Origin of the sequence: Cyanobium sp. WKJ7-Wakatipu (assembly GCF_024345355.1) — a bacterium.
Lineage (GTDB): Bacteria > Cyanobacteriota > Cyanobacteriia > PCC-6307 > Cyanobiaceae > Cyanobium_A > Cyanobium_A usitatum.
The window spans coordinates 1-112829 of the sequence record NZ_JAGQAY010000001.1 but is presented as its reverse complement, the minus strand read 5'-3'; the positions used below and the strand labels follow the sequence as shown (position 1 = coordinate 112829).

Here is a 112829-nt window from a genome sequence, read left to right as displayed (position 1 = left end):
CCAGCCCGAGGCCAGCCATGGTGCGTCCAACGGAAAGGGCCAGATCTTGGGCACTCTGGCGACTCATGCTGATGCCATAAATACGGGCTACCTCCACCACCATCTGGGCGTTTACAGCTGCGGCACCGAGCAGGTCCAGGCCAGGTAGGGGTGTGACGGCAAGCACCCCGGCTCCTATCCACATGTAGCGATCAACGATTACCTCGCAGTCGCTGCGTCGCTGCCTGGTCAGCAAGGAGCGGCTCGCCTCACTGAGCCGCCGGCACTGCAACAGCAGGTTGTCGGCAATCAGTTCTTCCCCATCGGCGTGGAGCACGGCCGCGATGCGGCGTAAAAGGGCATCGACCTCGGCAGCTGGCTGCAAAGGACGCCCTCCTGGCATAGGCACGCTCTGGGGTGCCGCGCTTGCGGGTATCACGTCTTCGGCCGCAATGTGGTCGCGGCTGCGTTGGCGCAGTAGCTGCAGCAAGCGCGCCTCCTCCTGCTCGCCGCGCAGATCGCACTTGTTGAGCACCAGCATCAGCCGCTTTCCGAGACCAGCCAGGGCTTCAAAAACCTCAAGCTCGGCGGCGCGCAGGTCGCCGTCCACCACGAGCAGGAGCAGGTCCGCCTTGCTTGCCTGGTCGCGGGCGAGCCGCTCCCTCTCAAGGCCAGCAGCACCTGCTTCGAGGATGCCGGGCGTGTCAACTAAAACCACGGCTCGCTGCAGGCTGCGCAGCCGCAGGCGATAGCGCTGGGTTTCGCTGGTCGATCCCATGGCAGCTCCCACCTTGCCCACCAGCTCCTGCAGCAGGGCCCGGATCAGAGAGGTCTTGCCTGCCGACCCCGTACCAAAAAGCACAATCACGAGATCGCCCCGTTCCAGTTCGGCCTGCATGCGCTGCCGCTCTTGACGCAGGGCTTCCCGCTCCACCGCATCGCGCACCCGATCGAGTGTTTGATCGATGGCGGCAAGGTTTTGGGCAGCCGCTTCCCGGCGGTTACCCGGTGGCGGCAAGCTGGAGGCCGCTCCTGGGCTGGCCTTGCCGGTAATGGTCCGCAACCACGGCCAGGCCAGTTGCACTAGCAGCAACGCGAAGCCAGCGAAAATAAAGGCAAACAGCGGCTGAACGATCCAGCTCGGCAGATACCAACTCAGTTGCCAGTAGAGGTTGTTGACCCCCTGCAGCAAGGCGCCAACGGCGATCAGGGCCAGCACAGCCAGGCCGGCGATCATCCACAGGCGGGTGCGAGTGCTCACAACTCAGGCATCAGGATCTGGCTGCTCGGATGATCTCGCTCCACAGTCCTGCAGCCAAGGCGCTGCTGGCCCGACTGGGGCTGTTGTCGTCATTACCCAACCAGATACCCACCACCCAATGGCGCTGGGGTTCATAGCCCACAAAGAGCAAATCGCGGCTGTCATTGGTTGTGCCGGTTTTGCCACCCTCCTGACCGCCAAGACTGGCCATCTGGCCCGTACCCCGCTGCACCACGGCTCGAAGCAACTGCTGCATGGCGCGGGCCGTCGCCTCGCTGCTTACCCGGCGTCCCGCCTGGGATGTTGAAGGGACGTTGGCCTGGCGGCACTGGTTTGATGACTGGCCGCTACATGCCTCTCCATCGGTAAGGCGCCGAATTGTGCTGGGGGAATGCCAAACGCCACCGTTGGCGATTGCCGCGTAGGCAGCTGTGAGTTCCAGCAGGGTTACCTCGCTCTGGCCGAGGGCCAATCCGGGCACAGCCGCTAGGGGGCTGGTGAAGCCAAGATCACGGGCTTTCTGCACCATTGCATCAAGACCTACCCGCTGGGCCAGACGCAGCGCTGCCGTGTTGCTACTGATGGCGAAGGCGGATACCAGGCTCAAATTGCCACCACAACCGCTGCTAAAGCTCTGATCGCGCCAGCGCAATGGCGAGCAGCTGATTGGATCACTGGGCTTGCCGCCCCGCTCGAGAGCGACCAAGTAGGGAATCAGCTTGAAGGTGCTGCCTGGCTGGCGCTGGGCCATCGTGGCTCGATTGAACTGGCTCTGGCGGTAGTCGCGACCGCCGGCAAGGGCAAGGATGCCGCCGGTGCGCGAGTCGAGCACCACCACGGCCCCTTCCCCCACCCCCAGCGACTTGCTGTCGCTAAGTCGTTGGCGCAGCAACCGTTCCACCTGCTCCTGCAGGTGGCGATCCAAATAGGTATCGATCAGGAAATTGCCCTCGGCCGCCACCTCTGCCCCCACCAGCTGATCAAGGTCGCGGCCCACCTGATCTGAATAAAAGGGGACTCCGCGTAGGGAGGTGCTGCTGCGGCAGGCCTGGGGCGAAAGCCGGATTGGGCTACGGCGGCCGCTGCGGGCCTGATCGGCACTGATGCGACCCGTATCGCCCATCTTGCTGAGCACGGCATTGCGGGAGCTCAGGGCCGCCTGGGGATCGAAGCAGGGGTCGTAACCATTGGGCGAGGGAAGCAGGCCCACCAGTAGGGCAGCCTCCTCAAGCTTCAGGTCGCTGGCGGGCTTACCGAAATAATGGCGGGAGGCATCCTCAAAACCCCAGCCCACTCCTAGATAAACCCGGTTGAGGTAGCTCAGTAGCAAATCCCGCTTGCTGAACCGGGCCTCAAGCTGTAGCGCCACCAGCAGCTCACGCCACTTACGGCCCAGGGTTTCACCTTGACCCACCTGATCGGGGTACAAACTGCGGGCCAATTGCTGGGTGAGAGTGCTGCCCCCCTCCAGTACCCGTCCTCCGAGCACGTTGGTAACAAGGGCTCGGCCCGTACCAACCGGGTCGACGCCGGGATGCCACCAGAAGCGGCTGTCCTCACTGGCAAGCAGGGCATCGATCAACACCCGGGGATAGCCCTGCAAGGCTTTGAGCTCCCGATGCTCTTTTGCCTGGGCTGTTGCGATTGCTTTGCCCTGCCGGTCGTAGAGGACCAGCGGCCCTCTCACCGTGGCGAGGCTGCCGCGTATGGGCACCTGGAGGCCGGAGATGACCTGCAGGCCCAGGCCGCCTAGGGCCGCCGCCGCAAGCATCAGGCTCGTTGCCCGCAGCAACCTTTGCAGCTGGGGCAGGGGACGGATCTGAAAATCGAGCTCAGGCAGTCCCGCCTCCTGGCTGGGGCCGAAGCGCAGGCTGTCGCCGTCGCGAAGCAACAACTGCTGCACCCGCCTGCCCTGCCACCAGAGGCCGTTGGTTGAGCTGTCGTCGCTTAGCAACCAGTGGGATCCGCGCCGCTCCAGCAGGGCGTGCTGGCGGCTGACCGCCGGATGGTCAACGCAAATTTGGCAGTCTTTGTCTCGCCCGATGCGGTAGGTGCCCGGGTGCAGGGGCACCAGGCGCGAGGCTTGGCCCGGTAGGTGAACCTGGAGTTGGGCTTGCCCGGGCTGGCTGAACCGCTGCCAACGGCGTCCTAGGGCTTCAAACGCTGGCTTGGCCATGGTTACCCAGCAGCTCGATGGCGAAGCAAAGCACCGCCAGGTTGATGGCCACATCGGCCAGGTTGAACACCGGGAAGGAAACCGGCACCAGGGCTAAAAAATCCACCACATAGCCAAGACGCCAGCGATCGAGCCCGTTGCCGAGCGCTCCCCCCAGCAGCAGCCCTATCCCAAGGCTCCGGGTGAGGGTCAACTGACCCTGCCTCTGAATCCAGACAGCCACACCAATGGAGACCAGAAGGCTCACCAGGCCGAGTAACTGGGGGTTGCCACTGAACAGGCTGAAGGCAGCTCCGGTGTTGCGGACAAGCTGCAGTGAAAGGAGCCCCGGCAGAAAAGTTGAACTGCTTCCTAGCGGCAGATTGGCAACGGCTAGAGCCTTGCTGAGCTGGTCAAGCAGCAACACCAAGGCAGCGCTGGTGTAGGCCAGGTTGCGCAGCCGACTCATGACTCCACCAGCAGCAGACGGCGCAGCAGCAGGGCCATCAGGGCTACGGCGCAGCAAAGGAGCAACTGGGGTATCAAGGGCGCCAGGCTGTAGCTGAACAACAGGATTCCAAGATTTGGTCCCCAGCGGCCAGCCAGTGCTCCCAGCAACAGGTTGGCTATGCCGCAGACCTGCAGGACGCCCAGCCCGACCACTGCGGCGCCAAATAAACCAAGCAGGTCGTCCATTCCCTGCTGGCGCACGAGCTTGCCGGTGAGCCAGGCCGCCGGGATGAAGCCAGCCAGATAACCAAAGCCAGGATCCAACAGGTAGGCGGCACCGCCCCCGCCCTGAAACACAGGCAGCTGGAACAGGCCCAGGCTCAGGTAAGCAACTGCTGCGAGCATGCCGCTGCGGGGGCCGCAGACCAGGGCGGTTAGCAGCAGGGCCGGCACCTGCAGGGTGATGGGCAGGGTTGTGAGGTTCCAGCCGCCGCTGGCGGTCGGAATCGGGGCGGCGGCCTGAATCAGCCCGCCTACCAAGATCAGCAGCAGACCGGCGATTGCGCCGCTCCAGGTGGCTAGGGCCCTCAACTGATCACATCGTTTCTGCCTCCCATTTTGGGGGGTCGCGCGAATGGGGCCGCTAACTTCTAGATATCAAGGGAAGCTATGGACGAGCCACTAGGAGCCGAGTCGTTGGAGCCACTGCCTTTTGGCGTGGAGCCATTTCTTTTTGGCGTGGAGCAATTGCCTTTTGCCGTGGGCGATGCGGTGCAGCTGAAGGGCCGGCCCAACTATCTAAAAACAGCTGATCCCATGCCGATGTTGCGTCCGCCAGACCTGGTGGACAGCGATGAGCAGGGTCAGGTGCTGGCCATTAAGGCGCGCAATCAACTGGCAGTTCGCTTTCGTCGCGGCACCTTTTTGGTGGAAGCTGACCAATTACAAGCTGCCGCGCCTTAATCAGGCACTGGGCACGGCCTATCAGGGACTGAGATCGTGGCGTTGCCAGGCCAGTTCTGCGGCGGTTAGGGCTGGCGCTGGACCACAGATGCTGAGGGAGGGAGCCGAAAGCCTGCGGCGAGCTGCCGCCAGCAAGGTGCCTGCATCCAGTTGCTGGGCCCGCTCCAGGCTTTCCTCCACGTAACTCCAGCCCAGGCCATGGCCCAGCACCAGCGCCTGACGATCGGCGATCTGGCCGCAGGTCTGGCGCCCCATGGCGTCCTGGCCGCGGTATTTGGCCTTAGCTAAAGCGAGCTCAGGCACCGTCAAGGGCTGATCTAATACTCGTTGCCACTCCTCCAGAAGAGCGGTGGTGGCCTCCTCTGCCCGCTCAGCGGAAGTGGAGAGGTGCCAGATAAAGGGCGTTGCGCCGCGCCGCGCCGGCATGTGAACCCCAACGTCGTAGGCCAGGCCCCGCTCCTCCCTCATGGTGACGAATAGGCGGCTGGACATGCCCATGCCCAGGTGGGCCTGAAGCAGCCTCAGGGCCAGCCCATCCGGATCGCCCAAGGGCACGGTAGCCGTACCCAGCATCAATACCAGTTGCTCAGTGTCCTGCTCCAAGCAGGCAAAGCGCTCCTGCCCGGAGGCTGCTCCCGGTCCGGCGCCGGGGCTTGGCGGGGCCGTAGTCCAAGGGCACTGATTCAGGAGGGGATTGAGCAGCTGGGGAAGCTCGTCATCCAGATCGCCGCAGGCCACCAAAAGGGCGCCGTTCTGGCCGAGATCAGGCACCAACGCCCCTATCTGTTCGGTTTGCAGGGCCGCTAATTCCCCATCTACACCGAGGGGATCGTGGCCATAGGGCCCATCGCCGTAGAGCATGTGGCGCAGCTGGTCGTGGGCTAGCTGGAACGGATCTTCCCGCTGGCGCTGCAGACTCTGGAGGTTCAGGTCCCGCTCTAGCTCGAGTTGGTCAGGGCTGAGCCAGGGCTGCCTGGCCATTGACAGCAACAGGGGCAGCAGCTCGCTCGTGTCGCTGCTGGCGCACTTGAGGCTGATCACCAGGAAGTCTTCGGCGGCTTCAGCACGCAGGGCCGCCCCGCGACCCTCCACTAGGTCGGCCAAGGCTTCTGGCCCATAGCTGCCGCAGCCGCGGGTCATCAAGCCCGCCAGCAATTGGCCAGCCCCGCGCTGGCCCGGCATATCCTGACTGCTGCCTCCCCGTATCCACAGCCGGCAGGCCACGATCGCCGGTCCAGGCCGGCGCTGCCAGATCAGCGGTAGGCCGCCCTGAAGGCTGGTGTGCTGCCAGTTGGCCGAGGATGGATGGGTGCTGGTCATGCCGGCACCGCCTCGAGCACGCAGGCCCGGCTGGGATCCAGCAGGGGAACGGCCTGCTGCAGCAATTCGGACGCACTCCAGCAACCAATCTCTTCTAGTGGCAGCTCCAGCCTGTGGTGGCGCCCCCAGAGGCGGTTGTTGCCTATCAGGCCAGCCACGCCGCCAGCGGCCTCTAAACCAAAGCGGTAGCCATTGGCCACCAGCCGCTGGGCTCGCTGCCATTCCACCTCAGCCATACCCTCCTGCAACAGCTCGTACCAGACCGCATCAATCGCTTTGCGAACGGCGGCCAGCTCATCCGTTTCGCAGATCGCCTCCAGCAGGGCAAAGCTGCCGAACTCCATTACGTGCAGATCCAGATCAATGCTTTCCACGATGCGCAGTTGCTCTCGTAGCCTCTCCACTAAGCGGCTGCGGCGCCCCTCGGCCAGCACGGTTGTGAGCAGGTCTGCGCCCATCACGTCGTGCAATTGAGAGGCGGGAGGCAGACCCCAAAGCATCAGTAGGCGCGCCGATTCCAGCCGCGGCACTTCGATCCGGTGCTCCCCTGGCTGCACCAGAAGGGCTGGTCGGCGGCAGGGCTCCTCCACCAGCGGCAATTGGGCTAGGCCACTAGCGTCGATGCGTTCGGCCAGGGTCTCCAGCTCGAGGGCGCCGCTCATGGCCAGCACGCAACGGTTGGCGCCATAAAGACGCCGATGGAAGGCGGCCATGGCAGCAGGTGTCTGCTCAAGCAGCAGTTCGCGCTGGCCCAGGATCGGTTCGCCGTAGGCGTGCTCTGGGCAGCCAAGTCGAAGTAACTGCTGCAGAGCGATTTCATCGGGCTGATCTTCACTTTGGGCCAGCTCCTCGAGCACCACCTGCCTCTCCATGTCGAAGGCTGCGGCATCGAGGCGGGGATGCAGCACCAGATCAAGCAGTAGGTCGAGGGCGTCTGCAGCCGCCTCCGGTGGGATCAAAACGTGGTAGTGAACGTCGTCGAAGCCGGTGGCTGCATTGCTGTTGCCACCCATCGCCTCGATGCGAAGGTCGAATTCACCAGGCCCAAGCCGCTCGCTGCCCTTGAACACCATGTGTTCAAGGAAATGGGCCATGCCGCTTTCTGCGGCGGATTCAAAAACGCTGCCTGCCCGACACCAAAAGTCGAGGCAAACCAGCGGCGAGTCGGGCAAGGACAGGCTGACCACGGTGGCGCCGTTGGCAAGAAGTTGGTCGCTGGCATTAGCCAGGCCTGGCAGCAGGGGCTGGGATGGGGCCAGGGGCAAGGCTCAGATGCGTGGCAGGATCTGCATTCTGCTGGCTGCACCTCCTGTCGTGAGTTCCGCCCCCGCTTCGTCTCAGAGTCCCGACGCTGGCCCCGAGAGCTCTTGCGGCGAAAGCTGTGCGATTCACCCCCTGATGGACGCCCTAGCGGCACGGATTCGTACGTTCTGGCAAGGCCTGCCCGAATTGGAAGCGTTTGCGGTCTCTGCCGATCTCGAAGCCATTAGTGGCAGCCTCGATGGCGAATCACTATTCATACGCAACGAGCTGCGTCGCTGCAGGGGACTGCGCAAGCTGCACCTGGAAACCGCCCGCCTTGGAGCGGGATTGCAGATTTTGCACTGCGTACTCTTTCCGGATCCCCGCTTCGACCTGCCTGTATTTGGGGCAGATATCGTGGCCGGCCCGGCCGGGGTCTCCGCCGCCATCGTCGACCTCTCGCCAGTTTGCGGTGAGCTCCCAGCCGGTATCGGTGAAGCTCTTGCCGCTAGGCCCCGCTGCAGCTTCGTACAGGAGCGGGAGCTGCCGGGCTGGGCGTCAATTTTTTCGCCCTACGTTCGCTTTGTGAGACCCACGAGCGCCGCTGAGGAGGCCGGGTTTCTCGACGAGGTCAGCGGGTACCTCGATGTGCTGGCGTCGGCCATAGCCACCAGCGAGGCTCAGGCACCAACCCACCCAGCTACGCTTGCCAGATGGCAGGGTCAGCTCCGGTATTGCAAGCAACAGAAACAAAACGACAAGACCCGCCGGGTGCTGGAGAAGGCCTTCAACCCGGAGTGGGCCGATCGTTACATCGAGGAGTTGTTGTTCGACGATCCGCCAGCACCGTGAAGCGCGCCTTACTGGGGGTTAACCGGCTTTGGTGGCTAGGCGGAGCGGCCCTGGTGTTGATTTTGGCTGTCGCCCTAGTCCGCCAGCAGCGACCATCCCCAGTGACTGCACCGGTGGTTGCCGTCACTCCTAGTAATCAGGAAGCGGTGGCAGCGCTTGGCCGGCTGGAGCCGGCTGGTGATGTGCGCTTGCTGGCGGCCCCCATCAGCGGCATCGGCGGGAGCCCCCGTATCTCCGAGCTGTTGGTTGAGGAAGGCGACCGCGTGAGCAGTGGCCAGCTGCTGGCTCGCTTTGACACAGCTCCCACCCTTGTGGCCCAACAACGGCTAATCGAGGCTCGTCTTCGCAACCTTGACACCAGATTGGCTGTACAAACCCGCGACGTCCGTCGCTACCGCCAGCTGAGTCGTTCCGGAGCCATACCCAGCGGTGAGCTGGACAACCGCGAGACTGACCTGCTCAAGCTTCAGGGTGATCGCAACGAGGCATGGGCTGAACGCGAGAAACTCAAAGCTGAGTTGCTGCTTACCGAACTACGGGCGCCCATGGCTGGCACCGTGCTCAAACTCCATGCCCGAGTTGGAGAGCGCCCGACTGAAACAGGCGTACTTGAACTCGGCGCCAGCAACCGCATGCAGGCCTTGGTTGAGGTCTACGAAAGTGACATCGACCGAGTGCGCCTTGGCCAGAGAGTCTCTTTGATCAGCGAAAACGGTGGTTATCAAGGCACCCTTACTGGCGAGGTGATTCGGATCAGTCCCCAGGTTCGTCAGCGTTCAGTGCTTTCAACTGATCCCACCGGAGACGCAGATGCCAGGGTTGTGGAGGTGCGGGTGGCCCTAGATCCTGCTGATAGCCAGCGGGTGCGTGATCTCACGGGCTTAAAAGTGATTGCGCGCCTCGCTGCCACCAGGGCGCCTGGACAGCCCTGATGCTTGGCCGTATCTGGCAGGGCCGCCGCATTCCCCTTGCCTGGCTGCTGTTGACTCGCCAGCCCGTGCGCCTGGCTGTCGCCCTGGCTGGCATCGCCTTCGCCGGCATTTTGATGTTTATGCAGCTGGGCTTCAGGGACGGCCTGTTTGATGCCAGCGTCACTATTCACCGCCTCTTTGACACCGACCTGGTGTTAATCAGCCCCCGTTCCAGCAGCTCGGTGAGCATGGCCGGCTTTCCCCGCCGCCGTCTGGTGCAGGCCATGGCAGATCCAGATGTGGAGGGGATTACTCCGGTTCACTGGAATTTGCTGCTTTGGCGCAACCCAGACACCAAGGCAACCCGCTCAATCCTCACCCTGGGCTTTGAACCTGCCGATCCCCTATTCACCGACCCCAGCCTCGCGCCCAAGGCAAAGCTTTTGCAGGATCGGGGCCGAGTGCTTTTCGATGAGCTCTCCAGGCCAGAGTTTGGGCCTGTAGCCGAATGGTTTCGCAGCGGACGCACAGTCGAAAGCGAGATCAATGGCAAGAAAGTAAGGGTGGCCGGCCTGGTGGGGCTCGGCACCTCCTTTGGCGCTGATGGCAATCTGCTCACCAGCCAGGAGACCTATCTCCAGCTACTGCCAAATACTCCTCCAGGCAGCATTGAGGTGGGACTGATCCGCTTGCGAGCTGGGGCCGATGCCGATGAGGTGGTCGAGAGGCTGAAGCGGGATTTACCAGATGACGTCAGCGTGCTGACCAAAACAGGCTTTATCGCCTTTGAGCAGGACTACTGGAGATCCAGCACCTCGATCGGTTTCATTTTCACCCTCGGCGCTGCCATGGGTTTCGTGGTGGGCTGCGTAATCGTCTACCAGATTTTGTATTCGGACGTTAGCGATCATCTGCCGGAATACGCCACCTTGATGGCGATGGGCTACCGGCTCCCCACCCTGCTTGGAGTGGTAGCTAGGGAGGGAATACTGCTTGCTGTATTCGGCTATCTGCCTGCCTACGCCGCCGGCCAGGGTCTTTATTTACTGGTGCGCAATGCCACCCAGCTACCGGTATCAATGAATCTGACCCGGGCACTGACGGTCTTCATCATGATTTTGGTGATGTGTATGGGCTCGGCAACCCTGGCGATGCGGCGCCTTGGTGACGCCGACCCCGCGGAGATTTTCTGATGGCTGCGATGGTGCGCCTGGAAGGCTTGAGACATTCATTTGGCAGTGGCGTCAATCGCCGCCAGGTGCTCCAGGACATCAGCCTTTGCGTCGATCCCGGTGAAGTGGTGCTGCTTACCGGCCCCTCCGGCTGCGGCAAAACAACCCTGTTGACACTTATTGGGGCTCTGCGCCAAGTGCAGGAGGGCTCGGTACAGGTGTTTGGCGAAGAGCTCAAGGGAGCAAGCCGCACCGACCGGCTCAAGTTGCGCCGCAGGATCGGCATGATCATTCAGGGCCACAACCTGCTCAGGTGCCTTACGGCGGAGCAAAACGTGCAGATGGGTGCAGACCTGCTGAAAGGTCTCAGTTATCGAGCCCGTAGGGATAGATCTCGGGAATGGTTGCGGGTCGTGGGCCTGAGCGACCATCTTGGCAAGCTGCCCCATGATCTCTCCGGTGGGCAGAAGCAAAGGGTCTCGATCGCCCGGGCTCTAGCCGCCAGGCCCCAGCTCCTATTGGCCGATGAGCCCACGGCATCTCTGGACTCCCGTACCGGGCGTGAGGTGGTCGAGCTGCTTAAGGGGCTAGCCAAGGACCAGGGTTGCGGTGTGTTGATGGTGACCCACGACCCTCGGATTCTTGATGTGGCAGACCGTCTTGTGCAGATGGAGGACGGTCAGTTGAGCAAGGGCGCCTTCGCAATTGAGTAGGATGGAGAATCGCATCTCTCCAACACGCCGCTCGCATGGCTAAGCGCAGGAATCTCAAGAAGGAAAAGCAAGAGCGGAATCGCTCCTACGCGCGCAAATTCAAGAAGCGCAAGCTGCGCAACGACGGCCGCGGTGAAGGCGCCGGCAATGGCGTTACCGGCACAGCCAACAACGGTGGCGCCGCCGACTGATCAGTGCAGCCCTTGCATCGCTGAGGGGATCCGAAAGGATCCCCTTTTTGCTGTTTAGCCCCTCGCTGCGACTCCGATGTTCCTCAGCGTCGTCATCCCCACCTACAACCGCCTGCCGATCCTGCAGAAGTGCCTGCTGGCCCTTGAGGCCCAGGATCCCGCAGCGGAGATCACTGGCTATGAGGTTGTACTCGTCGACGACGGCTCAACCGATGCCACCGTTAGCTGGCTGCGGCAGCACAGCCTGCAGCTGCCGCACCTGCGACTGATCGAGCAGGAACATGGTGGGCCGGCTCAGGGCCGCAATCGGGGTGTGGATGCAGCCCGCGGCGACGTGGTGGTTTTCATAGACAGCGACTTGGTGGTTACCCCCAGCTTTCTGCGTTGCCACGCTGTAGCCCTAGAGCGCGAGTGGCAGCGGCGCGGCAACCGCCTCTGTTTCACCTATGGGGCCGTCATAAACACCGCCAATTTCCAGGATCCCTGCAGCGAACCACACAAGCTTCAGGATCATTCCTTTGCCTATTTCGCGACCGGCAACGTGGCGATTGATCGGCAGCTGCTTGAGCAGGCTGGCCTGTTTGATACGCGTTTCCGTTTGTATGGCTGGGAAGACCTGGAGCTCGGCGAAAGACTGAGGCGGCTTGGAGTTGGGCTGGTGCGCTGCCCGGAGGCCGTTGGCTATCACTGGCATCCAGCCCTGAATTTGGAGCAGATCCCCGATTTGATTCGGGTGGAGCGGGAGCGAGCAAAAATGGGACTGGTCTTCTACCGAAAGCACCCAACCCGGCGGGTGCGGCTGATCATTCAGTTCACTTGGCTGCATCGCCTGCTCTGGGAGGCACTCACCCTGGGCGGCCTGCTCAACGAAAGGACCCTGCGGCCCCTGCTTGCCTGGTTGATCCGCCGCGGCCATGCGGGTGTGGCCATGGAGCTGTTGCGAGTGCCGCTCAACCGCCTGGGAGTGCGGGCCCTGTTTGCAGAAGCGAAAGCACTCAAGGGTTCGGGTCAAGCCCCTAGCCCTATTTGATAGGGTACTTTCGTACAAATCACACCGCACACCTGCGTGTTTCGGGTGATCCGAGCAGCAATGCCCGTCGACCCTTCTGGTCGTTCGGGTTGTTCTGGATCCCTGGCAGGTGGAGGCAAACCCGAAACCCCAACCCCAAATTATGGCTGTTGTAACTCTTGCCGAGATGATGGAGGCAGGTGCCCACTTTGGGCACCAAACGCGCCGGTGGAATCCCAAGATGTCGCGCTACATCTATTGCGCGCGCAACGGGGTTCACATCATTGATCTGGTGCAGACCGCCGTCTGCATGAACAACGCCTACAAGTGGACTCGTAGTGCGGCCCGCAGTGGCAAGCGCTTCCTGTTTGTTGGTACCAAGAAGCAGGCCTCTGAAGTGATTGCCCTGGAGGCCACCCGTTGCGGCGCATCTTATGTCAACCAGCGCTGGCTGGGCGGCATGCTCACCAACTGGACCACGATGCGTGCTCGCATCGATCGGCTCAAGGATCTGGAGCGCATGGAAAGTTCGGGCGCCATCGCTATGCGTCCTAAGAAGGAAGCTGCTGTGCTGCGCCGTGAACTGGAGCGCCTGCAGAAGTATCTGGGTGGTTTGAAAAACATGCGCCGCCTGCCCGACGTAGTCGTGCTGGTCGATCAGCGCCGTGAAACAAACGCCGTGCTTGAAGCTCGCAAGCTCGATATTCCCTTGGTGTCCATGCTCGACACCAACTGCGATCCCGACCTCTGCGACGTGCCGATCCCCTGCAACGACGACGCCGTTCGTTCCGTGCAGCTGGTGCTTGGCCGCCTTGCCGATGCCATCAACGAAGGCCGCCACGGAGCTCAAGATCAGGGCCGTGACGACGAGGGCTGATCCCCTTCCCTCTTATCGTTCACAACTTAGTAACCCGTACCCCATACCAACCCATGGCTGAGATTTCGGCAAAGCTGGTTAAAGAACTGCGCGATAAAACCGGCGCAGGAATGATGGACTGCAAGAAGGCGCTCTCTGAATGTGGTGGTGATGCCACCAAAGCCACCGAGTGGCTGCGCCAGAAGGGCATTGCGACCGCTGAGAAAAAGGCTGGACGCACCGCCGCTGAAGGTGCCGTGGGCAGCTACATCCACACTGGCGCTCGTGTGGGCGTGCTGGTGGAGGTCAACTGCGAAACCGACTTCGTTGCCCGTGGCGACGTCTTCCAGGAATTGCTGCGCAATGTGGCCATGCAGATCGCTGCCTGTCCTGGTGTGGAGTACGTAAGCACCGATCAGATTCCTGCTGAGATTTCTGAGCGCGAAAAGTCCATCGAGATGGGTCGTGATGATCTCGAGGGCAAACCCGAGCAGATGAAGGTCAAGATCGTTGAGGGCCGAATTGGCAAGCGCCTCAAGGAACTAGCCCTGCTAGATCAGCCTTTCATCAAAGACAGCGCTGTCACCGTGGCGGAGATGGTGAAGCAGGTGGCCGGCAAGGTGGGCGAAAACATCCAGGTGCGTCGCTTCACCCGCTTCACCCTTGGTGAGGGCATTGAGGTGGAGAAATCAGATTTCGCTGCCGAAGTGGCAGCCATGAGCCAGACGGCCTGATCAGCAAGCCAGTGACCCCATTGGAGGATGCCCATCAGCAGCTTGAGGATCTGGAATCCCAGCTGGGGGCCTCCAACCCCCAGCTCTATCGCCACCTGGCTCTCTATCTCCAGGTGCTCAGAGACGGCCTGTTGAACAGTGTTCAACAGGCTTGTTTTCATGTTGCGACCCAAGTGCATCCTGATCGTTACAGCGATCTGGATGGCAACAAGCGCCGGGTGCTGCATCGGCGCATCCGCAACCTGGTTCAGCGGGCTAGCAGCATGCTCACAGTTGAGCAAACCGCCCACCTAGCCGCTCAGATAGCCAGCGAACACAACAAGCAACTCAGCCGCCAACGCAGCAGGCTGCTGGCGGCCGTGGGAGGGGACGACTCTGAATCAGAGGAGCACGACCAGGCTGAGGAGACTCCAGCAAGGGGATCAATCAACCTTGGAATGGCCCTTCCGATTGGAGCTGACTTCCTCAGCCCCTCCAGCTTCACCCTCCGCCCTCCGGTTGAGCTGGTGGAGCCCAATAGCAATCACCCAGGGGCTGAGATCGAGGAAGCGGACGAGCAACATGAAGAGGTAGATGGCCAGCAAGACCGTGAGGTGACCATGCGGGCCATGGCGGAAGCCTTCAGCGATTGGTTGGTGGAGCCGTCCAACCGGACTCCTACGCCATGGGACGGAGGGCGCCTACCTTCAGACCCTGCGCTGCTGCTCGCCTGGATCGGCGGCTTTGAGCAGGCTCTCAGCCGCCGCCTGCGCAATCTCTCCCATGCTCTCAACGTTGAGCTAATGCGGCTGGGGATAACCACAACCTTGTTGCCTGTCAGCCTGCTTGATGCTGCTCTTACAGCGCAATTGGAGAGCTTGGAAGCTCCAGCGAATCTGCTGCGCTTGCCCCTGCCCTTCGGCCCGGAGCCTGCGGCCGGTCGCCTTGAAGCTATAGCGGTGCTGCTTCGGCCTGCTGACCTTGAGCATTCCCTGCCCAAATTGCACACCTGTCGTACCCGGATCCAGCAGCACCGGCAGGAGGTGCGCAGAATGGCTCAGCACTATCGCCGTCTCAGGCGGCGGGTTCAGGCATTAGAGGCGGAACAGCTGTGGCTGCAGGACATCAACCCAGCCCAGAGCCTGCCGAGCTGCCCGGACTAGAGGCCTGGCTGCGGGCTCTGCAGCAAGCCCTGCAGGTGGAGGCCGACCGAGGATTTATCGACCTAAAGGGCCGTCAAACCTGCTTCAGCAGCTTTGTGGTGCAGCAATTGCAACAGCGGCCGCAGGATCTGCCTGCCGAAGCCCTGCAGCGCTTACTTGATCTGTCAGCTGGTTTTCAGTCCTATGGCGAGTTGCCCCTAGCCAGGCGCCAGAGCCTGGTGCGAACGGCTAGAGAAAGGCTGCATGCCCTACGCCAGGCCCAGCAGCCAGTGCTGGCGGTAGCGCCACCCCGGCTGCGGCTGGTATCAAACTCAACAGTCGCCGGCAAGGCCCCCAATTCAGCCAGCCTCAACGCGGATACGCCCCTCTCGGAAGTTCGCGGGGTGGGCCCCAAGACCGCCAGCCGTTTAGCCCAGCTCGGTTTACTGCTGGTGCGCGACCTAGTGCACTACTACCCGCGTGACTATCTCGACTACGCCAATCTCGTGCGGATCAACGGGCTCAACCCGGGAACCACCGCCACGATTGTGGCGACGGTGCGCCGCAGCCATGCCTTTGCCAGCCCGCGCAATCCCAACCTTTCGATTCTCGAACTTCACCTAGTCGATTGCACAGGGCGGATCAAGGTGAGTCGCTTTTTTGCCGGGCAGCGCTTTTCTAGTCCTGGTTGGCTGCAATCCCAGCAACGCCTGTTCCCAGTTGGAGCCACCGTCGCGGTCAGTGGTCTGGTCAAGGAAACCCCCTATGGGCCGGCGTTTCAGGATCCGTTGATGGAGGTTTTGGAGTCGGCCCAGGCACCGGTGCGCTCCGAAACGATCGGCAGGCTCCTGCCTGTCTACGGCCTCACTGAAGGATTGGGTGCCGACCGGCTGCGCCAGGTGGTCGAAGCCGTGATTCCCTTAGTGAGTAGCTGGCCAGATCCCCTGCCTGAGGCCCTGCGCCACAGCCAGAAGCTGATGGGCCGCTCCGAAGCGCTTACCCAGATCCATGGGCCCAGCGGCCAGGAGCAGCTACAGGCAAGCCGTCGCCGCTTGGTGTTTGATGAGTTTTTGCTGCTGCAGTTGGGCCTGGCCCAACGGCGCCGCCAACTGAGCCTGAGACCTGCTCCACCCCTGGCCTTGCCCCCTGGTGGCGAGGGCCTGGTGCAGCAATTTCTAACCATCCTGCCCTTTGGCCTTACCGGTGCCCAGCAACGGGTGCTGGCTGAGATCCGCGCCGATCTGAGCCGCCCCCAGCCCATGGCCCGTTTGGTGCAAGGGGATGTGGGCAGTGGCAAAACCGTTGTTGCCCTGGCGTCCCTACTCACTGCGATCGAGGGGGGCTGCCAGGGGGCCCTGATGGCCCCTACCGAGGTGCTGGCCGAACAGCACTACCGCAAGCTGGCGGAATGGCTGCCCCAGTTGCACGTCACTTCAGCTCTTCTCACTGGCTCCACCCCAGCTCCGAGACGGCGCCAGCTGCTGCAGGACCTAGTCAACGGTCAGCTGCAACTGCTGGTGGGTACCCACGCCCTGCTGGAGGACCCAGTGCAGTTCGATCGGCTTGGTTTGGTTGTCGTTGATGAACAGCACCGCTTCGGGGTGCGCCAGCGCAATCGATTACTGGCCAAAGGGCTGCAGCCCCATCTGCTGACGATGACGGCTACACCAATTCCTCGCACCCTGGCTCTGTCTCTTCATGGCGATCTGGATGTCAGCCAGATCGACGAATTACCCCCGGGACGCCAGCCAATCCGCACCAGCATGATCAAAGGCAGTCAGCGCCAGCTGGGCTATGAGCTGATCCGCGAGCAAGTGGCCCTTGGGCAGCGGGCCTATGTGGTGTTGCCGCTGGTGGAGGAGTCGGAGAAGCTCGAGCTGCGCTCGGCTGTGGAGGTGCACCGACAGCTAAGTGAGGAGGAGTTTCCGGATTTAGCGGTAGGGCTATTGCATGGCCGGCTAAGCAGCGCTGAGAAGCAGGCTGCCATCGGCGCCTTCGCCAGCGGACTAACCCAGGTGCTTGTAAGCACCACGGTCGTGGAGGTGGGAGTTGATGTCCCGGAGGCCAGCGTGATGGTGATTGAACATGCTGAACGCTTCGGCCTTGCCCAGTTGCACCAGCTGCGGGGTCGAGTGGGGCGGGGAGCTGCCGCCTCCTACTGCCTGTTGATCAACGACAGCAGCAACGTGCTAGCCCGCCAGCGGCTTGAGGTGCTGGTGCGCACCAGCGATGGCTTTGAAATAGCCGAGATGGATCTGCGCCTGCGGGGGCCCGGCCAGGTATTGGGTACACGCCAGAGCGGCCTGCCGGATTTGGCCCTGGCGAGTCTCACCGAGGATGGAACTGTGCTCGAAGAAGCACGCGACATTGCTCGCCAGATCACAGCTGCTGATCCGGAATTGCGGCAGCATCAAGGGCTTGCCCATGCTTTGGCTGAGCAGCGGCGGCGCCAGATGGATCAAGCGGCCCGGCTTAACTAACTACGAAAACCCCCCAAACATGAGGTGGCGTGCTGACTTACTAGGCGGACAGGTAGTCGGATAGGTAGTCGGAGGCCTGCCCTGATAAAACGCGCATAGAAGCAACAGCCCGACGCTCTAGTCCACGGGCAGTATCACGACTGATGCCAAGTTCGCGAGCAACTGCTGACAAACTCAAAGCCGTCTCCTGGTCGATGCCGTAAAGCATCCTAAGTAATTGGGCCTCCTGTTCAGGCAACTGATCCAGCAACTTACGGATATTAGTCTTGAGACAATCCTCTAGTGCTAGCTGATCAGGTTGCACTCCGTCGCAGGCTACTTTATCAAGCAGATTGATGGCTTCCCCGTCAGCTGTGGTGTAATCGCAGCTGAGCGGCTGCACGGCTCGAAACATCATCTCCTCAACGTCCAGTTCAGTCATGCCTGCGGCTGAAGCAAGCTCATGAAGCCTGGGCGGACGGCCTAATAGCTGGGTCAGCTCACGCTGGCAGCGCTTGAGTTTGCTGAGGGCGGCCGTGATTGGTGCTGGTAGGCGAATCGTGCGGCTCTTATTCTTGATTGCTTGAGTGATGCCCTCCCGTATCCACCAGTAGGCGTAGGTAGAAAACTTATATCCACGACTGGGATCAAATTTTTCCACGCCTCGCACCAGGCCAATCGTGCCCTCCTGGATCAGATCTGCAAGCTCAAAGCTGCTGTTGGTGTAGTTCTTGGCTATTGAAACCACCAAGCGCAGATTCGCCGAAACCATTCTTTCCTTGGCCTGCCTGCCATCTCGGATCCTGGCTTGAAGCTCATCTATTTCCAGATCGACAGCAACAGCAAAGTCTTGGTCATTTGGGGCAACCCCGCCAGCCCTCAAGGTGAGCTCCTCGCGAACCTCATCGAGTGCGACCAGTTGTTGAACCTGGCGCCCAAGGGTGATCTCCTGCTCGGCGCTCAACAACGGCACCCTGCTGATGTCGCGCATGTAGGAGCGCAACAAATCTCGGCCATGGCTGCCATCTAGAGGGTGATCGCCGCTCAAAACGAAGCGAGTGGGCATGGGCGAGGTCTGGGTGATCGTCAGAGTTTCGAAACCTTAGGGGCTGGATACCCTGATCTGCCGGCCACCTCTAGCTTTGCTGCCCAGCTTGAATGGCAAAGCCTGACTGCAGCTCCTTTGCGCCCCTGGAATTCCATTCCGATTACTGAGGTTGATGAACCGCTGCAGAAAATCCCAACGGCCTTGCTGCGGCTCGAACCCCATCCCTACGCGGTCCTGGGAGCGCCCTATGGGCCTGATGCATCTCCATTTCGGCTGCGGCAAGGCGTGGTCACCCGCCTGCTGCAAGCCCAGCAGGAGCTGCAGAAGGAGCAGCCTGGCTGGAGCTTGGCGATTTTTGATGCCTGGAGGCCCGTGGCCGTGCAGCGCTTCATGGTGCGCCACTCCCTAGTGGCCGAGTGTGGCCGAATCGGCATCAACCCCGACCATCCCTCCTTAGAGCGAGATCGGGCAGAGGCTGCCGTGGGCCGCTTCTGGGCCCCTCCCAGCGATGATCCGGCCACCCCACCACCCCACAGCACCGGAGCCGCCGTGGATCTCACCCTCGCTGATGCTGGCGGCCAGGCCCTGGCGATGGGGGGAGAGATCGATGCGATTGGCAGGGTTTCCGAACCCTTATTTCATCAAGCTGCCGCCTTGGCTGATTCCAGCAGCCCTGCCGCTGTCTGGCACCAGCGGCGCCAGTTGCTGGCCAGGGTGATGGCTGGGGCAGGATTTGAGCAGCACCCCAACGAGTGGTGGCACTTCAGCTGGGGGGATCAGCTGTGGGCCTGGCGTAGCGGCGCCAGGGAGGCCTTTTATGGACGAGTAGGTGATTCGGCCAGTTCCCGGCTCAGCTGAGCGGCCTGTTCCGGGCTCAGCAACTGGCGGCTTACGCAGCGGCTGAGGGTTTTGACTGTCATCTCCAGCTGAATCTGGCGTAGGTATGCCAGCACGGCATCACCCTGGTCCGCAAAGGGCTGCAGTTGCTGCTGAAAGGCGGTTCGAATCCGCTCCGAATCGCAAGTGCTCAGATCGGGGTCGTAGAGCGTTTGGCGTGAGGCAGGTGGTGGTGACTGTTGCCGGCCCTGAGCCAAGAGGGGAGCCCTTATCAAAGCCACCTGAAATGTGAAGGAGAGGAACAGGGCAAAGCGGGCCCAGCTCATCCAGCCGCTGCTTCTAGCCATTGCTGCACGGTGTCACGGCCACTGTTGACCACAAAATCACCAAAGCTGCGGCGGCCGCCGGCACTCTGCCAAGCCTTCAGCAGCGGTTCGAGGGTGGTTTCTAGATCATCCAGCGGCATTTTCTCTAGGTAGGGCTCCGCTAGTCGGCTGAGGTTGGGGGTGCCCCCCAGCCACAACTGATATTGGTCGACACCACTGCCAACCAGGCCGATCTCAGCCATGTAGGGACGGGCGCAGCCATTGGGGCAGCCGGTGATGCGCACTAGCACCGAGCGGGAAATCTCAAGGCGCTTGAGCTGGGCTTCCAGCCGCTCCAGCACGCTTGGCAGGATGCGCTCAGCTTCCGTAACAGCGAGACCACATAGGGGCAGGGCCGGACAGGCCAGTGCGTGCCGCTGCAGCGGTGCAGGTGCTTCCGGTGCATCCATACCAAGCTCTGCCAAAGCAGCACGGATGGTGGAGCGCTGGGAGGTGCCGATGTTGCAGAGCAGCAGATCCTGGTTGGGGGTGAGTCGCACCTCCAGCTTGTAGGTGTCGACCAGTCGACGTAAACCGCTCTTGAACTCACCTGAAAGGCGACCGCACAGCACCGGCAGGCCCACAAACCAGAGGCCACGGCTCTGGCGATGCCAGCCGAGGTAATCCTCGAGCTTGGTTTTTGGCTCTAGCCGCATCGCCTTGATCGGGTGGGCGAAATAGCGCTCCTGCAGCTCCTGACGGAACCAATCGACACCCCGGTCGTGGATCAAATACTTCATCCGGGCATGACGCCGTTGCTCCCGGTCGCCATGGTCCCGCTGGAGGGCCACGATCGCCTGCAGCAGTTCAAGCACGTGCCCGTAGGCCACATAGCCGAGGCGGTCCGCTGTACGGGCGAAGGTCTCCTCCTTGTTGTGGGTGCGGCCCATGCCACCACCTACGTAAACGTTGCATCCGAGGGGGCTGCCTTGGGGGTCACAGAACAGCACCAAGCCGATGTCCTGGGTCAGCAGGTCCACCGAGTTGTCGCCGGGAACGGTGACTGCAACCTTGAATTTTCGGGGCAGGTAGGTGCCGCCATAGAGCGGTTCGGCCGCATCACCGCTGAAGACAGCACCCTCCTGCTGCAGTGCCTTGATCTTGGCTACCGCTGGGCTGGGCTTGATTCTGTAGCTGAGCTCACCATCAACCCAGAGGTCGAGGTAGGAACCCTCAGCTGCCTGGGGGGCGAGCAAATCAGCGATGTCGTCGGCAAGCTTGCGAGCTGCCGGGTATGCCCCCTTTTCAAAGGGTGCTGCCGGGGCCATCACATTGCGGTTGATATCGCCACAGGCAGCCAGGGTCGAGCCCAGTTCGCGCACGATCGTGCCAATAACCTCTTTGAGGTTCTCCTTTCGGACGCCATGCATTTGAAATGCTTGGCGAGTGGTGACCCGCAAGCTGCCGTTGCCCAGCCGGTCTGCAAGCTCGTCTATCGCCAGAAAGAGCGTCCCAGGTACTCGGCCACCGGGATTGCGCAGCCGCAGCATCATCTGCCAATCCTTCTCCGCGCCCTTGCGTCGGTTTTCGCGGTCGTCCTGCTGGTAACTGCCGTGAAACTTCAGGATCTGGACAGCACCTTCCGTGAAATTGGCGGAGTCGTTGCCGAGCTCCGTCAGCAATGGCTCTTTCAGATGGCCACTGCTGTCCTTGAGCTGCTCAAATTTGGAGGCGGCCGGCTTGACTTCGGGCATCAGGTCCTTTGCACAACGCTCGGCACATCAATGAAGCTAGCGAACGGCGTTCAATACAGTCGTCTTGTGTTGCCCTGCCGCCGTGTCGACTTTTTTGCTCGAAATCGGCACTGAGGAACTTCCGGCCGATTTTGCCCGGCTAGCCCTGCCCCAGCTGGAGCAGCTAGTGCGCCGCGATCTCGCCACCCTGAGGCTTAGTCACGCCGGCATCTACTGCACAAGTACGCCTCGCCGATTGGTGGTCAGCGTGACTGGGCTGCCGCATCGCCAGCCAGACCTGGAGGAGGAGCGCAAGGGCCCTCCCCAGGCCCAGGCACTAAAGGATGGCGAGCCAACTGCTGCAGCCCTTGGCTTTGCGAAACGCTGTGGCGTCGCTCCCGAGGCCCTGGAAATTCGTGACACGCCTAAGGGGCCGTTTTTATTTGCCAGCTGCCTCGAACCAGGGCAGTCCACCACCGATGTGCTGGCAATCCAGGTACCCCTCTGGATTGAGGCCCTGCAGGGACGCCGCTTCATGCGCTGGGGGGAGGGGGAGAGTCGCTTCTCCAGGCCAGTGAGGTGGCTTGTGGCTCTGCTCGATGCCGAGCTGGTGCCCGTAAGCCTCATGGGCAGTGATCCGGTAGTGACGGCGGGCCGGGAGAGCCGGGGCCACCGCCTGCATCAGGCCAGTGTGACCATTTCTAGCGCCGAGGCCCATACCGAGCTGCTGGCCGCAGCCGGGGTGGAGGTTGATCGCGATCGCCGTGGAGCTCTGATCCGCAGCGCTGTTGAGGCTGCAGCCTCAACCCATAACGCCGATGCCGATCTGCCGGAGACGCTCTTCCAGGAACTGATTGACCTAGTCGAATCACCCACCTTGCTTGAGGGGCATTTCGACGAGCACTATCTAGGCCTGCCAGCCGAGGTGCTCAGCACCGTGATGCGCTCGCACCAACGCTATGTGCCCCTTTATGCAAAGGGCCATAACCTTGATCCCCTGGCCCTTGATGCCCGAGCCAGCCTGTTGCCACGCTTTTTGTGCGTCAGCAACGCCCTGCCTGAAGCCGCTGCCAGCGTGGCGCGTGGCAACGAGAGGGTGCTGAAGGCTCGACTGGCCGACGCTGAATTCTTTGTACGGGCTGACCGCAATGTCGCCAGTATTGATCGCAGGTCGCAGCTAGGGCGTGTCACCTTCGCTGAGGGCTTGGGCTCCCTGCTAGATCGCACTGAGCGGCTCGAATGGTGCACCGACGTCCTACTTGAGCAGCTCGAGCTCTCCTCCAGCTGTGGCAGCCATGCCCGTCGGGCGGCCCATCTCTGCAAACACGACCTTGTGAGCCAGATGGTGGGTGAATTCCCAGAGCTGCAGGGGGCAATGGGGGGCAAATACCTGGTGGCAGAGGGAGAGCCCTATCAGGTAGGCCTAGCTGTGCTGGAGCACTACTTACCGCGTGGTGCGGGCGACGCCCTACCAAGCTCCGATGCGGGAGCTGTTGTCGCCTTAGCTGAGCGCCTGGAGTTGCTCTTAAGCATTTACGCCAAGGGCGAACGTCCTACCGGCTCCTCCGATCCCTACGCCCTGCGCCGGGCGGGTCAAGGCCTGCTGCAAATTTTGTGGAATAAGGGCTGGCGCCTGGATCTGCTCGCCCTGTTGCAGCGCTCATGTCAGCACTGGGCTGAGCTGCTGCCCCACTACACCGTTGATGCGGAGGGATTAACCACTGAGCTCGCCGACTTTCTGCGCCAGCGACTGGTGAGCCTGCTCGAAGAAGGTGGGATGGATAGCGACCTAGTGCAAGCGGTGGCTGGGCAAACGGGAGATCAAGGGCGGGTGCTTTCCGATCCAGAGGATGGACGGCAACGAGTTGCCCTGCTTATGGAGCTGCGCAGCTCGGGTCAGTTGGCAGCGGTGCAGGCGGTAGTTACCCGTGCAGCGCGGCTCGCAAACCAGGCCGATCTGCCAAGCAGCGTGCTTTGTGCCGAGGTAGTAGTCGATCCTGGCCTATTCGAAAAAAGCAGTGAGGCAGCCATGTTGGCGGTGCTCAACAAGCTTGAGCCCTTCGCCACCAGTAGCGCCCACGATCGCTACCGCGACCTGGCTGGAGGACTTTCGGCTGGCGCCCCAGCCCTGGCGGCCTTCTTTGATGGCGAGCAGAGCGTGATGGTGATGGCCGAAGATGGAGCGGTACGCAAAAACCGTCTCCATTTGCTTGGGGTGCTGCGCAATCAAGCTGCCGTATTGGCTGACTTCAGTCGCATCGTGGGATGAGATTCCCGTAGAGTGTTTACCTGTTATTGAACAAAATGCCTGTCCAAATTGAGGGTAATAATTGAGTTTACTTCCTTCGCCACAGGCCCAATCGCTACAGACACCTGCACCACAGGCCCCGCCGGCGATTTCCCCTCGCCGCCGAGATTTTCAGCTCGAGGCTTTTCGCCAAGGCGATGACCGTATCGCCAGCTGGCAGCTAATCAATACCCTCGTGCCGACAGCCCTGCTGTGGGTATCCGTGCCAACGCTCGCTGCCGCCGGGCCTGCTCTACGACTACTGCTGCTGCCAGTGCTGCTGTTACTAGTCCTCTTTTCAGCGCGCTCATTCGCGCTCATGCACGATTGTGGACACGAATCTCTCTTCAAAACTCGCTGGTTAAACAGGCCCGTTGGTTTTCTCCTGGGTTGCTTAAATGCAATCCCCCAACATCCCTGGTCCCGCGGCCACGCTTTTCACCATAAACATAACGGCAACTGGGATCGCTACCGGGGCCCATCAGCGCTGCTGACCCTTAGCGACTACCTGGCCCTATCACCACGCCAACGCTGGTTTTATGGACTTAGCCGCCACCCTCTGATGCTGTTTCCAGGTGGTTGCTACTACCTACTGGTTCGGCCAAGGCTTGAGCTTGTGCTCGGTGTAGCTGAATGGCTGACATCTATGGCATCCCATCTAGGCCAAAAGGGGCTAGCTGGCCTTGCCGAGCTGCCAGAGCTGAACCGTAATTTTCGCTCCAGCCATTGGTACACATCGGCTGAGTGCATAGATCTTTTTGCTAATAATCTGGTGGTACTCACTAGTTGGTGGCTCATGGGATCCTGGCTTGGTCATGGTCTGTTTTGGAGCTGCTATCTATTTGTAATGACTTTGTCGGCAGCATTATTTCTCTGCATCTTTTTCGTTCAACACAATTTTGCAGATTCCTATGCCAGCGGCAACGAAGGATGGGACTATCAGCGTGGCGCCCTAGAAGGCAGTAGTAACTTGGAAATGCCAGCAATCCTCAATTGGTTTTGGGCAGACATCTCCTTCCACAGCATTCATCACCTCTGCGAAAGAATTCCTAACTACCGTCTGCGGGCATGCCACGAAGCAAATGCGGTGCTACTTGAGGATTGCACGCGATTACGCCTTGAAGATTTCCCCAGCAGCTTTAGATACGTTCTGTGGAATTCAGATACAAAAAAATTGCTCACATTAACCGAAGCCAATGTGAGCGTTGCAAACTGCTAATCAAAATTTTTAGGTGAACAATCTAATCGAAATCAATCCTTAGCAGCCAGTGCCGGTTCGCGGTCGTGATCAGGCTCTGCGTTATTTGCAGGCATTGCGTTAGTTTTGCGAGATTTAACACCAACCTTGATGCCACCCTTAATGGTGCTGACCGCCAGCATGGCATTAACTTCGGCTTCGCCTCGTACTGCGCTATCTACAGGCTTGTAGCCCTGAGGAGCAAGGGCATTGCCCCTAAGCACCGAGCCCAGGGTGAGCAGCGTAAGTTTCAACTGCTGCCAAGGATTCATCATTACCACCCGCTTATAAAGATAACTGTCGAAGGTGAGGCGTTGAACGTCCTTGTCGTCGCACATTTCGACAAATGCTTCACGAGCAGCATCGTTTCGGTAGAAAATATTTTGAAGAATCTCGAGAACTTTATAGGTAGCCCCATATTGGCGATCCCATTTCTTCAGGTATTTTTTAAGGTCTGCTTCTGTAGGAACCTTGCCACCACCGGCACTTGATTCAACGATCTGTTCGGCACACATGCGGCCGCTTTTAGCTGCAAAATAAATACCCTCGCCAGAGCTCTTGGTGACATAGCCAGCCGCATCACCAACTAGTGCCATGAGGCCAACCACCCGACGGGGGCGGGGATGTTCCGGGATCGGATGAGCCTCGACTTTGATTACTTCGCCGTTGACTAACCGTTTTTTGGCCCGTTCGCGGATACCCTCCTGAAGTCCCTTAATCAACCCTTGGTTTTGTTGCATGGTTCCGGTACCAACCGCCACGTGGTCGTACTTGGGAAACACCCAGGCATAAAAGTCAGGCGATACATCTGTACCTACATACATCTCAGCCAAGTTTTCGTAGTACTTCATCTCCTCGGCAGGCAGCCTGATGCGCTCCTGGAAGGCAATGGCTACGTTGTAGTCGCCGGCATCCATCGCCTTGGCAACTCGACTATTAGCTCCATCAGCCCCCACAATCAAATCAACCTCAAGAGTCTTGGTTTCACCTGTTGCTTCACCAGCACAGTAATCAGAATAGGTAAGCTTATAAGGGCCCTGTCGGTTGGCACCAGTATCAATTTTGGTAACCAAGCCGTTCACGAGCTGGGCACCTAGTTCGGCAGCTCGGTTGCGAAGAAAGGCGTCCATTACCTCCCTGCGGCACATGCCAATATATTCATTCTCATTTTCTAAATTAATATCCACCTCCCTGTTTGAGGGGGAGATCATTTTCATGTTACGCACCTTGCGGTCGATGATCGACTCAGGCAAGTCGAATTCCTCAACCATGCAAAGAGGAATGGCCCCGCCACATGGCTTGGCGTTGTCGAGCTTGCGCTCAAAAATCCAGGTTTGAATACCGGCCTTGGCAAGCACCTCAGCCGCACAGGATCCACTGGGGCCGCCACCCACAACCGCGACTCGCAACATCAAAAAAACGCTCCGCCAATATGGATGCTGCTGGGAAGCTAACACCGATAACCGGTCAGGTGGTGGGCAATCCGACCTCCCCGCCTAGGATCTTCATTGGTTGTGTTTAGGAAGATTGATCGGTGCCAGGCAGGGAACCCGCGTGACGCATCGCAATTCCCGCAGGCCAGGCCAACCCTTAGCCATGGGTGACATTCCTGTCGCCCGCCGCACCAGCCCGACTTCAGCCAAGGCCAACCGCTGGCTACTAGGAGTCAGCGTGGGCACAGGCTCGCTTTTGATCGCCCTTGCCCTAGTTGTGGTTTGGCGCCCAGGGCCGCTGCAACGCCTATTGGCCCCACCGCCAGTGAGGGGACTAGACGCGCGTACAGGCCTTGATGGTCGCCTGCTGGGCCATTTCCCCTATGGCGAGCTGGCCGCCTCCAAACGTGTGGCGATTGCCCCTGGGCTAAGCCTGCATCGAGACGCAGCAGCAGCTCTTCTGGCCATGCAGCGTGATGCAGCTAGTAGCGGGGTCGAGCTAGTGGTACTGAGCGCCTTCCGATCTCATACGCTTCAAAAAGAACTCTTTTTTGAAGTGAAATCGGATCGCAACCAGAGCGCTCGAGAAAGGGCCATGGTTAGCGCCCCGCCAGGGTTTTCTGAGCACAGCACCGGCTTCGCCATCGATCTCGGCGATGCCCTGGCACCAGCCACCAACCTCTCACCAAGCTTCGACCAAACCGCAGCCTATGCCTGGCTGCAGGCCAATGCAGCTCGCTATCACTTCACCCTCTCCTTCCCCCGGGGTAATTCCCAGGGGGTGAGTTACGAGCCCTGGCATTGGCGATTCGAGGGCAGCGCCGAGGCCCTGCAGTTGTTTGAGCCCGCCCAGCGGTTGGCGCGCTGATGACTATTCCGGAACTTCTTGCCCCTGCGGGTAATTGGCAGGCCCTGCGCGCTGCGGTAGCAAATGGCGCCGACGCTGTTTATTTCGGTGTGGAGACATTCAACGCCCGCATGCGGGCCGCCAATTTTGAGCAGGAGGAATTGCCAGAACTCATGCACTGGCTGCATCGGCGGGGTGTGAAGGGATTTCTCACCGTCAATGTGCTCGTGTTCAGCGATGAGCTGGTTGAGGCGGCAAGTTTGATCAGGGCTGCGGCTGCGGCCCATGTCGATGGCCTAATTGTTCAGGACGTTGGCCTGGCCCGGCTGGCGCGCAGGCTGGCGCCCGAACTGGCTGTGCACGGATCCACTCAGATGTCGATCACCAGCGCCGCAGGGGTTGCCATGGCCGCAGAGCTTGGTTGTGCCCGGGTCGTGCTTGCACGGGAGCTGACTCTCACCGACCTAGGCCGCCTGCAAAGTCAGCTGCAGCAGCGCCAGTTGGCCATGCCCCTGGAAGTGTTTGTGCATGGCGCACTATGCGTTGCCTATTCGGGCCAGTGCCTCACCAGCGAAGCCCTGGGCCAGCGCAGTGCAAACCGGGGCGAGTGTGCCCAGGCTTGCCGCTTGCCCTACCAGCTCATTGTTGACGGCGAAGAACGCGATCTTCAAGACCAGCGATATCTGCTCTCACCCCAGGATCTATCAGCCTGGGAGCTTTTGCCCCAGCTCGAGCAGATCGGCATCGCCAGCCTCAAGATCGAGGGGCGCCTTAAGGACGCCACCTACGTGGCAGCCGTTACCGATGCCTACCGGCAAGGACTCGATCGTTTAGCCGAGGGCCTACCCAGCGCGCCCCAGTCAGCTGAGCAGAAGCGCTCCCTGGAGTTGAGCTTCTCGCGGGGGCTTTCCACAGGGTGGTTGGGGGGCCTCGACCATCAGGCGCTCGTGCACGGCCGCTGGAGCAAAAAGCGTGGCCCGCAGATTGGGGTATTCGAGCGCGTGAGTGCCGACGGCTGGTGGAGCATCCAGACGCAGGCGGATCTGAAACCAGGCGATGGTCTTGTGTTTGAGGCCGCTGGATATGGTCCCCTAGAGGCACCAGCCGAAATTGGCGGCCGGCTGATGGCTGTGCAGCAGCGCCCGATGGGCCGGCTAGCCGTACGGCTCGGCCCTGGCCGGATCGAAGCCCGCGGGCTGTCAGCGGGTAGCCCTTGCTGGCTTACCAGCGATCCCGCCCTTGAAGGTCAATGGCAGCGCATGGCTGGCCAGGCAACTCCGGAATGCAGCCGAGGCTTGCGGCTTCGCCTGCAAGGACGGCTTGGCGAGCCCTTGGTGCTGCAGGTTGAGTGGGCAGAGGGGCTCGATCCAGCAAGAACTGCGCAAATAAAGCTGCTCTCCGCCTCGGCCCTGCAGGCAGCCAGCGAGCAAGCCCTAGACACCTCCAGACTTCAAGCCCAGCTGGGGCGCCTTGGCGGCACCTGCTGGAAGTTGGAGCGGCTTGAGCCTGCTCTCGAGGGAGCCCTTTTTCTGCCGATAGCCCAGCTCAATAAGTTGCGCCGCGAGCTAGTTGAGGCGCTGGCCTCAATTGAGCCGGGCCTCAGCTGCTCGCAGGCCCCCTTTGCAGAGGACACAACTGAGTTCACCGAGTTACTGCAGAGTCTTTCAAGACCTGCCCATGCTTCGCCCCTATCTGGGCCTGGTTCGGGCACGGCTGTGAATTCGGAGCCGCAGTTGGTTGTGCTGGTGCGCAGCCTTGAGCAATTGAAGGCCCTGCGGGATCAACCAGTTGCGTCAGTTATTGCTGACCTAGATCAGCCGGCCGAGCTGCGCGAGGCGGTGGCAATCGGCCGTGGCTGCTGGCCTGGAGGCATTTGGCTGGCTGGGGCTCGGATCACACGGACTGATGAGCGCTGGACCCTGGACCCCCTGGTGCGGGCGGCCCCCGATGGCTACCTGGTGCGCAATGCAGACCAGCTCGAGGTGCTCACACCCCTTGCTCCCTGCTGTGGCGATTTTTCTTTGAATGTCGCCAATCCACTTTCGGCCGCATGGTTTCTGGACCATTGGAAGCTGCAGCGAATCACCGCCAGCTACGACCTTGATCTCAAGCAGATGCTGGCCCTGGTGCGGGGCTGCCCCCCCGGCCAGGTTGAGGTAACGGCCCACCAGCACATGCCCCTGTTCCACATGGAGCACTGCCTCTTTTGCGCCTTCCTATCCGACGGACACGACCACACCGACTGCGGCCGCCCTTGCGAAAAGCACACGGTGCTTCTGCGTGATCGCAGCGGCAGTGAGCACCCGCTGCGGGCAGATCTTGGCTGCCGTAACACCTTGTTCAATGGCCGAGCTCAGACAGCTGCTGAGGCCCTGCCCCAGTTGATGCGTGCTGGGGTGAGGCAGTTCCGAATTGAGTTGCTGCAGGAATCAGCAGCCGAGAGCCAGCATCGGGTGCAGCAATATTCAGCGGCCCTGCGTGGTGAGATCAGCGGACGCAGCCTCTGGCAGCAGGAACAGTTGGACAGCCGTCTTGGCGTGACCCGGGGCAGCCTCAAAAGCGGTAGGGGTGTGGGATAGAGTTGGATCATGGCTTCAAGTCTGCGTAAACGTTCCATCAAACGTTCCGTCTACATAAACTTCAAGTCAACAGATTCCATTCAACGTAAAAGTAGGGTTTTATTTGTATGAGCGGTGCACACCCAGGTACGCCGATTCGCAACATTGCGATCATTGCCCACGTTGACCATGGCAAAACCACATTGGTGGATGCCATGCTCACCCAATCGGGCATCTTCCGCGAGGGAGAGGCGGTTCCGACCTGTGTGATGGACTCGAACGATCTTGAGCGTGAGCGCGGGATCACAATTCTTTCCAAAAATACCGCCGTCGATTACGAAGGAATTCGTATCAACATCGTTGACACTCCTGGCCACGCTGATTTCGGCGGCGAGGTGGAGCGGGTTCTCGGCATGGTTGATGGCTGCCTGCTGATCGTTGATGCCAACGAGGGGCCCATGCCCCAGACCCGATTTGTGCTTAAAAAGGCCCTCGAGAAAGGGCTACGTCCAATCGTTTTCGTAAACAAGATCGACCGGGTCCGAGTTGACCCCGAGGTGGCTGTAGACAAGGTTCTCGACTTGTTCCTTGAGCTGGGTGCCGACGACGATCAGTGCGATTTCCCCTATTTGTTTGGGAGCGGCATGGGCGGCTACGCCAAGCCAGACATGAAAACCGAGAGCGACAATATGAAGCCGCTCTTCGATGCAATTCTTCGGCACGTCCCGCCCCCGGTGGGCGATCCCGAGAAGCCGCTGCAGCTTCAAGTCACCACCTTGGACTACTCCGACTTTTTGGGTCGGATCATGATCGGTCGCATCCACAACGGCACTATCAGGGCTGGCCAACCTGCGGCCCTTATCCGTGACGACGGCAGCATCAAGCGCAGCCGCATCAGCAAGTTGCTTGGCTTCCAGGGTCTGCAGCGGGTTGAGATTGAGGAGGCCAGCGCTGGCGATCTCGTGGCCGTGGCCGGCTTTGACGAGGTCAATATTGGTGAGACGATTGCCTGCCCCGATCACCCTGAGGCCCTGCCCCTGATTCGGGTTGACGAACCCACCCTGCAGATGACTTTCGTCATCAATGACTCTCCCTTCGCTGGCAAGGAGGGCAAATTCGTGACCAGCCGTCAGGTGCGGGATCGCCTGCAGAAGGAGCTTCTCACCAACGTCGCCCTGCGGGTAGAGGACACCGACTCACCCGATCGCTGGGCTGTCAGCGGCCGTGGTGAATTGCACCTCGGCATCCTGATCGAAACGATGCGTCGTGAAGGCTATGAATTCCAAGTATCCCAGCCCCAGGTGATTTTCCGCACCATTGATGGCACCCCATCAGAGCCCTACGAAACATTGGTTTTGGATGTGCCTGAGGAGTCGGTGGGCGGCTGCATTGAAAAGCTCGGCGTCCGCAAAGCCGAGATGCAGAATATGGAAAATACAAACGACGGACGCACCCAGCTTGAGTTTGTGGTGCCAGCTCGAGGGCTGATTGGCTTCCGCGGCGAATTCATCCGAGCCACAAGGGGCGAAGGGATCATGAGCCACTCCTTCCTCGACTACAGGCCTATGCAGGGAGACATGGAAAACCGCCGTAATGGTGTGTTGATTGCCTTTGAGGAAGGCACAGCCACCTTCTATGCACTTAAGGGTGCGGAAGATCGCGGCCAGTTCTTCATTACGCCTAGTACCAAGGTCTACAAGGGGATGATTGTTGGCGAACACAACCGACCACCCGACCTAGAGCTCAACGTTTGCAAAGCAAAGCAGGTGACCAACATCCGCTCGGCTGGTGCAGAGGTGCTCGACACCCTGCAGGCACCTATCCAGATGACCCTGGAGCGGGCTCTTGAGTACATCGGACCCGATGAAATGCTTGAGGTCACACCCCAATCGATCAGACTGCGCAAACTGCCTTCCAAAAAGGCCGCTAAGCGCTGATCAGTGCGCCCGAATTCTGAGCAGCAGTTTTTAAGCGAAGAGCAGGAATTATTGGCCGACACCCGCTTGGGCGAGGCCATATTCTTGTTTAACAGCGCTGACTGGTATGCCTGCCACGACGGCTTCGAAGCCCTTTGGCATGAGACCGCTGGCCCCATGAGGCCGGTTTTGCAAGGAATTCTGCAGATCGCCGTGGCTGAACTGCACCTTGAACGGGGAAATTCCCGCGGCGCCACAATCTTGATGGGTGAGGGTCTCGGCCGCCTTAAGGCTTGTGCGCCGAACTCCCTAGGCATTGATTTAGCCGCCTTGATCGACTCATCTACGCAGCGTCTGCTGGCGTTGCAGCAACAGAGGTCAATTAAGGGCTTGGAATCGCCCAGATTGGTTGGGACAGCGCCCCAAAACCCTTCTGTTGATTAAAAATTACGCCATGTCCCATACCCAACTGTTGCTATATCCCCTTGTGCGCTCCGCGCTCTTGCGGCTGACGGCCCTGCCCCTTTCCCTCTCGGCAATGTTGGCCCCTGCGCTTGCAGCCCCCGCCGTGGTGACTCCCACCAGCGGACTGGTAACAATTGAATCCGACCTGCAAAAGGCCGATAACAGCACCGGTGTTGTGACAGCAACCGGCAATGTGCGCATCGTTTACCCCGACCAACGGGTGGTAGCCACGGCCCGTCAGGCCCAGTACTTCAGTCGTGAGGGGAGGGTGGTGCTCAGCGGTGATGTGGATGTAATTCAAGATACGGGTCACAGCATCCAGGCTGAAAGGCTGGTGTATCTGGTGGAGAGGGAGCGGATCGTGGCTGAGCCGGCCCCTGGTCAACAGGTGATCACCCACTACCGAATGAGTGCACCTACAGCAAAGGAAGGCCTGATGCCATGAGTCTTGAGCTCGTAAATGTGGCGCTGGCCATCGGTGGCCGACTGCTGGTCAACCACGTATCCCTACAGCTTGAGCCAGGTGAAGTAGTAGGCCTGCTTGGTCCCAACGGAGCGGGCAAAACCACCACCTTTGGTTTGGTGACTGGCTTATTGCGCCCTGACTCCGGCCAGGTGTTGATGGATGGCAAGGCAATCGAAAAACTGCCCATGCCCCAACGGGCCCGCCTAGGTATTGGCTACCTGCCGCAGGAGCCCAGCGTCTTTCGCCAGCTAAGTGTGCGTGACAACCTGAGCCTTGCCCTGCAGGAAAGTGCCACCCCGATGGAGTTGAGGCGCCAGCGTCTCAATGGCTTAATCGAGGATTTTCACCTCAGCGAATTTCAAAACCGCAAGGGATATCAGTTGTCCGGAGGCGAGCGACGGCGCTGCGAAGTTGCCCGGGCATTGGCCGTGAGAATTGAGGGTCCCCGCTATCTGCTGCTGGATGAGCCTTTTGCGGGAGTCGACCCAATCGCGGTGTCGGATCTGCAGCAGTTGATCCACCAGCTCAAGGGGCGGGGCATGGGGCTGCTGATTACAGACCACAACGTGCGCGAAACCCTGGCGATCACCGATCGGGCCTACATCCTTTCTGAGGGATCGATTTTGGCTGCCGGCAGCTCTCAGCAGGTGGGGTCCGATCCCCTGGTCCGCCGCCACTACCTCGGAGAATCCTTCCAGCTATGAGTTGGTCACACCGCGCACGCCAGCAGCTGCTGACCCCTTGGCGCCAGCTACCCCTGCTGGATCGCTGGCTGCTAGCCGAACTGATCGGCCCCCTGATTTTCGGTGTAGCCGCATTCACCGCCGTATCCCTTTCAGTGGGTGCCGTATTTGAGCTTGTCCGCCGGGTTGCGGAATCGGGGCTGCCCCTAGATGTGGCCGTGCGGGTGCTGGTGCTGGAGATGCCCTCCTTTCTGGTGCTCTCCTTCCCCATGGCCACGCTGATGGCCACCTTGCTCACCTATTCAAAGCTTTCAGGCAATAGTGAGCTCACCGCCCTGCGCAGTGTGGGGGTTGCCACTTGGCGAATGGTGGTGCCCGCTGTTGCTATCGCGCTGGTGATGACCATGCTCACCTTCACCTTCAACGAGGCAATCGTGCCGCGCACCTTGGTTGAGGCTAAAAACACCCTCAACCGGGCGATTGGTCGTGCCGTAGCTGGCGAGCAGAAAGACAACGTCATGTTCTCTAAATACGGTGAGATACAGGCTGAAGACGGCAGCACGGAGCGGGGCCTTACCCACTTTTTCTATGCCCAACGCTTCAATAAAGGGGTGATGGAGCGGGTCACCCTGCTTGACCTTTCACGCCGAGATCAACGGGTGCTGCTCAGTGCCGATCGGGCCCGCTGGAGCGAGGCCGATGCCCAGTGGGAATTCCTTGATGGCCATGTCTTTGGGGTCACGGAGGGATCGGACAGCTCCACCACTTCAGCTGATTTCGACCGCTATCTATACCCCCTTGGTAGTCAGCCGCTCCAGGTTGCCAAGCTGCCAAAGGATTCCAATTCAATGACAATCGGCCAAGCGCGAACCGCCGAGCGGCTGCTCAGAGAGGCCAGTGATCTCCAGGGTGCCCGCAAGCTTCGGGTTCGCATCCAGGAGAAGTTTGCCTTCCCCGCGGTCTGCTTGGTGTTTGGCTTAATTGGTAGCAGCCTTGGAGTGCGACCCCATTCGCGCCGCAGCGGTAGCCAAGGTTTCGGGCTCAGCGTCCTGCTGATCTTTGGCTACTACCTGGTGGCGTTTGTTTTCAGTTCGCTCGGGGTCAAGGGAACGCTCAGTCCCTACTTCTCCGCCTGGCTGCCAGTGGTGATCGGTTTGGGTGGCGGCGTGTATCTGTTACGCCAGGCCAGCCGCTAACAGCACCTGCCATTCGCCAAACTGAGCAGATATCGAGTCGTTGCCCGTGCCCGCCCTGTTGAACGACCCAGTGCTTGGACTGGGTCTGACGGCGTTTGCCCTCCTGCTGGTCGCCCTGCCGCTGGCCTTCTGGTCCCTTAGCGGCGGCCGATCGAGCACGGCGGTACGCCTGCTTGTTGCCGGCGCCAATCTCTGCCTCACGGCCCAATTGGTCTTGCGCTGGTGGGAATCGGGCCATTTCCCGATCAGCAACCTCTACGAATCCCTCTGCTTTCTCGCCTGGGGCTGCACCCTCACCCAGCTACTGGTGGAGCGCAGCTGGCCTTCGCCGTTGGTGCCTGCTGCGGCTACGCCCATGGCCCTCGGCTGTGTGGCTTTTGCAAGCTTCGCTCTGCCGGATCGGCTCCAGGAAGCCTCGCCCCTGGTGCCGGCCCTGCGCTCTAGCTGGCTAGTGATGCACGTGAGCGTGATCATGATCAGCTATGCGGCCCTGCTGGTGGGGTCATTGCTTTCGTTGGCGGTGCTATTCACTGACCGCGGCAATTCGATGGAACTGCGCAGCAGCTCCATCGGCAGTGGCGGCTATCGCCAGGCCCAACTGGCTACACCCCAGCTGCAACTAAGCAGCGTGGCCATGCCAGCGGTTGAACAGCTTGATTCACTCAGCTACCGCACGATCACAGTGGGCTTCCTGCTGCTGTCGGTTGGTCTGGTAAGTGGAGCGGTGTGGGCCAACGAGGCCTGGGGCAGCTGGTGGAGCTGGGATCCAAAGGAAACGTGGGCCCTGATCTGCTGGCTCGTCTACGCCGCCTATCTGCACACTCGCTTGATCCGTGGCTGGCAGGGCCGCAAGCCTGCCCTCGTAGCCGCAGCGGGGTTGGTTGTGATCGTGGTTTGCTATATCGGTGTAAATCTGCTGGGCATTGGCCTGCACAGCTACGGGTGGTTCTTTGACAGCTAAGGCTTAAGCGCCACCATTCGAAATAGATTAAGAGTGAAAACTTATCTGCCCCCCCGCACTCGGGCGAGGGGGGATTTTTATTAGTCAGATGCTCATGCGCCAGGACGCTTGCTGTTGCGAATACCAGTGATTGCTGCGGCGTAATCAGGCTGGTTGAAGACACCAGAACCACTAACAATGGCATTGGCGCCCGCTTCAATCACCTTCCAGGCGTTTTCAGCCTTGATGCCGCCATCTACCTCAATCCAGGGATCCAGGCCACGCTCATCGCACATGCGGCGCAGATCGCGAATCTTTTGCACCTGGTTGTCGATGAAGCTCTGGCCACCGAAGCCCGGGTTGACACTCATGATCAGCACTAGATCGCAGAGCTCCAGGCAGTAGTCCAGCGTGTCTAGAGGGGTGCTGGGGTTGAGCACCGCACCAGCGAGCTTGCCAAGATCCTTGATCTGGGCAAGGTTGCGATGCAGATGCGGGCAAGCCTCAACCTGCACAGAAATGATGTCCGCGCCAGCTTTGGCAAAATCAGCCACGTATCTCTCGGGCTCGACGATCATTAGGTGAACGTCAAGAGTCTTGGTGGTTACAGGCCTCAACGCCTGCACAATTAAGGGTCCAATGGTGATGTTTGGCACAAACCGGCCATCCATCACGTCAACGTGGATCCAGTCGGCACCAGCTTGATCGACAGCACGAACGTCGTCGCCGAGACGGGAGAAATCGGCGGACAGAATTGACGGGGAGATCACCAGGGATTTGGTGCTCATGGCTGGATCAACCGATCGGGGGGCTTTGGATTGTAGGAAGTGGTCTGCAGACCGGCCTTGGGTGGCCCCTAGGTCCCATGGCCGCAAGCACTGATACAGTTGCGAGCGCTTCATCTTCGAAAGGCTTGGCAGCAACAGGCTTCTGACCTCGTGTTCCGCCAGGCCGACGCCATTACTGAAGCCCATTCCCCTGCCGGATCAACGTGGATCGCACCCTCATCCAGGAAATTCTCGAGGTCGTTGAGCAAGCTGCCATCGCCTCTGCCGAACTGACCGGCCTGGGCAAGAAAGATGAAGCTGACGCTGCAGCAGTGGAGGCCATGCGCACTCGCATGGGCCTAATCCAGATGCAGGGCCGCATCGTTATCGGTGAGGGCGAGCGCGATGAAGCTCCCATGCTCTACATCGGCGAAGAAGTGGGCAGTGGCACCGGCCCCGGTGTGGATTTCGCCGTTGATCCCTGCGAGGGAACCAACCTTTGCGCCAACAGCCAGCGAGGCTCCATGGCTGTCCTGGCCGCTTCTGATCGCGGTGGACTTTTCAACGCACCCGATTTCTACATGAAGAAACTGGCAGCCCCCCCGGCAGCCAAGGGCAAGGTGGACATCCGTAAGTCGGCTACCGAGAACATCAAGATCCTCAGCGAGTGCCTTGGCCTTGCAGCCAGCGAACTGACCATCGTCGTGATGGACCGTGCTCGTCACAAGGATCTGATCGCCGAGATCCGGGCCACTGGCGCCAGGATTCAACCCATCTCGGACGGCGACGTTCAAGCCGCCATCGCCTGCGGTTTTGCAGGCACTGGCACCCATTGCCTGATGGGCATTGGCGCAGCCCCCGAGGGCGTGATCTCCGCCGCAGCCATGCGCGCCCTTGGCGGTCACTTCCAAGGCCAGCTCGTGTACGACCCGGCCGTGGCTCAGACCTCTGAGTGGGCTGACTACACCAAAGAAGGCAACATCGCCCGTCTTAACGAGATGGGCATCACCGACGTAGACAAAATTTATGAGGCAGAGGAGCTTGCCTCCGGTGAAAACGTGGTCTTCGCTGGCAGTGGCATCACCGATGGCCTGCTGTTCCACGGTGTCAAGTTTGAGAAGGATTGCACCCGCACCAGCTCCCTGGTGATCAGCAACCTGGACAACACCGCTCGCTTTACCAATACCATTCACATGAAGGATGGGGCCCAGAGCATTGCGCTGAGCTGACGCCCGCCCCAGTCCGAGCACCCCAGCCAGCCTCCATGCACATTGCCGTCGTCGGCCTCAGTCATCGCACGGCTCCAGTGGAGATCCGGGAGCGCCTCAGCATCCCGGATCAAACCATGGAGGCTTCGCTGCAGCAGCTGCGGGCCGACGACCAGGTGCTCGAGGCATCCATCCTCAGCACCTGCAATCGGCTGGAGATTTACACCCTGCTCCGTCATCCGGAGCGGGGTATTTCCGCTGTCGGAGCTTTTTTAAGCCAGCTCTCTGGCCTGGCGGTTGAGGAGCTCACACCGCATTTATTTACCTTTCACCACGAGGAGGCGATCAGCCACCTGTTGAGGGTTTCAGCAGGCCTCGATTCCCTAGTGCTTGGGGAGGGGCAGATCCTCTCTCAAGTGAAAAAAATGGTGAGGCTTGGCCAGGAGCACCACTCCGTTGGGCCAATCCTCAATCGGCTACTTACCCAGGCGGTTAGTACCGGTAAACGGGTCCGTACGGAAACGAAACTTGGCACCGGCGCTGTCTCGATAAGTTCAGCGGCTGTGGAGCTGGCCCAGCTCAAGGTGGGCCAAGCTCGAGGCCTCGATGAGCTGGTGCCCCTTGATCAGGAGCAGGTGGCGGTGGTAGGGGCAGGGCGCATGGCCCGTCTGCTGCTGCAGCACCTTCAGGCCAAAGGCTGTAAGGGGCTTGTGCTGCTCAACCGCACGGTTAACAAGGCGGAACTACTGGCCGCTGACTTTCCAGCTCTACCCGTTCAGTGCCGTCCCCTTGACGACCTGGACCATTGCCTCAGCACCTGCTCGCTGGTTTTCACCAGCACCGCTGCTGACACACCAATCATCACGGCTCAGCGCCTCAGCGGACTGAATCGCCGCTCCAGCTTGATGCTGGTCGACATCGGCGTGCCCCGCAACATTTCGGCCGATACGGCTGGCCTGCCCGGCGTGCACTCCTACGACGTTGATGATTTGCAGGAGGTGGTGAACCGCAACCAGGAGGCTCGGCGCGAAATGGCAGCTGAGGCCGAAGGGCTGCTGCAGGAGGAGTCTCGTGTCTTCCTGGAATGGTGGGACGGGCTTGAAGCGGTGCCGGTTGTAAACCGGCTCCGGCGCCAGCTGGAAGACATCCGTGAGCAGGAGCTCCAGAAGGCCTTAAGCCGCATGGGTCCAGACCTGTCAGCCAGGGAGCGCAAGGTGGTTGAAGCCCTTAGCAAGGGCATCATCAACAAGATCCTGCACACCCCAGTTACCAACCTGCGGGCCCCCCAACCGCGCCAGCAGCGACACAGCGCCATGAGGGTCCTGGAGGATCTGTTTGAGCTGCAGGAGCGTCCGCCAGAGCCTTGAAGCAGCGCCAGCCTTGGGCACTGCAACAGTTCGTGCCGCAGGGGATCAAAAGGCTCGCCCAATAGCAGGACGCTCAAGTACGGTCAGCCCCGAGAACCGCTGGCAGCAGGATTTATGAAGCGTGTACTGGCAATAATTCTGGGAGGTGGTGCTGGTACCCGCCTTTACCCATTGACCAAAATGCGGGCCAAGCCAGCTGTGCCACTGGCAGGTAAATATCGGCTAATTGATATTCCAATCAGCAATTGCATTAATTCGGAAATCAATAAAATCTATGTACTTACCCAGTTCAACAGTGCGTCGCTGAATCGTCACCTGACGATGAGCTACAACCTTTCGGCTGGATTCGGCCAGGGCTTTGTGGAGGTTTTGGCAGCCCAGCAGACCCCAGAAAGCCCAAGCTGGTTTGAAGGCACGGCCGATGCAGTCCGTAAGTACCAGGGACTTTTCCACGAATGGGACGTGGACCACTACCTGATTCTTTCCGGTGACCAGCTCTACCGGATGGACTACAGCCTTTTTGTTCAGCACCACATCGACACCGGCGCCCAGCTCACCGTTGGCGCCCTCCCCGTAGATCCTGCCCAGGCTGAGGACTTTGGCCTGATGCGCACCAGCAGTGATGGCCGTATCCAAGAATTTCGGGAGAAGCCCAAGGGTGAAGCCTTGGAGACCATGCGGGTTGACACCCAGGCCCTTGGCCTGTCGCCGGAGGAGGCGGCCAAGCGCCCATACCTCGCCTCGATGGGCATCTATGTGTTCAGCCGCGACACCCTCTTTGACCTGCTGAGCAGCAACCCGTCCTCAACAGACTTTGGCAAGGAGATCATCCCCGCCTCCCTGGCCCGCGGCGACCGGCTCCAAAGCTTCCTCTTTGACGACTACTGGGAGGACATCGGTACTATCGGCGCCTTCTATGAAGCCAACCTGGCGCTTACCGATCAACCCAACCCTGCCTTCTCCTTCTACGACGAGAAGTTCCCGATTTACACCAGGCCTCGCTACTTGCCGCCCAGCAAGTTGCAGGACGCCCAGGTAACCGCCTCGATCATCGGTGAGGGATCCTTGCTCAAGGCCTGCAGTATTCATCACTGCGTGCTGGGCGTGCGCTCGCGAGTTGAAGACGAGGTAGTGCTCCAGGACACCCTGGTGATGGGAGCCGACTACTTCGAGTCCTCTGAGGAACGCCTTCTACTACGTGAACGTGGGGGCATCCCCATCGGCGTGGGCAGGGGCAGCACCGTTAAACGAGCCATCATCGACAAGAACGTGCGGATCGGAGACAACGTCACGATCGTCAACAAGGACCACGTGGAGGAAGCTGACCGGCCCGAGCTCAGTTTCTACATACGCAACGGCATTGTGGTGGTTGTCAAAAATGGGACCATCGCTGATGGCACGGTGATCTAAGCAGGTGAAGCTGCCAAGGTGTCAGGCCAAAAGCCAGGAGTTGCTGACACCTTTGCCACCATGTTGTGACGGATGCCTGGGCTGACCAGCGTGCTTCGCCACACTGTCGCCAAAAGCTTCAAATTCAGTCATGGGCAAGGCGCATTTCGGCCTGATCGGTTTGGGAGTGATGGGGGAAAACCTCGTCCTAAATGCTGAGCGCAACGGCTACTCCTCCGTTGTGTTCAATCGCACCAAGGCAAAAACCGATGAATTCCTGGCTGGTCGTGGCGCCGGCAAGGACATTGTTGGCGCCGCGACCCTTGAGGAGTTTGTGGCGACCCTGGAGCGTCCACGCCGCATCCTGATGATGGTCAAGGCGGGACAGCCCGTTGACGACACGATTGCGGCAATCTCCCCCTTCCTTGAAGAGGGTGACCTGCTGATTGACGGCGGCAATTCTCTCTACGCCGATACGGAACGCCGCGTTGCCGAGCTGGAGAGCAAGAGCTTCGGCTACATCGGCATGGGCGTCTCCGGTGGCGCCAAAGGCGCCCTCGAAGGGCCGAGCATGATGCCCGGTGGCACCAAGGCGGCCTACGACGCCATTGAACCGTTGGTGCGCAAGATGGCAGCCCAGGTAGACGATGGTCCCTGTGTCACCTACATCGGCCCCGGTGGCGCTGGCCACTTCGTCAAAACGGTGCACAACGGCATCGAATACGGCATTGAACAGATCCTGGCTGAGGCCTACGACCTGATGAAGCGGGTTGGCGGACTGAACGGCGACCAGATGGCCGACGTCCTAGCCAGCTGGAATCAAACCGAGGAGTTGGCCTCATTCCTGGTGGAGATCACCGAGGTATGCCTGCGCACCAAGGATCCAGAAACCGGTGCCGATCTGGTGGAGGCGATCGTGGATGCGGCTGGCCAAAAGGGCACTGGTCTTTGGACCGTGGTGAGTGCCCTGGAGATGGGTGTACCCGTGCCAACCATCTATGCCGCCCTCAATGCCCGTGTGCTGAGCTCGCTGCGCTCCGAGCGACTCGAGGCGGGCGCCCTGCTGCCAGAGCCTGCCGCGCACAGCTTCAATCTTGGCAGCGCGGCAGATGAGATGGCTCCCCTGCGCGACGCCTGCATTGCCGCCTGCATCGTCAGCTACGGCCAGGGCATGGCCCTGCTGCAGGAAGCCTCAAAGCTGCACGATTACAACCTCAATTTTTCGGCCATCGGCCAGATCTGGAAAGGGGGCTGCATCATCCGGGCCCGCTTGCTGCAGCGAATTCAGGATGCCTATAGCGCCAACCCCAACCTGGCAAACCTGATGCTCGACCCCTGGTTTGCCGAGCAGATCAACAGGCGTCTACCGGGGCTGCGGCAGGTGGTTGCCGGCGCTGCCCTGGCGGGGATCCCCGTACCCTGCTTAAGCAGCACCCTCGATTACATCGACAGTTACCGCAGCGCCCGCCTACCCCAAAACCTTGTCCAGGCCATGCGCGACTGCTTTGGCTCCCACACCTACGAGCGGGTCGACAAGCCTGGCAACTTCCACACCGAGTGGCTGGACTGAGCCAATGACCCCAATCACTCCAGGCTCCACCACTCGCTATCGCCTGGTGGTGGCTGAGTCGGCAGGTGAGCTCGCCCGGCAGACGGCCCAAGCCCTGGCCTCTGAGATTGATCAGGTACTTGCCCAGCGCGACCGCGCCCAGATAGCACTCGCCGGCGGGGAGACACCAAAGGCGACCTATCGACTACTTGGTCAGCAACACCTGCCCTGGAATCGGGTCGATGTGCTCCTTGGCGATGAGCGTTGGGTGCCAAGCGAAGACCCCTCCAGCAATGCCCGCATGCTTAGGGAAACCTTGATGGCGGAGCTCCCCGGTAGCAAGGCCTGCTTGCACCCGGTTCCCACCCAGCTCGCCAGCCCGGAGCAAGGAGCGGCAGCGTACGCAGACCTGCTGCAACAGCTGTGCGGCGACTTCCCACCGGTGCTGGACGTGGTGCTGTTGGGCCTCGGCGACGATGGTCACACCGCCTCGTTGTTCCCTGGCACCGCTGCACCGGGGGTGCGGGACCGCTCCGTAACCCTGGGGGAGGGCAAGGGTCTGCCCCGGGTCAGCCTTACGGCACCAACCCTTTCAGCGGCGCGACGGGTGGTCTTCCTTGTGAGTGGGGCTGGCAAGGTGCAGGCACTGCAACGGTTGCTCGATCCAGAAGAATCGCCCCTGCGCACCCCAGCCAAGTTGGTGCAGCCCACCACTGAGACTGAGGTGCTGATATTGGCTGACCAAGTAGCAGCAGCTGGAGTCAGCCCGTGATTCCCATCGCCAGCGGCGACGGCTTCATTGGCTGGCATGCCTTAAACGACACCGTTATGGGTGGGCGCAGCCAGGGCAACTGCCGGATCGCCTCAACTGGGCTGGAGTTTGAAGGCACGCTCGTTGAGGAGGGAGGGGGCTTCATCAGTTGCCGCTCGCCTCTGTTTTCGCCTCCTCTCGATCTTTCGAGTTGTGAGGGGCTCGAACTTGAGCTGCTTGGTGCTGGCAGACGCTTCAAGTTGGCGGTGGCCTGCGCTGACGGTCTGGCCGGAATCACCAACTTGATCCCGGGGGGCCTGCGCTGGGTGATCGAATTCGCTACGGAGCCAGAGGGGCCCAGCTTCTTGAGGATTCCATTCGCGGATCTAAGAGCCTCGGTGCGCGCTAAGCCGGTGGGACTGCCCTTGAACTTTGACCCAAGCCGGATAACCAGGCTGCAGCTTTTGCATTCACGCTTCGCCGATGATGGTGGCTTAAATGCTGGCTTCCGCGCCGGTCCGATATACCTACAACTTCGCGCTGTACGTGGCTACCCCTGAGCTAGTTAATAGCAACCTGCAACAGCTGGTGGCAGCCGCCGCCGATCTCTGCCGCAAGCCATGGCGTCATGCCGTGCTGCCCCTGGATGACGCCCAGCGCTGCGACGATTGCAACCTGCGACTGGAGGTAAGAAAGGCCGATGGGGAGCGCTATCCCGCAGCAGATCTCGAAATTGAGATCTATCGCAGCGGTGATGACCTCAACCTCACCCTGGCCTGGTGCCACGACGAGCAACGCCCCCTGCTTTGGCAGGGGAGCCATCCAGTGTGGATGGAGCCGGAGTCAGGGCTCAGGTGTGAGCGACCAGTTGATGGTGCCCCCCTGGAGGCTTTGGCACGAAGGCTCAGGGCGCTTTTGGTGCCGCTTGACTGAGTCCTAGCTCAGCTATCAGATCTCATCGGTCACCGCGCCCCTGCTGCTGCTGCCAACCAGGCGGGCATATTTGCCAAGCACCCCGGTGCGATAACGGGGCTCAGGCTTGACCCAGGCGGAGCGCCGCCGAGCGATTTCCGCATCTGGCACATTGAGATGGATTAGCAGTTCGATGGCGTCCACCGTGATGCTGTCCCCTTCCTCCACCAGGCCGATTGTGCCGCCCACGGCAGCCTCGGGTGCAACGTGACCCACAACAAGACCAAAGGAGCCACCTGAAAAGCGGCCATCGGTGATCAGGGCCACCGAATCGAGCATGCCCTGCCCAACTATTGCCGCCGTGGGACTAAGCATCTCCCGCATCCCAGGACCACCCACCGGGCCCTCATTGCGCACAACGACCACATCACCGGGGTTGATCTGCTTATCAAGGATTGCGGCCAGGCAGGTTTCCTCGCTTTCAAAAACCCTTGCCGGGCCAGTAATTACAGGGTTTTTAACACCACTGATCTTGGCCACCGCACCTTCTTCAGCCAAGTTTCCCTTGAGTATCGCCAGGTGCCCTTTGGGATAGAGGGGGTTGCTAAGTGGACGGATCACGTCCTGATCGGAGGGGGGCTCGGAAGGAACAGACGCCAACAACTCAGCCAGAGTTTTGCCCTCGATGGTGCGGCAATCTCCATGCAGTAAGCCCGCATCGAGCAGCAGCTTCATCACCTGGGGTATGCCACCGGCCTGATGGAGGTCAACGGTCACATAGCGGCCACTGGGCTTTAGATCGCAGATCACTGGCACCCGCTGGCGGATCGTCTCAAAGTCGTCGATGCTTAGAGGTACTCCAGCGGTGCGGGCGACCGCCAGTAGGTGCAACACGGAATTAGTAGAGCCACCTACCGCCATGATCACGCTGATCGCATTTTCAAAGGCCTCGCGGGTGAGTAGGTCACTAGGCAAGATATTTGCCTTAAGTGCATCAACCAAAACCTCAGCGCTGCGAGCAGCACTCTCTGCTTTCTCAGGGTCCTCAGCTGCCATGGTGGAGCTGTAGGGCAGGCTTAACCCCAACACCTCAAAGGCGGCACTCATGGTGTTGGCGGTGAACATGCCACCGCAACTACCGGCACCTGGACAGGCATTTTTTTCAATAGCAGTGAGTTCCTGCTCATCAATACGACCACCGCTGTATTGACCGACTGCCTCAAAAGCACTTACTACCGTGAGATCACAGGCACCGAGCTTGCCAGGTTTAATTGTGCCACCGTAAACAAATATGGAGGGAATATTCATGCGTGCCATCGCCAACATGGCTCCTGGCATATTTTTGTCACAACCACCAATTGCCAGCAAGCCATCCATACTTTGGGCGTTGCAGGCAGTTTCAATCGAATCGGCAATCACCTCGCGGCTCACCAGGGAATACTTCATACCCTCTGTGCCCATTGATATGCCATCACTCACCGTGATGGTGCCAAACATCTGGGGCATGGCACCGGCTGTTTGAAGTGCCGTCTCGGCGCGCTGGGCCAGCTCGTTTAAGCCCAGGTTGCAGGGTGTAATTGTGCTGTAGCCATTGGCAACGCCAATAATCGGCTTGTTGAAATCGCCATCGCCAAAGCCAACCGCCCGCAACATGGCGCGGTTAGGAGAGCGCTGGATGCCTTGCGTGATCGCTGCGGAGCGGAGCATGGTGACGGGTTGGGCTTGAGGAAACCTACCCACCGGGCCGAATGGCGCCGAAGCCCTAACCCTGGATGGTCATGGTCTCCAGTTGACGGCGCACATCGTCGATCGCCTGGTTGAGCTCATGGACCCGATCGTGAAGGTCCCGATCCGTCCTGACAGCCGCCGGCGAGGCTGCGATTCCAGCGGCCCGGGCAGGCCGGCCTTGGTGCCGGCGTCGCTCTGCTTCAGCAAGCAACCACCAGGCAAGGCCAGCAGCACCAATAACAGCCCCAGCCAAGACGCTGAGGCTGGAACTGCCACCGGCTGGGGTGACGCCGTTGTGATTGCCCATAAATCAAGCCCTGCTGTAGCGAGCCTAGGTATCGGTGGGCATTTCATCCAGCACCGTGCCACCGAACAACCGCTGCCTCACATCGCCGATACCAGGCACGATCGCCCCGGCTTCATTCAAATCCGGATCGATGCCAGCGGCGTAGATGGTGAGGCTGCCGTGCCGCTCCCCCACGGCCTTGAGTCCTGGACCAGAGGCCAGGGATGTAATCACTCGTAAGCGATCACCGGTCACGCCCAGGGCTGAAAGGTCATCGAGGAGTTGGAGCAGGGATTCGCCGTCTCCCAGTTCCGCTACAAACAGTAAAACTCCGCAGCGGGAGGAGATTGGCCCGGCTGGAGGGGTTATCACACCCAGGCTGTCTTGTAGATGGAGCACCTGGGCCGAGGGAAGCACTGTTTGGCCGCCCTGCCAAAGGCCAAGCCCAGCGGTCAGCAGGGGCAGGGCCAGCAGGGGAACCGCTGGATCCACCACGTCTGCCTCAGCAGCGGCAAGGGGTGTTTCCAGCTGGATGCGCCTGTGGGGCAGCCAATCGCGCACAGCCTCATAGGTGAGCCAGCGACCTAGCTCGGCAGTAGCGGAGGCGTAAAGCGAACTAGGCGTGTGTCGATCGCGCAGTACGCCAAGCCAGTGGCCAATCAGGGGGTGGGGGGGAACCACCACCCGCAAAGCCATCACCATGGTTGCCATAACTTGATGATCAACCGTAAGTGCGCGCCCATGAGCTCGAGATCTGAAAGCCGAGCGAGTTGGTCTAGTGGCTGGCTGCTGGCCGCACTGGCCCTGGTGCTGACCTGGTGCCTTGGGGTCTTTCCTGCCGCAGCGATCACCGCGCCTGAGCTGCGCAGCCAGCGTTCGCTACAAGACCTCCAACCAGACATGCACGGCCGCAACCTTCAACAGCAGGAGTTTTTGAAGGCGACTCTGGCTGGCTTCGATCTGAGCGGCACCGATCTGCGCGGAGCTGTTTTCAACAGCAGCGACCTACGGGGAGCCAACCTGAAGGACGCCAACCTGGAAGACGCGGTGGCCTTCGCAAGTCACTTTGAAGACACTGACCTCAGTGGTGCTGTGCTGCGAAACGCCATGTTGATGCAAAGCCACTTCAAAGGGGCAACCATTGAAGGAGCCGACTTCAGTGATGCAGTGCTGGATCTGCCTGAGCAGAAAGCACTCTGTAAACGAGCTGCCGGTGTCAATCCGAGCACCGGAGTAGCCACCAAGGAGAGCCTGGCGTGCCGATAGTGCCCCTTGCCCTTAGCATCTAATTTCCGGTTCCGGTGGGGATCAGCCACTGGAGGTAAGGGGGAAAGGTCGGTGAAAATCCGGCACTGTCCCGCAGCTGTGAAGGCTATGGCCCGCAAATCTGCTCCAACTTTGGGGCCTGCTTGCGATCCATTGCCAAGTCAGAACGCCCGCCGGTTTTGTTCCTCCTACGGCGCGGACCGGCCCATGAATTTGATCAAAACAGCACCCAACGTCCAAGCCCTGGGACGCTGCCTCCTAGTTTCTGGCCTGGCATCAATCGGCATTGGCGCCCTTAGCCCAGTCCAGGCCCACCATTTTGCCGATATCGGCCAGCTAAAGCCCAGCATGTTCAATGGCGTTCTGAGTGGCCTCGCCCACCCAGTGCTGGGCCCGGATCATCTGCTTTTCCTCCTGGCACTTTCCTTGGTGGGGCTGCAAAAACGGCTTAGCTGGAGCCTGGGACTTCTCGCTGTTGGCTTGCTTGGTAGTGGCGCTGGACTGCTGTGGCCAGGGATGCCAGGCGCTGAATCCCTGGTGGCCTGCACCCTCATTGTTGAGGCCCTGGTTTTGCTACGGCGCTTGCCATCCCTTCTGTTGCTTCCCGCCATGGCCTTGCACGGCTATGTACTAAGCGGCCCTGTTTTTGGCTGGAGCGCCATGCCCGTAGTGGCCTACGGCACGGGCCTGTTCCTTTCCCAGGCAGGCCTGCTTGCGGTGGCACTTATTGCACTGCGACCCTTGAGGGCACGCCTTTCTTCAACCCAGCTGCGCTGGCTTAGTTTCGCCCTAATGGCTCTTGGCGGCACCTGGGCCCTGGCGGGTTTGGCGGCCTGAGATGACGACACAAAGTGGAAGGTTGCCTGTCACCGTGGTGACAGGTTTTCTCGGTGCGGGCAAAACAACCCTGCTGCGCCATTTGCTGCTGCACAGCGGTCAGCGACTGGCTGTGCTGGTAAATGAATTCGGCGAGGTGGGTATCGACGGAGACCTGCTACGCAGCTGTGGTTTTTGCCCCGAAGATGAGCTGGACACCCGCCTGGTGGAGCTGGCAAATGGCTGCCTCTGCTGCACGGTCCAAGACGACTTCTTGCCAACTATGGAGAAGCTGCTTGAGCGAGCAGAAAGCCTGGATGGGATCGTGGTGGAAACCAGTGGCCTGGCCCTGCCCGAACCACTGATTGCAGCCCTGAATTGGCCGCAAATCCGCACTCGCATTCGCCTCAATGGCGTGGTGGCAGTTGTTGATGGAGAAGCCCTTGCGGCAGGCAGTGTGGTGGCAAATCCAGCCGCTCTCGAGGCCCAGCGGCTCGCTGATCCAAGCCTGGATCACGCTTCGGCTATCGATGAACTGTTTGCCGAGCAGCTCGAGGCTGCCGATCTGGTTTTGATTAGCCGGGCCGACTGCCTATCTGCAGGCGACATTGATCTAGTGCATAAGGCCCTTGCCCCCCAGCTGCAGCCGGGAGCTGTGCTGTTGTCGATGGGCAGGGGGGTGGTCTCCCCAGAGCTGGTGCTGGGCCTTGAGAGCCGGCAGCCAACCACCACAGGCCATGAGCATCACGAGCATGACCATGACCATGACCATGACCATGATCACCACGATCATGAGCATCACGATCACAGTCATGTTGCCATCGAGTCGCTTGCCCTCGAACTGCCTGGCGATTTTTGCCGGGTTGCCCTTGAGCAACAACTGCTGCAACTGGTGAGTGATAGCGCCCTGATCCGGCTCAAGGGGCGTCTTTGGCTTTCAGGTAAAAACCGACCGCTTCAGATCCAGGCTGTAGGACCGAGGCTGGAGTGCTGGTTTGAGCCAGGGGCTGGCCAGGCTTCGATCTCCCAGCAGGCCCCAGGCCTAGAGCTGGTTTTGCTTGGCTTCCAACTGGATCGCCCTGCCATCGAATCCTGCCTAAACCAGGCCCTGACCGGTGAGCTGGCAGCTGCTAATTAGCTGATCAATCCAAGGGGATATCCCCTTGGGCACATAGCCCGTTCCAGCAGAGCGCAGGCCCCGCAATCCAGCTGGTTTCAACCGGCAACCACCCTGTTGAATCAAGCATCTGCACCGTGCCACTGCCGTCGTTGCGGAAGTCGATTCGACGTGGGCCGAGCTCGATCGTCCACCGAATAGGCAGCTCTGCTGCAGGGGCTTGAACGAGCATCGTGCATGGCTGCCAAGGCCCATCAGCCAGACGGCACTGCAACGGCTGGGCAAGCGCAGCTGGCACACAAAGGGCTATCAAGCCAGCCAGCAGTGCCCTGCAGGCTGGCCAGACGCCAATAGGAACTGAGTTGAAGCGCCAAACCACGGCCGAAATGCCAGCAGGCTGCTTTCAAGCTGACCAAAAGTGACGTCAGCGGGCCACCGGGCTGCCAAGATTTAACAAACCTTCCGCTCCTCTGGTGCCACTCTTCCGCGCTCGCGTTCAGGTTTCACTTCGGCCCTCGGTGCTGGATCCAGCTGGCGAGGCCACCAGGGCTGCAGCGGCCCGACTCGGCGTCGACGGCGTCCGCAGCCTGCGCATCGGCAAGGCAATAGAGCTGGAACTGGAGGCTCCGGACAAAACCACCGCCCAAGGCCAGCTGGAACTCCTCAGTGACCGCTTGTTTGCCAATCCAGTAATAGAAAATTGGCAGCTAGAGCTGCTTGAAAAGGCCGGGGAGCAACAGCAATGACCATTGGCATCGTGGTCTTCCCAGGCTCAAATTGTGACCGGGATGTGCGCTGGGCCCTAGAGGGTTGCGTCGGTCTACCGACCCGCTTCCTTTGGCATGAGGAGCGCGATCTCAGCGGCCTAGACGCGGTGGTGATCCCTGGCGGCTTCAGTTATGGAGACTATTTACGCTGCGGTGCAATTGCCAGGTTTGCCCCAGTATTGGAATCGGTGAGGCTTTTCGCAGAAGCAGGCGGGGCGGTATTGGGTATCTGCAATGGCTTTCAGGTACTCACTGAGATGGGCTTATTGCCAGGTGCTCTCACCCGCAATGCTCGGCTGCATTTTCTCTGTGAACCAACCCCGCTGAGCGTTAATCCGGGCAACTGTCGTTGGCTGAAAGGGTATAGCGAGGCAGAAGCGATCGTGCTGCCAATAGCCCATGGGGAGGGGCGATACCAGTGCGAGAGCGACCAATTGGCTGAGCTCGAAGCAAATGCTCAGGTGGTTTTGCGCTACGCATGCAATCCCAACGGCTCGGTTGGTGATGTGGCGGGCCTGACCAACGCAGGAGGCAATGTGCTGGGTCTGATGCCCCATCCGGAGCGCGCCTGTGACCCGCTCACGGGGGGACTCGACGGCTTGAGGCTGCTTGCCAGCCTGAGCAATTGAAGCCTGGCGAACTCGACTCTCAACAGGATGGCGCAAAAAAGGGGGCCGAAGGCCCCCCGGTTTGATCGAAGAGGATCAAACAATTCCGGCCCTGATAGCAATCAGTTAACGGCGGCGAAGAACTCCTTGCTCTTAACAGGGTCAGGATTCATGGTCTTATCCCCTGGTTTCCAGTTTGCTGGGCAGACCTCGTCTGGGTTGTTGCGGATGTGCTGGAAGGCCTGCAACAGACGCAGGGTCTCGTCCACACTACGGCCGACGGGCAGATTGTTGATTGTGCTCTGCATGATCACGCCATCAGGATCAATGATGAATAGACCACGTAGGGCCACACCTGCTTCCTCATCGAGTACTTCGTAGGAGCGGGCGATGTCCTTCTTGAGGTCAGCAACGAGGGGATAGGCAATATCGCCAATACCACCATTTTTGCGATCCGTCTGAACCCAGGCGAGGTGGCTGAACTGGCTATCGACGGAAACACCCAGCACTTCGCAGTTGCGGCTGGAGAAGTCGTTGTAGCGCTCGGAGAAAGCGATGATCTCCGTAGGGCATACGAAGGTGAAATCGAGGGGGTAGAAGAACAGCACCACGTACTTGCCGCGATACTGGGAGAGACTGATCTCCTTGAATTCCTGATCCACCACTGCGGTGGCTGTGAAATCTGGAGCCTGCAGGCCAACTAGCCGGGACATGCTGGTTAAGTAAGTGAGGGCTGGGCACACCGGGGACTTCAGTCCAAAGTCGGATCGACTACCAGTTGCTATTCACAATTTATCACATGATCCAGGCTGATGGGGCCATAGGCTGATTCACGTGATGTCTATGGGAGTGATGGCGATGGCTTGGGAGCCGAGTGTGCTGCGGAAATACAACACGACTGGGCATTTCCGTTTGCTTAGCCAGCTGCGCTCTGAACTGAAGGGAAACCCATTGGTCCGGCCCAAGGACGGCCAGAGCATTGGAGAGGTCAACCGCAGCAAGTCCTTGATTCGGGCGATTGAGGGGCGCTCCCAGGGCTATGGCCGTGCACGACGGGGTGGTGCTGCAACAACTGGTAGCACCGCCTCTGCCTCGCCGGAAGTTCAACAGCTAAAGCTTGATCCAGATCCCACTGAGCTGTTGGGCAGCATTACAAGCGATCAGAACGATGTGGCCTCATTTCGAGAAAGGCTCAACACAGTCGAGTTGCGCTAGTTAGGAAATTGACAGAAATTAAAAAAGGGCCAGAATCAAGGCCCCGTCAGAGAAAATGGCTCGGGGGAGACTTGAACTCCCGACCTTGGGGTTATGAATCCCACGCTCTAACCAGCTGAGCTACCGAGCCGTTGGTTGAGTTTATCAGGCCCTAGGTGGCAGGAAATAGAGAGGGTTGGCAGCCCCGGAGCTCGGGGGATGGACCTCGAAGTGCAGGTGGGGGCCGGTGCTTCTACCCGTGCTGCCCATATGGGAAATCAAAGATCCCTGTTCAACATCCTGCCCTACCCGGACCATTAGGCGGCTGTTGTGGCCGTAAAGGGAACGGCTGCCATCGGCATGGGCCAGGGTTACTAAGTAGCCGTAGCCGCCGTCGTGCCAGCCAGAGAAGACCACCCGACCAGCCTTGGCCGCCACGATCGGTGTCCCCACATTGTTAGCCACGTCGATGCCCTTGTGCATGCGACCCCAGCGCCAGCCGTATCCGGAAGTAAAAACTCCCCTGGTCGGCCAAATCCAGCCCTGGGCTGAGTTTTGACCAGAAAAGGGCTGGTTGAGCTCATCAAAACCAGGCAGTTCGGGCCAGCTGATACCGCCACTAGTGGTTGGCTTGAGCCCCAGCACCATGCGGGTGCGTCCGGATGAAGCCTGCGCAAGCCGTACCTGGCTACCGACGACAAGGCGTGCGGTTTCGAGGCCAGGATTGAGACGCAGCAGTTCCTGCAGAGTCAATCCATAGCGCTGAGCAATCTTTACGACCGTGTCGCCAAAGCGCACAACAGCACGCTCCTCCACAGGCGGTAGGGACTGGAGAGGAGGTGTGCGACGCAACTCGCTGGTATCGATCGCTGCCAGCTGCTTTATTTGCTTCGATTGCTGGCTGGGAACAACAAGCCAGTCACCTTGACGGAAATGGTGGTCTTCGTTGACGTCGTTGAGCTTGGCCAATCGCTCTTCCGCGAGCTTGAGGCTGCTGGACAGCTCTTCAACGCTGATGGGCTGCCGCACTTTGACCCAGACCTTGTCGATGCTGGGGGCAGGTAGGGCGGAGATCAAAGTATCAACAGAAGCCTTCTCGATATCGGCGGGGTCAAGAGCTGCGACCACTGCCGGTAGGGCAATGGCGCAGGGGATAAGGAATCGCAGAGTCGTTTGCAAAGGCTTCATGCAGTTCATTCAGTCGGACAAAACCTGTGGAGAAGCCGAAATCCCCAAGTCGGGCAGACAGTAGCGGACGGAACTCACCGCCACAAGTGGTGGTTGCGACCAAGGGCGCTGATGGGGTGACCAGATCCCTGTCACCTCAGGGGATCACGCCAATGTCAGCAAATTCTGTTGTCGTAGGGACTCAAACAACACCACCCCGACCGAGACGGAGAGGTTGAGGCTACGCACTCCGGGCTGCTGGGGCCGCTTGGCACCTGACATTGGGATCGTGAGAGCCGCATCGGCCGAGGCCAGCACATCCGTTGGTAGGCCGTCGGTTTCGCGGCCAAACAGCAGCCAGTCATCGGGTTCAAATTGCCAACTGGTGTAGGGCTGGCTTGCATGGCTACTAAGGGCGATCAGGCGACCGCCGCTGCGGACACGGTGATCAGCAAACGCTGACCAGTCGGCATGGCGCTGCAAGGACACCAGGGGCCAATAGTCGAGTCCAGCCCGCTTGAGCTGGCGATCATCGATTTGGAAGCCCAGGGGTTCCACTAGGTGCAACTCCGTGCCGGTGGCCGCGCAGGTTCGCGCCACACTGCCGGTGTTGGGTGGGATTTGGGGCTGAAACAAAACGATCCGCGGCACGATCAAAGAGCTGGTACGGCAAGACCCAGGTTGCTCAGATTGAGGGCGCGGCCCGCAACCACAAGCCAGATAGCAGCGCAGAGGGGGGCAAGCTGCTGCTCCAAGGAGCCAAGGCGATCGCGAAACAAACCGCCAATCGCCGTGGCAGGCACAACCCCCCACCCGGTTTGCTCACTAACGAGCAGTACGGGCACCTTGCAGCGGCTCAAGCTTTGTACAAGAGCTGTACAGCGCTGTTGCCAAGCAGAAGTATCGAGCTCGAGGCCAGCAGCGACCCAGGTGCCGAGGGAATCGACAATAGCAATGCCAGGGGGACTGAGGCAGTCGAGGGCGCCGGCTAAGGCGCTATCAACCTCCAAGACGCTCCAGTGCGGTGGACGCCTAGCGGCGTGGGCCTTCACCCTCGCCAACCAGGCAGCATCTTCGGCGCTTGGCTGAGGCCCGGTTGCCAAGTAGGTAACCGGCAGGCCCGACTGCATGGCGAGGTGCTCGGCCCAGCGGCTCTTGCCACTACGGGCAGGACCGAGCACAAGAGTGCATGGCTGGTAGGAATCAACCACCACCATTCATGTTGTGGAGCGTGGCCACAGAAGAAGGTGAAACACGGTTGAGATAGCGGAAAATCCAGTATTTGAACACGGTCGCTAAAACCACTGGGAAGGTAGCAATAAATAGCATTATGAAATTCTCCTGGGCAGGCAGGCCGAGGTGGTGAGCAACGCCATCCAGCAGCACTGTCCAGCCCTCCGGGCTGTGAAAGCCAACAAAAATATCGGTAAATAAGATGATTCCGAAGGCCTTGGCGCTGTCGCTCAATCCATACACAAGCTCATCAAGAAAACCGCGCAACACCTGAAGATCACGCCTACCAAAGAAGCAAACGCAAACAAAACCGACCAGGCCACCGAGATCGGCAAGCACGTTCTTAATGGCATGGGTGCTTTCCAGATCAGCTTCATCCTTGAGCGACTGAGCCTTGCTTGCCAGCTGCTTCTGCAGCTCATCACGGCTTGGCAGGGGATTGCCGTTCAAGAGGGCATCAAACTCAATCTCCGCCTGGAAAAGCCGTAATTTCTCTACGGCTTTCTCCTCAAGCTTTGGTTTGGGATAGGTAAGAAAAGCGTTGTCTGGAGCGAAGCGATCAACTAGGGGCGAAAACACATAGGTGCGGCTGATTTGCTGCACCAGCACCGGCACCAAAATCAGCAGTAGCAAGATGCGCAGTGACACCAGAGTGGAGTCTCTGCGCCGTCGAAAGCCAGCCACCACATTCGCTTCCGCCTCGGGGTCGAGCTGGCGACGCACCTGATCAACAACACCAATCAGGCTGCGGGGCAGCACCTCCGGGGAGCGACTGATAGCAGGCAGCGGATCCCTACTGGCCGCGTAGCGGGCAACTACAGACTCAATCAGTTGAAACTGGCGAATTTCCTGACCGGCCAGCTCGCCTCGGTGGGTCTGCAAGGTTTGTACAGACTGGCGGCAGACCTCTAGCGCAGCTCGAAAACGACGCAGTAACTGGGCCTGGGCCGATCTAGGAATACGCAGGTCCAATTCAGGACGTACGGGCCGGTCGTTGTAGTGCTCTAGCTCAATGCTCTGGATGAGCAGGGCGGATTCATAACCGCGCTCAAGATCGTTGCTGAGGTCTAGGGCTTGGGCGCGGCCAAATGCCCCCATCCAGTTGGTTAGTGCCATCGGATCAGCGCGAGAAGACCCACCAAGTGAGCATGGGCACAATCGTGCCAACCGTTAGAAGCACCACAATCCAAGTGAAGGCATTACTCGACTTCGTTTCCTCCTTCGTGGGGATGTTGGTGGGCTGGCTGACAACCTCAGCGGTGATTGGTTCGCCGGGATCCTCACCTCCCTGCAGCACGGTGAGCAGGCGAGTCATGGCATCGAGGCTGCCCTGGCGATAGCGACCACCATCGCGGATCGGCTGGGCCATAGTTGTTCGGGCCGTGCTGCGTAGCAGGCTGGCGTCAAGCTGGGTAACCAGGCCTGGAGAGGTCAACACCGCCGCACTGTTCGTCTGGCTGTCAATTAAAAAGAGCACCTGGTTGGGCTCGCCCCCCGACTCGGACCAACGCTCCAGCACTGAATTGCCGAGCTGGGAAAGGCTCAGCCCGTAGTCAAGGCGGTTAACGGTTATCAAGTGGGCATCCACCCGCTCTGCTGAAAAACTTTCGAGGGTTTTGCTGAGCTCGCCGATGGCTGCGCGGCTCAGCACATCTGCGGTGTCAAGGATGCGCTCCTGGGGAGCGGAGGCCGGTAGACCACTTGCGGCAATTGCCAGAGCTGGAGCAGGCATCCAAAAGGCTGCAAAGCCCATAAACAGGGCTGCCACCACTCCCAATAAGGGAATGCGACGGGTCACACGCAGGGAAGGGGGCAACGGTTCAGGCCCAACATGGATCTAGTTTGCCGCCTGCGGGCCCAGCTGTCGCCTCCTGCTTAACCCCCATGGCCCCCTCCACACCCGCAAGGGTCTGTTTTCTCTCTGGGGTGGCCTCCCTTGCCCTGGTTGTACTGAATCAAACAACCGCGACAAGCATTGATCCCGCCCTCGAGCGAGCCGCCGTATTGGCCAGCTTCCTGGCGGTGGCTCTGATGTTGGTGGGTATGCTCTGGACCCGGGCTTTGCCCGAAGCGGCTGCCCGAGCTGCCCTCGAAGGGGTGCAGGGGGTGGAGCTTGCAGATGGACTACCTGAAGCCCTATCAGAAGAATTGGGCTGGGGCAGTCAGATGTTGCTCACCGCCACCCCGGCTGCAACGGTGGTGGTGCTGTGGCAAAACAAGTGTTTGCTGCGCCGCGGCCTACTGGCGCAGGTGCCCTTTGAACCAGGAGCTATCTGCCAGCGAGCCCAAGAAAAAGGTTCCGCCATCTCACTTGTAGATCTGAACCTCTATCCAGGCCGCGCTGAATTTGAGAGCCTGCTGCCAGGGGTGCCAGCCGTAGTGGTTCAGCCCATTGACTCAAGGGGTTTGGTAGTGCTTGCCGGCTGGTCGCCGCGCTGCTTTAGCCGCAGCGATTTGACCTGGCTCGAGGGTTGGTCCCAGCGGCTTAGAGAGCGAATGGAGCCGGCTTGCGGGAATCAGGACCTGATGGGGCCCGGGGAGGCAAAGTCACCCGAGTTTCCACCCTTGCCCCCGGACTGCTGAATACGGCCATCCCCTGCTCATTAAGCACACCCTGAAGCCGCTGAGCGCGGGTGACCTGGGCAAGGGCCTTGCGGCGCAGCTCGACAGCACCAAGGGCCTCAATCTTATTTGTCTGCCAATTCCAGCTGCAGCTATTGGCGACGAGGGAATCGGTTGGTTGGTTTAGGCGGCAATTGAGGGGAACCATCAAGGTGTGACTAGGACCAATCGCTTCAAAGCCCGTGCCGCTAAGCCGGGACTGATCCAGCACAGCGGTGAATGGATGGGCACTGCTAATGCGTTCCCGCGCCAGGTCGAGGCGGGTATGGCTGGCATCAAGACGGCCCTTGCGGCCAGGATCCAGCACCTGCACCGGTGCCTGTAGGTCGATCAGCTGAAGCAGGGAATTGCCGGTAAGGGATGGCGCCGAAAGTGTTTGAAGTCCACTAGCTGCTAGACGCCGTTCTCCCCGAACTGGCCCTCGACCGATCAGTTGGCCAGTGGTTGGGAACCAATCTGCAGAACTCAGCGCCAGCTTCAAGCCGACCGCCCCTGAACGCTCTAACAGGGGCTCCCCCCTCAACTCCAACTTGTCCTGCTTGATCCAAAAGAGGGCCCGGCGAGCGGACACGAGCAACTCCCCCTGGGAGGCGCGGGGACTGCGGTCCAATTCCATGCGCTCCTGCTTGGGATACCAACGCACACGAGTAGAGGTCACAACAAGTGGCTTGGGCCCAAGGCGCTGCAGCCGGGTTGGGCCCTCCAACTGCACCACTTCGCCGTCGTTAATGACGGTGCCACTGCTGGCCGTTATTCGATAAAGGGGCTTGCCCTTTGCATAGATGGTGCCGCGTAGGTCGCGTGCTTGGGCAACACGACGACCGAGGTCGTAGCGCACCTCCGGGCTGGTCAATTCCCATAGGGGCCGTCCGCTGGAATCCTTCTGGCGCAGGTTGAGGGAGCGGAAGACAAAAGGCTGGGCCGGCTCCTCCTTAGACACCTGGGTGCCGCATCCAACCAGCAGCAAGGGCAGGCTTACTAGGGCACCCAGGCTCAGAGCCAGCAGGGGGCACCACTGCAGCCGGGCAGTCGTGGTCACAGAGGTGACTCGAGCTCAAGTCGCAACATGACCGGCTGCGGCTCAATCAGGGCGAGTCCGGGCTCCAGCAGACCCCATCGCTGGGCGAACAGCCAAGGAGAAGCATGGCTGCCAGGGGCGCAGGCAGGAGCCAGCGGACCGCTAGCAAATGGTTCCTGACCGAGCTGGAGCAGCATCCGATCAGAAAGCTCAGGCAGGAGCGGGGCCAGCAGCACTGCCACCCAGCGGGTGGCCTCAAGCACGGCATAAAGATCCGCTGCCACCAAACTTTCCTGACCCTCGAGCTTCATTTGCTTCCAAGGGGCCTGGTCGTTGAGGTAGCCATTTGCAGCGATTGCTAGTTGCAGCGCCGCTTCAGCGGCGCGACGGAAGTCCAGGTCGGTTAGGGCCGTATTGACACTGCTGCCGGCCGCGAGGGCAGCAACAGCCAGGGGGTGATCGGCCTGGGCGGCGGCTCCGGCTGGAGGCACGGCATCTGCAAACCAGCGCCGTGCCATCGAAGAGGTGCGATTCAGCAGGTTGCCGATCGTATTTGCCAAATCGTTGTTGACCAGATCAGTGAAGCGCTGCTGCTGGAAATCACCGTCCTCGCCGAAGGGAATGTCGCGCAGCAAGTACCAGCGCACCGCATCGCGGCCACAACGCTTCAGCAGCACATCAGGATCAAGCACATTGCCAAGGGACTTGCCCATCTTCTGGCCTTCGCGGGTCAAGAAGCCGTGGCCAAATACGCGCTCTGGCAGCGGCAGCCCTGCGGACAGCAACATCGCCGGCCAATAAACCGCGTGGAAGCGCAGGATGTCCTTGCCAATCACATGTAGCTGGGCGGGCCAGCCACGCTCCAGCACCTGCTCCAACACAACTGGCTCCGCCGGGTCGAGCAGGGCCGTGAGATAGCCGAGCAGGGCGTCAAACCACACATAAAAAGTATGGCCTTCATGGCCGGGGACCGGAATGCCCCATGGCAGGTCGATCCGGGAGATTGAAAAATCGCGCAGTCCCTGGGCCACAAAGTTTTCCACCTCCTTCTGCCTGCTGGCGGGGGCAATGAAGCCCGGCTGGCGGATCAAGGCCTCGATCTGCGCCTGATAGCGGGAAAGGCGGAAAAACAAATTGACCTCATCGCGCCACTCCAGGGGCTTGCGATGGATGGGGCATTCGGGATCCTCACTGCCCGGTGCGTCATCTTTGAATTCCTCACAAGCAACGCAATACCAGCCCTGCTGACGCCCCTCCACCACATCGCCATTGGCCTCCACGCGGGCAAAAAATTGAGCCACCAATTGGCGGTGGCGTGGGTCTGTGGTGCGGATGAAGCGGTCGTTGCTGATTTGCCAACGGTTCCAAAGATCGCGATATCCCTCGCTGATTAGATCGCAATGGGCCTGCGGACTGAGTCCAGCCGCTTCGGCCGTGCGCTGGATCTTCTGGCCGTGTTCATCGCAGCCGGTGATGAACATCACCGACTCCCCCCTTAGCCGCTGGTGGCGTGCCACCGCATCGCAGGCAAGCGTTGTGTAGGCACTGCCGAGATGGGCGCGATCGTTGACGTAATAGAGGGGGGTGGTGAGCGTGTAAGTCATCCTTTTGATCCTACGGAGCGGCGACGGACATAAAGGCTGACCACGAGCACGCCTGCTCAGATCATCTCCTGCGAGTCTTGTGTCAGCCGTGTCCGCCAGCCATGACCCTGCCATCAGAAGCAGTGGATGTAATGGTGTGGGGGGGCGGCACCGGTGGCGTGGCCGCAGCAATCCAGGCGGCCCGCGGCGGTGCCAGCACGCTCTTGCTCACCCCTGGCAACTGGCTTGGGGGCATGGTGAGCGCCGCCGGCGTTTGCTGCCCCGATGGCAATGAGCTCACCCCTTGGCAGACAGGTCTCTGGGGAGCCTTTCTGCGCGCCCTTGAGCAGGCCGAGCCCGAGGGACTTGATCAAAACTGGGTGAGTTGCTTTGGTTACCGGCCCGCCACCGCAGAAGCGATCCTGCAAGGCTGGGTAAGCGAGCTGGCCAATCTGCAGTGGTGGCCAAGCTGCAGGCTGCTGGCGGTGCGGCGTCAGGGGGCCCGCATCACAGCAGTACAGCTGGAGCACAAGGGTGAAACCCAATGGCTGGACTGCAAAGTTGTGATCGATGGCAGCGACCGCGGCGACCTGCTGCCCCTAGCGGAGGCTCCATTTCGACTCGGCTGGGAAGCCCAGGAGCAATGGGGCGAACCCAGTGCCCCCAGTCTGCAACGGTTGCAAACGGAAGCTTTTTTTAAGCAACAACCTGTGCAATCGCCCACCTGGGTGGTGATGGGCCAGCTCCAAAGCGAAGTGTTGACGCCAGCTGCAGCCCCACCGCCCTTGGCTGCGCCATTTGAACGAGCCAGCGAGGCCTTCGGTTTAGAGCGCACGATCAACTATGGGCGCCTGCCTGGGGGCCTGGTGATGCTCAACTGGCCGCTGCACGGCAACGACTGGCATCAGGGGCTGGAACGCGCCTTCAGCGCTGATCCAGCTGAGCAAGCTGGGTTAGCTGCCGAAATGCAGTCCTACAGCCTGCAGTTTGCAAGAGCCCTTGAGCAGGCAAGTGGGGGCTGGCTTCAACTGGGCCATGCCTTTCCTGCTGAAGCCGGCAGTTCTGCGCCCTGGCTAGCTGCCATGCCCTACTGGCGGGAAGGACGACGGTTGGTGGGCCGCTCGCTGGTGCTGGAACAGCACCTGCTCCCCCTAGGCAGCGCTGAATCCCAGGGGCCACTGCCGCTCAATGCCAGCGGCGAACTGGAGTCGATAGCGGTGGGCAACTACGCCAACGACCACCACTACCCAGGGACTGACTGGCCACTGGCACCTAAAAGCATTCGCTGGGGAGGGCGCTGGAGCGGCACTCCCTTTTGCATTCCCTACGGAGCGCTGCTGAGCGCAGAGATCGACAACCTGCTGGCAGCTGACAAGGCCTTCAGCAGCAGCCACATGGCCAATGGGGCCACCCGTTTGCAGCCCCTAATTCTGAACATCGGCCAGGCGGCCGGGGCGGCAGCGGCCCTGGCGGTACAGCGGGGCATCCCCCCAGCTGAGCTTGCGCCCCTAGCCGTTCAGCAGTGCCTGCTCCACGATCACCGTGCTCCAGCGGCGGTAGTGCCGCTCTGGGATACCCCCTGGCATGCCAGCGACTGGTTAGCCCGACAGCTGCAGCTGCTGGCCAATCCCGACCTCCTGCAGGCCAATGGCCAAATTGAGCGCCCATTCCAAAGACCCTTAGGTCCGAGCCAGGGCCGTCCAGAACCCAGGGAGTCTCTGTGGAATGGAAGGGTGCTGCCGGACGGTCAGGGCGGCTACACCTTTTTATGCGACACCGATTTCAGCAGTGATAACGCCAAACGGGAGTGGCCTCTCATCACCCTGGAGCCAGGCCTGAACCGCTGGCTGCAGAACCTTGATAAGCCCACCCAGGCCAAGTTGATTGGCTGTGCCAATCCTTGGGGGGCTTGGTTGCGGGCCTCGCGACTGGCCGCGGATTAGCCCGTGGCCTGCAGTCGCAATTGGTCGCGCAGGGGGTCTACCGCCTGAACTCGCAGTTGCAGCAGATCGCCTGGGTCCGAGCCCGCTGGGCACTCGGCCGCCAGATCCATGGCCAGGGCATCAACGTGCACCAGCCCCAGCCTGTCCTGGGGCCGCAGCCAGCGCAGGAAACAGGCCTGCCAATGCTGACTCCCATGCGCCGCAAACCACACCTGCTGCCAGTGACGCTGGTCTTCCCTGCTGATCTGCATCCCCTGCCTGAGCGGACCGTCTAAGTCGGAGAGCAGGGCGGCTAGATCGGTGGCAACCATGGGCTGGCTTCCCTGTTGAAGTGCCAGCAGTTGCCGTTGCGCCACTAGATCGGCGTAGCGGCGAATCGGCGAGGTGACTTGGACATAGGCCGACAAGCCCAGGCTGAAATGGGGGCTTGGCTCCGTACCGGTATGACCGCGGCTTAGGCACCGCTTAATGGCGCAATGGCGCACCGGGCCAGCCGGCAGGGCTGCCAGCTCGGCCTCCGGCGGCAAAGTTGCTGTTAGTTGGCTGCGATAGGGCAGAGCTAAAGCTTGTTCTTGGCCAAGACCAGCTACCACCGCGCCCGCCAGAATCATCGCTTCGGCCACCATCAATCGGGCGGGGCTGGGTTCGGTGATCTCAAGCTGGGGAGCGTCTCCCTGGGCCGCGTCTCCCTGGGCCCGAATCCGACCCTCCGGCTGATCCAGCAGCAGGGCACCCTGGCGCACACGCCATTGGCGGCGGCGCAGCAGCAGGCCGTGCAAGTCGGCAAGGTCGCGCTCCTGAGGCGGGGCTAGATCGATCAGGTCGTCGGCATCGCCATAGCTGAGCCGGTAGGTGGGCTTAACCCAGCTGCGCTGCAATCCCGAAGCCTTAACAGCCCCATCGCCGTCGAGTTCAACCCAGATGCTCCAGGCGGCACTGCGATGGCCGGCCCGCAGGCTCATCGGCCCGGTGGCAAGCGCCTCCGGGAACATCGGCAAAATTCCAGATGCCAAATAAAGACTGCTGCCCCGCCGTCGTGCTTCTAAGTCGAGGGGCGAATCCAGCGCAATCAAGCGACCTGGGTCCGCCACGTGGATCCAAATCTTCACCTGGCCAGCGGGGGTTGTTTCCAACGCCAACCCGTCGTCAATGTCGCAGGTATCAGGGTCATCAATGGTGACGCTGCGCTGGCCGCTGAGGTCCAGACGCTCGGCATCACCCGGTAGTTCAGTTTCAGCGCTAGCTAGTAGGCGTTCGGCTTCAGCCAGTAGATCAGCAGAAAAGCCTTGCTCCCAGACCGTGGCTCGGAGGGACGGCAAAAGGTGGGCTTGCCACTGGCCCAGATCAACCAGCAGGTGGCGAATTGAACCCGTATCGACCATAACTTTGGCGGCCTGCAAAGCCTGGCGCAGGGGAAGGGGTAGGGGAGTTGTGCACTCACCTCCAGCCCAATCAACCAATAGCTCAAGCTGCTGGCGCTGCTCTGCGCTGAGCAGTTGCAGATCAAGCGGCTGACGATCGCGCAGCTGCTGCTGCCAGCGCATTTCAGCTTGCTCCTGGAGCACCCGCAGTCGGCGTTCTCGCCGCAGCCGGCGAAGATCCGTCAGAGGCCTGGCCTCAACCAGGTTTTGACGCAGACGGAACAGGGTCTGGGGACCAAGACACCAGCGCCAGCACGATGCAATAGCTAGGCCATCCCGTCGCGAAGACACCAGATCAACCCAGTCGCTCAGCTGCAATCCCTGAGGTTCAGCCTGCATCAGGATCCAAGCTGCCGCGAAATCGCTTCGAGAAGGCAGCACTGCCGTCAAAGCGTCGTCACTAATCAACCACGGAGCTTGGCTAAGCCGCTGGGGTGGGTTGCACTCGCCGGAAAACGCAGTGAGAAGCAACAGTTGCCGCAGCGGCTGGATTTGCTGCCTAGCGCTGGTACCAATTGCTAGAGAGGCCTTGTTTGAGGCCACAGCCAAAACAACAGCAAGCTGGGGACCGCGCTCATCGCCCAGTCCCACCAGATCGCCAGGATGGAAGGTTGAAGCCGCCAGGGGAGAGGCCTCAGCCTTCGGGATTCACAAAAGGCAGCAAGGCCACAATTCGGGCACGCTTAACAGAGTTGGTCAAGTCACGCTGCTGTTTGGCTGTCAGGCCAGTGAGGCGGCGGGGCAGGATCTTGCCGCGCTCGGTGATGAACTTCTTGAGCAGATCGACGTCTTTGTAGTCAATCGGATCGCCAGGCTTGATTGGCGACAGGCGCTTTTTGAAAAAAGAGCTAGACATGGATTACGAAGGCGAATAGTGAATGAAGCTGGTTCTGACCAGTACCTGACGGGGCTGGGGCAAATCGAGTTGAAACTGATGATTGAGCGCCAAAGCTGGGGCCCAAGCCTGAATCACTTGATTTCCTTGTGAACCGTCGAGGAGTTGCAGTGGGTACAGAACTTCTTCAGCTCAAGCCGTTCGGTGGTGTTACGGCGATTCTTCTCAGTGGTGTAACGGGACACACCTGGAGAACGCTTTGCGGGGTTGGACCGGCATTCGGTGCACTCGAGAGTGATCACGATCCGGACGCCCTTGTTTTTAGCCATGAAGGACGTTGCGCCGCTGGAGCGATGCGAAAGGACAAGTTGTCACCATACCTGGCGGTAGTCCCACCCCCCAGTTGATCCCTAAGATCAAGGTTCAACACACCACGGGCTATGCGGGTCTCGCTCCAATGGCTGCAGGAGCTGGTGACCGGCCCCGAACAAGCCCTCGCTCCAGGGCCGCTAGCCGAGCGTCTGTCTTTGGCTGGTTTTGAGGTGGATGCCATAGAGGACCTAGCCGCCCAGGCCGACGGTGTCGTGGTGGGCTTCGTGCGTGAACGCCAGGCCCATCCCAACGCAGACAAGCTGAGCGTCTGTTTAGTTGATATAGGCGCCGCCGAAACCCTGCAGATCGTTTGCGGGGCAGCGAATGTACGGGCTGGTATATATGTGCCCGTTGCCCTGGTGGGCGCCACTCTGCCGGCGGTCAACCTGACGATCAAGCCCGCCGAACTGCGCGGTGTGGCCAGCAGCGGCATGATCTGCTCCCTTGCCGAGCTTGGCCAGACGGCAGAGGGGGAAGGAATCGCCATTCTTGATGAGCTGCTGGAGCAGGTTCCCCCCCTGGGCGCAGCAGTGGGACCAAGCCTGGGGCTGGATGACCAGGTTTTGGAGTTGGCGATCACCGCCAACCGACCTGATGGCCTCTCAATGCAAGGCATAGCCAGGGAGGTGGCGGCCCTGGTGGGCGGCCAGACCCACATAAAGGCCCCTGAAATTGCCGCAACAAGCCAGCAGCTGCCTCTTTCCGCCAGCGACCGGGTCGCAGTTGAGGCTGGGGGGCTATTCAGCATCACGGCCCTCGACGGGCTGAAGGTCGCCCCATCGCCCCTCTGGCTGCAGCAGCGCCTGCAAAAGGCCGGCATTCGCCCGATCAACAACATTGTTGATATCACCAACTTGGTGATGCTGGAGACGGGACAACCCCTGCACGCCTTCGACAGCAAGCGCCTCGCCGTAATCGACGGAGATAGCGAACCCCAGCTAGCCAGCCTGGGGCTACGCCAGGCCCTTGATGGTGAGGAATTCACCAGCCTGGACGCCACGGAGCACAAACTCAGCCCCGAAGCCCTGGTGGTTACTTACAGCAACCGCCCCATCGCCCTGGCTGGCGTGATGGGTGGTGCGGATGAAGCCGTTAATGAAGCCACCACCTCAATCTGGCTTGAGGCTGCTGTGTTTGCTCCCCAGGCGGTGCGCCGCTCCGCCCGCAGCGTTGGCTTACGCACTGAAGCAAGCAGCCGTTTTGAGAAGGGGTTGCCAAGGGAGGCCACCCTCGCTGCTGCAGATCGGGCCGTGGCCCTGCTTAAGCAACATTGCGCTGCCAATGTTTCGGGCCGCTGGCTACATCAACGAGCCGAGCAGCCAATCGAGCCGTTGCAGCTGAGGCGTGATGCCCTGCACAATCTGCTTGGACCTGTTCAAGACGGCGAAGACTATTCAGACCTCAGTGACGACAGGATCGTCCAGACATTGACGGCCCTTGGTTGCCAGCTGGCAGAAGAGATAGATGGTGAGGGTTGGCTCGTCACCGTGCCCCCCTCACGGTTGATGGATCTGCAACGGGAGGTTGACCTAATCGAGGAGGTGGCCCGCCTGGTTGGTTACGACCACTTCGCCTGCCACCTACCCGACCCACTGGAGCCTGGGGGACTTACTCCAGCCCAGCAGGTGGAGCGCCGCCTGCGCCGCCAACTGTGCGCTGCCGGGCTGCAGGAGGCCTGCAGCTTTTCCCTGGTGCCGGCAGCCGCTGGGCGCATACCCCTGGCTAATCCCCTGCTAGCTGATTACGGCTACCTGCGCGACAACCTGCATGGCGAATTGCTCGCCGCTGCACGCCGCAACTTGCAGAGTGGGCAGCCAGGTTTCTGGGCCTTTGAGATCGGCCAGGTGTTCAGCAGCGATGCCGCCAGGTCTGCTCGCCAGCTGCTGGCTGGGGTTATCTGTGGCGAACGGCGAGGTGAGCGCTGGAGCAGCAGTGGCAAACCCCAGCCTCCCAGCTATCACCAAGCCCGTGGCCTGCTGCAGCAAGCCTTGGCAGCGCTGGCGATCCCAATCGAAGATCGCCCACTTACCCAGCACCCGTTGCTACACCCGGGGCGAGCCGCCCAGCTGGTAGTAGAAGGGCGGCCCCAGGGCTGGTTTGGCCAGCTGCACCCTGAGCAGGCCGAAAAGCTAGACCTACCGCAAACAAGCATCATCTTCGAGCTCGAACTCGATGCCTTGCTGATCGCCGCCACCCGCCGCAATCGCTGGCAGCCAGCCTTTGCCCCCTATGCCACCGTTCCCGCTTCGGAGCGAGATCTGGCCGTAGTGGTGGCAGCCAGCACGAATTCAGCTGAGCTGCTCCAGGTGATTCGCAAGGCCGGCAAGCCGCTGCTGGAGCATGCGGAATTAGTAGACCGCTACGAGGGCGGTCAACTTGCTGCAGGCCAGTGCAGTCAAGCCTTCCGGCTGCGCTATCGCGATGCCAGCCGCACCCTCACCGATGAAGAGGTGGAAGCAGCCCACTCCTCGATCCGGGCAGCCCTGGAAAAGCAGCTGGGCGCCCTGTTGCGCAGCTGATATCCAGGCGGCGGCAGATCTACCCCTGCTCCTGCTCCGCTGCCTCGGGCTGCGGGGTTGGGACGCCAGCTCCGATACGGCTCAAAACGGTCAATGTTTCTACGTGGCTTGTTTGGGGAAAAAAGTCGATCGGCTGAACGCTCTCCAATCGATAACTGCCGCCGCCAACCAGCTGGGCCAGGTCCCGGGCCAGGGTGGCGGGGTCGCAACTGAGGTAGAGCAGGTGGGCGGGGGGGCGTTCGATGATCGCCTGCAGGGTGGCGGGCTCCAGTCCCTTGCGGGGGGGATCGAGAAACACCGCATCGCAGTGAACCAGGTGCTCAGCAAGGCACTCGGCTACCACACCGGTCTCAAAGGTGGCTGATTCACTTAGGCCGTTTTCGCGGGCATTGGCCTTGGCCTGGTGCACGGCCTCGGGGCTTAGTTCAATGCCGTGAACGTGCCAGCCAGCCGCAGCGACAGGCAGGCTGTAGGTGCCAATGCCGCAGTAGGCATCAACCATCACGCCAGGCGCAGAGCCCGCAAGGGCTGCAAGCACCAGGGGGACTATTCGCTCAGCCTGTCGGGTATGGACCTGGAAAAAGGTGTCTGCTGCAATGCGCAGCTCGAGGTCGCAGAAACGCTCGTGCACCCAGCTACGTCCCACCACCACGCGTGTCTCGGGTCCCATCAGGGTGTTGGTGGCTAAAGGTTGCAGGTTCAGGCACACACCCACTAATTCGGGCCAGCGGTGCATCCATTGGGCGGCCAGGATCTCGATGCCCTCCAGGTCTGGGGTGCTGCTTACCAGGGTGATCAGCAACTCACCGGTATAGCTGCCGATTCGCAGGGCCAGATGGCGCAGGCCGCCCCCCTCGCGGCAGTCCCGATCAACGGGCCAGTCACTGGTCTCAAGATCCGACTTAAGCGGTGCGATCAAAGCGTCCAGGCGCGGATCAAGCACCGAGCAGCGATTCATATTGACAATTTTGTGGGTGCCAGGGCGATAAAAGCCAGCCCGCAACCGCCCGTCCTCGCAGCGCTCAAGCGGGATAATCGCCCTGTTGCGATAGCCGAGCCCTTCTGGCGCTGCCATTAAGGGTGCAACATCCGAATCAAGGTGGGCAATACGCCTCAGAGCATCAACAACTTTTTGGTGCTTCCAGTGCTGCTGCGCCGAGTCGTCGAGGTGCTGCAAGCTGCAACCACCACAGTCTTCAGCAAGGATGCAAGGAGGTCTTCGACGCTCCGCTGCCGGCTCAAGCACCTGTTGCAGCTCAGCTAGCCAGTGGCGACGGGCCTTATGGGTGAGGCGTACCTTCGCCTGCTCGCCAGGCAAGGCACCAGCTACAAACAAGACCCGATCTGCGAGACGGGCCACGCCCTGACCGTCATGGGATAGGCCGGTGATGGCCACCGTCACGGTCATTCCGGTGGAGAGATCGAGGCCATCGCTCTTGCCACCACCAGCGCCGTTGCCAAAGCTTTTAGTGCCCACGCCCGCCTACCAATCCTTCACCCTACGCCGTGCAAAGGGGCGTTACACCTTGCGGCGGGGCACGGTGATCTTGCTGAGGAGTCGATAAGGTGGGGGACGCGTGTGGTCGCTGCGATGAGCGTCGTTCGGGATCTGATCCTTCAGGCTGATGATCAGCTGCGGTATCCCAGTGGCGGCGAGTTGCGCTCCATGGTGGAGTACCTCAGCCGGGGAGCCGAAAGGCTGGCGGTTGTGCGGCTTCTAACCGACAACGAGAAAAAAATTGTTGATGAGTCGGCCAAGCAGCTCTTCCAGCGCAACCCCGACTATGTGGCCCCCGGTGGCAATGCCTACGGCCAAAAGCAGCGGGCCCAGTGCCTGCGCGACTACAGCTGGTATCTGCGCCTGGTGACCTACGGCGTTCTCGCCGGCAGCACCGAGATGATTCAACAGATTGGCCTGGTCGGTGCCCGTGAGATGTACAACAGCCTCGGCGTACCGATGCCAGGCATGGTGGACGCAATGCGCACCATGAAGGAGGCCTCGCTCGCCCTGTTGAGCACAGACCAGGCATCCCTTGCGGGCCCGTACTTCGACTTTCTGATCCAGGGCATGCAAACCAGCACCTGATTCAGACCATCCCAACCAGCACCAAGACCCGGAGGAGCGCTTGTCTCATCCGGGTCTTTTTAATGGACTATTAATGAGTCCCGCATGGGACGCAAAAGAATCATCGATTGCTCGCTCGGATGGAGCGACAGGGCGATGCTCACTTTTCAATAACCGCCGGCGGGACCGCGCACCTCACCCAGCCCCTCCACTTGTCTAAAGTCTCATCCTAGACGCATGCAGGGTCTATAACTAAGTCCATTATGAGACAACTGATCATTCTTTTGGCAAGCTGCTCGACCAGCTCCAGGGCCAGCTCCAGGGCCAGCAAGTCTCGAAGCTTCAGCAAGCCTGTTACATGGCCCTGAGAGCTTGCGTACCTGTGTATGACACAGTTACGCAAGGTTTCCGAGTGTGCTGCTGCAACGATTCTGAGGCGGGACGGATGATTTGGACCAGACCAGCCCAGATAGCTGGACAAGCTGTTCAGGCCGTCTAACGGTCACAGCAACGAGTAATCAATGAAGCGCGCCCAGGGAGATGCAAGCAGAAATACGGAAAAATCGGAATTAAGCCGAACTAGACGCCATCAACTAGGGGGCAAAGCTCACTTGCATATGCCTCAGTCATCTCATCCAAGACTGATTAGTAGTCCACTCGCAAGACCAGGCCGCTTAGGCCAAGAATTGATAATCCCATTCTCCTCAGACGAGACCCTCAACAGGACAAATAATGCGTCCCAAATGAGAGAGACAAGAAACAATCCGTCAAGCATCTGGGCAATCAAGCCGTAGTGGCTTGAAATGATGATTCGCCCAACAAGCCGCAGAGCGCAGATCGCCAGTCTCATCCAAGAATTATTCCAGGACCAATTAGGTGTCTCAGGTGAGAAGTCATATACGAATCTACTCGTTACGGTAGAGCTCTTTCAGCAGCTGGTAGGCCTCGTTTAGGCGCCGCATGGTTTCTTCCGTGCCGCCAGAGTCGGGGTGATGGCTCATCGCCAACTCGCGGTAAGCCTCCCGTATTTGTCGCAGGGTGAGACGCTGACCCGGCGCCGTTGGCAGTTGCAGCAGCTTCAAGGCCCCATGCAGGGTCATGGTGTGTTCCAAGGTCTGGAACGAGGTGCCCTTGCGTCGCTTGCGGAAACGATGCACAAAGCGCCTGATCAGCGTTGGTAAGCGGAGTTCCAGGGTTGAAATGCTGAAGGGATCCTCCAGCAAACCTGCCATCACCATGACTCGCTCAAAAGTTGCGGGCTCCCTGCCCCAGCTGGGAGCCGTATTGGCCACCACATCGCAGGCAAGCGACCAAGTAAAAGGGCGGCCCTCACTTTGATCACTCTGGCCCCAAATGTCCTGGGCCAACCACACCATTGCGGCTTCCAGAACCGCCTCATTGGCAACCTTGCCGTAGAGCTCAAGCCAGTGGTCACGGGCTCTGGCCAGGGAGCGTTCGAGCACATCACCTCCTACATGGGGGAGAGGTTCTTGTGCCAGATCCATGGGTTGGCGTAAGGGCTGCAAACTGCGCTTGAGCTGGTCAGATTGGCGCCTCACAAAGCCAGGTAGGTCAATGCCGCTCTTACGAGGGCGCACTTCCGCTGCCATCGACGCATCAACATCGAAGTCGAAGGCGAATTCACGATCAGCTGATTCCCGATCCAGGCATAGGTCTCCCCCGGAGCCCCGGGTCATCAACACCAGAGCCCCCTGTTCGTTGAAGGTTGACTCCAGGCTTGTTTGTTCGCTCAGAGAGCCATCAGGCTGGTGATTGCCGTCGTTGGCAAGAACAGAGGTCTCAGCTTCCTCAGTAGCTGGGAAGATCTCTTGTAGCAGACGCTCGAAAAGATCTCCGCGACTGCGAAGGCCCCACTCGGCCCGCAGCGCGTCAATTTTGTCGAGCAAATCGACGGGCAGCTCCAGACTGAAGCGGCGACGATTGGGGTCCGCCGGCTTAGCCATGCCTAACGGCCCATAAGGTCGCGCATCATTTCCTGCTGCGCTTCCACAGCCTGCTGGTAGCGATCAACCAAGCTTTTGTTCCCAGGGGTTGAAGTTTGGTTGGGGGAATAACGCGGCTGATAAATTGCCGGTGGCGGAGGTGGTGGTGGGTTTGCTCTGAGGGGCGGCAGGCTGGGGAAGCGTGGCTGCAGCACCAACGGGGCCATTAATTCTGATCCATCCTGACCCTCCCGATCTTGATCCGGAATCGCAGGCAGGGACTGGGGGGGCGTCATCGCCGCGGGGGAGGCTGTGTTGCGAGCCAACTCAAGCAAACGCTGTCGCTCCTGCACCATGGCTACCTGACTGGCTGGCACGATGCTGAGTAGGTGACCAGGGGTGGCATCGGCCGGATAAACCAAGCTGATTCGAACTGGGTTGGATACACCTCCCCGAAGATTCAAAGAGGTGAGGGGCAAGCTTTGGCCAGAGAGCATGCCTACGTGCATTTCTTGAAGCCCTTCCTCCGTGAGTACTTGCAATGATCCCCTGAAGGCGGTGAAAGGTTTACCAGTGCCTGAGGCGGTGGGATGGCTGAGAACCAGCTCATAGGGGCCGGACCCCTTGAGATTCAGATCGACATCAAATCGAACGCCGTAGGTGCCCACATTGTCTAGGGATGAATCCACCATGCGGCTGACGAGTGGATTGACCTGGACCTCGCGGGTGCCGAAATTATGGCGGTTGGTGCTCGTTAGCGGAAAATGTAATGGGCCTTGCTGAGCGAGATTATGGTTCAGGGTGGCTTGGTAGGTATCACCTATGGCGACTCCTCCCACACGGGAGAAAATTCGGCGGCCATTGATGTCAGCAATGCGGTTCAGGTAGACCCTGCCCGGAGCAAGCCGGCCCCGATCCAAAATAGCGATTAGATCCCAGTCGCTATTGGGTTCCTTCCCAGCAACAACAGCCATCTGAAAAGGTCCATCACTATTACCTTTCAACAAGGCGTTAGCAATGCCAAGCGCAGGCAGCTGGGTCTGGAATAGGACAATGCGGCTGCGGGCAGGAATAGTAATTTCCTGATCAAGTTTTGGATCTAGGCGACCGCGTAGAACCTGCACAGCGGTTGCATCTCCAGGACCTGTATTCCAAGGGCGAGGCCCGAGGGGTCTTACTCCCATCTTGTAATTGACAAGATAGGGCGCCTCAAAGCTGTTGCGTACTGCACCGGTTTCAAAGCGGATGTGCACTGCCCTCATTCCGGGATTGATCAGAATCAGCCCTAGGGTGAGTTCTGGACGCCTACCAGAGCGGGATAGCTGGTGGCGGTTGGGGGGAAAATACTTGTGGTGCATGTGCACCCCAAAATCACCGTTGAAGGTGAATTCGGCGTTGCGCAAGGGCTGGCCAGTCTCTTCGGCGTAGGCATACCCCGGCGCTGTGCTGATCAGGATCCCGGGGCCTTCAACCTCCTCCGGCTGGTTCGAGTGCAGAACCGGCACCTTGTTGAAGGTGCCATTTAGGGGACGGGCCTGTTGTCCCGCCATCAGAGCCACGTAAGCGGCCGCTGGCAGCACCTGCAACAGGCCGAGGGGAGCCCCCAGGGCAGCTGCTATCAGCAGTTTGATCGGCCGCAACGGAAATCTGGTAATCAGGGTGTTGGGTTTGAGTGCAATGGCCCCTACTCCAAAAGGGTATGACGGGCAGTCGGCTGCAAACCCAGATCGAGAGCTCGTACAGGGGCTGGGAATGGAACTGACCGAAGGGTGTTTCGGGGCCATCGCTGGGGGAGAAACACAACACTCGGCAAGCCCGTCAGGCTCGCTAGAACCTTAAGGAACTTTCATACTTTCTCATGCTTCCCCTCCTGGGCTGCTGTGGCAGCGTTGATGACGGTGGTGCTGGTAGCTGGAGGCGTCATCAAGAGCGCAAGCTGCGCATGCTGCAGTTCTGGCGGGACGGTGTGGAACGCCAGCTGGCAGCCGTGAATGCCTCGATCAGCACGCTGGAGCGACAGATGGAGCGGGATGCGGCCTCGGCTGGCAGCTGAGGCTTGAGAACGCGTCTGCATTGAGCAGGGCGGCACGCATCTGTGCCAGGCCCTGCTTGAGCCTCCGCTGCACGGTCATTGGACTCACCTGAAGTAGGGCTGCAGTGCGCCGGTAGCTCCAGCCCGAGAGCACTACCTTCTGGATCACACGACGTAATCCGGGCTCAAGGCAAGCAAGTTGCTGACGCACTTCAGCTCCCTGATACTCCCAGTCATCAGCGCCGGTGAATCCAGATTCCGAGGGCCTGCCGCTCCAACCCTCGTGAAGTCTGGTTTCCTCATAGCCAGTCTCCAGATCCAGGGGCCTGGCTAGGGCTTGACCACGCAGTAGTTCTTGCCATTGCTCAAGGCTGAGCTGCAGAGCTAGCCGCAGATCTTCGGCGCTGGGCTCCTGCCCATGGCAGCTGCTCCAGCTGGCCTTCAGTTGGCGCAGCTTGTCGTGCAGCTCCATCTGCCGGCGCGGTAACCGCACGGCCGATGCCGAATCGCGAAGGTAGTGCAGGATGGCGCCCCGGATGTGGGGTCTGGCAAAGGCCTCGAAAGGAGTTGCTGTTTGTGGTCGATAGAGCTCGGCGGCTCGTAGCAGGCCCATCAGACCCACCTGAACCAGGTCGTCGAGGGGCTCCGGACAGCGGCGGCAGTAGTGCACAGCAATTGGGGTAACCAGACCGCAGTACTGGTTCACCCGCTGGTTGCGTTGTTGCAGGGCACGGCGGCAGAGGGATTTTGTTTTGATCGATTGGGTCATGGGCTGAAGTTGGGTTGGCAGGGTTTTGTTCCCTTCCTTTCCAACCAGCCGCGAAGGGGCCCTGTTGCGCAACCGAAAAATTACGGAACGTTGATCACAGGTGCTTGTCGGGGGCAGCGGCAACCGCCTGCAGTAAGGACCAAGGCCCCTGTCGCTCCAGCAACTCGAGATCGGACCTTTCCGTGGCCAGCAGATAGCCAGCAAAGGCAAGGGCATTGAGGCTGAAGCCAGCGCAATGTTCCTGGGTGCGCCGCACGGTGAGCAGCCAGTTGTCGTCGAAGAGCAGGTTGTATGGGTGCCTGGGCTGGGCGTCCTGGTGCGGATAGCCCAGGCCCAGTTGCTCGGCATGCTCCAGGTAAAGGGCGGGTAGATCCCTACCCCCGTGGGCATCTGTGCGGCGACTCAGCCGATAGGCCCAGGGCCAGGGGCGCTCGCCCCTATCCAGCTGAACTTGAATTGCCGTAGACAGGGGTGTGCTGGCTTCTCCAGCGCGGCGGGGCAGCAGTTGCAGATGCCGATGGGGCTGGCTGGCGCCAGAGGCGGCACAACTGTTGAAGAACCACAGCCCACCGGTGTCACTGGCCAGCAGCGAGACCCCGCGCCAGTCGTCAGCAGAAAGCCAGCCGGACTGCGGCTGCCAGGAGTCCGTGATCAGGAGCAGATGGCCCGCCTGCACTGGATATTTGTTGAGCAGCACCACATGGCCGCTGCTGAGCCGTTCCACTTCCAGAGCTTGCTCCCAGGGCAAAAAAGGATTGGGCTTGGGGCCACCACGGCGTAGGTGTTTGGGGGTGGTGCTCAGCAAACGCCGCAACACAAATGGCTGGTGCTGCGGGGCCGCCAGGACCTCGGTAGCTAGGGGAACCAGGGAGCCGCTTGCCTGCGCCTGGCTGGATAACTGCAGCGCCAGCTGCCAGATGCGCTCAGCTCGCACCAGCCTTGAGGCGGGCCAGAGATGCTCCCTGGTAGTAGTGACCCAGAATCTGGTTGTAGCGATAGCCCTGCATAGCCAGATCCTGGGCGCCGTGCTGGCTCATGCTTGCGCCAAGATGGCCATGGGCTTCCAGAGATATCTGGCGGTTGGCGGCATAAAGACTTTCCACGATGGCGCCCTGATAGCTGAGGATCATGCCGGCGGTGCTGGCGGCAGCCTGGCGGGTGCGTTCGTTGCTGCTGGAGAGGCCCTTGTAAGCCTGCCAGCGGGTTGTGTCACCAAGGTGCCAGTGACGGTTGGCTGGGCGAGCCATGTGGGCGAGGGCATAGGAGCGGGCTGCTACGGCCTGGGCCCGCAGAGCCTCTAGCGACCAGCTGCTTGGCATCTCAGCTCCAACCACGGCACCGATGTAGGTCTCCAGACCAACGTGATTGACCACCCTGAGCTCGCCACTCTCCGGAATCAGACGCAGGCGCCCTCCATAGGGACGGCCGTTAACCAGTACGGAGCTCCCACTGGTCTGCAGCCAGGCTTCTGGACCCTGGAGCCAGAGTTCACTGAGGTTCACCGAACTGCCAGCGCCGCCCTGTTGGAGCAGCTGGCCGTCTCGGCTGACAACCTGCCAGGCACCGCTGGCGGAGAGATCGGGGTTGGTGCCGGCGCCAAGCAGGGCGACGCGGATTTCCAGATCGACTCCCGGACCCGCTTCGGGCTCAGCCAGGCCGAGGCTGGAAGTGGAAGTGGAAGTGGCCGTGGCAGTTGCTTGAGGTGTGGCTCGGCGCGCCTCGAGACGACGCAATTGCTCAGCTGCGGTAGTGGTGTCTTGCGCCGGGGGCGGCGTATCAATAAGGGCATCCAGCAACTCGCCCTGGGCGGCCCCATAGGGGCGGGGAGCCAGGCCCTGGGCCGCAAATCCCACCGCCACGGCCACAACGGCCATTGGGCCAGCCAGCATCAGTCTCCGGCTGAAGAAACCACGCAGATGAAGACTTCTGTTCTGGAGAAGACCTCGGTTCTGGAGTAATCCTCGGTTCTGGAGTAGTCCTCTGTTCTGGAGAAAACCCTGATTCAGGCGCAGGCGGCCAGGGAGGCCCAGGAGTCGGCTCCGGAGCCATCGGCCTGCACCCGCAATGTGCCGTTCCAAAGGAGATGGCCCGAACCGCTAAGTCGGATCATGCCCGAAGAAGCGCCATCGCACAGCATCCCCCCCGGCCGCGGCGAGCACTGCCAACCCACTACGGAGCTGCGGCCTAGGCGATCAAGCCAAAAAGGCGCAACCAGCGCGTGGGCAGATCCAGTAACCGGATCCTCATCAATGCCAAGTCCTGGAGCGAAGAAACGCAGCTGGTAGTCGGCTGGCCGTCCAAGCACGGAGGGAAGGTCGTCTATCGATCCCTTCTCGATGGCCTGCATCAACACCAAGCCGCCCCGATCAGGACCCTCTAATACCGCAGCCAGGCCAGGCAACTGGGCCAGCGCTGCCTCTGGCGTCAACAAGGCCACCCGATAACCGAGGCCTGAGCTCCAGTAGGCCAGGGGTGCCACTCCTAGGCGTTCATGCAGCAACCGGATCAGCGCTGCCGATGGCTCGGCCGGCAGCAGACCGGCGCTAGGCAGCACCAGCTGCCCTGAACTGCCGCTGGCATCAAGGGCTACCGCCAGGGGGCCGCTGCGGGTGAACAGCTCCAATCCCCCGCCGGGCGCCAGCTGCTGCCAGTGGCCCAAGGCCAGCAGGGCGGCGAGTGTTGCATGGCCGCATAGGGGGACCTCGCAGCTGGGGGTGAACCAGCGCAGGGTCCAGCCGCCTTGCTGCTGCAGCAAAAAAGCCGTCTCAGACTGGTTGAGACTGCGGGCAATGTCCTGCAGGGCGCCATCGCCCATGGGCTGATGTAGCTGCACCACGGCCGCACCGTTGCCGCAACAGGGTCCGTCAGCAAAAGCCTCAACCAGCACAGCTGGCAGGGAGACAAGTGGCGTTACCGCAGATCCGGGGAAGGTCATGCTTGCTGCCACTCCGGCCGCAGATCGCGCTCCATCAGAGCCTTGACGGCGGCGGCAGGGGTGGTGCGGCCTTCGAGCACCAGCACAACCTGCTCACAGATCGGCAGATGCCAGCCTTTGCGGCTGGCAAGCTGCAGGGCCGCTCTGGCCGTGCGAGGACCCTCAACGGTTGCTGAAATGCGCTCGCTTGCCTGCTGCTCGCTGCAGCCCTCGGCCAGGAGCACGCCGCAGCGATAGTTGCGGCTGAGGCTGCTGTTGGCGGTGGCCAATAAATCCCCCAACCCAGCCAGGCCGTAGAGAGTGCTGGTGGCACCGCCTAAACCCTCCAACACCACTCCAATCTCGGCTAAGCCACGGCAGAGCAGGGATGCCTTGGCGTTCGCACCTAAAGCCAGACCATCGGAGATGCCGGCGGCTACTGCCATAACGTTTTTGAGAGCCCCTGCGGCCTCGGTGCCAATCGGATCTGTGTTTGTGTAGAGGCGCAGCGATGTGTCGCTGAGCTGCTGCTGAAAGCGGCGGGCTAGATCCTGATCCGCAGCTGCGATCACGCTGGCCGCAGGCAGGCCTTGGCGCACCTCGGTTGCCAGATTCGGCCCACTCAGCACCAGCAAGGGGGCAGCCGCCAACTGGTTTGACCAGAGCTGGGTGGCAGTTGCCAGCAGCTGGAGATCCAACCCCTTGCTGCAGCTCAATAGCGGCAGTCCAGTGGGCCAATGGGGAGCCAGCTGCTCAGCCAGGGGCTGGACCCCTGCCATGGCTACCGCCGAAACCACCAGATCCTGGTTGGCAAGCAGGTCCACCGGACTGCTGCCAGAGCGCCGGGACCAACCCGTGACGATGTGACCTTGCTGATCCCAGCGCTCAAGCAGGGTCTGCCCCCAAGCCCCCAGGCCCAACACGGCGATGCGAATGCCCATCGACTCCGAAGCAGCAGGCAGGTAGGCACTGCCATCATGCGGCAGGCCCATGGGTGCGGCTTCAGCTCTGGAATTTTTGTGGCAATGAGCTCAGCTTCGCCTTGGCAGGACTGGCATGGCACTGGACTGGTGGTCGGGTGTGGCGGCATCGGCCAGGCCCTGTTGCAGGAGCTGGGCCGAATCGCCCCGGGGCTGCAGCTTGTGGGAGCCTCACGCCAGGACTGGCGATTGCCGGGGGATCCCCTGTGGCGAGAGGTCGAGTTTTTACCGCTGGATCTCACCGACGACTCCAGCCTCTCGGTGTTGGCAGCAAGCCTTGAAAATCGCCCCCCCCTGCGGCTAGTGATCAACACGGCCGGCCTGCTGCATGGGCCCCTGCTCCAACCGGAAAAGCGCCTCAGTCAGGTGAATCGCCAGGCCCTAGAGCTCAGCTTTGCGGTGAATGCCTTTGCGCCCCTGCTGCTGGCCCAGGCGATCGAATCCCTGTTTAGCCCTAGCGACCCATTTCATTTCGCCAGCCTTTCGGCCCGGGTGGGGAGCATCGGCGACAACCAACTCGGTGGCTGGTATGCCTACCGGGCGGCCAAGGCTGCCCAAAATCAGATGCTGCGCACCCTGGCCCTGGAATGGGCTCGCAGAAAGCCAAACGGGTGTGTGAGCCTGCTCCACCCCGGAACCACGGCCACGGGCCTCTCCGCCCCCTTCCAGGCCGGTGTGCCGCCAGATCGGTTGTTCAGCCCAGAGCGCGCTGCTCAGCAGCTGCTCGACGTATTGGCGGTGCTTGGGCCCCAACAGACTGGGCAGTTCTGGGCCTGGGATGGGCAGCAAATCGCCTGGTAGCTCTCAAATCAAGCAGCGTTTGCTTGCAGGATTGCTAAGGAAATCACCTCCAGAGCGGAATCCTCCGTGGCCTCTAGGCGCACAGGTGGTGCCATGCCGTCCTCGTAGGCCTCAAGCCAGCGCGGCGCACACACACACCAATGGTCTCCAGGCTTGAGACCGGGGAAGCCATAGGCGGGCGCCGGGGTGCTGAGGTCGTTTCCCTGGGCCTGGCTGTAGCGCAGGAAGGCATCGCTCACGACACAGCAGACGCTGTGACGACCCAGGTCGGCGGCATTGGTACGGCAATGACCGTCGCGGAACCAACCTGTCATTGGTTGGCAGCCGCACACCACCAAGGGTTCACCCAGCACATTTAGCGAAGCGGAAGCTGGCTGGCTGGAATCGCTCACGGGAACCGGGGAAAATGTGGATAGCTCCAGTCTGGCCAGGCAGTTCGGAGGTTGCAGCCCTGCTGAGACCACAAGCTTCAGAGCTATGCGAAAGGCAACACACCCGCACAAAGTTGGCCTGGGTAGTTGACGGATTCCGGGGGGGAGGCGTTAAAGGTCGAAGAGCGCGTTCACCCTGTCTTTCAGCGCGGCCCCCTTCATGAGCTGGGAATTCACCGAAGACGCGGCCTTTCTGGCCCTCTGCGACGCGTACAAAGAAAGCGGTGAACCCTCCGCCATGGAATTCCTCGCCCACGGCGAAGGGGCTTTCCATTTCCAGGAACTCACCCAGAACGCCGCCGGCGAAGGCATCGACCTGAGCGACTCCTCCAACCTGGAGGAGTTTCAGCAGGAGGTGATCGACGCCCTCGAAGACCTTTGCAACTAGAGCTCAGGAGTAGAAAAAAGCAATCTCCTTAGCTTTCAAGCCATCCCATCCGGCGGCCTTAAGCCGGGCATCAAGGCTGGCTTGGTCGAAATGCTTCGAGCCTGTCTTAACGATGCGATTGCGCATCGATTTTTTGACACCGCTGCGGGCCCGCTGGCTTTCCAGATCCATCACCTCCGTGTAGAGAGCGATCATCTCGGCGGGGATCGGGGTGCCATCCAGGTCGATGCCCGAGGCGATTGCGGCATCAACGCCGCCAGGTCCGGCAATGGCCATAGCCGTTTTGCAAGGTGATTGGCCAGGCTAGAAGCCGCTGCCCCCCTGCTCAGGCTGAGAAGTAACGGGCTTGGCTGTGTAGGGCCACTAGGGCAGTGGTGCTCTGCTCTGGTTCGAGTTGGTCGCTCTCATCCATCGACATACCAATCCGCTTGGCACCGAGCCAGGCGAGCTGCTGGCGGGAGTCGGCCACATTTGGACAGGCGGGATAGCCAAAGGAGTAGCGGCTACCGCGATAGCGCTGGGCCAGCACGTCGCGCAGCGGCATCGCGGTGGGATCTGCAAAGCCAAGCTCCCGCCTGATGCGCGCATGAACCCATTCGGCCAGAGCCTCAGCCATCTGGACTCCAAGTCCATGGAAATAGAGGTAATCGGTGTATTGATCAGCTTTGAAAAGCTGCTGGGCAAAGCTGGTGGCACCTTCGCCCATGGTTACGGCCTGCATCGGCAACACATCGGTTGGCAGCGACGAACCATCGGCTGCGATTGCGAGATCTCGGTAGAAATCAGCGATGCAATAGCGGTTGCCTGAGCGCTGGCGGGGCAGCTCAAAGCGTCCTAGTTGTTGCTGGCGCTTAGCTGGGTCAAACAAGACCACGGCGTTGCCACTACGGCCGCAAGGGAAATAGCCGTAGGCCACCCGAGGTGAAAGCAGGCCCTCCTCGAGACAGCGCGCCATCCATTGCTGCAGAACGGGCTCCGCCTTCTCGACCAGCATTGCTTCGTAGTCTTCGCGGCTCTGCTGCTGGGTCTTACGCAGCTGCCACTGGCCTGCAAATAGGGCGTTGCGATCTAGGTAAGCGAATACTTCCTGCAGGTCGATCTCCTGCTCAGTTAAAACCTGGCTACCCCAAAAAGGTGGCTCAAGGGCGCTCTCTTCGGCCACAGCCGTAGAGCGCTGATCATTTGGTTCAACGCTGACAGTGGCTTCTTTAGGGGAAATAGATACAGCTTCACTTGCCCCATCCGCCTTGGCAGGCTCTTCTGCGGGGGTCTCGGGAGAGGTGATGCCAAGCCCCTCCGGAATCGCTCCAAGGAAACCATGTAGGTCGTCCCAGGCACCGCCGGCTTTTGCCTCCATCAGGGCGTCCATAAAACGCAGGTCGGCAAATGCGTCGCGGCCGTAGATAACCTGACCTAGATAGGCGGCCCGGCAATCGCCATTAACAAACCGAGGCGTAAGCGCTGCTCCGCCAAGTATTACCGGTACGGCAATGCCAGCCTGATTAAAGGCTTCCAGATTGTCTTTCATGAAGGCCGTAGACTTCACAAGTAGACCGCTCATGGCGATGCAGTCGGCCTGATGCTGCTGCTGGGCATCGATTATAGCCTCGCAGCTTTGCTTGATGCCTAGATTGACAACTTCATAGCCATTATTGGTGAGAATAATATCTACAAGATTTTTGCCTATATCATGCACATCGCCTTTTACGGTGGCGATCAGGAATTTACCCTTAGCCGAGCTTTCTCCCTCGGCCGTTTCCATGTGGGGCTCGAGATGGGCTACTGCCGCCTTCATAGTTTCGGCGCTTTGTAATACAAAGGGCAACTGCATCTGGCCGGAACCAAAGAGTTCGCCCACCACCTTCATGCCGTCGAGCAAAAAGGTGTTAATGATCTGCAGTGGCGGGTAAGTAGCAAGCGCTTCGTTTAGGGAGGCGTCAAGCCCGATTCGCTCACCATCAATGATGTGCTGCTTGAGACGCTCCTCCACCTTCAAGTCGGCGAGAGAGGGGCCTGAGGCCCTGGCCTCTTTGGCGCTCACCCCTTCAAACAAGGTTGTGAGCACGGTCAGAGGGTCGTAGCTGCAAATAGACCCCGGCTCATTAGTCTCGAACCGACGCCGGTCGTAGATCAGATCGCGGCACACCTGCTGATGCTCTGGACTGATCTTTGCCAGGGGCAGAATCTTGGCAGGGCTAATGATCGCCGCATCCATCCCGGCTTCGCAGCAGTCGTGCAGAAATACCGAATTGAGCACAATCCGGGCCGCCGGCGACAGGCCGAAACTCACGTTGCTGACGCCCAGCACCACATGCACCCCTGGTAAGTCGGTGCGAATGCGGCGGATTGCCTCAATCGTGGCCGCACCATTGAGCCGATCTTCCTCAATTCCCGTGGATATCGGTAGGGCTAAGGGGTCGTAGAAAATCTCGTGAGCAGGAATTCCAAACTCAACCGCATCTCGGTAGGCGCGCTGGGCAATGGCAAATTTGCGCTCCGCTGTGCGTGCCATTCCCTCTTCATCGATGGTGCCCACGACAACCCCGGCGCCATAGGCCTTGGCCAGCTCCAGCACCTTGAAGAAACGCTCGTCACCATCTTCGTAGTTGGTGGAATTGAGGATGCATTTACCACCGGACACTTTGAGCCCGGCCTCCATCTTCTGCCACTCAGTGGAATCGAGCATCAACGGCAGGTTGACGTTGGTGACAAGACGGCTCACCAACTCATGCATGTCCCGTTCACCATCGCGACCGACGTAATCGACGTTGACGTCGAGCACGTGGGCGTTCTCCTTAACCTGACCCCGCGCCACTCCCACGAGGCCATCCCAATCCTCCTCAGCTAGCAGCTCGCGCACTTTCTTGCTGCCGCTGGCGTTAAGCCGTTCACCAATGATCAGGAAGGAATTGTCCTGGTGGTAAGGCGTGGTGCTGTAGATCGAGGCCGCGGCGGGCTCACCCTGCAGCAGGGGGCGTGCGTGCTGGGTCTGGGGGGTGCGCACCGGTCGAGCAGCTGGATGCAACTCGGCTGCCAACTCGGTCAATGCGGCGATGTGGGCAGGGGTAGTGCCGCAGCAGCCACCGATCACCTGCACGCCAAGATCTTCAACGAAGTGCAGCAACTGCAGCTTCATTTCGAGCGGTGTCAAGCGGTAGTGGGCTACCCCGCCGATATTTTCTGGCAGGCCTGCATTGGGGATACAGCTCACCACAAACGGACTGTGCTCGCTCAGATAGCGGATGTGCTCCTTCATCTGCTCCGGTCCAGTGGCGCAGTTGAGCCCCAGCACATCAATCGGGAATGGCTCCAGGATCGCCACCACAGCAGCTATATCGGAGCCGACCAACATTGTGCCGGTGGTCTCCATGGTCACGCTCACCATCAACGGCCGCCTCTGGCCGGTCTTGGCGAAGGCGTCCTCAATGCCCTGAAGGGCCGCCTTGATCTGCAGCACATCCTGGCAGGTCTCGACAATAAATAGATCCACATCTCCCGCCAGCAGCCCTTCGGCCTGCTCAGCAAACGATGCCTTCATCGTGTCGAAGTCGATGTGGCCCAGGGTCGGCAGCTTCGTGGTTGGACCCATGGAGCCAGCCACGAAGCGCGGCTTCTCTGGCGTGGAGTAGGCAGCGGCCACTTCGCGGGCCAGCTCTGCCGCCCTCTTGTTGAGGGCAAAGGTCTGGTCGGCGATGTCGTATTCAGCCAGCACCAACGAGGTAGCCCCGAAGGTGTCGGTTTCGATCACATCGCAGCCCGCCTCCATAAACTGGCGATGCACTGCCTGAACAGCATCGGGGCGGGTGAAAACAAGATTTTCATTGCAGCCCTCAAGGGCAGCGCCACCGAAATCATCGGGGCCCAGATCCATCTGCTGCAGCGAGGTGCCTGTGGCACCGTCGAAAACCAGCACCGGCCGCCCAGGACCATGCAGGCGCTCAAGAAAGCCGATTCGCTTAACCAGCTGGGGTGCTACTGCCTCAATCATGTTGATCAACCGTCTACGCGAATACGGGTCACCCAGTGGTCATAGGCGGAATCGCGGCCTTCCGTGATTGCCGTTAAGCGCTCACGAATCGCGGTCATTACCGGCCGATTGCCAGGCATGTCGGTGGTCTCCACCCGGCGCACCGGGGTGACCTTGGCGGCGGTGCCACTGAGGAACACTTCATCGGCCACGAATAGCTCGCTCTTATCGACAGGACGCTCCAGGGTGGGAATGCCCATGGCCTGGGCCAGTTCCAGCACGCTGGCCCGGGTGATACCTTCAAGGATGTCCTGATCAACCCCGGGGGTGATAAGGACTCCATCTCGAACAATAAAAAGATTCATGCCGCTGGCTTCACTTACCTTGCCGCGACTGTTGAGCAGCAAAGCCTCATCAAAACCGCTTTTTACAGCTTCTGTCTTGGCCAGGGAGCTGGTGATGTAGGCGCCACTGATCTTGCCGCGCAGGGGCAGGGAGCGGTCTTCCTGGCGGGTCCAAGAGGAGATGCGGCAACTCACACCCTCAGGGGAGAGGTAGTCGCCCAGCTCCAGTCCGTAGATGAGAAAATCGGTCTCAATGTTGTGTAGCCGGGGGGCGATACCCAGATCACTGGTGTAAACAAACGGGCGCAAATAAACCGGACAGATTGGTTTATTTGCCCGCAAGAAGGTCACTATCGCGTCGTGGATGGTTTCTTCGGCTAGCTCAGTGAGCAGCAGCCGGGCACTCTGGCTGAGGCGACGGATGTGGCGATCAGCGCGGAAAAGCAGGATCTCAGCCGGGTCGCTGGGATTGGGCAGGGCCCGCATGCCGCCAAAGGCTCCAGTGCCGTAGTGGAGGGCGTGGGTGGCCACCGACAGGGTGGCTTCGGCAAAGGGCACGCATCGGCCACCGAACCAGGCGTAGGGCAGGAACTGGTGCATGGTGAGGGCGAAGCGGGCGGTGCTGGCGCGACGGCCTGTGGCCGATATCAAACGATCTTCTCACCGCAGCAAGCAGGATGGGGTGATGCATCGCTTGGCATCGGTACCTGGGGGAGGAGCAGAAGCCGACATCGGCGCGCTGGTGGAGCAGCCTGCCGCGCCTGTGCTGCTGCTCAGCAGTGCGGACACCGACCTGCTGGCCATTGACCAGTTGCTTGAGCGGGAACCCCAGCTGCTGACAGCGGAGCTGCGTGGCCTAAACCTGGCGGCCCTGGCTCACCCGGCCCAGATCGACCACTACCTCAATTCCACGGTGCGCCACGCCCGGCTGGTGGTTGTGCGGTTACTGGGGGGCAGGGGTCACTGGAGTTATGGCTTGGAGCAGCTCCAGAGCTGGGCGGGCTCAGCCCCAGAGCGCCAATTGCTCATGCTGGCTGGCACGGCCGATGAGGAGCAGGTGCTGGCGGGGCTGGGCACCGTCGCCCCTGAATTAGCAATCGGCCTGGCCCGCTGCCTGCGGGAGGGGGGACCCGCCAACCTGCGCCAGGTGCTGCAGGCTTTGCAGGCTCTGCTTGAAGGTCTGTCTCCAGCGCCGCCACGGGCCGAGCCCCTCGCCGATCCACTACCCCATGATTGGCAGCAGGAGCAAGGCCCTCGCGTAGGCGTGATCGCCTATCGGGCCCTACTGCAGGCCGGTGACCTGGCCCTGATGGATGCCACCCTGCAGGCCCTGCGCCAGGCAGGACTGTGCCCGCGGGCGCTGTGGGTAAGCGGCCTACGGGATGGGGTGGTGCAGCGGGGCGTGGCCGACCTACTGCAGCGGGAAGGAGTCCAGGCCGTGTTGTGCAGCACCTCCTTTGCCTCAGTGCAGTTTGAGGAGGCCGGCCTAGGGGCGCCGCTATGGGAGCAACTCGGTGTGCCGGTGCTGCAGCTGCTTTGCAGTAGCCAGCCCCGCAGCCGCTGGCAGACCAGCAGCATCGGCTTAGGCCCGACCGACCTCACCCTCCAAGTGGCCTTGCCAGAGTTGGACGGGCGGCTCACTACCCGCATTGGCGCCTTTAAGGAGACCGTGGGCGCCAGCGACCGTCTCGCTTCCGCCCTGCAGCGCTACCAACCGGATCCGGAACGGCTGACCTGGATCGCCCAGCTCTGTGCCAACTGGATCCGGTTGCGCCAAACCCCAGCTGCCGAACGCCGCGTTGCGCTTGTCCTGGCCAATTACCCAACCCGCAACAGCCGCCTCGCCAATGGCGTTGGACTCGATACGCCGGCCTCAACGGCCTTGATGTTGCAGTGGCTGGCCGGGGCTGGCTACAAGTTGCATGGCCCAGTACCTGTCGATGGCGAGGCCCTGATCCATATGCTGCTGGCTGGACGCAGCAACGATCCGGAGAGCGAGCACCGACCCGCCCTGACCCTGCTGCCCCTTGCCACATACCAGGACTGGTATGCCTGCCTCCCCAGCGAGGGCCGCCAAAGGCTCGAGGCGGTGTGGGGACCGCCTGAACTCGATGTCGCTCTGGTTAGCGCCGCCGGAGCTGTACCCGGCTTCCCAATCCGTGGCTTGCAGCTGGGGCATGTGAGCGTCTTGATCCAGCCCGACCGCGGTTACGACAGGGATCCGGCTCTCAGCTATCACAGCCCCGACCTGCCCCCCACCCACGCCTACCTAGCCCAATACCTCTGGCTGCGCCTGGAGTTTGGCGCCCATGCGGTGGTGCATGTGGGCAAGCACGGCAACCTGGAATGGTTGCCCGGCAAGGGATTGGGGCTTTCCGCCAGCTGTTTTCCGGAGTGGGCCCTAGGGCCGCTGCCACACCTATATCCCTTCATCGTCAACGATCCCGGCGAGGGCTCCCAGGCCAAGCGGCGCAGCCAGGCGGTGATCCTTGATCACCTGACACCGCCCCTGGGGCGGGCGGGCCTGCATGGGGCGCTGCAGCGTCTTGAGGTTTTGCTGGATGAGTATTGGGAGGCCTGTCAGCTCGGCAGTGAACGGGCCGGTCCCCTGCGCCAGACCCTGGCCAAGGAGCTCGAGAGTATGGATCTGCCGCTCGGCAGCGCAGCGGAACTTGATAGCCGGCTTGATGCTGCCGATGGCTACCTCTGCGAGCTCAAGGAGGCCCAGATCCGCCTGGGGCTCCACACCTTCGGCACCCTGCCGGGGCCCGGTCGCCTGGCGGAGCTGCTGCTCTGTTTGGCCCGCTGTCCGTTGGCTGGGCAACCCGGCCTCACCCAGGCCCTGGCGCAAGACCTCCAACTCAGCTTTGACCCCTGGGGTGATGAAGACAGCACGCCCCTGGGCCAGCCAGACCAGCAACGGCTCCAGGGCGCCTTTGGCGGAGAGCTACCGCGCCTGGTGGGAGATGGGGTTGCGCTGTTGGAGGCGCAAGCTCTGACCCTGGTGGAGCAGGAGCTGGCCGGCGTGCAACAAAGCCAAGACCAGCCTTCGCCATCACCTGGACCCAGGCTGCAGCAGGCGCTGATGCACCTGCGCCAGGCCCTGATGCCCCCCCTGCTGGCCTGCGGTCACGCCGAGCGGGAAGCCTTCCTGCGGGGCCTGGAGGGGGAGCGCATTGCCGCAGGACCATCCGGAGCACCCACCCGCGGCCGACCAGATCTGCTGCCGACGGGGCGCAATTTTTACAGCGTCGACCTACGCGGGCTACCCACTGAAGCGGCCTGGGACCTGGGCCGACGCAGCGCCGAATTGCTGCTGGAACTGCACCTTCAGGAGCAGGGGGAGCACCTGAGCTGCTTGGCCCTATCGGTTTGGGGCACGGCAACGATGCGCAATGGCGGCGAGGACATCGCCCAGGCCCTGGCCCTACTTGGCGTGCGACCGGTTTGGGATGGACCAACCCGCCGCATGGTGGATCTGGAGGTGATTCCCCTGAGCCTGCTGGGCCGTCCGCGGGTGGACGTGACCCTGCGCATCTCAGGACTCTTCCGCGACGCCTTCCCCCAACTGGTGGGGTGGGTCAACCGGGCCACCGAACTGGTATCAGCCCTAAACGAACCAGAGGCGGACAACCCCCTCGCCGCCGCCTATCGCCGCGAAGGCACCAGCGCCCGCGTCTACGGCTCAGCGCCAGGCGCCTACGGGGCAGGACTGCAGGGCCTGATCGACAGCGGCAACTGGGAGGAGCGGGCTGACCTGGGCGAGGCATTTTTGAACTGGAGCAGCTGGCGTTACGACAGCCAGGCCGGGGCTTCTGGGCAGGCTGGCATCGAAGCCCAGGCCGACCGGAGCGGCCTGGAGCAGCGGCTCAAGGCGGTGCAGGTGGTGTTGCACAACCAGGACAACCGGGAGCACGATCTGCTCGACTCCGACGACTACTACCAGTTTCAGGGTGGCTTAAGTGCAGCGGTGGAGCGGGTCTCTGGGCAGCGCCCGGCACTTTGGTTTGGCGACCATTCCCGAGCTGCCCGGCCCCGGATGCACCGGCTGGAGCGGGAATTTGACAAGGCGCTGCGCACCCGCGTGCTCAACCCCCGCTGGATCGCAGCGATGAAAGGCCACGGCTACAAAGGCGGCTTCGAAATGGCTGCCAGCCTCGATTATCTGTTTGCCTACGACGCCAGTACCGGCCGAGTCCCTGACTGGGGCTACGGCGCCATCTGCGACCAGTGGCTCGGGGATCAGACAGTGCGTGATTTCCTGGTGCAGAGCAATCCCTGGGCCCTGCGCGACATGGCCGAACGGCTACTGGAAGCCCACAACAGGGGGCTGTGGGAAGGGGCACAAAAAAACCAGCTGGAGCAGTTGCGCCAGCTGGTTCTTGATAGCGAAAGTCTGATTGAGCAGCGCTAAGGCAACCAAGCCAACTTGCTCAACCTTTTAATTCTCTGCTCATGCGCTTAAAAGGATCAATGTCGCCAGCTTTGCCGCTGGCTTGCTGGCTGATCTGGACCTGCGGGCTTGCCATCGCAGCAGCCTGGGCCTGAGCTTGAGCCTGCTCCTGCTCCTGCTTGATCGCTGCACTTCCACCAGGCACATTCACGCCCATGGCAGAACCCTTCATGCGCTGATCAAGCTCCGCCTGAGACATGGTTTGGGCGAAGGTCTTCTTGACCGGCTTTGGGACACCTCGGGTGAGATCAAAGGCTTGTTCAGGCTGGCTGGTCTGGCCACCCAATCCATCAGAGACCCGCTCCAGCCGCGACTCCATCGAAGCCACCTCTGCCACCATCTCCTTGTTGCCGGGGCTGTCAGCCGTGCCCGGGAAGGTGCGGCGAATGGTGTTGGAGCGCCGCATGAAATCAACGTTGCCCATGCTGCTGGAAGCATCGGCATCTAGGAAGAAGGTTTCAACCTCCTTCTTGGGCTGGGGGGTCTTCGGGGCGGCGGCGTTGCCGTCGCGGGTGGCGAACAGGCGATCAAACAAACCCATCGTCTGCCAGGGGTAAGCGTCAGGAAACCCTAGCGGCCGAGAAGCGCTAATCCATGGGTATCGGTACCGCAACTCATCAAAAGACCACGTTGCTGCAGCTCAGCAGCAATCGCATCGCACACCAGAGGCGTTGGTGTCCAGCGCGGCTGCATTTGGTAGTCGTACCACGCCTCGGCGCCATCAAAACCGAGACGATCGGCGGCGGCGATCAACCGCTGGAAGGGCAGGCGATAGCGGGCGGGATGGGCAAGCAGCAGCAGACCTCCCGCTTGGCGCCCCGCCTCCAGCACCGCCTCAGCCTGTAGCGCTGGCCCCACCAGCGCCCGCCCCTGCAGATAGGGCTCAAGGCTGGGGTGATCGGCATCAAAACCAAGAACCAGCACATGCACCAAACAGCCCTCGAGCAAGCAGCTGATTTCCACCCCTCGCCAGAAACTGGGCACGGCACGGCCCTCGCTAGCCGCCGCCTTAAAAACCTCCATGGCAGGCCCGTGGGCGGCGAGGCTGTGGTGATCGGTGATGGCTAGGTGCTCCAGGCCGAGTTCAAGGGCCTGCTGGGCCAGCTCAAGGGGGGTCAGGCTGCCGTCGCTGAAGATGGTGTGGCAGTGGAAATTGACCCGGCTAGGGCAGCAGGCCGGCGTCAGCTGGCGGAGTACATGACGCAAGGGGTGATCAGGCACGAGTTCAGGCATTCGCGGACAATCGCTCCGCCCGCAGCCGCCGCCAGCGGGCATAAAACTGAATCGATGCGGCCATGAACACCACCAGGGCCACGATGAACCAGGTGGCAGCACCAGTAGGAAATTGGTTTTTGAACACCACCAGCATCACCACGATCACCAGCAGCAGGGTGGGCAACTCGTTTAAGGCCCGCAATTGTTTAGGGCTCCAGCTGCAGGCTCCCCTGTTGAGCTGGCCCATCAACCGATAGCAAATGGCGTGGTAGGCCAGCAAGGCAGCCACGAAGGCCAACTTGGCGTGCATCCAGCCCTGCTGCAGCCAGGCGGGATTCACGCTCAGTAAACCAGCCGCACAGACCACTGCGACCACCATGCCGGGGGTGGTGATGATGTTGGCCAGACGGCGCTCCATCAAGCCGTACTGGGCCTGGAAAGCCAGCCTGAGCGACTCCTCCAGCTCCTCAGCCTCGCGGTGATAGATGAACAGCCGCACTAGATAGAAAAGCCCGGCAAACCACACAACCACCCCCACGATGTGGAGAGTCTTGAACCAGAGGTAGGCCTCGGCGGGCCAGCTCAGGGTCAACAAGGGCATGGCGGCAGTTCAAGCAAGGGCCCACAAACTAGGCCGCAGCGGTCAGTGGGCTGAAGCAGTAGCCCGGATCGCCGCCAGCTCGTCGGCGGGGATCTTCTCGAGCTGCTTCATCACCAGCCCCATGCGGTGATTGCGGCGCAGTCCCTCTTGGTTGCGAGCCAGGAAATCCCAATAGAGCGCGTTGAAGGGACAGGCATCCGCTCCAGTGCGCTGCTTCGGGTTGTAGCGGCAGCCCTTGCAGTAGCTGCTCATCCGATTGATGTAATTACCGCTGGCGGCGTAAGGCTTGCTGGCCAGCATGCCGCCATCGGCAAACAACCCCATGCCGAGCACGTTGGTTTGCATCACCCAGTCGTAGCCATCAACAAACATGCGGTGAAACCAGTCGGTGAAGGCCTGGGGATCGAGGCCGGCGATCAAGCCGTAGTTGGCTAGAACCATCAAGCGCTGGATGTGGTGGGCGTAGCCGTTGAGCTCAAGCTCGGCCAGCACCGTGTCCATGCAGGCCATGCCACTGCCGCCCAGCTCCTCTAGCCAGCCGGGCAACGGACGAATAGCGCCGAAGTGATTTCGGGCCGGATAGTCGGCGCCAAACCACCAGTAGAGGCCGTGGGTGTATTCGCGCCAGCCCAGGATCTGGCGAATCACCCCCTCCAGGCAGGCAAGGGGCGTACCCCGCTCCAGCCCGGCCTGCTCCAGCCGGCGGATCACCTCAAGCGGCTGCAACATGCCAATGTTGAGATAAGGGGAGAGCAGGGCGTGCCACATGGTGGGCTGGCCGCTGACCATGGCGTCCTGGAACGGGCCGAAGCCATCGAGCCGCGTATCGATGAAATGCTCCAGCACCGCCAGCGCCTGGGTGCGGGTAACTGCCCACCCAAACGGCGCACTAATCCCTGGCAAGCCAGGTTCAGAGGCGGCCTCAAGCTCCTGAGCCAGCTGGTCCACCTTGGCAATCACGGCCCGGGTGATTGCATCAGGCGCAAAGACCAATGGTTCAGGCCCCACCAGCCCCTTGGGCGGTGCCTTGCGATTCTCCTGGTCGTAGTTCCACTGTCCACCAAGCGGCTGGCCGTCATCGCCCATCAGCACGCCAAAACGCTTGCGGCCCTCCCGGTAGAACAATTCCATGCGCAGCTGCTTGTAGGGAGCAGCCCAGGCGCCGAAATCATCCCGGCTCCAGAGAAAAGCATTGGAGAGGTGCCACACCAGGGGCGTAGGTAGGGACAGCCGTTCAATCGCTTCACGAAAGGGGCGCTCTGCTGGCTCCATCAGATGCAGCTCGCTGATCTCGTGCTCGGCCAGCCAATCCTTCAGCGCCTCAGCAAAGGTCGGGGCCTCCAGCAGGTACACCGTCCAGCCCCGCTGGCGCAGCTCGGCAGCGAAATGCCGCATGGCACTCCACACCAGCACCAGCTTCTGGCGGTGATAGTGGCGTTGCTGCAGCACCGAGCTGCTCTCAATCAGCAATACGCGGGCGGTTGCGGGGGTGTGGGCTGCCAAAGCTGCCTGGAGGGGGTCCAGTTGGTCGCCCAGCACCCAGATGCCAATCACGCTCAGGCCTCACCAGCCAGCCGGCAGGCACGGCGGGCTACGGCCGCGGCATAGCCCCGCTCCACCGGACCAGCCAGGGGGCTGAGCACCCCATTGCGGCAATCCACCACCAGACGCTCGTGCTGGCCCTGCTGGTCATTTACCCGCAGCCGCAGCTGCCAGTGATGCTTAGCGCTGCGGTGGATCTCATCACCACAGACAGGCCCAACGCAGATGCCGGGGGCGCCGAGGGCCGGCGGCGTTAGGGCAGGTGAAAAAAGCAGCAGCAGCCCCAGGGCCAAGGGCAGTAGCAGCAGGGAAGCCAGACGCCTCAACTGGCCAACTCCTCGCTAACGAGCTCATCACTGGGATGAAAGTAATCCCACACCTGGCGGGCCAGGGCCGGCCCCACTCCCGGGGCAGCGGCGATCTGTTCTGGACTGGCCAACTGGATGGCATCAATCGAGCGGAAATGGGCCAATAACTCCTTGACCCGTTTCGGTCCCAGGCCAGGAATATCGGAGAGGCGCGACCGCTTCATCCTCTCGCCCCGCTGCTGGCGATGGAAGCTCACAGCGAAACGGTGGGCCTCATCGCGCAGGCGGCGCAGCAGCTGCACACCCAGCTGGTCGGGCTCACTCTCCAGGGGCTGCTTGGCCCCTGGCATAAACACCTCCTCCCGCTGCTTGGCCAGGGAACAAACCACCAGCTCTTCGTGCAGATTCAGCTCCCGCAGGGCCTCCATCACCGCCGAAAGCTGACCCTTGCCGCCGTCGATCATCACCACATCGGGCCAGTCATTGAGGCCACCGGTGTGAAGCGTGGTGTTGGCGGCCCGCCGGAGCTCGCCCAGGTCGGCACCCTCGGCCTTGGCCTGGGCCCAGCGGCGAAAGCGGCGGCGCATGATCTCGGCCATGGCCATGAAGTCGTCGGAATGGCCAGAGCGGATCGAGCTGCTTTGGATCTTGTATTTGCGGTAGTGCTGCTTGGCCGGAAGACCATCGATAAACACCACCTGGGAGGCCACGGCGTCGCTGCCCTGGATATGGCTGATGTCGTAGCCCTCGACGCGACGTGGGGGGGTTGGCAGCTCCAGCAGCTGGGCCAGGTCTTCAGTGGCAAGCAGTTGCTGCTCGGCACCGCGCTGGGCCCGCTGCAGCTCGTAGCTGGCATTGCGCTCCAGCAGCTCGATCAGATCGGCTTTTTGCTGCCGTTGGGGCACGGCAAGTTTCACCTTGCGGCCGCGGCGCTCCGCCAGCCACTCCTCGATCAGGGGCTGCTGGGGTAGGGCGTGCTGCAGTAGCAGCTCGGGGGGAATCTCCACCGGCTCCACCTGGCTGTAATGCTCCTCCACCACCCGCTGCAGGATGCGGCCGGGCTCCAGGGGCTGGCCATCGGCGCCTACGGCATCAGCGGTGAAGCCAAGCCGCCCCACCAGCTTGCCGGCCCGCATCTGGAACAGCTGCACTGCCGCCACCCGCTCATCGGCGGCTAAGGCCACCACATCACGGCTCACCGAGCTGTCGCCGAGGCTCATTTTCTGATCAGCGGTGAGGGTGTCGATGCCCTGCAGCTGGTCGCGCACCCGCGCGGCGCTCTCGAAGTCAAGCCGCTCGGCATATTTGCCCATCTGCTCATTCAGCAGCTCGAGCAGCTCCTCGTTGCGCCCTTGAAACACCATCGCCACCTGGCGCAGGGTGAGGTGGTAAGCCTCGGAGCTGATCTTTTCCTGGCACACCCCAGGGCACCTGCCGATGTCGTAGTTGAGGCAGGTGCGCTCCCTGTAGAGCGGCTGGGGTCGCTGGCGCAGCGGGAACACCCGCTTCACCAGGGTGAGGGTGCGGCGCAGTAGGCCCACATCCACGTAGGGACCGTAAAAGCGATCCAGGGGCGAGCGAAACCGCCGCCGCCGGGTGATGAAGATGCGCGGGTAGGCCTCGCTCCAGGTGATGCAGAGATAGGGATATTTCTTGTCGTCTTTGAGCAGCACATTGAAGTGCGGCTGGTTCTGCTTGATCAGGTTGGATTCGAGTGCCAGCGCCTCGGCTTCACTGTCGGTGACGATGAATTCGATCTCACACACCTGGCGCACCATCAGGGAGATGCGCGGGCTGTGGCCATGGCCGCTACCACTTTGGAAATAACTGCGCACCCGATTGCGCAGCACCTTGGCCTTGCCGATGTAGAGGATGCGATCGCTGGCATCGCGCAGCAGATAGCAGCCCGGCTCGGAGGGCACCTCCTTGAGCCGGACCTTGAGGCGTTCGGGTTGCTGCAGCAGGGGCAGGCTCAACCGCCGTATTGCCAGCCGGTGCTGCCGAGCTCAAGGGCAGCACCATCGCGGTGCAGGGTGGCCGTCTTCACCTCGCCCACAAACACGGTGTGGTCGCCATGGGCCACCTGACCCACCAGCTCACATTCCACCGCACCCAGGGCGTTGTCGAGAATCGGCAAGCCCAGCTCACCGAGGCTGAAGGGGGCCGCATCGAAGCGACCGCCCATGCCTTTTTGGGGTTTGAAGAAAACTGCGGCCAGGTCCTTCTGGTCAGCGGCAAGCACGTTCAGGGAAAATTTCTTGGTGCGCTGAATGATGCCGTTGCTGGTGCTGTCGGCCCGCACAGCCATCACCACCAATGGCGGCTCAAAGGAGCCTTGGGTAACCCAGCTGGCGGTGAAGCCATTGACCTCATCCCCCTCAGCTACGCCGCAGATGAACACGCCATGGGGAATTTTGCGCAGCAGGGTTTTCTTGGCTTCGGCGTTGAGGGCGGCGTTAAGGGCCATGGCGGCAAGAGCGCTAAGAACTACATCCACCCTAGAAACGCCTCGGGCACCCATAGGCTGGTCCGATGCGCGCCCTCTACCCCGGCAGCTTCGATCCCCTCACCCTGGGCCACCTCGACCTGATCGAGAGGGCAGCACGCCTGTTTGACGGCGTGGTGGTGGCCGTGCTGCAGAACCCGAGCAAGCAGCCGGCCTTCAGCCTCGAGCAACGCCTGGAGCAGATCGGCACCGCCACGGCCCATCTCCCGGGGGTTGAAGTAGACAGTTTTGATGGCCTCACCGTGGATTTCGCCAGTCGTTGCCAGGCCCAAGTGATTCTGCGGGGCCTGCGGGCCCTGAGCGACTTTGAATTCGAGTTGCAGATCGCCCACACCAATAAAAGCCTGGCCCCCCAGGTGGAAACCCTGTTTCTTGCTACAGCTGTGCACCACAGCTTCCTGAGCAGTTCTGTGGTGAAGGAGGTGGCTCGCTTTGGCGGCGATGTGCGTCACATGGTGCCCCCCGGAGTGGCGGAAGACCTGTGCAGGCTTTTTAATCGGGCATCTGTTTAGAGCTGTACATGACCGAGCCCACCATCACCGTGCTGGATCAGCTCGATCAGCTGGAGGAGATCGTGCTGGAGGGAAGCCGCATTCCGTTCAGCGGCGGACGGCTGGTCAATGAGCAGGACGCCATTGAAGTGATGGATGCCCTGCGGGAATCGCTGCCGAGCCAGCTGCAACAGGCCGTAGGGCTGATCCGCCAGCGTGAGGAATTTATTAGCCAGGCGCGACAGCAATCCGACGAGATCATTGCTGTTGGCAAAAGAGAGCGGGAGCAGCTGATCAACTCTGCCGCCATTCGTCAGGAGGCGGAGCGGCAGGTGGGTGAGCTGCGGGATCAGGCCCGCCAGCAATGCGAGCAGCTGATGTTGCAAGCCCGCCAGCAGGTTGCCCAGGCTGAGCAGGAGCACCAGGCCCGCACGGCCCAGATGGAGCAGCAATTTGCGCTCCGCCGTCAGCAGCTCGAACAGGAAACGGCCGAGCGCAACCGCCAGCTGCTCGAACAGCACGATCGCAATCGTCAACAGGCGATGGCTGAACTTGAGCAGATCCGCCAAGAGGGAGTGAGGGTGCAGCGCGATAGCCAGGCAGAAGCGGAGCGGGTGCACAACGACGCCCTGCAGTTCCGCCAGCAGACCCAGCAGCAATGCGACGCCCTGGTGAGCCGCAGCCGCCAGGAGTCGTCCGCCATTCAAGAGGGTGCCAACCGCTACGCCGAGCAGGTGCTGGGCGAACTCGAGGGCAGGTTGAAGGAGATGAGCCAGGTGGTACTGGGGGGCCGCCGCGAGCTGGTGAGACTCCAGGCGCCAGAAGCTGCCGCGCCAGCTGTTGAGGAGACGACGGGCCGCCGCCGCCGGGTAGCCAACACTCTCAAGCAGCTAGCGGGCTAGGGGGGGCACAGCTGGCTGTTTTGCGCTTGATGCAACACCTTGCCAATAGTGACGTTGGGTGAGCTGGCCCCATTGCTGATGGCGCTTACGTAGCGGGGCCCGGCCCCCGTCATCAGCACGCCACTGATTGAGCGCACACCGCTGATCGTGCCTGTCTTGCCAAAGAACTGGCCCTGCAGGGGGGTGCCCACATAAAGGTTGCGCAGGGTGCCCCGCTGCCCCGCAACCGCCATCGACGCCAGATAGGCGCGGCCGTAGGGGTGCTGATCCATGCGCATAAGCAGGGCAGCCAAGAAGCGGCTGGTGAGTCGGTTGGCGCGGTCGAGGCCACTGCCATCGGCAATGCGAACCCCCTGCATCGGCAGGCCCTGTTCGGTGAGCCACAGCATCTGAAGCTGGGTGGCTCGGGCCAGATCCCAGGTACCAGCGCCCTGGCGCAGCAGAACTTCGGCGGTGAAATTGTGGCTTTCGGTGTTAGCCAGGCTCAGCAGATTGTGCATCGGAGCCGATGACTCCTGGTGCAGCAGCACCGCATCAGCGGGCAGGGGGGCGCGGGACGACACCAGGGACAGCTGCACCTTGGCCCCCCGCTGAACCATGGTTTTCTGCAGCAGGGTCTGCAGTCGCGAAGGCGGATTCATCACCGCCTCGTTGATGGCATTGCTGGTGACCGCCAGCCGGGTGATCGGCGCGCCGTAGGCGTAGTAGCGGTCATCTGGGTGCCAACCTTGGGGCCACCAGGCCTGGCGAGGCTCCTCGGCGATCTGCAACCGCACCAGCGAAGGCGTCTCACCACTGCTGCCACCCGATCCCATCGCCAACATGGCGAATCGCTGCAGTTGGGGCAGGGCCAGGTCGGGGTCGCCCTCTCCGGTGAGGCGGAAGCTGCCATCACCCAGCCGCCAGAGCTGGGTATTAAGGCGATAGTCGGGGCCCAATCGGTCTAGGGCGTAGGCCGTGCTCACCAGCTTCTGATTGGAAGCAGGGATGCGGGGCCGGGTGCCGTTGAGGTCAGCCAGCAGACGGCCCTGGGCATCGGCAATGGTGATGCTCCACACAGAAGCCTCGCCTGCCACGGTGGCAAGCAGCCGCTGCTGCAGGGCCGGACAGCTCAGTTGGGCCTGTAGCTGGGGCAGGCCAACCGGTGGGGGCAGGGGCGGCAAGGACGCCAGGGGCACCTGCTGGGCCAAGGCGGCGACTGGCGCACCCGCTAAAACGAGCCCAAGGGCATGCACACCAGAAAGGCGCAGCAGAAGCTGACGCTTAGCAGGGGTTTTGAGAGGGGCCATCTCAGCCACCTCCAACCTTGAGGCCGCTAACCGTGCCGCCCACGCGGAATTGCTCCCCCTCTATTTCCACTGGAGCACCAATCTTGATGGTTTGGTTGCCAAAAACCACACCACCAGCACTCTTGCGGCCCTGGCCCTGGAGCACAAAACGAGCATCGAGGCTACCCAGGATTGCCTGGTTGGGGTCCACAGCCGTCACCACCGATCCGTTGGGTTGGACCGCCACCAGGCGCCGCTGCAGGGGCAATACCTGCTTGATTGCCACCGAGCCATGGGGCTGGTTTCGGATCACGATTGCAACCTTGCCCTCCTCCTGGGCGGCCTGAATCAAGGCCCTGGGATCAGCCACCGGCACGCCACGCACATCCACCAGCACGGTGACTGGGGTGAGGCCACCGGTGGCCTGAGCCACCGCTCCGCTCAGCTTGGGGCTCCAGATCACCCCTGCGGCAGCCAGGAGCACCGCAACTCCGGCGCCGATGTCAACAAGGCTCCAGGAGCGTCCTTTTGCTGCAGGGCTCTGGTCGCTCTCGGAAGCCATCGGCAAGGTCTGCGTTTGGCGAAGTGTACGGAGGCTGGCCGGTTAGATCCAGTGCAAGTGGGTCCGCAGGGGGCTAGTTGCGCAGGCCTTCGATGAAAGCGTCCATGACTTTGAGGTTGGCGCCGAGCCCCAGGCCGGCTTCACCCGCCATGGCTAACGCCCGTTGCTCCATGTCTGGCTTCTGGTCGAAACTGCAAACAAAGCGATAGCCATCGGCATCGCAGCGATACAGCTCCCACATCCCCGGACAGGCCCGACGCAGGGCCCCATCTCCTGTTGGAATTAGGGCATAGGCGCTCTGCCAGCCGGACAGAAAACCCTTGCGGCGCTCCCGAGCCACGCTGCCGATACCGATGGCCGCATCCTCGAGGTTGCCGTTTAACAGCAAAACAACTCCGCGGTGCAGGGCGCATACCTGCTCCACCTCCTCGTAGTCGGCGGGGGAAGGTGCCACCAGCAGCAGCACGCCCTCGCTGCCGCCATCAGCCTGCTGAAGGCGCATCTGATCGCGCAGGCTGGCAATTCGGGTTGCGAATTCAGGGGCATCGCGTTGGGCAAGGGCAGTGGCGCCGGCATCGGCACAAAGCAGCCTCAGGCTGGGTGCGGCGGAACTAAGACCAGCCTGCAATCGCAAGGCCAAGGGGAGCAATCGCAGGCCCTCGAAACGGAGCTCGACACTCCAAAGCCCCTTGGCTCCTGCTGCCAAGGCGCTCTGAATCGCCGCCAGTGCTTCAGCTTCGGCGCTGCGCAGATCGGGGGGGAGCATTAGGCCGTCAACGGATGCTCCGACGCTACCGAGGCCGCAAGCGCCATCTGCAACGCCTGGACCAGGGCCTCAAGATCGGCGGCGCAATGCCAGGGCCCGAGGCTGATGCGCAGGCCACTTGCGGCGTCGGCCTCGCCATAGCCCAGGGCCCGGAGCACGGTGCTGGCAGCCGATCCAGAGCTGCTGCAGGCCGAACCGCTGCTCAGGGCGAAGCCCTGGCGGGAGAGCTCACGCACCAAGTTCCGGCCGGAATGCGGCAGGCCAGCCTCGCTAGCCACCAGCAGGCTGAGGTGGTGAGGCAGGCGGGAGTCGCCCGGGGGCGGACCGCTCAACCGCAGCCCGGGAAGGCTCAAAAGCCGATGCAGCAGGGAGTCGCGCAGGGGTGCCAGCGAAGGCGTGGCACAGCTGAGCTCCAGGGCCTTGGCGAAGCCGCTCAACAGCACCACAGGTTCGGTGCCGCCACGCCTACCGCCCTCTTGGCCGCCACCACCAAGCTGGCCCTGGAGGGCGAGGCCACGACGCACCAGCAGCAAACCAACCCCCCTGGGGCCCTGCAGCTTGTGGGCCGCCCCACTCAAAAAATCAATGGGCAGCTGGCGAAAATTGATCGGCAGGTGGCCCAGAACCTGCACCGCATCAACGTGCAGCAGCACCCCCGCCCGCCGGCAGCGGGCCCCGATCGCCTCAAGCGGCTGGAGGCTGCCAACCTCGTTTTGGCCCCAGATCACCGAGACCAGACGGGTAGGAGGCACCAGCAAGCCATCGAGGGCGTCGAGATCAAGCAATCCCTGCCTATCGACCGGCACCGCTTGGACGCTCCAGCCGCGCTGCTGCAGTTGGGCAGCTGCCGCCAGCGTGGCGGGATGCTCGACCGCCGATATCACCAGCCGGCCGGGTGTGAGGCCAGCAGCAGCGCCGAGCAGGGCCAGATGAATGGCCTCGGTACCACCGGAGGTCACCACCAGTTCATCTGGCTCGCAGCCCAGCCCAGCGGCCAGGCTCAGGCGCGAGCGTTCGAGCTGCTCTGCTGCCGCAAGGCCAGGGGCGTGGAGGCTTGAGGGGTTAGCCCAGGCCGTGGCCTGGGCAAGGGCCATGGCCTCCAGCACCTCAGTGGCGGTGGGAGTGGTAGCGCTGGTGTCGAAGTAGCCAGCCAGTGCTGGCAGCTGACTGGCCGAAGAGCCCACCTAGCCTCCCTGGGCTTGATCCAGCTCAAAGCGGGAGCGAATCCGCGATTCAAGGGAATTGGTGGCCAAGGCCACCAGGTCGTCGAGGGAGCTGCTGTTGAGCAGGGCATCAACCCTGGCCCTGGCTTCGGCTGAAGGGCAGGCTTCAGGTCGGATGCAGCCATTGATGCAGACACTGGCGCAGTCGACTGCAGGCGAGGCGTCTGGAGAAGCGTCTGGTTGCTGTTGCACCGGGGCGGCGGCCTCGAGTTCAAAGGGCTCATCGCCCCATAGCTCGGGGGTCACGACGCCATCAAAAACAGCCACCGCGGGGCCCGCCATAAACACATGACCACTGGCTTCATCCCAATCAATTTCCAGGGGCCCGCCTGGGAGATCGAGGCGCGCGCAGCGTTCAGCCAGCCCCAGCAGATGGGCCACCACGAGGGTGGCGCAAGCACCGGTGCCGCAGGCCAACGTGGGGCCCGCTCCGCGCTCCCACACCCGCATCACCAGGTGAGTGCGACTGATTACTTGCACGAAATGAACGTTGGTGCGGGCGGGAAATGCGGGGTGAACCTCGAATGCCGCGCCGTAACGCTCCAAATCCACAGCCTCAACGTCGTCAACGGGGATCACAACGTGGGGATTGCCCATACCGGCCGCCCCGACGGCAAACGAGGTGCCAGCTACTTCCAAGTTGCCCTGGGCCAGCCCGTTATCGCCACAAGGCAAGGTGGTCGGAATGGATTCAGGATCGAGAAACGGGGCTCCCATGTCGACACTGATGCTGCCGTCCTGACGCAGCTCGGGAACAATGCGCCCCGCCAAGGTTTCGATCTGCCATTGACGCCCGGGAACATCGTCATCGCTATCGGCCAGAAAGCGGGCCAGGCAGCGCATGCCATTGCCACACATCTCCGGTTCCGTGCCATCGGCATTGAAGATCCGCATGCGCAACTCCCCGCCCTGGCGGGGCGGCAGGGCCAGGATCACACCGTCAGCGCCAACCCCGAAGCGGCGGTCGCAGAGGCGCTGAATACGGTCCGGGGTGAGGCCATAGCTGGCATCGGTGCTGGAGGCTCCCCTGCCATCAAGCATGAGGAAATCATTTCCCAGGCCTTGATATTTGCTGAACTGGAGCACGATGGGGGCGAGCGCAGCCACAGCTAGATCTTATGCAGAGCTTTCTCGAGAAGCAGGGCACCGCTCTCGATACCTCGCAACCCAGCATTCGGCACTTACAGGATCTGATTCGCCATAAAACCCCGGTGGCAGTCCAGGTGCCGGGTGTGGGGGAGCTTGAGGGAATCCTCCATTGGCAGGACATCGACTACTTGGCACTCAAGCAAGACGAAAATCGTCCCCTCACCCTGATCAATCGTGCGGCCGCGGCGACGATCCGTGCGCTCGGCTGAGCAGGAGTCATCCAACTGGGCTGTGGCACGATCAAAGCCCTGATCCAGCCTGGCTGCCGTGAGCGACGCCCCCCGCTACCAACCCCAGGCCCTCGAATCGCGCTGGCAGCAGCACTGGGAGAGCGCGGCTCAGCACCGCACGCCAGCGAAACTGGATGGGTCCTGCGGCGACAGCTATTACGCCCTGTCGATGTTCCCCTATCCATCGGGGAACCTGCACATGGGTCACGTGCGCAATTACGTGATCACCGATGTGATCGCCAGGGTGCAACGTTTACGGGGCAAGCAGGTGCTGCATCCGATGGGTTGGGATGCCTTTGGTTTACCAGCCGAAAATGCGGCCATCGAGCGGGGAATTGAACCCGGCATCTGGACCGATCAAAACATCGCCTCGATGCGGGAGCAGCTGAAGCGGCTTGGCCTCTCCATCGACTGGGATCGAGAGCTGGCTACCTGCCATAGCGACTACTACCGCTGGACCCAGTGGTTATTTCTGCAGTTTCTTGATGCAGGGCTCGCTTACCAGAAAGACGCAAGCGTCAACTGGGATCCCATCGACCAAACGGTGCTTGCCAACGAACAGGTGGACGGCGAGGGCCGCTCCTGGCGATCCGGAGCCCTGGTGGAGAAACGCAAGCTGCGCCAGTGGTTTCTCAAGATCACCGCCTACGCCGACCAACTGCTGGACGATCTGCCCAAGCTCGAGGGTTGGCCGGAGCGGGTGCGCACCATGCAGGCCAACTGGATTGGCCGCAGTACGGGCGCCGAGCTGCACTTTGAGGTTGTGGATTCATCTGGCGCTGGCACCGGTGAACAGATCACCGTGTTCACAACACGCCCAGACACCATCTTTGGCGTCAGCTACCTGGTGTTGGCCCCAGAGCACCCCCGGGTAGCTGGGCTGACCACCGCCGAGCAGGCGATCCACGTGCAGGCCTTCTGTGATCTGGTGAGCCGCCAAAGCGAGCTTGAGCGCACGGCCGACGACAAACCCAAACGGGGTGTGCCGATCGGTGCCCGGGTACGCAACCCAGCCAATGGCGCCCTTATCCCCCTCTGGATCGCCGATTACGTCCTCGCCGACTACGGCACCGGCGCAGTGATGGGGGTCCCTGCCCACGACCAGCGTGACTTTGTATTCGCGCGGCAGTACGAATTGCCGGTGCAGCAGGTGGTCATTCCCCAGGACAGCGACGAGCACGCCTTCGAAGGTGGTGCCTGGACAGAAGCCGGGGTTTTGATTCACTCCGGTTGCTTCGATGGTTTACCAAGCGCTGAAGCCAAAAGGGCGATCACCGAGGCAGCTGCGGGTCAGGGATGGGGCAATGCCAAGGTGCAGTTCCGTCTGCGCGACTGGCTGATCTCGCGCCAGCGCTACTGGGGCTGTCCGATCCCGGTGATCCACTGCGAAAGCTGCGGTGTGGTGCCCGTACCGGCCGAACAGCTGCCGGTGGAGCTGCCGGTGGGGGCAAACCTTGAGGGCAAGGGCGGATCGCCCCTAGCCCAATTAGAGAGCTGGGTGAACGTGGACTGCCCTTGCTGCGGCAAGGCGGCGAAGCGTGAGACCGACACCATGGACACCTTCATGTGCTCCAGCTGGTATTTCCTGCGCTACAGCGATCCCCACAACACAGACCTTCCGTTTACACGCGAGGCCGTGGACCGCTGGTTGCCGGTTGATCAATACGTGGGCGGGATCGAGCACGCGATCCTCCACCTTCTCTATGCCCGCTTCTTCACCAAGGTGCTGCGAGACCGGGGCCTGCTGGGCTTCGATGAACCCTTCATCCACCTACTTACCCAGGGGATGGTTCAGGGCATTACCTACAAGAACCCCCACTCCGGCAAATACATCGCGCCGGGCGATGTTGTCGATCCAAGCGACCCCCGTGATCCAATCAGTGGCGAAGTCCTAGAGACTTTCTACGAAAAAATGTCGAAGTCGAAGTACAACGGCGTCGACCCTGCCCAGGTAATTGATAAGTACGGCGCTGATACGGCCCGGATGTTCATCCTGTTCAAGGCTCCACCGGAAAAAGATCTGGAATGGGATGACGCCGATGTGGAAGGCCAGTTTCGCTTTTTACAGCGCCTGTGGCGGCTGGTGGATGGGGCCTGCGCCCGGGACCTGCAACTGTCAGGTGTAGGGAGGGCGGTTGAGCAAACTGCGGCCCAGTTTGCCAACACAACCTTGACGGCTTCTGAGCTGGAGCTGCGCCGGGCAGTGCACACGGCCATAGCCGAGATCAGTGAGGACCTCGATGGTGAATATCAGTTCAATACAGCCATTTCGGAGTTAATGAAGCTCAGCAATGTGATGGCTGAACATCTCGAGGCCGCCACTGCGCCCGTAGCTAAAGAGGCATTGCAGACCTTGCTGGTGCTCCTGGCTCCGTTTGCCCCCCACCTGGCGGAGGAGCTTTGGCTGCGTTTGGGCGCCAATCCAGACAACAACTGCAGCATTCACGCCCAGAGCTGGCCGCAGCCAGACCCTGCAGCCCTAGTGCGCGAAACTATTGATTTGGTTATTCAGGTCAAGGGCAAGATGCGAGGCAGCTTGGCGGTGCCGGCCAACGCTGATAAAGCAACCCTTGAACAGCTGGCGCTCAATAGCGAAATCGCACAAAAATGGCTGGAGGGCAAGCCCCCCAGCCGGGTAATCGTGGTACCTGGAAAGCTGGTGAATCTGGTGCCCTAGAACCACTCAGCCACCGCTTCTTCAGCGGTGTTGACATTGGCGTCCGGGGTAGTGCGGACGAATTCAAGAGTGATATTGCGACGTTGTTCGCCGTCAGCTGCTACGGCAGTAATCGGGTACAACTGCTTGCCATCACGGAAGGGAACCTGAAGCCTGAAGGTGCCATCTTCGCCGAGGGGCACTACTTCCTCACCAATCCGCAGGGTTGCCGCCGGATCAGTAGCTCCATAAACAATCAATTCGGCATCGGCTACTAGCCAGAAGGCTCGCTGACGAGTAGCCACACCACCAGCACCCGACTCGTTGCGGCCGCTGGCCCAAACACCGGCGCCGGAAGCATTCAGACCCTGATTGTGGTCGGAATTGGCATCCACCTCGTGGAAAGCCTCAGAACCGCGGCCTACCGCCCGCCAAGTAGTGGTGGCAGCCTGATAGACGCGCTCGTGAATACCAGGAGCTGCAGTCGGCATAACAGCTGAACCAGCTGCAGCAGTAGCAGGGGCCCCTAGGGAGAAGGGCACAAACTGATCAAGGATCTGCTCACTGGGATGGAGGCCAGGTACCCGAGCCACCGAGGAGAAGGCCAATGAACGCCAACCGCCACCAGCGAGCCGGTAGCCAAGTTCAACCCGATAGTCCCGGTCGCTGAGGGGAACAGGCAGGTACCACTCGGTGGCATGGCTATTAACCACTACTTCCTGCATGGTGTGCTGGTGGGCAGCACCAGCACCAAGACCGGTCACATCCACAACTCGAAGTACCAGCTGGCTGGCACTGTCGGCCATCGCCTGGCGACGGTCGGAGTCGGAGAGCTCCCAAAACACGTAGGCCCACTGGGGATCCCTGGGCAGAAATACAACTGCCGTTTGGGAGGCGGGCCGGGGAGCAGAGCCCATCTCGGCTTCCATGCTGCGCAGACCCTCATCCTCTGGCACCTCATCACCAGGCTGGCTAGCTGGGGGCTGGGAGTCTGACCTGCCCTGAATAGCCCGCAACAGCTGATCCTTCAGCATCCGGCTATAGCGGCCGATGCCGAGGTTGCTGGCCATCTGGCGCAGTTGACGCAAGGTCAGGTCGTTGGCGTCGTAATCACCCGACATCGGAAAACCTGACGTAGTCATAACTGCTGCTTTCCGAAGAGACTCAGTCGATTTTCAGGGATTCCGGCCCTGTTTTCGGAGCCTTGTCAGCAGATCGCCACGTCCGGGGAGCAAGCGGCCCCACCAGGTATTGCCTCAAGAGCCGATTCCAGGCGCTCCCCAGCGGGCAGCTAGGGCTACGGAAGACCTAGCTCTGTCAGCGGGAGCAAATCAAGCGATCCGCCAAGAGGGGTCGAGGCCATGGCCCTTGGCGACTTGTGTCAATGGATGGCCGTGCCCCTCCCCAGGAGCGTGGTCCGTTCTTAAACAAGGTGAACTCCGTGGACCTATCGATGCGTTGGCTGGGCCTAGTGCTGTGCCTTCTGTGGCTGGGCTGGCGGCTCCAGGCCCTGTGGCAGTGGACTCAGCGGCAATGGCACCTAGATCCGCTCAGCAGTGAATTCCAGCAGGAACTACGCCGCCGCGGCTTGGTGGGGGTTTTGCCCTGAAAACTAAGCGCTAGCTACAAGGCGCTGCCTAAGTAATTGAATGTGGTCGTCAATGAGAGTGCGAGCCTCTTCGAGGCTGGCTACTGAACCCATGGACATGCCACTGCAGTGCTGAATGAGGTAGGCCTCTGCAGCTGGACAGCGTGTGATCAAACGCACGCTGCAGCCGCGGTGTCGCCACTCCGCTATAGCAGAAGAATCAGGCATGGCACGCTCTGCGACCAATGCAATCAACCAAAGCTGGCCAGGGATGGCAAGTGGAAGTGTTGGTGCGACAACCAGCCTCAGGCTTTCTGGCTGAGCCGCCAAAGCTCGTTAACGGTTTTTCCTGATTCCACAGCCCGCAGACGCTTGACCAGCTCGAACATCTCGGTGCTTGCCAACTCGCCATTTTCTTGCCACTTCAGGCTGCGGGGCTCGAATAATTCCTGGCGAGGCGCTCTGTCCTCTGAACGATTCATAACCACTACAAGCTGATTGCAAGACCCTATGGAATTGATCAGGGGATCGAGACCGGTTCTGATCTTTATCAATGGAAGATTGTGTGAAGGAACACCCGCCCAGAGGCCGGCCGCAGGCCTAAATAGGCCAACCCCGCTCGAGCTCCGTGGCCCTGGTACACCGCGAAACCCCATATCCACATTGGGAGTTCGCCAGCGACTCCGGGGATCTGCTGCGGGTGGTGCCTGAACGGGGAGGTCTGGTGACCGGCTGGCGCTGCAACGGCAAGGAGCTGATCTACCTCGATCTTGAACGCTTCCTCGACCCCGCCCAATCAGTGCGGGGCGGTATTCCCATCCTCTTCCCGATCTGCGGCGGCCTGCCGGACAACACCTTGCCCCTGCCCCAGGGGAACTTTCCCCTAGGTCAGCACGGCTTCGCCCGGCAGCTGCCATGGCAGTTGAGCGCTCTCGAGGATGGCCAAGGGATCGCCCTTGAACTCAACGACAGCGAGACAACTTTGACGAGCTATCCCTTCAGCTTTCTGCTGAGGCTTGAGCTGCGCCTGGTGCCAGGGGCCCTCGAGATCGACACCACTGTGCAGAACCGCAGCCAGGAGCCGATGCCATTCAGCTTCGGCCTCCACCCCTACTTCAACCTCAGCAACCTCAAATCTCCCCGCTTTGAGGGGCTACCGGAGCGCTGCCTAAACCATCTATCGATGGCCGACGCCGACACGGCAGAACAAATGGCGCGATTGGACGACGGAATTGACCTGTTGGTCCGTCCCAGTGGTGACGTGCGCTTGCTGGATCCGGAAGCCGGCCTGGCCCTTGATCTGCAGCTCAGCGCCCCGTTCAACCTGGTGGTGCTCTGGACCGAACCACCCCGTGCGATGGTCTGCCTGGAGCCCTGGACAGGACCTCGCCAGGCTCTGATCAGTGGCGATGGCAAGCTTGAAATTGGTCCCAGCGAAACCTGCCGGTTGCAGACCCGTTACGCCGTTAGCGCCTGCTAAGCCCCATCAAGTTTGGCGGCCAAAACTGCGTCAGCTCTGGTTAGGCCATCCACCTTGTGGGTGTAAACCTCAGCGCTTGCGTGACCCCAGCCAAGGCTGAATTCGGCATGGTGACCCTCCGCTTCGCAGATCGCTCCAGCCCGGTTGAGCCAATCGAGAGCCTGCTGAAAATCAGCGAAGCTCCAGGCCTTTTGCAAGTGGTGTCCATCCAAAACAACCCAACCGGGCAACTGGGGCAACAATTCGGCCAGTTCAGCGGCATCAAGGAGGGGCGCCCCATCGCGGCAGGGAAGACAGCTTTCTTGGTTGAGGGCCATGGGAAGGGCTGCTGGGAAGGTCTGTTGGGAATAGCTAAATCATGGCCCTAGTGAAGCCCGGTTGGCGGTCCAAGACTTCCTAGAATTGGGATTATCGGCGAAGTTCATGCCGTATCCCGACTACCCGATTCCGGCGGATGAATCCCAGCGCCAAAGGGATTTAGAGCGCCTGGGGGTACTAAACCATCCAGGCGATCAGCACTTCGAGCGACTGGTGCGGCTCGCATCAACTGTGCTGGAAACCCCGATTGCGCTCATCTCCCTGGTGGATGGCGACCGCCAATGGTTCCTTGCCCACCACGGCATAGACAGCACCGAAACGCCGCGGAAGATGGCCTTTTGCGCCCACGCCATTGCCGGTGATGAAACCCTGGTGGTGCCCGATGCCCACCAAGACCCACGTTTCTGCACCAATCACCTGGTGACTCAGGACCCAAAGGTGCGCTTCTACGCAGGTACACCGCTGCAGAGTCGAGACGGTCACAACCTGGGCACCCTGTGCGTGATCGACCGGTTGCCGCGCCACTTCAGCTCCAGCCAGGTGCGACTGCTCGAGGATCTAGCCCAGCTGGTGCTGCGTGAGCTCGAACTGCGTCGACTCACCACGGTGCATCCAGTGAGCGCATTAGCAGACCGAGCAAACTTCCTGGAGCAAGCTGAGCCTGAGCTGCTGCGGGCCCGCCAGGCAGGCGAAAACCTGGCCGTGCTGGCCCTGCAGCTCGACCACTTCGACCAGATCAAGAACCGCTGGGGTCTGCAGGCGTCGGATCGGGCGCTTGTAGACGTTGCCGCCCTACTGCGCTCCCAGCTATGCGAGCAGGACCTGGTGGGCCAAACCGGCGACCAGGAATTCGCCCTATTGATGGTGAATGTTGACCTTGCTACAGCCATGGAAAGGGCTGATGCCATTCGCACTGGCATCAGCGAGCTGCGGGGCGTCTTTTCGACCAGCGGCCACCAGCTAACGGCCAGTGGCGGCCTGACCCTGCTTGCTCCAGCCGATCGCCAGGCCCTTGATGCGCTGCTTCGGGCCGAACGGGCCCTATTCCTGGCGCAGGGCAATGGCCGAAACCAGATCGCCGAAATACTGGCTGACCCCCTAGAAGCAGAAAGCGTCCTAGGCTGAATTTATCCACGCCCTTCAGCGGCCAATTCTGAGCCCTGAAATCACCACCTCAGACTTGTTTCAAGCCTGGGTAAATGATGGGTCCTGGCTTATTTGGCATTTTTAAAACAGGTCAATGACCTGACCGTTTCGATTTCACCGCATCAAGTTGCGGTGAAATCGGCTGCAGTCGTCTACTGCGAGGGAAACTTCGCAGGGCTCGATGGCAAAACCGCCCACGGCCTAGTGCGCTTCTGTGAGGCCTTTGAAATCAGGGCCATTATTGATAGCCAATCAGCTGGAATTGATGCAGGCCTGCTACTAGACGGCATCAGCAACGGCATACCCATCGTGGCTGATCTAGATGAGGCCCTTGCCTTGCCAGGGCCTCGCGCCAGCACCTTCATCTATGGCATGGCGCCTGCAGATGGCCTCTATGGCAAAGACGATCGCCGGGCTCTGCTGCTGGCCATGGCAGCTGGCCTGAACCTGGTCAGCGGCATGCGCGAATTCCTTAATGACGACAGTGAATTTGCCCAAGCGGCCAAACGTCATCAAGTGTCAATCAGGGATGTGCGTCGTCCAGCCGCTCTGAAGGATCTGCGCCTGTTCAATGGCTCGATTGCCAAGGCACGCTGCATTCGAATCGCCGTGCTCGGCACCGATGGCGCCATCGGTAAGCGCACCACGGCCACGCTTCTGGTTCAAGCCCTAGACGCCAGCGGTATCCGCGCCGTTTTGGTGAGCACGGGGCAAACCGGCTTAATTCAAGGGGGGCGCTATGGAATCCCTCTTGATGCCATTCCATCGCAGTTTTGCTCAGGGGAGGTGGAGGCCGCAGTGGTGGAGGCCTACTGCACGGAAAAACCTGCGGTGATCGTGATTGAAGGCCAAGGGGCCCTCAGCCATCCCGCCTACCTCTCTTCCAGCTTCATCCTGCGGGGCAGCCAGCCCCAGGCGGTGGTGCTGCAGCACGCGCCGGCACGGCGGCAGCTGAGCGATTTTCCGTTTATGCCGATGCCCACGCCTGCAAGCGAAATTCGCCTGATCGAATCGTTCGCGCCAACGCGGGTAATCGGCCTAACCCTGAACCACGAGGGCATGAATGACGCCGAGGTGAGTGCTGCAATCGCCCTCTATGCGGCCGAGCTCGCCATTCCTGTCACCGATGCGGTGAGCCGACCTGCCTCTGCCCTTGTAGCCATGGTGCTGCGGGCTTTTCCCGAGTTGTGTACATCAACTGACGGCCAGCTTTGAGTGCACCGCGGCTGGAGATTCATCTCGAGCACCTGCAGCACAACGCCACCACCATGGTGAAGCGGCTTGCCCGCCAAGGAATCAAGGTGACCGGGGTGAGCAAGGCAACCCTGGGCCTGCCGGAAATTGTGCGCACCTGGGTGGCGGCAGGGGTGCACTCCATCGGTGAATCGCGAATCGAATCAATCGAATCGCTTAGCCGCTGCGAGCTTGGTGTGCCCCTACTGCTGATTCGCTCGCCGATGCTCAGCCAGGTGGATCGGGTGGTGGCCCATGCGGCGATTAGCTGCAACAGCGAGGCGGTGGTGCTCAAGGCCTTGGCAGCGGCGGCGCATTGCCAGGGGGTGCGCCATGGGGTGCTGCTGATGGTGGAGTTAGGGGATCTGCGCGAGGGAATTCTCGCGGCAGACCTTGAGGCGATGGTGTTACTTACCCTTGCCCTGCCAAACCTGCTGCTGGTGGGCATCGGCACCAATCTGGGCTGTCAAAACGGCGTTGCCCCAGATGAAGCGAATATGGGCGAACTATCGCGTCTGATCGAAGCCCTGGAAAGGCGTTTTGGCATCAAGCTCGAGTGGTGCTCGGGAGGTAATTCGGCCAATCTTCCCTGGCTGACTGGTGGCGGCGATCCGGGCCGCATCAACCACCTGCGCCTCGGCGAGGCCCTGCTGCTGGGGCGAGAGCCCCTCAGCCGCACAGCCATACCAGGGCTGTACACAGATGCCATCACCCTGGTGGCAGAGGTGATCGAGTCCAAGCGCAAGCCAAGCCGTGCCTGGGGAACGCGTCACTACACCAGTTTTGCCAAAGGGCCAGTTGCTCCCCAAAAGCAACCAGACCAACCCATGGCCATGCGGGCGCTACTTGCCCTGGGAGAACAGGATGCCGATCCGGCCGGTCTTAGTGCCCCTGGGATCAACATCGAGGGCGCATCCAGCGACCACTTGGTGGTGAGCGGAGCTGCAGAGGCGTTGGCGCCGGGCGATGAACAGCGCTTCCAGGTGAGCTACAGCAGCCTGCTGCGGGCGATGACATCTCCATTTGTGAGCCGTTGTTTCATCGGCGGACCTGCCTAGGGTTCGCAATTGGTATTGGCCCCTTCATGCAGTCGCCCCTTCGCTCAGCTGGCAGTCCCGATGGTCCTGGAGCAACCCTCAGCCTGATTGCGGCCGTGTTGGTGGGCATCGCGATTCTGCTCAGCCAAACCGTGTTCATAGTGCCGGCCGGCAACGTGGCCGTTGTCACAACCCTGGGCAAGGTCACCGGTATCCCCCGCAGCCCCGGCGCCAACATCAAGGCCCCCCTCGTGCAGAACACTTCGCTGTTTGACGTGCGCACCCAGGTGCGACCGGAGCAGTTTTCGACTCTCACCAAGGACCTCCAGGTGATCCAGGCCACCGCCACAGTGAAATACGCCATGAAGCCCGCAGAAGCGGGGCGGATATACGAGACGATCGCCACCGATGACCAGCAGATCTATCCCCGCGTAATCCAACCATCCCTACTGAAGGCACTCAAATCAGTCTTCTCCCAGTATGAGTTGGTGACTATTGCCACCGAATGGAACTCCATTTCGGAGCTGGTGCAGGAGAAGGTGGCCGAGGAACTGCGCAAATTTGATTATGTGAGCGTGCAGGGACTCGATCTCACCGGCCTGCAAATCGCCGAGGAATACCGCGCCGCGATCGAACAGAAACAGATTGCCGAGCAGCAGCTCCTGCGCGCCCAGACCGAGGTATTGATCGCCGAGCAGGAAGCCAAGCGCTACGAAACGCTCAACTCAAGCCTCGATGATCAGGTGCTCTACAAGCTCTTCCTCGACAAGTGGGATGGCCAGACCTCCGTGGTGCCGGCCCTGCCAGGTACTGCTGGGGGGAGCGGCAACTCGGTGATCGTCAACGGTCGGCGCTGATGGCCTCAGTTGCCCATGGTTACGCGTGAATTGTTGAGGTTTTAGCCCTCCAGCCCACACCATGTGGGCTGAGTGACCCTCTCCCTCAAGGACTCATACAACCCCATGTAGTCGAGAAAGACCTTCATACGTCCGGCCTGGGGGTCGGGCTCATTCAGGTTCTGGGTGCTCATGGTGGTGTGTGCATCGAGCGAATCGATCACGGCATTGGTCCTTGGTATTGATGAAAGCCTCCCCATTGGGTGCTGAACGCGGGCTATGTCCTGCGCATGGACAGCATCGGAGCCTGCACCATCTCGATGGCAAAGCCGGCACCGACCACCGCGAACTGGGGCATGGCGGTCACTGGTGGCTGCGTCATGGTGGCTTATCGGTGCGCCCTGCTCAGCTCGCCCCTGACACCACCGGCGCCAGCACCACCGGCTGCGCTGGCAATAGCTGCTCTGGAATCTCAGAACACGTCAAGCCGTCACGCTGCGATGACTAATCGCTCCGCCCCCCCCCATGTGGGGGATGACATTGGATTCACCTAGCAGCAACCTCCAAAGTTATGTCCCGCAATCCCACCAACGACTTCATCCAGTTCATAGCTGGCGGTTCTCTCTTCGGCGGCGGCATCTTCCTGCTTGCCAATCAGGTGATGGCCAGCTCGGCCCTCCCCTATCGCGGTGGAGGCTGGGGGCGCTATGGCGGGGGGGCTCCATGTTCCCCATCGGCACCCCTGGCATGGGGCTGCTCATGATTCCGCTAGGCATTGGCGTCTGCCTACTGTTCAGCGGCGCCTATAAGCGCTGGGCCAACCTCCTCGTTTGGGGATCTATGGCCACATTAGGAGTCGGGGTGCTCAACAGCATTCGACTCACCTTCATGCCCACCACCCTCTGGGCACTTGCCACCTACATCGTGATGATCGCGGCGGGTGGCGGCCTGATGTTCCGGAGCCTCGGTGGCTATGACGACAAGCCTGGTAACGGGGGGGGCTGAATGGTGGATCCCATAGCCATCCGTGCCCAGTGGGCCAACCCGCTGGGTCAACCTGGTGATCTTGGGCTCACTGGCGGGACTCACCGTGGGGGTGCTCAACAGCATCCGCCTTACCTTCCTGCCCATCACGATCATTGTGATGGGCTGATGTTCGTCAGTCGTCGGGATGACGATGACGACAACAAGCCTGGCAACGGGTCTGACTAATGGCGCTAGGGGGCAGCAGGCGACTCCATAGCTAGCCCCTCCCCCCATTAGCCACGCCCGCAGCGGCTTGTGGCGGTCCTGTGCGCTGCACGGACAAAGTGGGGCGAATGAACCCAGAACAGCTTCAGAGCCTTGCCGTGCTTGCCCTGGCGATCGTGCCAGGGCTCTGCTGTGGTGGGTCTGGATCCGGATGCTGGATTGATTGCTGCCTTGCTGCCACCCCACCCGGCTAACCACTCCACTCTGAGCAAAGCCACCAGCCGCTTGTGGCGCTCCTTAACGTCGAGTAGCTCAGCCGGCACTGCCGATAACCTTCCCGTCGGGTGCTGCGTTCGGACTATCTCCAGAGCGTGGGCAGCGACCAGCGCATAAACCATCTCGATACCAAAGCCATCACCGTCACTGAAGAACACGGAGAACTGGGGCATGGCAGTGAGGGCTAGCAACGTGATGCTGGCTGACTGCGGTGAGCTGGAGTCTTATGCAGAAATTGCATACGACTTACGCGAATAGTGACGCACAACTGGCTCATGCTTTAATAGATGAGCTAAAGAATTCCGATTAAAATGATAATAGGAAGTTTCAGCGTACAGACAGGAACCAGTGGGAATGATACGAACTTTTCCATCACTCCAGGAATAGCATATTTTGCCGATAGCGGCGACGACACGCTCTTCATAAGAGGCAGCGGGGAGCTGTTCCTCGATGGAGCGACATGGTGGATCCCCTCAATTGCAAGCGGAGGGACGGGAAATGATAAGTACAATATAGAGTACGGGACAAGTACGTTTATTGCGGATGCCTCGGGCAGCAGCTTCGACCGCCTAAGGATATTCGACTACGCAAGCAACATTGATACTTTCTTTTCCGTAGACGGTCGACATATATTTATGTCAACGACATGGGGGACGAATGTCCTTCTAATTGATGCCCTGAATGCATATGGCGCCATAGAAACAATTGAGTTTCAAGACATCACGCTTTCGGGGTCACCCCAGTCGGCAGGCTCACTTTTGTTGACCTATCAAACGATGCCTGGCCAAAGCATCGAGTCACTGATTTCAAATGGATATTTTAATCCAAGGGCAATGGGCATCAATGATGCAAGCGAAGTAAGGGCTATTATCAAGTCACTCTATGATTATACCTTTACATCTAATAAAACTGTTGGCGCAGTTCAATTCGGCAGTACCGTAATTGGCTATGCCCTTCAAAATGGCGTCGCATCTCCTCTATCAATTACCAATGCAGGCGCTGTTGCAGGTCCGGTTGGTGGGTGGAGTGCCTTTGCAGCAGCCTCAACAGTCACTGGCTATGACCTCTATTGGAAAAATACCAATGGCAGCTATGCCAAGTGGTTCCTCAATTCCTCTGCTGCACAGACCAGCAGTGCCGTCATCAGCACTGCAGCGTTCCTACAAGATGAAACCAACCTGAATGTTGACCTTGATGGCGATGGGACCACTGGTCTGAGCTTCACACCAACCAAGACCGTTGGCGCTGTTCAATTCGGTTCCACGCAGCTCGGTTACGCCATCAAAAACGGTGCAGCCTCTCCCTTCCAGGTCTCCTTCTCTGGTCAGTTCGCATCCTCCGCCAACCCCGGGGCCGGCTGGTCAGCACTCGCCGCCGCTGCAACAGGCAATGGCTATGAGCTCTTCTGGAAAAACTCAGTCACAGGCCAATACGTCCGTTG

110 protein-coding genes, 1 tRNA gene and 1 riboswitch (1 of these 112 running past the window's edge) are annotated in these 112829 nt (G+C 61.0%); of the genes, 57 read left to right on the top strand and 54 right to left on the bottom strand.

Going from position 1 to position 112829, the window contains the following annotated elements:
- The 4 genes in view from KBY83_RS00555 to KBY83_RS00540 are tightly spaced (at most 10 nt apart) and all read right to left on the bottom strand, a layout consistent with a single transcriptional unit that may run on beyond the window.
- On the bottom strand, positions 1-1240 hold the 5' portion of the coding sequence (locus tag KBY83_RS00555) for a DUF697 domain-containing protein (RefSeq protein ID WP_396093118.1). 308 nt of this gene lie to the left of the window's left edge; only the first 1240 of its 1548 coding nucleotides appear in the window; its start codon is at positions 1238-1240; its stop codon lies beyond the left edge, outside the window.
- Between the two features lie 10 nt (positions 1241-1250).
- Complete coding sequence (locus KBY83_RS00550) at positions 1251-3416, bottom strand: transglycosylase domain-containing protein (protein WP_255017798.1); 2166 nt, start codon at positions 3414-3416, stop codon at positions 1251-1253.
- Complete coding sequence (lspA, locus tag KBY83_RS00545; RefSeq protein ID WP_106501832.1) at positions 3397-3864, bottom strand: signal peptidase II; 468 nt, start codon at positions 3862-3864, stop codon at positions 3397-3399. Before lspA ends, KBY83_RS00550 begins: the two co-directional genes overlap by 20 nt.
- Entirely contained in the window at positions 3861-4436 is a 576-nt protein-coding gene (locus KBY83_RS00540; RefSeq protein WP_106501831.1) for a biotin transporter BioY, read from the bottom strand. Before KBY83_RS00540 ends, lspA begins: the two co-directional genes overlap by 4 nt.
- A gap of 78 nt (positions 4437-4514) precedes the next feature.
- Between KBY83_RS00540 and KBY83_RS00535 the strand changes: the two genes are divergently transcribed.
- On the top strand, positions 4515-4808 hold the full coding sequence (locus KBY83_RS00535; RefSeq protein ID WP_315858905.1) for an NAD(P)H dehydrogenase assembly family protein: 294 nt from the start codon (positions 4515-4517) through the stop codon (positions 4806-4808).
- Between the two features lie 21 nt (positions 4809-4829).
- On the opposite strand, the gene KBY83_RS00530 is transcribed toward KBY83_RS00535, so the two are convergent.
- Complete coding sequence (locus tag KBY83_RS00530; RefSeq protein WP_255017797.1) at positions 4830-6128, bottom strand: pitrilysin family protein; 1299 nt, start codon at positions 6126-6128, stop codon at positions 4830-4832.
- Positions 6125-7393 (bottom strand): pitrilysin family protein, encoded by a 1269-nt coding sequence (locus tag KBY83_RS00525; RefSeq protein WP_255017796.1) that lies wholly within the window; start codon positions 7391-7393, stop codon positions 6125-6127. Before KBY83_RS00525 ends, KBY83_RS00530 begins: the two co-directional genes overlap by 4 nt.
- A 49-nt stretch (positions 7394-7442) precedes the next feature.
- Between KBY83_RS00525 and KBY83_RS00520 the strand changes: the two genes are divergently transcribed.
- The 10 genes from KBY83_RS00520 to recG all read left to right on the top strand — a co-directional run bounded on the left by KBY83_RS00520 (position 7443) and on the right by recG (position 17409).
- Positions 7443-8222, top strand: a complete 780-nt coding sequence (locus tag KBY83_RS00520) for a phycocyanobilin:ferredoxin oxidoreductase (protein ID WP_255017795.1) — start codon at positions 7443-7445, stop codon at positions 8220-8222.
- Positions 8219-9154 carry an HlyD family efflux transporter periplasmic adaptor subunit gene (locus tag KBY83_RS00515; RefSeq protein WP_255017794.1) on the top strand — a complete coding sequence of 312 codons (936 nt, stop codon included), beginning with the start codon at positions 8219-8221 and terminating at the stop codon, positions 9152-9154. Before KBY83_RS00520 ends, KBY83_RS00515 begins: the two co-directional genes overlap by 4 nt.
- On the top strand, positions 9154-10326 hold the full coding sequence (gene devC / locus KBY83_RS00510; protein ID WP_255017793.1) for an ABC transporter permease DevC: 1173 nt from the start codon (positions 9154-9156) through the stop codon (positions 10324-10326). The genes KBY83_RS00515 and devC overlap by 1 nt, the downstream gene beginning before the upstream one ends.
- Positions 10326-11018, top strand: coding sequence for a DevA family ABC transporter ATP-binding protein (locus KBY83_RS00505; RefSeq protein WP_255017792.1), 693 nt, complete (start codon positions 10326-10328; stop codon positions 11016-11018). Before devC ends, KBY83_RS00505 begins: the two co-directional genes overlap by 1 nt.
- 35 nt (positions 11019-11053) lie before the next feature.
- Positions 11054-11209 carry a hypothetical protein gene (locus tag KBY83_RS00500; RefSeq protein ID WP_011129965.1) on the top strand — a complete coding sequence of 52 codons (156 nt, stop codon included), beginning with the start codon at positions 11054-11056 and terminating at the stop codon, positions 11207-11209.
- A gap of 76 nt (positions 11210-11285) precedes the next feature.
- Positions 11286-12239 (top strand): glycosyltransferase family 2 protein, encoded by a 954-nt coding sequence (locus KBY83_RS00495; protein WP_255017791.1) that lies wholly within the window; start codon positions 11286-11288, stop codon positions 12237-12239.
- A 142-nt stretch (positions 12240-12381) separates the two neighbouring features.
- Entirely contained in the window at positions 12382-13095 is a 714-nt protein-coding gene (gene rpsB / locus KBY83_RS00490; protein WP_094559589.1) for a 30S ribosomal protein S2, read from the top strand.
- A 53-nt stretch (positions 13096-13148) separates the two neighbouring features.
- Positions 13149-13808, top strand: coding sequence for a translation elongation factor Ts (tsf, locus tag KBY83_RS00485; RefSeq protein WP_106501824.1), 660 nt, complete (start codon positions 13149-13151; stop codon positions 13806-13808).
- 11 nt (positions 13809-13819) lie between these two features.
- Positions 13820-14950: a hypothetical protein gene (locus KBY83_RS00480; protein ID WP_255017790.1), complete on the top strand. Its 1131-nt coding sequence runs from the start codon at positions 13820-13822 to the stop codon at positions 14948-14950.
- Complete coding sequence (gene recG / locus KBY83_RS00475; RefSeq protein ID WP_255017789.1) at positions 14899-17409, top strand: ATP-dependent DNA helicase RecG; 2511 nt, start codon at positions 14899-14901, stop codon at positions 17407-17409. Before KBY83_RS00480 ends, recG begins: the two co-directional genes overlap by 52 nt.
- Positions 17410-17449: 40 nt before the next feature.
- Here the strand turns inward: recG and KBY83_RS00470 are convergent, their stop codons facing one another.
- On the bottom strand, positions 17450-18454 hold the full coding sequence (locus KBY83_RS00470) for a sigma-70 family RNA polymerase sigma factor (RefSeq protein ID WP_255017788.1): 1005 nt from the start codon (positions 18452-18454) through the stop codon (positions 17450-17452).
- Between the two features lie 117 nt (positions 18455-18571).
- On the opposite strand from KBY83_RS00470, the gene KBY83_RS00465 reads away from it, so the two are divergent.
- Complete coding sequence (locus tag KBY83_RS00465; RefSeq protein WP_255017787.1) at positions 18572-19294, top strand: M15 family metallopeptidase; 723 nt, start codon at positions 18572-18574, stop codon at positions 19292-19294.
- Here KBY83_RS00465 and KBY83_RS00460 read toward each other — a convergent pair.
- Both KBY83_RS00460 and sir read right to left on the bottom strand, forming a co-directional pair.
- Positions 19252-19599, bottom strand: a complete 348-nt coding sequence (locus tag KBY83_RS00460) for a hypothetical protein (protein ID WP_255017786.1) — start codon at positions 19597-19599, stop codon at positions 19252-19254. The two genes, KBY83_RS00465 and KBY83_RS00460, sit on opposite strands and share 43 nt — an antisense overlap.
- Positions 19596-21332: a sulfite reductase, ferredoxin dependent gene (gene sir, locus KBY83_RS00455; RefSeq protein ID WP_255017785.1), complete on the bottom strand. Its 1737-nt coding sequence runs from the start codon at positions 21330-21332 to the stop codon at positions 19596-19598. The genes KBY83_RS00460 and sir overlap by 4 nt, the downstream gene beginning before the upstream one ends.
- Before the next feature lie 82 nt (positions 21333-21414).
- Here sir and glyS point away from each other — a divergent pair, with 82 nt between their 5' ends.
- Together glyS and KBY83_RS00445 are read left to right on the top strand one after the other, a co-directional pair.
- Positions 21415-23580, top strand: a complete 2166-nt coding sequence (gene glyS, locus KBY83_RS00450; RefSeq protein ID WP_255017784.1) for a glycine--tRNA ligase subunit beta — start codon at positions 21415-21417, stop codon at positions 23578-23580.
- 241 nt (positions 23581-23821) lie between these two features.
- Positions 23822-24817: a fatty acid desaturase gene (locus KBY83_RS00445; protein WP_255017783.1), complete on the top strand. Its 996-nt coding sequence runs from the start codon at positions 23822-23824 to the stop codon at positions 24815-24817.
- 32 nt (positions 24818-24849) lie between these two features.
- Here KBY83_RS00445 and chlP read toward each other — a convergent pair whose 3' ends face one another.
- Entirely contained in the window at positions 24850-26247 is a 1398-nt protein-coding gene (gene chlP, locus KBY83_RS00440; RefSeq protein WP_255017782.1) for a geranylgeranyl reductase, read from the bottom strand.
- 184 nt (positions 26248-26431) lie between these two features.
- Here chlP and KBY83_RS00435 point away from each other — a divergent pair, with 184 nt between their 5' ends.
- From KBY83_RS00435 to ccsB, 8 genes are all read left to right on the top strand, one after another.
- Entirely contained in the window at positions 26432-27136 is a 705-nt protein-coding gene (locus tag KBY83_RS00435; protein ID WP_255017781.1) for a D-alanyl-D-alanine carboxypeptidase family protein, read from the top strand.
- Complete coding sequence (locus tag KBY83_RS00430) at positions 27136-29694, top strand: U32 family peptidase (protein WP_255017780.1); 2559 nt, start codon at positions 27136-27138, stop codon at positions 29692-29694. Before KBY83_RS00435 ends, KBY83_RS00430 begins: the two co-directional genes overlap by 1 nt.
- A gap of 107 nt (positions 29695-29801) precedes the next feature.
- Positions 29802-31610 carry a translational GTPase TypA gene (gene typA, locus KBY83_RS00425; RefSeq protein WP_255017779.1) on the top strand — a complete coding sequence of 603 codons (1809 nt, stop codon included), beginning with the start codon at positions 29802-29804 and terminating at the stop codon, positions 31608-31610.
- Between the two features lie 3 nt (positions 31611-31613).
- Positions 31614-32033 carry a DUF309 domain-containing protein gene (locus tag KBY83_RS00420; RefSeq protein WP_255017778.1) on the top strand — a complete coding sequence of 140 codons (420 nt, stop codon included), beginning with the start codon at positions 31614-31616 and terminating at the stop codon, positions 32031-32033.
- A gap of 10 nt (positions 32034-32043) precedes the next feature.
- Entirely contained in the window at positions 32044-32499 is a 456-nt protein-coding gene (locus KBY83_RS00415; protein ID WP_255017777.1) for an LptA/OstA family protein, read from the top strand.
- The gene (lptB, locus tag KBY83_RS00410; protein WP_255017776.1) at positions 32496-33224 is read left to right on the top strand and encodes an LPS export ABC transporter ATP-binding protein; all 729 of its coding nucleotides are present in this window, start codon (positions 32496-32498) and stop codon (positions 33222-33224) included. The genes KBY83_RS00415 and lptB overlap by 4 nt, the downstream gene beginning before the upstream one ends.
- Positions 33221-34399, top strand: coding sequence for an LptF/LptG family permease (locus KBY83_RS00405; RefSeq protein ID WP_255017775.1), 1179 nt, complete (start codon positions 33221-33223; stop codon positions 34397-34399). The genes lptB and KBY83_RS00405 overlap by 4 nt, the downstream gene beginning before the upstream one ends.
- A gap of 46 nt (positions 34400-34445) precedes the next feature.
- Complete coding sequence (gene ccsB / locus KBY83_RS00400) at positions 34446-35360, top strand: c-type cytochrome biogenesis protein CcsB (protein ID WP_241518115.1); 915 nt, start codon at positions 34446-34448, stop codon at positions 35358-35360.
- 92 nt (positions 35361-35452) lie between these two features.
- Here ccsB and rpe read toward each other — a convergent pair whose 3' ends face one another.
- On the bottom strand, positions 35453-36127 hold the full coding sequence (gene rpe / locus KBY83_RS00395; protein ID WP_254936797.1) for a ribulose-phosphate 3-epimerase: 675 nt from the start codon (positions 36125-36127) through the stop codon (positions 35453-35455).
- 203 nt (positions 36128-36330) lie between these two features.
- Between rpe and glpX the strand changes: the two genes are divergently transcribed.
- The 7 genes from glpX (at position 36331) to KBY83_RS00360 (ending at position 43303) form a co-directional block, all read left to right on the top strand.
- Positions 36331-37335 carry a class II fructose-bisphosphatase gene (glpX, locus tag KBY83_RS00390; protein WP_106501811.1) on the top strand — a complete coding sequence of 335 codons (1005 nt, stop codon included), beginning with the start codon at positions 36331-36333 and terminating at the stop codon, positions 37333-37335.
- Positions 37336-37370: 35 nt separating this feature from the next.
- Positions 37371-38681 carry a glutamyl-tRNA reductase gene (locus KBY83_RS00385; protein WP_254997047.1) on the top strand — a complete coding sequence of 437 codons (1311 nt, stop codon included), beginning with the start codon at positions 37371-37373 and terminating at the stop codon, positions 38679-38681.
- Between the two features lie 114 nt (positions 38682-38795).
- Positions 38796-40091 carry a glucose-1-phosphate adenylyltransferase gene (locus tag KBY83_RS00380; protein ID WP_106501809.1) on the top strand — a complete coding sequence of 432 codons (1296 nt, stop codon included), beginning with the start codon at positions 38796-38798 and terminating at the stop codon, positions 40089-40091.
- Positions 40092-40221: 130 nt separating this feature from the next.
- Positions 40222-41640 (top strand): NADP-dependent phosphogluconate dehydrogenase, encoded by a 1419-nt coding sequence (gene gndA, locus KBY83_RS00375; protein ID WP_255017774.1) that lies wholly within the window; start codon positions 40222-40224, stop codon positions 41638-41640.
- Between the two features lie 4 nt (positions 41641-41644).
- A complete protein-coding gene (pgl, locus tag KBY83_RS00370) occupies positions 41645-42391 on the top strand; it encodes a 6-phosphogluconolactonase (RefSeq protein WP_255017773.1) in 747 nt (248 codons plus the stop codon).
- The gene (locus tag KBY83_RS00365; RefSeq protein ID WP_255017772.1) at positions 42388-42930 is read left to right on the top strand and encodes a CIA30 family protein; all 543 of its coding nucleotides are present in this window, start codon (positions 42388-42390) and stop codon (positions 42928-42930) included. Before pgl ends, KBY83_RS00365 begins: the two co-directional genes overlap by 4 nt.
- Positions 42917-43303 carry a hypothetical protein gene (locus tag KBY83_RS00360; protein ID WP_255017771.1) on the top strand — a complete coding sequence of 129 codons (387 nt, stop codon included), beginning with the start codon at positions 42917-42919 and terminating at the stop codon, positions 43301-43303. The genes KBY83_RS00365 and KBY83_RS00360 overlap by 14 nt, the downstream gene beginning before the upstream one ends.
- Before the next feature lie 15 nt (positions 43304-43318).
- On the opposite strand, the gene ilvD is transcribed toward KBY83_RS00360, so the two are convergent.
- Genes ilvD through KBY83_RS00345 form a run of 3 tightly spaced genes read right to left on the bottom strand, consistent with a single transcriptional unit; the run spans position 43319 to position 46007 of the window.
- Complete coding sequence (ilvD, locus tag KBY83_RS00355) at positions 43319-44989, bottom strand: dihydroxy-acid dehydratase (RefSeq protein WP_255017770.1); 1671 nt, start codon at positions 44987-44989, stop codon at positions 43319-43321.
- Positions 44990-45044: 55 nt separating this feature from the next.
- The gene (locus tag KBY83_RS00350) at positions 45045-45317 is read right to left on the bottom strand and encodes a hypothetical protein (protein WP_106501803.1); all 273 of its coding nucleotides are present in this window, start codon (positions 45315-45317) and stop codon (positions 45045-45047) included.
- A gap of 24 nt (positions 45318-45341) precedes the next feature.
- Positions 45342-46007 (bottom strand): uracil phosphoribosyltransferase, encoded by a 666-nt coding sequence (locus KBY83_RS00345; protein WP_315858904.1) that lies wholly within the window; start codon positions 46005-46007, stop codon positions 45342-45344.
- A gap of 30 nt (positions 46008-46037) precedes the next feature.
- On the opposite strand from KBY83_RS00345, the gene KBY83_RS00340 reads away from it, so the two are divergent.
- From KBY83_RS00340 to cobW, 3 genes are all read left to right on the top strand, one after another.
- Entirely contained in the window at positions 46038-46562 is a 525-nt protein-coding gene (locus KBY83_RS00340) for a pentapeptide repeat-containing protein (protein WP_255017769.1), read from the top strand.
- A 10-nt stretch (positions 46563-46572) separates the two neighbouring features.
- Positions 46573-46755, top strand: a riboswitch (cobalamin riboswitch).
- A gap of 14 nt (positions 46756-46769) precedes the next feature.
- Entirely contained in the window at positions 46770-47399 is a 630-nt protein-coding gene (locus tag KBY83_RS00335) for a HupE/UreJ family protein (RefSeq protein ID WP_255017768.1), read from the top strand.
- A gap of 1 nt (position 47400) precedes the next feature.
- A complete protein-coding gene (gene cobW / locus KBY83_RS00330) occupies positions 47401-48516 on the top strand; it encodes a cobalamin biosynthesis protein CobW (protein WP_255017767.1) in 1116 nt (371 codons plus the stop codon).
- Positions 48517-48520: 4 nt separating this feature from the next.
- Here the strand turns inward: cobW and KBY83_RS00325 are convergent, their stop codons facing one another.
- Positions 48521-48727, bottom strand: a complete 207-nt coding sequence (locus tag KBY83_RS00325; protein WP_127431959.1) for a hypothetical protein — start codon at positions 48725-48727, stop codon at positions 48521-48523.
- Between the two features lie 241 nt (positions 48728-48968).
- On the opposite strand from KBY83_RS00325, the gene purS reads away from it, so the two are divergent.
- Both purS and purQ read left to right on the top strand, forming a co-directional pair.
- Positions 48969-49241: a phosphoribosylformylglycinamidine synthase subunit PurS gene (gene purS, locus KBY83_RS00320; RefSeq protein ID WP_106501799.1), complete on the top strand. Its 273-nt coding sequence runs from the start codon at positions 48969-48971 to the stop codon at positions 49239-49241.
- On the top strand, positions 49238-49891 hold the full coding sequence (gene purQ / locus KBY83_RS00315; RefSeq protein WP_255017766.1) for a phosphoribosylformylglycinamidine synthase subunit PurQ: 654 nt from the start codon (positions 49238-49240) through the stop codon (positions 49889-49891). The genes purS and purQ overlap by 4 nt, the downstream gene beginning before the upstream one ends.
- A gap of 101 nt (positions 49892-49992) precedes the next feature.
- On the opposite strand, the gene KBY83_RS00310 is transcribed toward purQ, so the two are convergent.
- A complete protein-coding gene (locus KBY83_RS00310) occupies positions 49993-50583 on the bottom strand; it encodes a peroxiredoxin (RefSeq protein ID WP_255017765.1) in 591 nt (196 codons plus the stop codon).
- 238 nt (positions 50584-50821) lie between these two features.
- Here KBY83_RS00310 and KBY83_RS00305 point away from each other — a divergent pair, with 238 nt between their 5' ends.
- Positions 50822-51085: a hypothetical protein gene (locus KBY83_RS00305; protein WP_255017764.1), complete on the top strand. Its 264-nt coding sequence runs from the start codon at positions 50822-50824 to the stop codon at positions 51083-51085.
- Positions 51086-51141: 56 nt separating this feature from the next.
- On the opposite strand, the gene KBY83_RS00300 is transcribed toward KBY83_RS00305, so the two are convergent.
- The 6 genes from KBY83_RS00300 to psb32 form a co-directional block, all read right to left on the bottom strand.
- Positions 51142-51215: transfer RNA gene (locus tag KBY83_RS00300), tRNA-Met, on the bottom strand.
- 14 nt (positions 51216-51229) lie between these two features.
- Entirely contained in the window at positions 51230-52192 is a 963-nt protein-coding gene (locus tag KBY83_RS00295; protein WP_315858903.1) for a M23 family metallopeptidase, read from the bottom strand.
- Between the two features lie 204 nt (positions 52193-52396).
- A complete protein-coding gene (locus tag KBY83_RS00290) occupies positions 52397-52882 on the bottom strand; it encodes a tRNA (cytidine(34)-2'-O)-methyltransferase (RefSeq protein ID WP_255017762.1) in 486 nt (161 codons plus the stop codon).
- A gap of 2 nt (positions 52883-52884) precedes the next feature.
- Entirely contained in the window at positions 52885-53448 is a 564-nt protein-coding gene (gene cobU, locus KBY83_RS00285; protein ID WP_255017761.1) for a bifunctional adenosylcobinamide kinase/adenosylcobinamide-phosphate guanylyltransferase, read from the bottom strand.
- The gene (gene pxcA / locus KBY83_RS00280) at positions 53435-54580 is read right to left on the bottom strand and encodes a proton extrusion protein PcxA (protein WP_254941045.1); all 1146 of its coding nucleotides are present in this window, start codon (positions 54578-54580) and stop codon (positions 53435-53437) included. The genes cobU and pxcA overlap by 14 nt, the downstream gene beginning before the upstream one ends.
- A gap of 4 nt (positions 54581-54584) precedes the next feature.
- On the bottom strand, positions 54585-55280 hold the full coding sequence (gene psb32, locus KBY83_RS00275; protein WP_255017760.1) for a photosystem II repair protein Psb32: 696 nt from the start codon (positions 55278-55280) through the stop codon (positions 54585-54587).
- Between the two features lie 68 nt (positions 55281-55348).
- Here psb32 and KBY83_RS00270 point away from each other — a divergent pair, with 68 nt between their 5' ends.
- Positions 55349-56047, top strand: a complete 699-nt coding sequence (locus tag KBY83_RS00270; protein ID WP_255017759.1) for a cofactor assembly of complex C subunit B — start codon at positions 55349-55351, stop codon at positions 56045-56047.
- Here KBY83_RS00270 and lptC read toward each other — a convergent pair.
- A complete protein-coding gene (gene lptC / locus KBY83_RS00265) occupies positions 55950-57125 on the bottom strand; it encodes an LPS export ABC transporter periplasmic protein LptC (protein WP_255017758.1) in 1176 nt (391 codons plus the stop codon). The genes KBY83_RS00270 and lptC overlap by 98 nt on opposite strands.
- A complete protein-coding gene (gene metG, locus KBY83_RS00260) occupies positions 57122-58708 on the bottom strand; it encodes a methionine--tRNA ligase (protein WP_255017757.1) in 1587 nt (528 codons plus the stop codon). The genes lptC and metG overlap by 4 nt, the downstream gene beginning before the upstream one ends.
- Before the next feature lie 101 nt (positions 58709-58809).
- On the opposite strand from metG, the gene KBY83_RS00255 reads away from it, so the two are divergent.
- Positions 58810-60630: an FAD-dependent oxidoreductase gene (locus KBY83_RS00255; protein ID WP_255017756.1), complete on the top strand. Its 1821-nt coding sequence runs from the start codon at positions 58810-58812 to the stop codon at positions 60628-60630.
- Here the strand turns inward: KBY83_RS00255 and KBY83_RS00250 are convergent.
- From KBY83_RS00250 to rpmG, 3 genes are all read right to left on the bottom strand, one after another.
- Positions 60627-62390, bottom strand: a complete 1764-nt coding sequence (locus tag KBY83_RS00250) for a ribonuclease catalytic domain-containing protein (RefSeq protein ID WP_255017755.1) — start codon at positions 62388-62390, stop codon at positions 60627-60629. The two genes, KBY83_RS00255 and KBY83_RS00250, sit on opposite strands and share 4 nt — an antisense overlap.
- A 295-nt stretch (positions 62391-62685) precedes the next feature.
- Positions 62686-62907 carry a 30S ribosomal protein S18 gene (gene rpsR / locus KBY83_RS00245; RefSeq protein WP_106501788.1) on the bottom strand — a complete coding sequence of 74 codons (222 nt, stop codon included), beginning with the start codon at positions 62905-62907 and terminating at the stop codon, positions 62686-62688.
- A 113-nt stretch (positions 62908-63020) separates the two neighbouring features.
- A complete protein-coding gene (gene rpmG / locus KBY83_RS00240; RefSeq protein ID WP_106501787.1) occupies positions 63021-63215 on the bottom strand; it encodes a 50S ribosomal protein L33 in 195 nt (64 codons plus the stop codon).
- A 111-nt stretch (positions 63216-63326) separates the two neighbouring features.
- Between rpmG and pheT the strand changes: the two genes are divergently transcribed.
- Positions 63327-65777: a phenylalanine--tRNA ligase subunit beta gene (gene pheT / locus KBY83_RS00235; RefSeq protein ID WP_255017754.1), complete on the top strand. Its 2451-nt coding sequence runs from the start codon at positions 63327-63329 to the stop codon at positions 65775-65777.
- Positions 65778-65796: 19 nt separating this feature from the next.
- On the opposite strand, the gene rlmD is transcribed toward pheT, so the two are convergent.
- Entirely contained in the window at positions 65797-67254 is a 1458-nt protein-coding gene (rlmD, locus tag KBY83_RS00230) for a 23S rRNA (uracil(1939)-C(5))-methyltransferase RlmD (protein ID WP_255017753.1), read from the bottom strand.
- Between the two features lie 114 nt (positions 67255-67368).
- Here rlmD and KBY83_RS00225 point away from each other — a divergent pair, with 114 nt between their 5' ends.
- On the top strand, positions 67369-67863 hold the full coding sequence (locus KBY83_RS00225; protein WP_106501785.1) for an allophycocyanin subunit alpha-B: 495 nt from the start codon (positions 67369-67371) through the stop codon (positions 67861-67863).
- Positions 67864-68747: 884 nt separating this feature from the next.
- Here the strand turns inward: KBY83_RS00225 and KBY83_RS00220 are convergent.
- On the bottom strand, positions 68748-69806 hold the full coding sequence (locus KBY83_RS00220; RefSeq protein WP_255017752.1) for a DnaJ domain-containing protein: 1059 nt from the start codon (positions 69804-69806) through the stop codon (positions 68748-68750).
- Between the two features lie 2 nt (positions 69807-69808).
- Positions 69809-71335, bottom strand: a complete 1527-nt coding sequence (locus KBY83_RS00215; RefSeq protein ID WP_255017894.1) for a DUF3370 family protein — start codon at positions 71333-71335, stop codon at positions 69809-69811.
- Positions 71336-71643: 308 nt separating this feature from the next.
- Between KBY83_RS00215 and KBY83_RS00210 the strand changes: the two genes are divergently transcribed.
- Positions 71644-71838, top strand: coding sequence for a sigma factor SigF (locus KBY83_RS00210; RefSeq protein ID WP_254942029.1), 195 nt, complete (start codon positions 71644-71646; stop codon positions 71836-71838).
- Here KBY83_RS00210 and KBY83_RS00205 read toward each other — a convergent pair.
- The 5 genes from KBY83_RS00205 to KBY83_RS00185 form a co-directional block, all read right to left on the bottom strand.
- The gene (locus KBY83_RS00205) at positions 71786-72586 is read right to left on the bottom strand and encodes a sigma-70 family RNA polymerase sigma factor (protein WP_255017751.1); all 801 of its coding nucleotides are present in this window, start codon (positions 72584-72586) and stop codon (positions 71786-71788) included. The two genes, KBY83_RS00210 and KBY83_RS00205, sit on opposite strands and share 53 nt — an antisense overlap.
- A gap of 94 nt (positions 72587-72680) precedes the next feature.
- Entirely contained in the window at positions 72681-73520 is an 840-nt protein-coding gene (locus tag KBY83_RS00200) for an ATP adenylyltransferase (RefSeq protein ID WP_255017750.1), read from the bottom strand.
- A complete protein-coding gene (locus KBY83_RS00195; protein ID WP_255017749.1) occupies positions 73510-74460 on the bottom strand; it encodes a SpoIID/LytB domain-containing protein in 951 nt (316 codons plus the stop codon). Before KBY83_RS00195 ends, KBY83_RS00200 begins: the two co-directional genes overlap by 11 nt.
- A 128-nt stretch (positions 74461-74588) precedes the next feature.
- Positions 74589-75521 carry a PhzF family phenazine biosynthesis protein gene (locus KBY83_RS00190; RefSeq protein ID WP_255017748.1) on the bottom strand — a complete coding sequence of 311 codons (933 nt, stop codon included), beginning with the start codon at positions 75519-75521 and terminating at the stop codon, positions 74589-74591.
- On the bottom strand, positions 75518-76492 hold the full coding sequence (locus KBY83_RS00185) for an NAD(P)H-dependent glycerol-3-phosphate dehydrogenase (RefSeq protein ID WP_255017747.1): 975 nt from the start codon (positions 76490-76492) through the stop codon (positions 75518-75520). The genes KBY83_RS00190 and KBY83_RS00185 overlap by 4 nt, the downstream gene beginning before the upstream one ends.
- 33 nt (positions 76493-76525) lie before the next feature.
- On the opposite strand from KBY83_RS00185, the gene KBY83_RS00180 reads away from it, so the two are divergent.
- Complete coding sequence (locus KBY83_RS00180) at positions 76526-77281, top strand: SDR family NAD(P)-dependent oxidoreductase (protein ID WP_255017746.1); 756 nt, start codon at positions 76526-76528, stop codon at positions 77279-77281.
- 8 nt (positions 77282-77289) lie between these two features.
- Here the strand turns inward: KBY83_RS00180 and KBY83_RS00175 are convergent, their stop codons facing one another.
- Positions 77290-77673, bottom strand: a complete 384-nt coding sequence (locus KBY83_RS00175; protein WP_254942036.1) for a DUF2237 family protein — start codon at positions 77671-77673, stop codon at positions 77290-77292.
- Between the two features lie 199 nt (positions 77674-77872).
- Here KBY83_RS00175 and KBY83_RS00170 point away from each other — a divergent pair, with 199 nt between their 5' ends.
- Positions 77873-78100, top strand: a complete 228-nt coding sequence (locus KBY83_RS00170) for a hypothetical protein (protein ID WP_255017745.1) — start codon at positions 77873-77875, stop codon at positions 78098-78100.
- Between the two features lie 3 nt (positions 78101-78103).
- Here the strand turns inward: KBY83_RS00170 and KBY83_RS00165 are convergent, their stop codons facing one another.
- Genes KBY83_RS00165 through KBY83_RS00155 form a run of 3 tightly spaced genes read right to left on the bottom strand, consistent with a single transcriptional unit; the run spans position 78104 to position 83011 of the window.
- Positions 78104-78376 (bottom strand): DUF4090 family protein, encoded by a 273-nt coding sequence (locus KBY83_RS00165; RefSeq protein ID WP_106501777.1) that lies wholly within the window; start codon positions 78374-78376, stop codon positions 78104-78106.
- 49 nt (positions 78377-78425) lie between these two features.
- Positions 78426-82088 carry a methionine synthase gene (gene metH / locus KBY83_RS00160; RefSeq protein WP_255017744.1) on the bottom strand — a complete coding sequence of 1221 codons (3663 nt, stop codon included), beginning with the start codon at positions 82086-82088 and terminating at the stop codon, positions 78426-78428.
- A gap of 5 nt (positions 82089-82093) precedes the next feature.
- Positions 82094-83011 (bottom strand): branched-chain amino acid transaminase, encoded by a 918-nt coding sequence (locus KBY83_RS00155; RefSeq protein WP_255017893.1) that lies wholly within the window; start codon positions 83009-83011, stop codon positions 82094-82096.
- Between the two features lie 85 nt (positions 83012-83096).
- On the opposite strand from KBY83_RS00155, the gene cobN reads away from it, so the two are divergent.
- On the top strand, positions 83097-86825 hold the full coding sequence (gene cobN, locus KBY83_RS00150; RefSeq protein WP_255017743.1) for a cobaltochelatase subunit CobN: 3729 nt from the start codon (positions 83097-83099) through the stop codon (positions 86823-86825).
- Between the two features lie 19 nt (positions 86826-86844).
- Here cobN and KBY83_RS00145 read toward each other — a convergent pair whose 3' ends face one another.
- The 7 genes from KBY83_RS00145 to KBY83_RS00115 are packed head-to-tail and all read right to left on the bottom strand — an operon-like array spanning position 86845 to position 92997.
- Positions 86845-87405: a hypothetical protein gene (locus KBY83_RS00145; protein ID WP_255017742.1), complete on the bottom strand. Its 561-nt coding sequence runs from the start codon at positions 87403-87405 to the stop codon at positions 86845-86847.
- 29 nt (positions 87406-87434) lie between these two features.
- Entirely contained in the window at positions 87435-88097 is a 663-nt protein-coding gene (locus KBY83_RS00140) for a PHP domain-containing protein (protein WP_255017741.1), read from the bottom strand.
- Complete coding sequence (gene hemJ, locus KBY83_RS00135) at positions 88090-88680, bottom strand: protoporphyrinogen oxidase HemJ (protein ID WP_255017740.1); 591 nt, start codon at positions 88678-88680, stop codon at positions 88090-88092. Before hemJ ends, KBY83_RS00140 begins: the two co-directional genes overlap by 8 nt.
- Positions 88681-88722: 42 nt before the next feature.
- A complete protein-coding gene (locus KBY83_RS00130) occupies positions 88723-90234 on the bottom strand; it encodes a cryptochrome/photolyase family protein (RefSeq protein WP_255017739.1) in 1512 nt (503 codons plus the stop codon).
- A 2-nt stretch (positions 90235-90236) separates the two neighbouring features.
- The gene (locus KBY83_RS00125; protein ID WP_396093092.1) at positions 90237-90548 is read right to left on the bottom strand and encodes a hypothetical protein; all 312 of its coding nucleotides are present in this window, start codon (positions 90546-90548) and stop codon (positions 90237-90239) included.
- The gene (uvrC, locus tag KBY83_RS00120; RefSeq protein WP_315856766.1) at positions 90545-92506 is read right to left on the bottom strand and encodes an excinuclease ABC subunit UvrC; all 1962 of its coding nucleotides are present in this window, start codon (positions 92504-92506) and stop codon (positions 90545-90547) included. The genes KBY83_RS00125 and uvrC overlap by 4 nt, the downstream gene beginning before the upstream one ends.
- Positions 92503-92997, bottom strand: coding sequence for a flavin reductase family protein (locus tag KBY83_RS00115; protein WP_254961401.1), 495 nt, complete (start codon positions 92995-92997; stop codon positions 92503-92505). The genes uvrC and KBY83_RS00115 overlap by 4 nt, the downstream gene beginning before the upstream one ends.
- 65 nt (positions 92998-93062) lie before the next feature.
- Between KBY83_RS00115 and coaD the strand changes: the two genes are divergently transcribed.
- Positions 93063-93548 carry a pantetheine-phosphate adenylyltransferase gene (gene coaD, locus KBY83_RS00110; RefSeq protein ID WP_255017738.1) on the top strand — a complete coding sequence of 162 codons (486 nt, stop codon included), beginning with the start codon at positions 93063-93065 and terminating at the stop codon, positions 93546-93548.
- Between the two features lie 8 nt (positions 93549-93556).
- Positions 93557-94429, top strand: a complete 873-nt coding sequence (locus KBY83_RS00105; protein WP_255017737.1) for a hypothetical protein — start codon at positions 93557-93559, stop codon at positions 94427-94429.
- Here the strand turns inward: KBY83_RS00105 and dacB are convergent.
- The 5 genes from dacB to dapF all read right to left on the bottom strand — a co-directional run bounded on the left by dacB (position 94426) and on the right by dapF (position 99334).
- Complete coding sequence (gene dacB, locus KBY83_RS00100) at positions 94426-95718, bottom strand: D-alanyl-D-alanine carboxypeptidase/D-alanyl-D-alanine-endopeptidase (RefSeq protein WP_255017736.1); 1293 nt, start codon at positions 95716-95718, stop codon at positions 94426-94428. The genes KBY83_RS00105 and dacB overlap by 4 nt on opposite strands.
- 1 nt (position 95719) lies before the next feature.
- Positions 95720-96259 carry a DUF4330 domain-containing protein gene (locus KBY83_RS00095; RefSeq protein ID WP_255017735.1) on the bottom strand — a complete coding sequence of 180 codons (540 nt, stop codon included), beginning with the start codon at positions 96257-96259 and terminating at the stop codon, positions 95720-95722.
- Between the two features lie 73 nt (positions 96260-96332).
- Positions 96333-97025: a DUF1995 family protein gene (locus KBY83_RS00090; RefSeq protein ID WP_255017734.1), complete on the bottom strand. Its 693-nt coding sequence runs from the start codon at positions 97023-97025 to the stop codon at positions 96333-96335.
- Entirely contained in the window at positions 97025-98209 is a 1185-nt protein-coding gene (locus KBY83_RS00085) for an aminotransferase class V-fold PLP-dependent enzyme (protein ID WP_255017733.1), read from the bottom strand. The genes KBY83_RS00090 and KBY83_RS00085 overlap by 1 nt, the downstream gene beginning before the upstream one ends.
- Positions 98210-99334 carry a diaminopimelate epimerase gene (dapF, locus tag KBY83_RS00080; RefSeq protein ID WP_255017892.1) on the bottom strand — a complete coding sequence of 375 codons (1125 nt, stop codon included), beginning with the start codon at positions 99332-99334 and terminating at the stop codon, positions 98210-98212. It lies immediately after the preceding gene.
- 32 nt (positions 99335-99366) lie between these two features.
- Here dapF and KBY83_RS00075 point away from each other — a divergent pair, with 32 nt between their 5' ends.
- Together KBY83_RS00075 and leuS are read left to right on the top strand one after the other, a co-directional pair.
- A complete protein-coding gene (locus KBY83_RS00075; RefSeq protein WP_255017732.1) occupies positions 99367-99606 on the top strand; it encodes an Hfq-related RNA-binding protein in 240 nt (79 codons plus the stop codon).
- A gap of 58 nt (positions 99607-99664) precedes the next feature.
- Positions 99665-102304 (top strand): leucine--tRNA ligase, encoded by a 2640-nt coding sequence (leuS, locus tag KBY83_RS00070; protein WP_396093087.1) that lies wholly within the window; start codon positions 99665-99667, stop codon positions 102302-102304.
- Here leuS and KBY83_RS00065 read toward each other — a convergent pair.
- Positions 102301-103404, bottom strand: coding sequence for a DUF4912 domain-containing protein (locus tag KBY83_RS00065; RefSeq protein ID WP_255017731.1), 1104 nt, complete (start codon positions 103402-103404; stop codon positions 102301-102303). The two genes, leuS and KBY83_RS00065, sit on opposite strands and share 4 nt — an antisense overlap.
- 263 nt (positions 103405-103667) lie before the next feature.
- On the opposite strand from KBY83_RS00065, the gene KBY83_RS00060 reads away from it, so the two are divergent.
- Positions 103668-103892: a hypothetical protein gene (locus KBY83_RS00060; RefSeq protein ID WP_106501763.1), complete on the top strand. Its 225-nt coding sequence runs from the start codon at positions 103668-103670 to the stop codon at positions 103890-103892.
- A 607-nt stretch (positions 103893-104499) separates the two neighbouring features.
- Positions 104500-105351, top strand: a complete 852-nt coding sequence (locus KBY83_RS00055) for a galactose mutarotase (protein ID WP_254931920.1) — start codon at positions 104500-104502, stop codon at positions 105349-105351.
- Here KBY83_RS00055 and KBY83_RS00050 read toward each other — a convergent pair.
- Complete coding sequence (locus KBY83_RS00050) at positions 105348-105668, bottom strand: 4a-hydroxytetrahydrobiopterin dehydratase (RefSeq protein ID WP_255017730.1); 321 nt, start codon at positions 105666-105668, stop codon at positions 105348-105350. The two genes, KBY83_RS00055 and KBY83_RS00050, sit on opposite strands and share 4 nt — an antisense overlap.
- A gap of 106 nt (positions 105669-105774) precedes the next feature.
- Here KBY83_RS00050 and KBY83_RS00045 point away from each other — a divergent pair, with 106 nt between their 5' ends.
- The 7 genes from KBY83_RS00045 to KBY83_RS00015 all read left to right on the top strand — a co-directional run bounded on the left by KBY83_RS00045 (position 105775) and on the right by KBY83_RS00015 (position 111074).
- Positions 105775-106794: a GGDEF domain-containing protein gene (locus KBY83_RS00045; RefSeq protein ID WP_255017729.1), complete on the top strand. Its 1020-nt coding sequence runs from the start codon at positions 105775-105777 to the stop codon at positions 106792-106794.
- Positions 106795-106947: 153 nt separating this feature from the next.
- On the top strand, positions 106948-108030 hold the full coding sequence (locus KBY83_RS00040) for a DUF1611 domain-containing protein (protein WP_255017728.1): 1083 nt from the start codon (positions 106948-106950) through the stop codon (positions 108028-108030).
- Positions 108027-109106, top strand: coding sequence for an alanine/ornithine racemase family PLP-dependent enzyme (locus tag KBY83_RS00035; RefSeq protein ID WP_255017727.1), 1080 nt, complete (start codon positions 108027-108029; stop codon positions 109104-109106). Before KBY83_RS00040 ends, KBY83_RS00035 begins: the two co-directional genes overlap by 4 nt.
- Positions 109107-109132: 26 nt before the next feature.
- Positions 109133-109942 (top strand): prohibitin family protein, encoded by an 810-nt coding sequence (locus tag KBY83_RS00030; RefSeq protein ID WP_255017726.1) that lies wholly within the window; start codon positions 109133-109135, stop codon positions 109940-109942.
- 550 nt (positions 109943-110492) lie between these two features.
- Positions 110493-110684, top strand: coding sequence for a hypothetical protein (locus tag KBY83_RS00025; RefSeq protein ID WP_255017725.1), 192 nt, complete (start codon positions 110493-110495; stop codon positions 110682-110684).
- Positions 110669-110926, top strand: coding sequence for a hypothetical protein (locus KBY83_RS00020; protein ID WP_255017724.1), 258 nt, complete (start codon positions 110669-110671; stop codon positions 110924-110926). The genes KBY83_RS00025 and KBY83_RS00020 overlap by 16 nt, the downstream gene beginning before the upstream one ends.
- Before the next feature lie 22 nt (positions 110927-110948).
- Entirely contained in the window at positions 110949-111074 is a 126-nt protein-coding gene (locus KBY83_RS00015) for a hypothetical protein (protein WP_255017723.1), read from the top strand.
- Positions 111075-111180: 106 nt separating this feature from the next.
- Here the strand turns inward: KBY83_RS00015 and KBY83_RS00010 are convergent, their stop codons facing one another.
- Positions 111181-111561, bottom strand: coding sequence for a hypothetical protein (locus KBY83_RS00010; RefSeq protein ID WP_255017722.1), 381 nt, complete (start codon positions 111559-111561; stop codon positions 111181-111183).
- A gap of 138 nt (positions 111562-111699) precedes the next feature.
- Here KBY83_RS00010 and KBY83_RS00005 point away from each other — a divergent pair.
- The coding region (locus KBY83_RS00005; protein ID WP_255017721.1) for a hypothetical protein at positions 111700-112829 on the top strand (1130 nt) is incomplete at its 3' end.

Coding starts and splice junctions, on each gene's coding strand:
- KBY83_RS00550 (WP_255017798.1), bottom strand. CDS start 3,416: ATGGCCAAGCCAGCGTTTGAAGCCCTAGGACGCCGTTGGCAGCGGTTC.
- lspA (WP_106501832.1), bottom strand. CDS start 3,864: ATGAGTCGGCTGCGCAACCTGGCCTACACCAGCGCTGCCTTGGTGTTG.
- KBY83_RS00535 (WP_315858905.1), top strand. CDS start 4,515: ATGGACGAGCCACTAGGAGCCGAGTCGTTGGAGCCACTGCCTTTTGGC.
- KBY83_RS00530 (WP_255017797.1), bottom strand. CDS start 6,128: ATGACCAGCACCCATCCATCCTCGGCCAACTGGCAGCACACCAGCCTT.
- devC (WP_255017793.1), top strand. CDS start 9,154: ATGCTTGGCCGTATCTGGCAGGGCCGCCGCATTCCCCTTGCCTGGCTG.
- KBY83_RS00505 (WP_255017792.1), top strand. CDS start 10,326: ATGGCTGCGATGGTGCGCCTGGAAGGCTTGAGACATTCATTTGGCAGT.
- KBY83_RS00500 (WP_011129965.1), top strand. CDS start 11,054: ATGGCTAAGCGCAGGAATCTCAAGAAGGAAAAGCAAGAGCGGAATCGC.
- KBY83_RS00495 (WP_255017791.1), top strand. CDS start 11,286: ATGTTCCTCAGCGTCGTCATCCCCACCTACAACCGCCTGCCGATCCTG.
- rpsB (WP_094559589.1), top strand. CDS start 12,382: ATGGCTGTTGTAACTCTTGCCGAGATGATGGAGGCAGGTGCCCACTTT.
- tsf (WP_106501824.1), top strand. CDS start 13,149: ATGGCTGAGATTTCGGCAAAGCTGGTTAAAGAACTGCGCGATAAAACC.
- KBY83_RS00470 (WP_255017788.1), bottom strand. CDS start 18,454: ATGCCCACTCGCTTCGTTTTGAGCGGCGATCACCCTCTAGATGGCAGC.
- KBY83_RS00460 (WP_255017786.1), bottom strand. CDS start 19,599: ATGAGCTGGGCCCGCTTTGCCCTGTTCCTCTCCTTCACATTTCAGGTG.
- sir (WP_255017785.1), bottom strand. CDS start 21,332: ATGCCCGAAGTCAAGCCGGCCGCCTCCAAATTTGAGCAGCTCAAGGAC.
- chlP (WP_255017782.1), bottom strand. CDS start 26,247: ATGTTGCGAGTCGCGGTTGTGGGTGGCGGCCCCAGTGGATCCTGTGCG.
- KBY83_RS00435 (WP_255017781.1), top strand. CDS start 26,432: ATGGGTGACATTCCTGTCGCCCGCCGCACCAGCCCGACTTCAGCCAAG.
- KBY83_RS00430 (WP_255017780.1), top strand. CDS start 27,136: ATGACTATTCCGGAACTTCTTGCCCCTGCGGGTAATTGGCAGGCCCTG.
- typA (WP_255017779.1), top strand. CDS start 29,802: ATGAGCGGTGCACACCCAGGTACGCCGATTCGCAACATTGCGATCATT.
- KBY83_RS00415 (WP_255017777.1), top strand. CDS start 32,044: ATGTCCCATACCCAACTGTTGCTATATCCCCTTGTGCGCTCCGCGCTC.
- lptB (WP_255017776.1), top strand. CDS start 32,496: ATGAGTCTTGAGCTCGTAAATGTGGCGCTGGCCATCGGTGGCCGACTG.
- KBY83_RS00405 (WP_255017775.1), top strand. CDS start 33,221: ATGAGTTGGTCACACCGCGCACGCCAGCAGCTGCTGACCCCTTGGCGC.
- rpe (WP_254936797.1), bottom strand. CDS start 36,127: ATGAGCACCAAATCCCTGGTGATCTCCCCGTCAATTCTGTCCGCCGAT.
- KBY83_RS00385 (WP_254997047.1), top strand. CDS start 37,371: ATGCACATTGCCGTCGTCGGCCTCAGTCATCGCACGGCTCCAGTGGAG.
- KBY83_RS00380 (WP_106501809.1), top strand. CDS start 38,796: ATGAAGCGTGTACTGGCAATAATTCTGGGAGGTGGTGCTGGTACCCGC.
- gndA (WP_255017774.1), top strand. CDS start 40,222: ATGGGCAAGGCGCATTTCGGCCTGATCGGTTTGGGAGTGATGGGGGAA.
- pgl (WP_255017773.1), top strand. CDS start 41,645: ATGACCCCAATCACTCCAGGCTCCACCACTCGCTATCGCCTGGTGGTG.
- ilvD (WP_255017770.1), bottom strand. CDS start 44,989: ATGCTCCGCTCCGCAGCGATCACGCAAGGCATCCAGCGCTCTCCTAAC.
- KBY83_RS00350 (WP_106501803.1), bottom strand. CDS start 45,317: ATGGGCAATCACAACGGCGTCACCCCAGCCGGTGGCAGTTCCAGCCTC.
- KBY83_RS00345 (WP_315858904.1), bottom strand. CDS start 46,007: ATGGCAACCATGGTGATGGCTTTGCGGGTGGTGGTTCCCCCCCACCCC.
- KBY83_RS00340 (WP_255017769.1), top strand. CDS start 46,038: ATGAGCTCGAGATCTGAAAGCCGAGCGAGTTGGTCTAGTGGCTGGCTG.
- KBY83_RS00335 (WP_255017768.1), top strand. CDS start 46,770: ATGAATTTGATCAAAACAGCACCCAACGTCCAAGCCCTGGGACGCTGC.
- cobW (WP_255017767.1), top strand. CDS start 47,401: ATGACGACACAAAGTGGAAGGTTGCCTGTCACCGTGGTGACAGGTTTT.
- KBY83_RS00325 (WP_127431959.1), bottom strand. CDS start 48,727: ATGCTCGTTCAAGCCCCTGCAGCAGAGCTGCCTATTCGGTGGACGATC.
- purQ (WP_255017766.1), top strand. CDS start 49,238: ATGACCATTGGCATCGTGGTCTTCCCAGGCTCAAATTGTGACCGGGAT.
- KBY83_RS00310 (WP_255017765.1), bottom strand. CDS start 50,583: ATGTCCCGGCTAGTTGGCCTGCAGGCTCCAGATTTCACAGCCACCGCA.
- cobU (WP_255017761.1), bottom strand. CDS start 53,448: ATGGTGGTGGTTGATTCCTACCAGCCATGCACTCTTGTGCTCGGTCCT.
- pxcA (WP_254941045.1), bottom strand. CDS start 54,580: ATGGCACTAACCAACTGGATGGGGGCATTTGGCCGCGCCCAAGCCCTA.
- KBY83_RS00270 (WP_255017759.1), top strand. CDS start 55,349: ATGGCCCCCTCCACACCCGCAAGGGTCTGTTTTCTCTCTGGGGTGGCC.
- metG (WP_255017757.1), bottom strand. CDS start 58,708: ATGACTTACACGCTCACCACCCCCCTCTATTACGTCAACGATCGCGCC.
- KBY83_RS00255 (WP_255017756.1), top strand. CDS start 58,810: ATGACCCTGCCATCAGAAGCAGTGGATGTAATGGTGTGGGGGGGCGGC.
- KBY83_RS00250 (WP_255017755.1), bottom strand. CDS start 62,390: ATGCAGGCTGAACCTCAGGGATTGCAGCTGAGCGACTGGGTTGATCTG.
- rpsR (WP_106501788.1), bottom strand. CDS start 62,907: ATGTCTAGCTCTTTTTTCAAAAAGCGCCTGTCGCCAATCAAGCCTGGC.
- rpmG (WP_106501787.1), bottom strand. CDS start 63,215: ATGGCTAAAAACAAGGGCGTCCGGATCGTGATCACTCTCGAGTGCACC.
- pheT (WP_255017754.1), top strand. CDS start 63,327: ATGCGGGTCTCGCTCCAATGGCTGCAGGAGCTGGTGACCGGCCCCGAA.
- KBY83_RS00225 (WP_106501785.1), top strand. CDS start 67,369: ATGAGCGTCGTTCGGGATCTGATCCTTCAGGCTGATGATCAGCTGCGG.
- KBY83_RS00220 (WP_255017752.1), bottom strand. CDS start 69,806: ATGGCTAAGCCGGCGGACCCCAATCGTCGCCGCTTCAGTCTGGAGCTG.
- KBY83_RS00215 (WP_255017894.1), bottom strand. CDS start 71,335: ATGGCGGGACAACAGGCCCGTCCCCTAAATGGCACCTTCAACAAGGTG.
- KBY83_RS00210 (WP_254942029.1), top strand. CDS start 71,644: ATGCTTCCCCTCCTGGGCTGCTGTGGCAGCGTTGATGACGGTGGTGCT.
- KBY83_RS00205 (WP_255017751.1), bottom strand. CDS start 72,586: ATGACCCAATCGATCAAAACAAAATCCCTCTGCCGCCGTGCCCTGCAA.
- KBY83_RS00195 (WP_255017749.1), bottom strand. CDS start 74,460: ATGGCCGTTGTGGCCGTGGCGGTGGGATTTGCGGCCCAGGGCCTGGCT.
- KBY83_RS00190 (WP_255017748.1), bottom strand. CDS start 75,521: ATGACCTTCCCCGGATCTGCGGTAACGCCACTTGTCTCCCTGCCAGCT.
- KBY83_RS00185 (WP_255017747.1), bottom strand. CDS start 76,492: ATGGGCCTGCCGCATGATGGCAGTGCCTACCTGCCTGCTGCTTCGGAG.
- KBY83_RS00180 (WP_255017746.1), top strand. CDS start 76,526: ATGAGCTCAGCTTCGCCTTGGCAGGACTGGCATGGCACTGGACTGGTG.
- KBY83_RS00170 (WP_255017745.1), top strand. CDS start 77,873: ATGAGCTGGGAATTCACCGAAGACGCGGCCTTTCTGGCCCTCTGCGAC.
- KBY83_RS00165 (WP_106501777.1), bottom strand. CDS start 78,376: ATGGCCATTGCCGGACCTGGCGGCGTTGATGCCGCAATCGCCTCGGGC.
- metH (WP_255017744.1), bottom strand. CDS start 82,088: ATGATTGAGGCAGTAGCACCCCAGCTGGTTAAGCGAATCGGCTTTCTT.
- KBY83_RS00155 (WP_255017893.1), bottom strand. CDS start 83,011: ATGCACCAGTTCCTGCCCTACGCCTGGTTCGGTGGCCGATGCGTGCCC.
- cobN (WP_255017743.1), top strand. CDS start 83,097: ATGCATCGCTTGGCATCGGTACCTGGGGGAGGAGCAGAAGCCGACATC.
- KBY83_RS00145 (WP_255017742.1), bottom strand. CDS start 87,405: ATGGGTTTGTTTGATCGCCTGTTCGCCACCCGCGACGGCAACGCCGCC.
- KBY83_RS00140 (WP_255017741.1), bottom strand. CDS start 88,097: ATGCCTGAACTCGTGCCTGATCACCCCTTGCGTCATGTACTCCGCCAG.
- hemJ (WP_255017740.1), bottom strand. CDS start 88,680: ATGCCCTTGTTGACCCTGAGCTGGCCCGCCGAGGCCTACCTCTGGTTC.
- KBY83_RS00115 (WP_254961401.1), bottom strand. CDS start 92,997: ATGGCCCTTAACGCCGCCCTCAACGCCGAAGCCAAGAAAACCCTGCTG.
- coaD (WP_255017738.1), top strand. CDS start 93,063: ATGCGCGCCCTCTACCCCGGCAGCTTCGATCCCCTCACCCTGGGCCAC.
- KBY83_RS00105 (WP_255017737.1), top strand. CDS start 93,557: ATGACCGAGCCCACCATCACCGTGCTGGATCAGCTCGATCAGCTGGAG.
- dacB (WP_255017736.1), bottom strand. CDS start 95,718: ATGGCCCCTCTCAAAACCCCTGCTAAGCGTCAGCTTCTGCTGCGCCTT.
- KBY83_RS00095 (WP_255017735.1), bottom strand. CDS start 96,259: ATGGCTTCCGAGAGCGACCAGAGCCCTGCAGCAAAAGGACGCTCCTGG.
- KBY83_RS00090 (WP_255017734.1), bottom strand. CDS start 97,025: ATGCTCCCCCCCGATCTGCGCAGCGCCGAAGCTGAAGCACTGGCGGCG.
- KBY83_RS00075 (WP_255017732.1), top strand. CDS start 99,367: ATGCAGAGCTTTCTCGAGAAGCAGGGCACCGCTCTCGATACCTCGCAA.
- KBY83_RS00065 (WP_255017731.1), bottom strand. CDS start 103,404: ATGTCGGGTGATTACGACGCCAACGACCTGACCTTGCGTCAACTGCGC.
- KBY83_RS00060 (WP_106501763.1), top strand. CDS start 103,668: ATGGATGGCCGTGCCCCTCCCCAGGAGCGTGGTCCGTTCTTAAACAAG.
- KBY83_RS00050 (WP_255017730.1), bottom strand. CDS start 105,668: ATGGCCCTCAACCAAGAAAGCTGTCTTCCCTGCCGCGATGGGGCGCCC.
- KBY83_RS00045 (WP_255017729.1), top strand. CDS start 105,775: ATGCCGTATCCCGACTACCCGATTCCGGCGGATGAATCCCAGCGCCAA.
- KBY83_RS00030 (WP_255017726.1), top strand. CDS start 109,133: ATGCAGTCGCCCCTTCGCTCAGCTGGCAGTCCCGATGGTCCTGGAGCA.
- KBY83_RS00025 (WP_255017725.1), top strand. CDS start 110,493: ATGTCCCGCAATCCCACCAACGACTTCATCCAGTTCATAGCTGGCGGT.
- KBY83_RS00020 (WP_255017724.1), top strand. CDS start 110,669: ATGGGGCTGCTCATGATTCCGCTAGGCATTGGCGTCTGCCTACTGTTC.
- KBY83_RS00010 (WP_255017722.1), bottom strand. CDS start 111,561: ATGCCCCAGTTCTCCGTGTTCTTCAGTGACGGTGATGGCTTTGGTATC.